General features: G+C 61.7%; 103 protein-coding genes, 1 pseudogene and 1 riboswitch (2 of these 105 only partly in view). Of the genes and pseudogenes, 72 read left to right on the top strand and 32 right to left on the bottom strand.

Annotated features, from left to right (window positions below):
* The 3 genes in view from lpxB to FNZ07_RS24655 are tightly spaced (at most 58 nt apart) and all read left to right on the top strand, a layout consistent with a single transcriptional unit that may run on beyond the window.
* Positions 1-1,164, top strand: the 3' portion of a protein-coding gene (lpxB, locus tag FNZ07_RS24665; RefSeq protein ID WP_091013813.1) for a lipid-A-disaccharide synthase. The gene continues 15 nt to the left of window position 1, outside the view; 1,164 of the gene's 1,179 nt are visible here — the last part of the coding sequence; its start codon lies off the left edge, out of view; the stop codon is at positions 1,162-1,164.
* Complete coding sequence (gene rnhB / locus FNZ07_RS24660) at positions 1,161-1,862, top strand: ribonuclease HII (protein WP_091013810.1); 702 nt, start codon at positions 1,161-1,163, stop codon at positions 1,860-1,862. The genes lpxB and rnhB overlap by 4 nt, the downstream gene beginning before the upstream one ends.
* A 58-nt stretch (positions 1,863-1,920) precedes the next feature.
* Positions 1,921-2,703, top strand: coding sequence for a TrmH family RNA methyltransferase (locus tag FNZ07_RS24655; RefSeq protein ID WP_091013807.1), 783 nt, complete (start codon positions 1,921-1,923; stop codon positions 2,701-2,703).
* Between the two features lie 13 nt (positions 2,704-2,716).
* Here FNZ07_RS24655 and ppsR read toward each other — a convergent pair whose 3' ends face one another.
* Complete coding sequence (ppsR, locus tag FNZ07_RS24650; protein WP_091013804.1) at positions 2,717-3,532, bottom strand: posphoenolpyruvate synthetase regulatory kinase/phosphorylase PpsR; 816 nt, start codon at positions 3,530-3,532, stop codon at positions 2,717-2,719.
* A gap of 368 nt (positions 3,533-3,900) precedes the next feature.
* Here ppsR and ppsA point away from each other — a divergent pair, with 368 nt between their 5' ends.
* The 3 genes from ppsA to FNZ07_RS24635 all read left to right on the top strand — a co-directional run bounded on the left by ppsA (position 3,901) and on the right by FNZ07_RS24635 (position 7,897).
* Positions 3,901-6,306, top strand: coding sequence for a phosphoenolpyruvate synthase (gene ppsA / locus FNZ07_RS24645; RefSeq protein ID WP_091013802.1), 2,406 nt, complete (start codon positions 3,901-3,903; stop codon positions 6,304-6,306).
* 147 nt (positions 6,307-6,453) lie between these two features.
* Positions 6,454-6,900 (top strand): NfeD family protein, encoded by a 447-nt coding sequence (locus FNZ07_RS24640; protein WP_091013797.1) that lies wholly within the window; start codon positions 6,454-6,456, stop codon positions 6,898-6,900.
* A 67-nt stretch (positions 6,901-6,967) separates the two neighbouring features.
* Positions 6,968-7,897 carry an SPFH domain-containing protein gene (locus FNZ07_RS24635; RefSeq protein WP_091013795.1) on the top strand — a complete coding sequence of 310 codons (930 nt, stop codon included), beginning with the start codon at positions 6,968-6,970 and terminating at the stop codon, positions 7,895-7,897.
* Between the two features lie 133 nt (positions 7,898-8,030).
* Here the strand turns inward: FNZ07_RS24635 and smpB are convergent, their stop codons facing one another.
* A complete protein-coding gene (gene smpB, locus FNZ07_RS24630; protein WP_091013792.1) occupies positions 8,031-8,477 on the bottom strand; it encodes an SsrA-binding protein SmpB in 447 nt (148 codons plus the stop codon).
* Between the two features lie 100 nt (positions 8,478-8,577).
* Between smpB and FNZ07_RS24625 the strand changes: the two genes are divergently transcribed.
* Together FNZ07_RS24625 and FNZ07_RS24620 are read left to right on the top strand one after the other, a co-directional pair.
* On the top strand, positions 8,578-9,015 hold the full coding sequence (locus FNZ07_RS24625; RefSeq protein WP_091013789.1) for a type II toxin-antitoxin system RatA family toxin: 438 nt from the start codon (positions 8,578-8,580) through the stop codon (positions 9,013-9,015).
* Positions 9,012-9,344 (top strand): RnfH family protein, encoded by a 333-nt coding sequence (locus FNZ07_RS24620; protein WP_091013786.1) that lies wholly within the window; start codon positions 9,012-9,014, stop codon positions 9,342-9,344. Before FNZ07_RS24625 ends, FNZ07_RS24620 begins: the two co-directional genes overlap by 4 nt.
* 36 nt (positions 9,345-9,380) lie before the next feature.
* On the opposite strand, the gene FNZ07_RS24615 is transcribed toward FNZ07_RS24620, so the two are convergent.
* Entirely contained in the window at positions 9,381-10,355 is a 975-nt protein-coding gene (locus tag FNZ07_RS24615) for a DMT family transporter (RefSeq protein ID WP_091013783.1), read from the bottom strand.
* A gap of 326 nt (positions 10,356-10,681) precedes the next feature.
* Between FNZ07_RS24615 and guaB the strand changes: the two genes are divergently transcribed.
* The 5 genes from guaB (at position 10,682) to FNZ07_RS24590 (ending at position 16,465) form a co-directional block, all read left to right on the top strand.
* Entirely contained in the window at positions 10,682-12,142 is a 1,461-nt protein-coding gene (gene guaB, locus FNZ07_RS24610; RefSeq protein WP_091013779.1) for an IMP dehydrogenase, read from the top strand.
* 6 nt (positions 12,143-12,148) lie between these two features.
* Positions 12,149-12,847, top strand: a complete 699-nt coding sequence (locus FNZ07_RS24605; protein WP_091013776.1) for a hypothetical protein — start codon at positions 12,149-12,151, stop codon at positions 12,845-12,847.
* A 191-nt stretch (positions 12,848-13,038) separates the two neighbouring features.
* Complete coding sequence (gene guaA / locus FNZ07_RS24600) at positions 13,039-14,622, top strand: glutamine-hydrolyzing GMP synthase (protein WP_091013772.1); 1,584 nt, start codon at positions 13,039-13,041, stop codon at positions 14,620-14,622.
* A 228-nt stretch (positions 14,623-14,850) separates the two neighbouring features.
* A complete protein-coding gene (locus FNZ07_RS24595; protein ID WP_091013769.1) occupies positions 14,851-15,195 on the top strand; it encodes a helix-turn-helix domain-containing protein in 345 nt (114 codons plus the stop codon).
* On the top strand, positions 15,182-16,465 hold the full coding sequence (locus FNZ07_RS24590) for a type II toxin-antitoxin system HipA family toxin (RefSeq protein ID WP_091013766.1): 1,284 nt from the start codon (positions 15,182-15,184) through the stop codon (positions 16,463-16,465). Before FNZ07_RS24595 ends, FNZ07_RS24590 begins: the two co-directional genes overlap by 14 nt.
* 256 nt (positions 16,466-16,721) lie before the next feature.
* Here the strand turns inward: FNZ07_RS24590 and FNZ07_RS24585 are convergent, their stop codons facing one another.
* From FNZ07_RS24585 to FNZ07_RS24570, 4 genes are all read right to left on the bottom strand, one after another.
* On the bottom strand, positions 16,722-17,495 hold the full coding sequence (locus FNZ07_RS24585; RefSeq protein WP_091013763.1) for an STM3941 family protein: 774 nt from the start codon (positions 17,493-17,495) through the stop codon (positions 16,722-16,724).
* Between the two features lie 195 nt (positions 17,496-17,690).
* Positions 17,691-18,731: a LacI family DNA-binding transcriptional regulator gene (locus tag FNZ07_RS24580; protein WP_091013759.1), complete on the bottom strand. Its 1,041-nt coding sequence runs from the start codon at positions 18,729-18,731 to the stop codon at positions 17,691-17,693.
* Positions 18,732-18,770: 39 nt separating this feature from the next.
* A complete protein-coding gene (locus FNZ07_RS24575) occupies positions 18,771-19,547 on the bottom strand; it encodes a DeoR/GlpR family DNA-binding transcription regulator (RefSeq protein ID WP_091013755.1) in 777 nt (258 codons plus the stop codon).
* A 90-nt stretch (positions 19,548-19,637) separates the two neighbouring features.
* Complete coding sequence (locus tag FNZ07_RS24570; RefSeq protein WP_091013751.1) at positions 19,638-20,141, bottom strand: MarR family winged helix-turn-helix transcriptional regulator; 504 nt, start codon at positions 20,139-20,141, stop codon at positions 19,638-19,640.
* A gap of 267 nt (positions 20,142-20,408) precedes the next feature.
* Here FNZ07_RS24570 and FNZ07_RS24565 point away from each other — a divergent pair, with 267 nt between their 5' ends.
* From FNZ07_RS24565 to FNZ07_RS24550, 4 genes are all read left to right on the top strand, one after another.
* Positions 20,409-20,843 carry a DoxX family protein gene (locus FNZ07_RS24565; RefSeq protein WP_091013748.1) on the top strand — a complete coding sequence of 145 codons (435 nt, stop codon included), beginning with the start codon at positions 20,409-20,411 and terminating at the stop codon, positions 20,841-20,843.
* 78 nt (positions 20,844-20,921) lie between these two features.
* Positions 20,922-21,413, top strand: coding sequence for a RidA family protein (locus FNZ07_RS24560; protein WP_091013744.1), 492 nt, complete (start codon positions 20,922-20,924; stop codon positions 21,411-21,413).
* A gap of 148 nt (positions 21,414-21,561) precedes the next feature.
* Complete coding sequence (locus FNZ07_RS24555; RefSeq protein WP_091013741.1) at positions 21,562-22,023, top strand: (2Fe-2S)-binding protein; 462 nt, start codon at positions 21,562-21,564, stop codon at positions 22,021-22,023.
* Positions 22,020-24,239 (top strand): xanthine dehydrogenase family protein molybdopterin-binding subunit, encoded by a 2,220-nt coding sequence (locus FNZ07_RS24550; RefSeq protein WP_170275833.1) that lies wholly within the window; start codon positions 22,020-22,022, stop codon positions 24,237-24,239. Before FNZ07_RS24555 ends, FNZ07_RS24550 begins: the two co-directional genes overlap by 4 nt.
* On the opposite strand, the gene FNZ07_RS24545 is transcribed toward FNZ07_RS24550, so the two are convergent.
* Positions 24,233-25,189, bottom strand: coding sequence for a LysR family transcriptional regulator (locus FNZ07_RS24545; RefSeq protein WP_091013736.1), 957 nt, complete (start codon positions 25,187-25,189; stop codon positions 24,233-24,235). The genes FNZ07_RS24550 and FNZ07_RS24545 overlap by 7 nt on opposite strands.
* A 250-nt stretch (positions 25,190-25,439) precedes the next feature.
* On the opposite strand from FNZ07_RS24545, the gene FNZ07_RS24540 reads away from it, so the two are divergent.
* The 6 genes from FNZ07_RS24540 to FNZ07_RS24515 all read left to right on the top strand — a co-directional run bounded on the left by FNZ07_RS24540 (position 25,440) and on the right by FNZ07_RS24515 (position 32,398).
* Entirely contained in the window at positions 25,440-26,639 is a 1,200-nt protein-coding gene (locus FNZ07_RS24540; protein WP_211367934.1) for an aspartate aminotransferase family protein, read from the top strand.
* A complete protein-coding gene (locus FNZ07_RS24535; protein WP_091013728.1) occupies positions 26,636-28,135 on the top strand; it encodes an APC family permease in 1,500 nt (499 codons plus the stop codon). Before FNZ07_RS24540 ends, FNZ07_RS24535 begins: the two co-directional genes overlap by 4 nt.
* A 14-nt stretch (positions 28,136-28,149) precedes the next feature.
* The gene (locus FNZ07_RS24530) at positions 28,150-28,731 is read left to right on the top strand and encodes a DUF1349 domain-containing protein (protein ID WP_091013725.1); all 582 of its coding nucleotides are present in this window, start codon (positions 28,150-28,152) and stop codon (positions 28,729-28,731) included.
* A 187-nt stretch (positions 28,732-28,918) separates the two neighbouring features.
* Complete coding sequence (locus FNZ07_RS24525; protein WP_091013722.1) at positions 28,919-29,965, top strand: glycoside hydrolase family 3 N-terminal domain-containing protein; 1,047 nt, start codon at positions 28,919-28,921, stop codon at positions 29,963-29,965.
* A gap of 2 nt (positions 29,966-29,967) precedes the next feature.
* A complete protein-coding gene (locus tag FNZ07_RS24520; protein WP_091013718.1) occupies positions 29,968-30,984 on the top strand; it encodes a glycoside hydrolase family 3 N-terminal domain-containing protein in 1,017 nt (338 codons plus the stop codon).
* A gap of 223 nt (positions 30,985-31,207) precedes the next feature.
* Complete coding sequence (locus FNZ07_RS24515) at positions 31,208-32,398, top strand: MFS transporter (RefSeq protein ID WP_245811522.1); 1,191 nt, start codon at positions 31,208-31,210, stop codon at positions 32,396-32,398.
* 408 nt (positions 32,399-32,806) lie between these two features.
* Here the strand turns inward: FNZ07_RS24515 and FNZ07_RS24505 are convergent, their stop codons facing one another.
* Positions 32,807-34,807, bottom strand: coding sequence for a TonB-dependent receptor domain-containing protein (locus FNZ07_RS24505; RefSeq protein ID WP_091013715.1), 2,001 nt, complete (start codon positions 34,805-34,807; stop codon positions 32,807-32,809).
* An 89-nt stretch (positions 34,808-34,896) separates the two neighbouring features.
* Positions 34,897-35,100: riboswitch (cobalamin riboswitch) on the bottom strand.
* A 243-nt stretch (positions 35,101-35,343) separates the two neighbouring features.
* On the opposite strand from FNZ07_RS24505, the gene FNZ07_RS24500 reads away from it, so the two are divergent.
* From FNZ07_RS24500 to FNZ07_RS24475, 6 genes and pseudogenes are all read left to right on the top strand, one after another.
* Positions 35,344-36,987 (top strand): fatty acid--CoA ligase, encoded by a 1,644-nt coding sequence (locus tag FNZ07_RS24500; protein ID WP_091013712.1) that lies wholly within the window; start codon positions 35,344-35,346, stop codon positions 36,985-36,987.
* A gap of 22 nt (positions 36,988-37,009) precedes the next feature.
* Positions 37,010-37,480: a MaoC family dehydratase gene (locus FNZ07_RS24495; RefSeq protein ID WP_091013710.1), complete on the top strand. Its 471-nt coding sequence runs from the start codon at positions 37,010-37,012 to the stop codon at positions 37,478-37,480.
* 55 nt (positions 37,481-37,535) lie between these two features.
* Positions 37,536-39,242 carry an alpha/beta fold hydrolase gene (locus FNZ07_RS24490; protein WP_091013707.1) on the top strand — a complete coding sequence of 569 codons (1,707 nt, stop codon included), beginning with the start codon at positions 37,536-37,538 and terminating at the stop codon, positions 39,240-39,242.
* Between the two features lie 64 nt (positions 39,243-39,306).
* A complete protein-coding gene (locus FNZ07_RS24485) occupies positions 39,307-39,729 on the top strand; it encodes a phasin family protein (RefSeq protein ID WP_091013702.1) in 423 nt (140 codons plus the stop codon).
* Between the two features lie 73 nt (positions 39,730-39,802).
* Positions 39,803-40,635 (top strand): annotated as a pseudogene (phaZ, locus tag FNZ07_RS24480) (poly(3-hydroxyalkanoate) depolymerase).
* A gap of 89 nt (positions 40,636-40,724) precedes the next feature.
* Positions 40,725-41,927 carry a DUF445 domain-containing protein gene (locus tag FNZ07_RS24475; RefSeq protein WP_245811521.1) on the top strand — a complete coding sequence of 401 codons (1,203 nt, stop codon included), beginning with the start codon at positions 40,725-40,727 and terminating at the stop codon, positions 41,925-41,927.
* Positions 41,928-41,935: 8 nt separating this feature from the next.
* On the opposite strand, the gene FNZ07_RS24470 is transcribed toward FNZ07_RS24475, so the two are convergent.
* Positions 41,936-44,719, bottom strand: a complete 2,784-nt coding sequence (locus FNZ07_RS24470) for a LuxR C-terminal-related transcriptional regulator (RefSeq protein ID WP_245811520.1) — start codon at positions 44,717-44,719, stop codon at positions 41,936-41,938.
* 168 nt (positions 44,720-44,887) lie between these two features.
* Here FNZ07_RS24470 and FNZ07_RS24465 point away from each other — a divergent pair, with 168 nt between their 5' ends.
* From FNZ07_RS24465 to aac(6'), 7 genes are all read left to right on the top strand, one after another.
* Positions 44,888-45,637 (top strand): electron transfer flavoprotein subunit beta/FixA family protein, encoded by a 750-nt coding sequence (locus tag FNZ07_RS24465; protein ID WP_091013691.1) that lies wholly within the window; start codon positions 44,888-44,890, stop codon positions 45,635-45,637.
* A 15-nt stretch (positions 45,638-45,652) separates the two neighbouring features.
* Positions 45,653-46,600 (top strand): electron transfer flavoprotein subunit alpha/FixB family protein, encoded by a 948-nt coding sequence (locus tag FNZ07_RS24460; protein WP_091013687.1) that lies wholly within the window; start codon positions 45,653-45,655, stop codon positions 46,598-46,600.
* Positions 46,601-46,614: 14 nt separating this feature from the next.
* Entirely contained in the window at positions 46,615-48,405 is a 1,791-nt protein-coding gene (locus tag FNZ07_RS24455) for an acyl-CoA dehydrogenase C-terminal domain-containing protein (protein WP_091013684.1), read from the top strand.
* 200 nt (positions 48,406-48,605) lie between these two features.
* Complete coding sequence (locus tag FNZ07_RS24450) at positions 48,606-49,586, top strand: ABC transporter substrate-binding protein (RefSeq protein WP_091013679.1); 981 nt, start codon at positions 48,606-48,608, stop codon at positions 49,584-49,586.
* 82 nt (positions 49,587-49,668) lie between these two features.
* Positions 49,669-50,643: an ABC transporter permease subunit gene (locus FNZ07_RS24445; RefSeq protein WP_091013674.1), complete on the top strand. Its 975-nt coding sequence runs from the start codon at positions 49,669-49,671 to the stop codon at positions 50,641-50,643.
* On the top strand, positions 50,640-51,413 hold the full coding sequence (locus FNZ07_RS24440) for an ATP-binding cassette domain-containing protein (RefSeq protein WP_091013669.1): 774 nt from the start codon (positions 50,640-50,642) through the stop codon (positions 51,411-51,413). The genes FNZ07_RS24445 and FNZ07_RS24440 overlap by 4 nt, the downstream gene beginning before the upstream one ends.
* Positions 51,414-51,510: 97 nt before the next feature.
* Entirely contained in the window at positions 51,511-51,942 is a 432-nt protein-coding gene (gene aac(6'), locus FNZ07_RS24435; RefSeq protein ID WP_170275883.1) for an aminoglycoside 6'-N-acetyltransferase, read from the top strand.
* Here aac(6') and FNZ07_RS24430 read toward each other — a convergent pair.
* Positions 51,867-53,492 carry an FAD-dependent monooxygenase gene (locus tag FNZ07_RS24430; protein WP_091013663.1) on the bottom strand — a complete coding sequence of 542 codons (1,626 nt, stop codon included), beginning with the start codon at positions 53,490-53,492 and terminating at the stop codon, positions 51,867-51,869. The genes aac(6') and FNZ07_RS24430 overlap by 76 nt on opposite strands.
* Positions 53,493-53,559: 67 nt before the next feature.
* Here FNZ07_RS24430 and FNZ07_RS24425 point away from each other — a divergent pair, with 67 nt between their 5' ends.
* From FNZ07_RS24425 to FNZ07_RS24395, 7 genes are all read left to right on the top strand, one after another.
* Entirely contained in the window at positions 53,560-54,150 is a 591-nt protein-coding gene (locus tag FNZ07_RS24425; protein ID WP_091013660.1) for a TetR/AcrR family transcriptional regulator C-terminal domain-containing protein, read from the top strand.
* A gap of 11 nt (positions 54,151-54,161) precedes the next feature.
* Entirely contained in the window at positions 54,162-54,707 is a 546-nt protein-coding gene (locus FNZ07_RS24420) for a GNAT family N-acetyltransferase (RefSeq protein WP_091014751.1), read from the top strand.
* A 75-nt stretch (positions 54,708-54,782) separates the two neighbouring features.
* Positions 54,783-55,385: a DJ-1/PfpI family protein gene (locus FNZ07_RS24415; protein ID WP_091013658.1), complete on the top strand. Its 603-nt coding sequence runs from the start codon at positions 54,783-54,785 to the stop codon at positions 55,383-55,385.
* Between the two features lie 63 nt (positions 55,386-55,448).
* Positions 55,449-55,877 (top strand): ACT domain-containing protein, encoded by a 429-nt coding sequence (locus FNZ07_RS24410; protein ID WP_091013655.1) that lies wholly within the window; start codon positions 55,449-55,451, stop codon positions 55,875-55,877.
* A 199-nt stretch (positions 55,878-56,076) separates the two neighbouring features.
* A complete protein-coding gene (locus FNZ07_RS24405; protein WP_091013653.1) occupies positions 56,077-57,750 on the top strand; it encodes a tetratricopeptide repeat protein in 1,674 nt (557 codons plus the stop codon).
* Between the two features lie 48 nt (positions 57,751-57,798).
* Complete coding sequence (locus FNZ07_RS24400) at positions 57,799-58,626, top strand: alpha/beta hydrolase (RefSeq protein WP_091013650.1); 828 nt, start codon at positions 57,799-57,801, stop codon at positions 58,624-58,626.
* Between the two features lie 63 nt (positions 58,627-58,689).
* Entirely contained in the window at positions 58,690-59,301 is a 612-nt protein-coding gene (locus tag FNZ07_RS24395; protein ID WP_091013648.1) for a 2'-5' RNA ligase family protein, read from the top strand.
* Positions 59,302-59,353: 52 nt separating this feature from the next.
* Here FNZ07_RS24395 and FNZ07_RS33750 read toward each other — a convergent pair whose 3' ends face one another.
* Positions 59,354-59,497, bottom strand: coding sequence for a hypothetical protein (locus FNZ07_RS33750; protein WP_170275832.1), 144 nt, complete (start codon positions 59,495-59,497; stop codon positions 59,354-59,356).
* A 249-nt stretch (positions 59,498-59,746) separates the two neighbouring features.
* On the opposite strand from FNZ07_RS33750, the gene FNZ07_RS24390 reads away from it, so the two are divergent.
* The 10 genes from FNZ07_RS24390 (at position 59,747) to FNZ07_RS24345 (ending at position 68,875) form a co-directional block, all read left to right on the top strand.
* Positions 59,747-60,154: a DnaJ family domain-containing protein gene (locus FNZ07_RS24390; protein WP_091013646.1), complete on the top strand. Its 408-nt coding sequence runs from the start codon at positions 59,747-59,749 to the stop codon at positions 60,152-60,154.
* An 89-nt stretch (positions 60,155-60,243) separates the two neighbouring features.
* Positions 60,244-60,852: a tRNA adenosine(34) deaminase TadA gene (tadA, locus tag FNZ07_RS24385; protein WP_091014749.1), complete on the top strand. Its 609-nt coding sequence runs from the start codon at positions 60,244-60,246 to the stop codon at positions 60,850-60,852.
* 35 nt (positions 60,853-60,887) lie between these two features.
* Positions 60,888-61,814, top strand: a complete 927-nt coding sequence (gene ldcA / locus FNZ07_RS24380; protein WP_091013644.1) for a muramoyltetrapeptide carboxypeptidase — start codon at positions 60,888-60,890, stop codon at positions 61,812-61,814.
* A 365-nt stretch (positions 61,815-62,179) separates the two neighbouring features.
* Positions 62,180-62,896 (top strand): GntR family transcriptional regulator, encoded by a 717-nt coding sequence (locus FNZ07_RS24375; RefSeq protein ID WP_091013640.1) that lies wholly within the window; start codon positions 62,180-62,182, stop codon positions 62,894-62,896.
* 313 nt (positions 62,897-63,209) lie between these two features.
* Positions 63,210-64,703, top strand: coding sequence for an NCS1 family nucleobase:cation symporter-1 (locus tag FNZ07_RS24370; RefSeq protein WP_091013637.1), 1,494 nt, complete (start codon positions 63,210-63,212; stop codon positions 64,701-64,703).
* Positions 64,704-64,752: 49 nt separating this feature from the next.
* The gene (locus FNZ07_RS24365) at positions 64,753-65,643 is read left to right on the top strand and encodes an aspartate/glutamate racemase family protein (protein ID WP_245811519.1); all 891 of its coding nucleotides are present in this window, start codon (positions 64,753-64,755) and stop codon (positions 65,641-65,643) included.
* 155 nt (positions 65,644-65,798) lie between these two features.
* The gene (puuE, locus tag FNZ07_RS24360; RefSeq protein WP_091013635.1) at positions 65,799-66,749 is read left to right on the top strand and encodes an allantoinase PuuE; all 951 of its coding nucleotides are present in this window, start codon (positions 65,799-65,801) and stop codon (positions 66,747-66,749) included.
* Positions 66,746-67,267 (top strand): 2-oxo-4-hydroxy-4-carboxy-5-ureidoimidazoline decarboxylase, encoded by a 522-nt coding sequence (gene uraD, locus FNZ07_RS24355; RefSeq protein WP_091013632.1) that lies wholly within the window; start codon positions 66,746-66,748, stop codon positions 67,265-67,267. Before puuE ends, uraD begins: the two co-directional genes overlap by 4 nt.
* Before the next feature lie 79 nt (positions 67,268-67,346).
* Positions 67,347-68,357, top strand: coding sequence for an allantoicase (gene alc / locus FNZ07_RS24350; protein ID WP_091013630.1), 1,011 nt, complete (start codon positions 67,347-67,349; stop codon positions 68,355-68,357).
* A 5-nt stretch (positions 68,358-68,362) separates the two neighbouring features.
* Entirely contained in the window at positions 68,363-68,875 is a 513-nt protein-coding gene (locus tag FNZ07_RS24345; RefSeq protein ID WP_091014747.1) for an ureidoglycolate lyase, read from the top strand.
* 6 nt (positions 68,876-68,881) lie between these two features.
* On the opposite strand, the gene FNZ07_RS24340 is transcribed toward FNZ07_RS24345, so the two are convergent.
* From FNZ07_RS24340 to FNZ07_RS24330, 3 genes are read right to left on the bottom strand one after another with little or no spacing between them, the layout of a single operon-like run.
* Complete coding sequence (locus FNZ07_RS24340; RefSeq protein ID WP_245811518.1) at positions 68,882-69,988, bottom strand: hypothetical protein; 1,107 nt, start codon at positions 69,986-69,988, stop codon at positions 68,882-68,884.
* Entirely contained in the window at positions 69,985-72,225 is a 2,241-nt protein-coding gene (locus FNZ07_RS24335) for an FAD-binding protein (protein ID WP_091013627.1), read from the bottom strand. Before FNZ07_RS24335 ends, FNZ07_RS24340 begins: the two co-directional genes overlap by 4 nt.
* Positions 72,226-72,232: 7 nt before the next feature.
* Entirely contained in the window at positions 72,233-72,571 is a 339-nt protein-coding gene (locus FNZ07_RS24330) for a DUF805 domain-containing protein (RefSeq protein ID WP_170275831.1), read from the bottom strand.
* Positions 72,572-72,812: 241 nt separating this feature from the next.
* Between FNZ07_RS24330 and FNZ07_RS24325 the strand changes: the two genes are divergently transcribed.
* On the top strand, positions 72,813-73,793 hold the full coding sequence (locus tag FNZ07_RS24325; RefSeq protein ID WP_091013622.1) for an alpha/beta fold hydrolase: 981 nt from the start codon (positions 72,813-72,815) through the stop codon (positions 73,791-73,793).
* 78 nt (positions 73,794-73,871) lie between these two features.
* Here the strand turns inward: FNZ07_RS24325 and FNZ07_RS24320 are convergent, their stop codons facing one another.
* Together FNZ07_RS24320 and uraH are read right to left on the bottom strand one after the other, a co-directional pair.
* A complete protein-coding gene (locus FNZ07_RS24320) occupies positions 73,872-75,065 on the bottom strand; it encodes a urate hydroxylase PuuD (RefSeq protein ID WP_091013619.1) in 1,194 nt (397 codons plus the stop codon).
* Positions 75,066-75,257: 192 nt separating this feature from the next.
* Complete coding sequence (uraH, locus tag FNZ07_RS24315; protein WP_091013613.1) at positions 75,258-75,611, bottom strand: hydroxyisourate hydrolase; 354 nt, start codon at positions 75,609-75,611, stop codon at positions 75,258-75,260.
* 528 nt (positions 75,612-76,139) lie between these two features.
* On the opposite strand from uraH, the gene FNZ07_RS24305 reads away from it, so the two are divergent.
* Positions 76,140-77,525, top strand: a complete 1,386-nt coding sequence (locus FNZ07_RS24305; protein WP_245811517.1) for an 8-oxoguanine deaminase — start codon at positions 76,140-76,142, stop codon at positions 77,523-77,525.
* A 153-nt stretch (positions 77,526-77,678) separates the two neighbouring features.
* Here the strand turns inward: FNZ07_RS24305 and FNZ07_RS24300 are convergent, their stop codons facing one another.
* Positions 77,679-78,611: a LysR substrate-binding domain-containing protein gene (locus FNZ07_RS24300; protein ID WP_091013606.1), complete on the bottom strand. Its 933-nt coding sequence runs from the start codon at positions 78,609-78,611 to the stop codon at positions 77,679-77,681.
* Between the two features lie 249 nt (positions 78,612-78,860).
* On the opposite strand from FNZ07_RS24300, the gene FNZ07_RS24295 reads away from it, so the two are divergent.
* The 4 genes from FNZ07_RS24295 to FNZ07_RS24280 all read left to right on the top strand — a co-directional run bounded on the left by FNZ07_RS24295 (position 78,861) and on the right by FNZ07_RS24280 (position 83,749).
* Complete coding sequence (locus tag FNZ07_RS24295; protein WP_091013602.1) at positions 78,861-80,474, top strand: ABC transporter ATP-binding protein; 1,614 nt, start codon at positions 78,861-78,863, stop codon at positions 80,472-80,474.
* Between the two features lie 61 nt (positions 80,475-80,535).
* The gene (locus FNZ07_RS24290) at positions 80,536-81,651 is read left to right on the top strand and encodes an ABC transporter permease (RefSeq protein WP_091013597.1); all 1,116 of its coding nucleotides are present in this window, start codon (positions 80,536-80,538) and stop codon (positions 81,649-81,651) included.
* 19 nt (positions 81,652-81,670) lie between these two features.
* The gene (locus tag FNZ07_RS24285) at positions 81,671-82,600 is read left to right on the top strand and encodes an ABC transporter permease (RefSeq protein WP_091013594.1); all 930 of its coding nucleotides are present in this window, start codon (positions 81,671-81,673) and stop codon (positions 82,598-82,600) included.
* A 54-nt stretch (positions 82,601-82,654) separates the two neighbouring features.
* Positions 82,655-83,749, top strand: coding sequence for a BMP family ABC transporter substrate-binding protein (locus FNZ07_RS24280; RefSeq protein WP_091013590.1), 1,095 nt, complete (start codon positions 82,655-82,657; stop codon positions 83,747-83,749).
* A 40-nt stretch (positions 83,750-83,789) separates the two neighbouring features.
* Here the strand turns inward: FNZ07_RS24280 and FNZ07_RS24275 are convergent, their stop codons facing one another.
* Complete coding sequence (locus FNZ07_RS24275; protein WP_091013586.1) at positions 83,790-84,356, bottom strand: YdcF family protein; 567 nt, start codon at positions 84,354-84,356, stop codon at positions 83,790-83,792.
* A 259-nt stretch (positions 84,357-84,615) separates the two neighbouring features.
* Here FNZ07_RS24275 and FNZ07_RS24270 point away from each other — a divergent pair, with 259 nt between their 5' ends.
* Entirely contained in the window at positions 84,616-86,208 is a 1,593-nt protein-coding gene (locus tag FNZ07_RS24270; protein ID WP_091013583.1) for an ABC-F family ATPase, read from the top strand.
* Between the two features lie 47 nt (positions 86,209-86,255).
* Here FNZ07_RS24270 and FNZ07_RS24265 read toward each other — a convergent pair whose 3' ends face one another.
* Positions 86,256-86,459, bottom strand: coding sequence for a DUF1289 domain-containing protein (locus FNZ07_RS24265; protein ID WP_091013579.1), 204 nt, complete (start codon positions 86,457-86,459; stop codon positions 86,256-86,258).
* A gap of 86 nt (positions 86,460-86,545) precedes the next feature.
* Entirely contained in the window at positions 86,546-87,850 is a 1,305-nt protein-coding gene (locus FNZ07_RS24260) for an Nramp family divalent metal transporter (protein ID WP_091013574.1), read from the bottom strand.
* Between the two features lie 511 nt (positions 87,851-88,361).
* On the opposite strand from FNZ07_RS24260, the gene FNZ07_RS24255 reads away from it, so the two are divergent.
* From FNZ07_RS24255 to FNZ07_RS24240, 4 genes are all read left to right on the top strand, one after another.
* Positions 88,362-89,462 (top strand): polyamine ABC transporter substrate-binding protein, encoded by a 1,101-nt coding sequence (locus tag FNZ07_RS24255; RefSeq protein ID WP_091013570.1) that lies wholly within the window; start codon positions 88,362-88,364, stop codon positions 89,460-89,462.
* A 117-nt stretch (positions 89,463-89,579) separates the two neighbouring features.
* Complete coding sequence (locus FNZ07_RS24250) at positions 89,580-90,734, top strand: ABC transporter ATP-binding protein (RefSeq protein WP_170275830.1); 1,155 nt, start codon at positions 89,580-89,582, stop codon at positions 90,732-90,734.
* Positions 90,731-91,663, top strand: coding sequence for an ABC transporter permease subunit (locus FNZ07_RS24245; RefSeq protein WP_091013566.1), 933 nt, complete (start codon positions 90,731-90,733; stop codon positions 91,661-91,663). The genes FNZ07_RS24250 and FNZ07_RS24245 overlap by 4 nt, the downstream gene beginning before the upstream one ends.
* A complete protein-coding gene (locus FNZ07_RS24240; protein ID WP_091013561.1) occupies positions 91,660-92,481 on the top strand; it encodes an ABC transporter permease subunit in 822 nt (273 codons plus the stop codon). Before FNZ07_RS24245 ends, FNZ07_RS24240 begins: the two co-directional genes overlap by 4 nt.
* Positions 92,482-92,491: 10 nt before the next feature.
* On the opposite strand, the gene FNZ07_RS24235 is transcribed toward FNZ07_RS24240, so the two are convergent.
* Together FNZ07_RS24235 and FNZ07_RS24230 are read right to left on the bottom strand one after the other, a co-directional pair.
* Positions 92,492-93,382: a helix-turn-helix domain-containing protein gene (locus FNZ07_RS24235; RefSeq protein WP_091013559.1), complete on the bottom strand. Its 891-nt coding sequence runs from the start codon at positions 93,380-93,382 to the stop codon at positions 92,492-92,494.
* Positions 93,383-93,406: 24 nt separating this feature from the next.
* Positions 93,407-94,042, bottom strand: a complete 636-nt coding sequence (locus tag FNZ07_RS24230; RefSeq protein WP_091013556.1) for a YbhB/YbcL family Raf kinase inhibitor-like protein — start codon at positions 94,040-94,042, stop codon at positions 93,407-93,409.
* Between the two features lie 238 nt (positions 94,043-94,280).
* Between FNZ07_RS24230 and FNZ07_RS24225 the strand changes: the two genes are divergently transcribed.
* The 4 genes from FNZ07_RS24225 (at position 94,281) to FNZ07_RS24210 (ending at position 99,124) form a co-directional block, all read left to right on the top strand.
* Positions 94,281-95,165 (top strand): LysR family transcriptional regulator, encoded by an 885-nt coding sequence (locus FNZ07_RS24225; protein WP_091013553.1) that lies wholly within the window; start codon positions 94,281-94,283, stop codon positions 95,163-95,165.
* Between the two features lie 235 nt (positions 95,166-95,400).
* Positions 95,401-96,702, top strand: coding sequence for an MFS transporter (locus FNZ07_RS24220; RefSeq protein WP_177228291.1), 1,302 nt, complete (start codon positions 95,401-95,403; stop codon positions 96,700-96,702).
* 26 nt (positions 96,703-96,728) lie between these two features.
* A complete protein-coding gene (locus FNZ07_RS24215; protein ID WP_091013546.1) occupies positions 96,729-97,481 on the top strand; it encodes a maleate cis-trans isomerase family protein in 753 nt (250 codons plus the stop codon).
* A gap of 71 nt (positions 97,482-97,552) precedes the next feature.
* Positions 97,553-99,124, top strand: a complete 1,572-nt coding sequence (locus FNZ07_RS24210; protein ID WP_091013542.1) for an alpha/beta hydrolase domain-containing protein — start codon at positions 97,553-97,555, stop codon at positions 99,122-99,124.
* A 41-nt stretch (positions 99,125-99,165) separates the two neighbouring features.
* On the opposite strand, the gene FNZ07_RS24205 is transcribed toward FNZ07_RS24210, so the two are convergent.
* Positions 99,166-100,329: a hypothetical protein gene (locus tag FNZ07_RS24205; RefSeq protein WP_091013538.1), complete on the bottom strand. Its 1,164-nt coding sequence runs from the start codon at positions 100,327-100,329 to the stop codon at positions 99,166-99,168.
* Between the two features lie 228 nt (positions 100,330-100,557).
* On the opposite strand from FNZ07_RS24205, the gene FNZ07_RS24200 reads away from it, so the two are divergent.
* Entirely contained in the window at positions 100,558-100,947 is a 390-nt protein-coding gene (locus tag FNZ07_RS24200; RefSeq protein ID WP_091013535.1) for a VOC family protein, read from the top strand.
* Positions 100,948-101,036: 89 nt separating this feature from the next.
* On the opposite strand, the gene FNZ07_RS24195 is transcribed toward FNZ07_RS24200, so the two are convergent.
* Positions 101,037-101,804 (bottom strand): SAM-dependent methyltransferase, encoded by a 768-nt coding sequence (locus tag FNZ07_RS24195; protein ID WP_091013532.1) that lies wholly within the window; start codon positions 101,802-101,804, stop codon positions 101,037-101,039.
* A 166-nt stretch (positions 101,805-101,970) separates the two neighbouring features.
* The gene (locus tag FNZ07_RS24190; RefSeq protein WP_091013528.1) at positions 101,971-103,383 is read right to left on the bottom strand and encodes a methyl-accepting chemotaxis protein; all 1,413 of its coding nucleotides are present in this window, start codon (positions 103,381-103,383) and stop codon (positions 101,971-101,973) included.
* A gap of 447 nt (positions 103,384-103,830) precedes the next feature.
* On the opposite strand from FNZ07_RS24190, the gene FNZ07_RS24185 reads away from it, so the two are divergent.
* Positions 103,831-104,598, top strand: a complete 768-nt coding sequence (locus tag FNZ07_RS24185; RefSeq protein ID WP_091013525.1) for a class I SAM-dependent methyltransferase — start codon at positions 103,831-103,833, stop codon at positions 104,596-104,598.
* Positions 104,599-104,622: 24 nt separating this feature from the next.
* Here the strand turns inward: FNZ07_RS24185 and FNZ07_RS24180 are convergent, their stop codons facing one another.
* A complete protein-coding gene (locus tag FNZ07_RS24180; RefSeq protein ID WP_091013523.1) occupies positions 104,623-105,588 on the bottom strand; it encodes an alpha/beta fold hydrolase in 966 nt (321 codons plus the stop codon).
* Positions 105,589-105,750: 162 nt separating this feature from the next.
* Between FNZ07_RS24180 and FNZ07_RS24175 the strand changes: the two genes are divergently transcribed.
* Complete coding sequence (locus FNZ07_RS24175; protein WP_177228290.1) at positions 105,751-106,419, top strand: TetR family transcriptional regulator; 669 nt, start codon at positions 105,751-105,753, stop codon at positions 106,417-106,419.
* Between the two features lie 119 nt (positions 106,420-106,538).
* On the opposite strand, the gene FNZ07_RS24170 is transcribed toward FNZ07_RS24175, so the two are convergent.
* From FNZ07_RS24170 to FNZ07_RS24160, 3 genes are all read right to left on the bottom strand, one after another.
* Positions 106,539-107,708 carry a tetratricopeptide repeat protein gene (locus FNZ07_RS24170; protein WP_091013520.1) on the bottom strand — a complete coding sequence of 390 codons (1,170 nt, stop codon included), beginning with the start codon at positions 107,706-107,708 and terminating at the stop codon, positions 106,539-106,541.
* 121 nt (positions 107,709-107,829) lie between these two features.
* On the bottom strand, positions 107,830-108,510 hold the full coding sequence (locus tag FNZ07_RS24165; protein WP_091013517.1) for a PspA/IM30 family protein: 681 nt from the start codon (positions 108,508-108,510) through the stop codon (positions 107,830-107,832).
* A gap of 378 nt (positions 108,511-108,888) precedes the next feature.
* Positions 108,889-109,515, bottom strand: a complete 627-nt coding sequence (locus tag FNZ07_RS24160; protein WP_091013514.1) for a plasmid mobilization protein — start codon at positions 109,513-109,515, stop codon at positions 108,889-108,891.
* A 478-nt stretch (positions 109,516-109,993) separates the two neighbouring features.
* Between FNZ07_RS24160 and FNZ07_RS24155 the strand changes: the two genes are divergently transcribed.
* Positions 109,994-112,489, top strand: a complete 2,496-nt coding sequence (locus FNZ07_RS24155) for a penicillin-binding protein 1A (protein WP_091013511.1) — start codon at positions 109,994-109,996, stop codon at positions 112,487-112,489.
* Between the two features lie 499 nt (positions 112,490-112,988).
* Here FNZ07_RS24155 and FNZ07_RS24150 read toward each other — a convergent pair whose 3' ends face one another.
* Together FNZ07_RS24150 and FNZ07_RS24145 are read right to left on the bottom strand one after the other, a co-directional pair.
* Complete coding sequence (locus FNZ07_RS24150; protein WP_091013508.1) at positions 112,989-114,512, bottom strand: efflux transporter outer membrane subunit; 1,524 nt, start codon at positions 114,510-114,512, stop codon at positions 112,989-112,991.
* Positions 114,513-114,514: 2 nt separating this feature from the next.
* Positions 114,515-115,343, bottom strand: partial view of an efflux RND transporter permease subunit gene (locus tag FNZ07_RS24145; protein ID WP_091013504.1) — the end only. It continues 2,318 nt past the right edge of the window; only the last 829 of its 3,147 coding nucleotides appear in the window; its start codon lies off the right edge, out of view; its stop codon occupies positions 114,515-114,517.

Raw genomic sequence — 115,343 nt, 5'->3', positions numbered from 1 at the left:
GGTCCCTTTCGTTCTCCGCGGCTCGCCATGGTGGCCGGCGAGCCGTCCGGCGACCTGCTTGCGGCATCGCTGCTCGACGGGCTGGCCAGTCGCCTGCCCGACGGCACGCAGTACTACGGCATCGGCGGTCCGCGCATGGCTGCGGCGGGCTTCGACGCGCACTGGCCGCTGGAAAAGCTGACGGTGCGCGGCTATGTCGAGGTGCTCAAACATATTCCCGAAATTCTCGGCATCCGCAACGACCTGAAGCGCCAGTTGCTCGCCGAACCACCCGATGTGTTCATCGGCGTCGATGCACCCGATTTCAACTTCAGTCTCGAACACGCGCTGCGCGACGCGGGCATTCCGACCATTCATTTCGTTTGCCCGTCGATCTGGGCGTGGCGCGGCGGCCGGATCAAGAAGATCGCGAAAGCCGTCGACCACATGCTGTGCGTGTTTCCGTTCGAAACCGCGCTGCTCGAAAAGGCCGGTATTGCGGCGACCTACGTCGGTCATCCGCTCGCCGACGAAATCCCGCTCGAACCCGACACGGCCGGCGCGCGCCGCGCGCTCGGGCTGCCGGAAAGCGGACCGATAATCGCGGTGCTGCCGGGCAGCCGGCGTTCGGAAATCGATTTGATCGGGCCGACATTCTTCGCGGCGATGACGTTGATGCAGCAGCGCGAACCGGGTGTGCGCTTCGTGATGCCGGCTGCGACCCCGGCGCTGCGCGCGCAGTTGCAGCCGCTCGTCGATGCGCATCCGCAGCTTGCGCTAACGCTCACCGACGGCCAGTCGCAGCAGGCGATGACCGCGGCCGACGCGATTCTCGTCAAGAGCGGTACGGTCACGCTCGAAGCTGCGCTGCTGAAAAAACCGATGGTGATCTCATACAAGGTGCCCTGGTTGACCGGACAGATCATGCGCAGTCAGGGCTATCTGCCGTACGTCGGGCTGCCGAATATCCTGGCCGGACGCTTCGTGGTGCCGGAAATCCTGCAGCACTTCGCGACGCCTGAAGCACTCGCCGACGCGACGCTACAGCAGTTGCGCGACGAAACGAACCGGCGCACGCTGACGGAAATTTTCACGGAGATGCATCACGTGCTGAAGCAGAACACCGCGCAGCGTGCGGCAGAAGCGGTCGTGAACGTGCTCGGTGCGCGCGGGGTGTCGCGGTGACGGTTACCCGGCCTGCACGTCGGCGCGCTGCTGCGGCGGCCGCGGATCAGAGTGGGCTCGCCTTCGACTCGCCTGACGAGCTGGTTTGCGGGGTCGACGAAGCAGGGCGCGGACCGCTCGCCGGGCCGGTGGTTGCGGCGGCAGTGATCCTCGATCCACAGCATCGCATCCTCGGGCTCGACGATTCGAAGGTACTGAGCGCGAAAAAACGCGAAGAGTTGTACACCAAGATCGTCGAACACGCGCTGGCCTGGTGCGTCGCATCCGCCTCGGTCGAAGAAATCGATACGCTCAACATCCTGCACGCCACGATGCTTGCGATGAAGCGCGCGGTCGAAGGCCTGAAGATCGTGCCCACGCTTGCGAAGATCGATGGCAATCGCTGTCCGGTGCTGAGTGTGCGCAGCGAGGCGATTGTCGGCGGCGATGCGCTGGTGCCGAGCATTTCGGCGGCATCGATCCTGGCGAAGGTCACACGCGACCGCATGCTGCTCGAACTGCATCAGACCTTTCCGCACTACGGCTTCGATGCGCATGCCGGCTACGGCACGCCGCAGCATCTCGCGGCGCTGCGCGAGCATGGGCCGTGCGAGCATCATCGGCGCTCGTTTGCCCCGGTGCGTGAGGCGCATGTGCTCTTCGGCGGTCGTGTTGTCGCGCCGGTAGTGGCGCAGGCGCCCGACGAAGCTCCTTTCTGATCCCGCCGCCATCGGCGGCTTTTTCTATCTCTACCGTTTCCTACTGTTAGCGCTGCCTGTGAAAGCCATCACGTCGCGGGACAATCCGCTCTATAAACGTCTGAAGGCGCTGGCCGGTTCGACGCATCAGCAGCGCCGCAGCGGGCATGCGCTGCTCGAAGGGTTTCATCTCGCGAGTGCGTATCTCGACGTGGCCGGCCAGCCGGAAACCTGCATCGTGACCGAAGGCGCGCTGCATCACGTCGAAGCACAGGCGATCGTTGGGCGGATCGATGAACAGCGCGTCGTGACGCTGCCGGACGCGTTATTCGGGCAACTGTCGAATGTCGTGAACGGGGTAGGGATGCTGCTGCTGGTCGAGCGGCTCGTTGTACCGTTGCCCGAGCGTGTGACGCAGACTTGCCTCGTGCTCGACGGCGTGCAGGATGCGGGCAACGTCGGTTCGATCCTGCGCAGCGCGGCGGCGGCCGGCGTGCCGCACGTGTTCTGTGCGCCCGGTACCGCGTATGCGTGGTCGTCGAAGGTGTTGCGCTCGGGAATGGGCGCGCATTTCCTGCTGCAAATCCACGAAGACGTCGAGGCGCAGGCGTTGATCGAGCGGCTTGCAGTGCCTGCCGTGATGACCGATTCGCACGGTGCCGACGCGATCTATGACACGGACCTGTCAGGACCGCTTGTATGGGTGTTCGGCAATGAAGGGGCGGGTGTCTCGGCGCCGTGGCGCGATGCGCACACACGCCGCGTGACGATCCCTCAGCCAGGCGGTATGGAGTCGCTGAACGTTGCAGCGGCTGCCGCTATATGTCTGTTCGAGCAATGCAGGCAGCAGCGCGCTGCCTGAGTCGTCTTGGGCGCTAGTACGCCGGCTTGTCGAGCTTGATTTCCTGCAGGATCGTCGTCGCGATTTCCTCGATCGACTTATGCGTCGACGACAGCCACTTGACGCTCTCGCGTCGCATCATCCCCTCTGCCTCATTGATCTCGTAGCGACAGTTTTCGAGCGCCGCGTACTTGCTGCCGGGCCGGCGCTCGTTGCGGATTTCCGAAAGCCGCTGCGGATCGATCGATAACCCGAACATCTTCTGCCGATGCGCCAGCAACGGAGTGGGCAGTTTGCCGCGCTCGAAGTCTTCGGGAATCAGCGGGTAGTTTGCCGCCTTCACACCGTATTGCATCGCGAGGTACAGGCTCGTCGGCGTCTTGCCGCTGCGCGATACCCCGACGAGGATCACGTCCGCATCGGCGAGATTGCGGTTCGACTGGCCGTCGTCGTGTGCGAGCGAGAAATTGATCGCCTCGATGCGGTTCTTGTATTCCTCGGTGTCGGCGTTCTGGTGGCCGCGACCCATCGCGTGGCTCGACTTCAGTTCGAGTTCCTGTTCGAGCGGTTCGACGAAGGTCTGGAACATGTCGAGCACGAGCGCGTTCGAGCCTTTGACGATCTGGTTCGACGCGCTGTTGACGAGCGTTGTGAACACGATCGGCCGACGCCCTTCAACCTGACCCGCTTCGTTGATCTTCTCGAGCGTCGCATACGCTTTCTCCGTCGAATCGACGAAGGGCACGCGAACCAGACGGAATTTCTGGTCGAACTGGGAGAGGATCGAATGCGCGAAGGTTTCGGCAGTGATCCCGGTACCGTCGGAGACGATGAATACGGTGGGCGGCATCGGCGGGTGGAAAACGTAAATACGTGTAAGCACGCGGAATTTCGAGGCGCAATTCTCGTCCGACTGTCACATTTCAGGAGTCGGCACGGTAGAATAGCGGCAACTTGTTGGATAAGCAATTGCAGGCGAACCGCCGCCCATATTCGGCTAACCCCGTTCTTTTTGCCGGTAATTTGCGCGGTTTGCTTTCAAAAGCGTCGAAATTTCCGTTTCGTCGCGCAGTTGTCTCATGCGGCCTCATCTGGGCCGAAGAGCAAGGCGATTGCTTCTCCAACAGGTTGTGCAAGGCGCGTCGACCGCTTCTTATAAGCGCACGCGTTCAAGCCCACTTGCGCAACCGTGTATTTCTTCCACACTTAGGGGCTTGTATGACTAACGCTGTTAACGTCGCAAAGGATCAGGCGTATGTAATTCCGTTCGAGCAGTTGCGGATGACCGACGTGGAAATCGTCGGTGGCAAGAACGCGTCGCTTGGCGAGATGATCAGTCAACTCGCGCAAGCAGGCGTGCGCGTGCCGACCGGTTTCGCGACCACCGCACTTGCTTTCCGCGATTTCCTGCATCACAACACGCTGACCGAACGCATCGCCAAACGTCTCGAAACGCTCGATGTCGACGACGTGAAAGCGCTCGCCGAGGCGGGCAAGGAAATCCGTCAATGGATCGTCGACGCGCCGCTGCAACCGCGCCTCGAACAGGAGATCCGCGCCGGCTTCGTCACGCTCACGCAAAGCTCGCCCGAAGAACTGTCGTTCGCGGTCCGCTCGTCGGCCACGGCGGAAGATCTGCCGGACGCTTCGTTTGCCGGTCAGCAGGAGAGCTACCTGAACGTGGTCGGTATCGAAGACGTGCTCGACCGCATGAAGCACGTGTTCGCGTCGCTGTACAACGACCGCGCGATTTCCTACCGCGTCCACAAGGGCTTCACGCACGCTGAAGTCGCGCTGTCGGCGGGTGTGCAGCGGATGGTCCGGTCGGACGTGGGTGCTGCCGGCGTGATGTTCACGCTCGACACCGAGTCCGGCTTCAAGGACGCCGTGTTCATCACGTCGAGCTACGGTCTTGGCGAGACGGTCGTGCAGGGTGCCGTGAATCCGGACGAGTTCTACGTCTTCAAGACCACGCTCGCGCAAGGCAAGTACCCGATCATCCGCCGCTCGATCGGCTCGAAGCTGATCAAGATGGAATTCACGAAGGCCGGCGAAGCGGGCCGCGTGAAGACCGTCGATGTCGCGCACGAACAGCGCAACCGCTTTTCGATCACCGACGAAGACGTGATCGAACTCGCGAAGTACGCGGTGATCATCGAGCAGCACTACCAGCGCCCGATGGATATCGAGTGGGGCAAGGACGGCCGCGACGGCAAGATTTTCATCCTGCAGGCGCGTCCTGAAACGGTGAAGAGCCAGGCCGCAGGCAAGGCCGAACAGCGCTTCAAGCTGAAAGGCCAGTCGCAGGTGATCGTCACCGGCCGCGCGATCGGCCAGAAGATCGGCGCAGGCCCCGTGCGCGTAATTCACGATCCGTCGGAGATGGAGCGTGTGCAACCCGGCGACGTGCTGGTCGCGGACATGACCGACCCGAACTGGGAGCCGGTCATGAAGCGCGCATCGGCGATCGTCACGAATCGCGGCGGGCGCACCTGCCACGCGGCGATCATCGCGCGCGAACTGGGTGTGCCGGCGGTGGTCGGTTGCGGCGATGCGACGGATTTGCTGAAGGACGGCGCGCTCGTCACCGTGTCGTGCGCCGAAGGCGATGAAGGCAAGATTTACGACGGCCTGCTCGAAACCGAAGTCACCGAAATTCAGCGCGGCGAACTGCCGCCGATCCCGGTGAAGATCATGATGAACGTCGGCAATCCGCAACTCGCGTTCGACTTCTCGCACCTGCCTAACGCAGGCGTCGGTCTCGCGCGGCTCGAGTTCATCATCAACAACAACATCGGCGTTCACCCGAAGGCGATTCTCGAGTATCCACACATCGATCAAGACCTGAAGAAGGCGGTCGAAAGCGTCGCGCGCGGTCACGCATCGCCGCGTGCGTTCTATGTCGACAAGCTGACCGAAGGCATCGCGACGATCGCGGCGGCGTTCTATCCGAAGCCGGTTATCGTGCGTCTGTCGGACTTCAAGTCGAACGAGTACAAGAAGCTGATCGGCGGTTCGCGTTACGAGCCGGACGAAGAAAATCCGATGCTCGGCTTCCGCGGCGCATCGCGTTACATCGCCGAAGACTTCGCCGAAGCGTTCCACATGGAATGCATCGCGCTGAAGAAAGTGCGCGAGGAAATGGGCCTCGACAACGTCGAGATCATGGTGCCTTTCGTGCGGACGCTGAAGCAGGCGGAACGCGTGGTTGGCCTGCTCGAGAAGTTCGGGCTGAAGCGCGGCGAGAAGGGCCTGCGCCTGATCATGATGTGCGAAGTGCCGTCGAACGCGATTCTTGCCGAAGAATTCCTGCAATTCTTCGACGGTTTCTCGATCGGTTCGAACGACCTGACGCAGCTGACGCTGGGCCTCGATCGCGACTCCGGCATGGAACTGCTGGCCGTCGATTTCGACGAACGCGACCCGGCCGTCAAGTTCATGCTCAAGCGTGCGATCGAAACCTGTCTGCGGCTGAACAAGTATGTCGGCATCTGTGGCCAGGGCCCGTCGGATCATCCGGACTTCGCGCAATGGCTGACCGACGAAGGCATCGCTTCGATCTCGCTGAATCCCGATACCATTATCGAGACCTGGCAGGCGCTGGCGAAGTCGAGTGCACGCTGAGTACGATCAGGTGACGAACTGTACGCGGCAAGATGTCGCGTACGGCGACGAGCAGTGAGACGTCGCCATTCACGACCGCAAAATAAGATACGGTTCGTGCTATAAACACCCCGGTAGAGCCGGGGTGTTTTGTTTTGGGAGACCGATGTGGAGATAGGCGCACTGTGGTGGTGGGGCGCAGCGGGCGCGCTCCTCGTGCTGGAGTTGTTGAGCGGCACGTTCTATCTGTTGATGATCGCGTTGGGTTGCGTGGCCGGGGGGCTGGCGCATTGGGCCGGCGTTGCACCGCACTGGCAGTTCGCCTGCGGGGCGGTGGTGGCGCTGGTCGCGGTGATCCTCTTGCGTCGCTCGCGTTTCGGCGGTCGACGTGCACGTATCGATGCTGCTTCGGATCGGGATGTGAATCTCGACATCGGTGCCACGGTAACGGTCACCGAGTGGCATGACCGCCGGGCGCGCACGAATTACCGCGGTGCGCAATGGGACGTCGAGCTTGCCCCAGGCGAGCCCGAAGACGCGCGGCTCTACGAGATCACCGCACTGCAAGGCAGCCGTCTGATCGTAGCGGCGAGAAAGCAGCCCGAACAGGTGTGATAGCAAGATTCGCCGGTGCAGCCGCGGCTTGCTGGCGAACCATTATTCGAACTACTGAGGTACAGCCATGAATTTGACCATCATTGGGGTAATCCTGCTGCTCATCGTCTTCACGCTCATCGCGAAGACCGTCAAGATCGTGCCGCAGCAGCATGCATGGGTCCTCGAGCGGGTCGGCCGCTATCACGGCACTCTGACGCCGGGTCTGAACATCGTGTTGCCGTTCATCGACCGGATCGCCTACAAGCACGTGCTCAAGGAGATTCCACTCGAAGTGCCGAGCCAGGTTTGTATCACACGCGACAACACGCAGCTGCAGGTGGATGGCGTGCTGTACTTCCAGGTCACCGATGCGATGAAGGCGTCGTACGGATCGAGCAACTTCGTGTTCGCGATTACGCAGCTGTCGCAGACCACGCTGCGCTCGGTAATCGGCAAGCTCGAACTCGACAAGACTTTCGAGGAACGCGATTTCATCAATCACAGCATCGTGTCGTCGCTGGACCAGGCGGCGGCGAACTGGGGCGTCAAGGTGTTGCGCTACGAGATCAAGGACCTGACGCCGCCGAAGGAAATTCTCCACGCGATGCAGGCACAGATCACCGCCGAGCGTGAAAAACGTGCACTGATTGCGGCATCGGAAGGGCGCAAGCAGGAGCAGATCAATATCGCATCGGGCGGCCGGGAAGCGTCGATCCAGAAGTCCGAGGGCGAACGGCAGGCCGCGATCAATCAGGCCCAGGGCCAGGCGTCGGCCATTCTGGCAGTCGCCGAGGCGAACGCACAGGCGATCCAGAAAATTGCCGCAGCGATCCAGTCGCAGGGCGGGATGGAAGCAGTGAACCTGAAGGTTGCCGAGCAGTACGTCAATGCGTTCGGCAATCTGGCGAAGCAGGGCAATACGCTGATCGTCCCCGGCAATCTCGCGGACATGAGCACGATGATCGCGTCGGCGCTGACCATCGTGAACAAGGGCAAGAGCACGGACGTGCGGTAACTGGATAAGCGGTTAAGCGGCTACGATTTAACCGATAGAAAGACAACGGGCCCGCATCTGCAGGCCCGTTTCATGATGGATGGTTGTGCGGCCATAACCGCAACCGTGCCGCAGTGCGGCCGGCGGCAGCCCCTCACGTCGGATTGCGCATCAGTCGCGCCCGTTCGCGTTCCCAGTCGCGCTTTTTCTCGGTATCGCGCTTGTCGTGCGTCTTCTTGCCCTTCGCCAGACCGACTTCGCACTTCACACGGCCGCCCTTGTAGTGGAAGTTCAGCGGCACGAGCGTGTAGCCGCGCTGCTCGACCTTGCCGATCAGCTTGCTGATTTCTTCCGCATGCAGCAGCAGCTTGCGGGTGCGGACCGGGTCAGGGTGGATGTGCGTCGACGCTTCCGGCAATGGGCTGATGTGTGCGCCGATCAGGAACAGCTCGCCGTTGCGGATCACCACGTAGCCTTCCCGGATCTGGCCGCGCCCGGCGCGCAGCGCCTTGACCTCCCATCCCTCGAGCACGAGCCCTGCTTCGTAGCGGTCTTCGATGAAGTAATCGAAGAAGGCTTTTCTGTTGTCAATGATGCTCATTAATGGAAAGTGCCCAACTCGTTTAAAATTACGATTTTAGCAAAGCGGAGCCCGGAAAGGCCCGCCGCGCCAGCCCACCTCGCCGCGTGCTGTTCAATTTATGGCAGATGTCCAGAAAACCGTGTTGATTCGCCATTCGGCGGAACAGATGTTCGACCTCGTCACCGACGTTGCCGACTACCCCAATTTCCTTCCCTGGTGCGGCGGTGTCGACATTCGCCGCCAGGACGAGGGCGGCATGGAGGCGAGGATCGATATCAACTTCAAGGGCATCAAGCAGCATTTCGCGACCCGCAACACCCAGCAGCGGCCTACGCGGATCGATATGGAGTTCACCGACGGGCCGTTTCGCAAGTTTACCGGCTACTGGCGTTTTACACCGTTACGCGCCGACGCGTGCAAGATCGAGTTTGCGCTGCACTACGAATTCGCGAACATCATCCTCGAAAAGATCATCGGCCCGGTATTCAGCCACATCGCGAACACGTTCGTCGAGTCTTTCGTGAAACGGGCCGACCAGCGGTACGGCAAGTCATGAGTACGTTGCTGTCGGTCGAGGTTTGCTACGCGCTGCCGCAGGCGCAGACGCTCGTGCCACTTAGCCTGCCTGCCGGTTCGACGCTCGAGCAGGCGATTGTCGCGAGCGGCCTGCTACAGCGGCATCCCGAGATCGATCTGACGAAGCAGAAGGTCGGTGTGTTCGGCAAACTGAAGCCGCTCGATGCCGTGCTGGCCGATCGCGACCGTGTCGAGATCTACCGGCCGCTCACCGTCGATCCGAAGACCGCACGGCAGCGGCGCGTCGAGAAAACACGTCGCGAAGGGTCGATCGAAGGGCGCAAGTGGTTGTCGAAGGATTCGCGTTAGGGGTTCGTGGCTGATCACGCAGGCGGCACCCCGGATTCAGTGGGCCTGCGCCTGAGCTTTGTCCTCAATCGAGGGCCCATGCGAGCCGCTCCCCGCATGCTGGCGCACCGACCAGCTCACACCCGCCACCAGCAGAACGATTGCAGCCGCTTCCAGCGGCCGTGGCAGCCGGTGGTCGTAGATAAACGCGTAGAGCAGGGCAAACAGCGTCTCGAAGACGATCAATTGGCCGGATAGTGTCAACGGGAGCCGTTTCGACGCTGCATTCCAGAGCCCGTTACCGAGCCACGACGCGCCGATGGCGAGGCCCAGGTTGAGCAGCCAGAACAGGTGCCAGCGATCGGTTGCGAGTGGCACCTGGGCACTGCTGGACGGCAGCACGGCGATTACCAGCCATAACCCCGCGCCGAGCGCGCCGGTGACCACACCCCACAGCACTGACCACTCGTTGCCGCTGAAATGCTCGAGACGCCTCAGGTAGCGTGCGTTTTCGCCTGCAAACCAGGTCCAGCATGCGAGTGCGCCGGTCGCGCAGGCAAGCCCGGCGAGTTTGGCGCCGAGCCCCGTGCTGCCGGCCTGCGCGGCCGTGAAGACATCGACGTTGATGCACGCGATGCCTGCCACGACTACGGCCAGTGGCAGCGCGAGCCGCGCGAGCGGCACGGCGCCGCGGTCGTGCCGCCCCAGCAGCGTGACGGTAACCGGCAGCACACCGACGATCAGCGAGGCCGGCGCAATGCCGACCAGATGCACGGCGCCCGTCAGCAGGATGTAGTAGAGCAGGTTGCCGATCAGCGCGAGCTTGATCAGAGCGATCAGGTCTGCGCGGGTCAGACGACGCAGCAGCGAGCGTGCCGCGGGCAGCGCGGCGACCAGCGACACGATGCCGTACATCGTGTAACGCCCTGCGCTCAGCAGTAGCGGCGAAAAATCGGCGAGCAGCCGCGGCACCAGAAAAACCATGCCCCATAACGCTCCGGCCAACACGCCGTAGGCGACTCCGCGCTGCATTGACTGCTCCGACATAACCCGGCCGATAAGGAAAAACGATGGGGTGCAGGTTAGCGGCATGGGCGGGAGGGGTCTTGTTCAATCCTGCACTGCGACGATTTCGCCTTGTCCCCGGGTTTTTCGTGGCGGGTCGTCGACAGCCGGAAGCGCCGCCCTGTGCCCGAACGCGCAAACGAAACCCGATCGAACCGGCCGCGAACGGAGAAGCGAAATCGGAGCGTTGCGCACGAGCAAAAAAAGCCGGGAAAATCGCTAAGCTGCTGTTCGTGCAGTGAAAACCAGGGAGGTATCGCGTATAATCCACTTTTGCGCCTATAGGATTTGCCATGCGTCTGATCCAAAAAGCACTCACGTTCGATGACGTGCTCCTCGTCCCGGCCTTCTCCGATGTTCTGCCGCGCGACACCAGCCTCAAAACCCGGCTGACCCGCAACATCTCCCTGAATATGCCGCTGGTATCTGCCGCCATGGATACGGTCACCGAAGCCCGTCTTGCCATTGCAATGGCGCAAATGGGCGGCGTCGGCATCATCCACAAGAATCTGACACCCTCCGAGCAGGCTCGCGAAGTGGCGAAGGTGAAGCGCTTCGAATCGGGTGTCGTGCGCGATCCGATCACCGTGCCGCCGCAAATGAAGGTGCGCGACGTGATTGCACTGTCGCAGCAGCATGGCATCTCGGGCTTCCCGGTCGTGGAAGGCGCGCAACTCATCGGTATCGTCACCAACCGCGATCTGCGTTTCGAAACCCGCCTCGACGAGCCGGTCCGCACGATCATGACGCCGCGCGATCGCCTCGTTACCGTGAAAGAAGGCACGCCGCTCGCCGAAGCGAAAGCGCTGATGCATAGCCACCGGCTCGAACGCGTGCTGGTCATCAACGACGCATTCGAACTGCGCGGCCTGATGACCGTCAAGGACATCACCAAACAGACCGAACACCCGGACGCCTGTAAGGACGAACATGGCAAGCTGCGCGCGGGCGCGGCAGTCGGTGTCGGTGAAGACAACGAAGAGCGCGTGTCGCTGCTCGTGCAGGCCGGTGTGGACGTGATCGTCGTCGATACCGCGCATGGACATAGCAAGGGCGTGCTCGAGCGCGTTCGCTGGGTGAAGAAGAATTTCCCGCATGTGGAAGTGATCGGCGGCAACATCGCGACTGCCGACGCAGCCAAGGCGCTCGTCGAATACGGCGCGGACGGCGTGAAGGTCGGTATCGGCCCGGGCTCGATCTGCACGACGCGGATCGTTGCCGGTGTGGGCGTTCCGCAGATCAGCGCGATTGCCAACGTGTCCGAAGCGCTGAAGGGTTCGGGCGTGCCGGTCGTCGCGGACGGCGGCGTGCGTTTCTCGGGCGATGTCAGCAAGGCACTCGCGGCGGGCGCGAACTCGGTGATGATGGGCAGCATGTTCGCAGGCACCGAAGAGTCGCCCGGCGACGTGTTCCTGTATCAGGGCCGTCAGTACAAGTCGTATCGCGGCATGGGATCGGTTGGCGCGATGAAGGACGGCGCCGCGGATCGCTACTTCCAGGACAACTCGGCCAACATCGACAAGCTTGTGCCGGAAGGTATCGAAGGCCGCGTTGCGTACAAGGGTTCGGTTGGCGCGATCCTGTTCCAACTGATCGGCGGCGTGCGCGCGAGCATGGGTTACTGCGGTTGCCGCACGATCGACGAGTTGCACGACAAGGCCGAGTTTGTCCAGATCACCGCGGCCGGCATGCGCGAGTCGCACGTGCACGACGTGCAGATCACGAAGGAAGCGCCCAACTACCACGTGGACTAACCGCCGATGAAAGCCTTGCTGCGCGTTGTACTGATCGTCGATGCCCTGTTGCTGCTCGCGTTCGGGTTGCTCTTCCTGCTCACGCCATGGGCGTCGCTGTACAACGCGATGCAACTGGTCCAGGTGCAGCCCGCGCTGATTGGGCAGGCGTTCGGTATCGCGCTGATCGGCCTCGCGTGGCTGGCGCTGCATGCTTCCATCGATGGTGCGCTCACTACTACGGCGGCACGTGTCATCGGGCATGTGAACTGGCTTACCGGTGTGTTGATGCTGGTCTGGCTGCTCGGTTTGCGTACGCCGTCGTTGACGGGCTTTGGGCAACTGGTTTCGGTGCTTGCTGGAGCGGTGCTGCTGATTATCGGGCTTGGCGGTGTGCGACTGGCGGGTGCCGTGCGGCGACGTGACCGCACACGGGGCGCTGAAACGGCGGCTGCGGCGCGCGCCGACAAGCAGGCCGCGAAAGCGCGCAGTACCGATCGCTCGGGTTCAGGCTATGGCACGCAACCTGCCGCCGAACCTGCTTTGCCGGTGGCTTCGACCGCTCCCGCAGCAGGCCAGCGTGTTGAACCGGATCTCGCTGCCGCATCGCGGCCCAGCGTGTATTCCAGTACCGGCGCCAGTACTGGCGGCGAAGCCGGCACGAGCGGCACGCGCGATGCAACCGCCGAGGCGGCTAGCCCGCCGCGGCCTCCGTTCCATGGCTGACGCGCGCTGCCCGATACCGTTCGCTAAAGCTCCCGTATTCCGTCTGCGCGCGCCGTTTGCATCACTGCGTGTGCCGTCCACTCCCGGTGCGCAGACCACCACACACATTGCCGGTTCGCAGCCGGCATCCAGATTAACGCCGCGCGCTGCGCGGCTTTCCGTATCCCCTCACTCTTATTTCGTCCGCTGCCATGCATGACAAGATCCTGATCCTCGACTTCGGCTCGCAAGTCACCCAACTGATCGCGCGTCGCATCCGCGAAGCGCATGTGTATTCGGAGATTCATCCGTACGACGTCGACGACGCGTTCATCCGCGAATTCAAGCCGAAGGGCGTGATTCTCTCGGGCGGCCCGAGTTCGGTCACCGACACCGATACGCCGCGTGCACCGCAAGCAGTGTTCGAACTGGGCGTGCCGGTGCTCGGCATTTGCTACGGCATGCAGACGATGGCCGAACAGCTCGGCGGCAAGGTCGATAACGGCCATCTGCGCGAATTCGGCTATGCGGAAGTGCGAGCTCGCAATCACACGAGTTTTCTCGACGGCATCGAGGATTTCCGTACGGCGGAAGGCCACGGCATGCTGAAAGTGTGGATGAGCCACGGCGACAAGGTGCTCGACATGCCGCCGGGCTTCCAGCTGATGGCCTCCACCGAGTCGTGTCCGATCGCGGCGATGGCCGACGAGACCCGTCATTTCTACGGCGTGCAATGGCACCCGGAAGTCACCCACACGGCGCAGGGCCGCGCGATGCTCGAACGCTTCGTGCTGAAGATCTGCGCTGCGCAACCCGACTGGGAGATGGGCCACTACGTCGACGAGGCGGTCGCGAAGATTCGAGAACAGGTCGGCAGCGAGCACGTCATTCTCGGGCTGTCGGGTGGCGTGGATTCGTCGGTGGCGGCGGCGCTGCTGCATCGCGCGATCGGCGACCAGCTCACGTGCGTATTTGTCGATCACGGATTGCTGCGTCTGAACGAAGCCGAGCAGGTGATGGCGACTTTCGCCGACCATCTCGGCGTGAAAGTGATTCATGTCGATGCGAGCGGACCGTTTCTGTCGAAGCTCGCTGGCGTTACCGACCCGGAAGCGAAGCGCAAGATCATCGGTGCTGAATTCGTCGAAGTGTTCCAGGCGGAAGCCGGCAAGCTGACCGACGCGAAGTGGCTCGCGCAGGGCACGATCTACCCGGACGTGATCGAATCGGCGGGTAAGGGCAAGAAGGCAACGCAGACGATCAAGAGCCATCACAACGTCGGTGGTTTGCCTGAGACGTTGAACCTGAAGCTGCTCGAGCCGCTGCGCGAACTGTTCAAGGATGAAGTGCGTGAACTGGGCGTGAAGCTCGGTCTGCCGCCGGAGATGGTGTATCGCCATCCGTTCCCGGGGCCGGGTCTCGGTGTGCGGATTCTTGGTGAAGTGAAGCGTGAATTTGCGGATCTGCTGCGTCGTGCCGACGCGATTTTTATCGAAACGTTGCGTACGACCATCGATGAAGCGACCGGCAAGTCGTGGTACGAATTGACGAGCCAGGCGTTTGCGGTTTTCTTGCCCGTGAAGAGCGTCGGCGTGATGGGCGATGGGCGGACTTATGAATATGTCGTCGCGCTGCGTGCGGTGCAGACGCTCGATTTCATGACCGCGCAGTGGGCGCATCTGCCGCATGAACTGCTGGGGCGGGTGTCGAACCGGATTATTAATGAGGTTCGGGGGATTAATCGGGTGGTGTACGACATTTCGGGGAAGCCGCCGGCGACGATTGAGTGGGAGTGAGGGGCGAGAAATCCGCATATAAGTCAATATTCGTGCGGGTTTGTGGACAGGCACACGTCTTTTGACGGGTGACGGCATTTGCCTCTTTCAGGAGAGCGCAGATCAATTTGGGACTGTTGAAACCGTTTTTAGGGAATTTTTGAACGGATTCAGCCTTTGCTCCTTGACTTCGGTCCATCAAAAAAGAATACTGAAACCGTTCCTATGTGAATTCCGGATGGTTTCGGTATGCCTCGTCCACTTCAATTGAATCAGACCGCCCCGTTCGCTGTGAAGGACGGGGCCCAACGCATCGGCGAGCGGCTGGCGACGGCTCGCAAACGCCGCCGGCTGACCCTGCGCGAGCTGGCCGCCAAGGCGGGCATCAGTTACGACACCGCGCGCGCTGTGGAGTCGGGTAACCTGCAAACCGGCCTCGGGGCCTACCTGGCCATGCTGTGGGCGATGGGTCTGGAATCTGAGATCCAGGCGTTTGCCGACTCTGAGCGCGACGAGGAAGGCAAGCAACTGGAGCTCACGCGCTTGCCGCAGCGGATTCGCCATCGCAAGGAGCAATTCGATGGCGACTTCTGACCAGCGCGCCTACGTTTACCTCCAGCTACCGCAGTCAATGGAGGTCGTGACGGCGGGGTTCTACGAGCTGGACTTCCCGCAAGGGGTGCCTACAGGGTCGTTTGTCTACAACCCGGCTTACCTGCAGCGCGCCGATGCTGTCCCGCTGGATCCGTATGAACTGCCCTTGGCGCCGCGCCGCGTGCAGACGGTGAAACTCAAGGGCATCTTCGGCCCTTTGCGCGATGCGTCACCCGACGCCTGGGGTCGCCGCATCATCGAAAAGCACACCGAACGCACTGATCTCACCGAGGTCGACTACCTGCTGCACTCGCCGGAAGACCGCGCAGGGGCCCTGTCCTTCGGGCGTGACAAGGTACCCCCTGCGCCGATCCGCAAGTTCAATCAGGTCGTCCAGCTGGAGGCCTTGCTCACAGCGGCCGAGCAGTTCATGGAAGACGATGCTGCAGGCAAACCGGATGTGCCGGAGCAGATGTTCGAACTCCTGCAACCCGGCACCTCGATGGGCGGAGCACGGCCGAAGAACGTGGTCGAAGATACCGAGGGCCTATGGCTCGCCAAGTTTCCGGACAGGAGCGACAGGTGGAACAATGCGCGTGTCGAAGGTGCGATGCTCACGCTGGCACAGGAGTGCGGCCTGCGCGTTGCCAGGCACCGCATCGAAAACGTCGCCGGCAAGGCCGTGCTGCTCGTGCAGCGCTTCGACCGCACGCTTACCGCTGATGGGTACTTGCGCCATCGCATGATCAGTGGCCTGACCGCGCTAGGCGCCGAAGACTCGCATGGAGACCGGGCCAGGTGGTCGTACCTGGTGCTCGCCGATGAGCTGCGGCGGCGAAGTGCACGCCCAGCCCAGGATCTTGAAGAGTTGTTCCGGCGTATGGTGTTCAACGCGCTCATCTCCAACACCGACGACCATCCCCGCAACCATGCATTGATCGCGCCGACGGACAAGTGGGAGCTGTCGCCGGCATACGACCTGACGCCCAACCCGCTGACCAGCATCGAGAAGCGCGACCTTGCGATGACCTGCGGGATCTACAACCGCTATGCAAACCGTACCAATCTGCTCTCGCAACATGGGCAGTTCAAACTCTCACTCGAACGCGCGAGAGCGATCGTCGACCAGATTCAGCAGGTTGTGATTGCACGATGGCATGCAATCCTGCGCCAGCAGGGTGTGACTCCTGCGGAGTGCGACAAGCTGAACGGTGCATTCAACTACCCGGGCTTCGAGTTGGACCCTGCGGTGGTGCTGGCGGGTCAGTAGGCGTGTCGGTGGACTTTGGTGGCGCGCTGTGAAGTTATTTAAAACCTGTGCGAGGCAGGCCATAGTCCTGGCTTGCACAGGTTTTCGCTTCTAGCCCGAACGCGTACTCTCACACTTCCTTTCAGCCTCATCTCTCCAGCCTGGGTCGATACGATCATGCTGGACGAACCACTCCTTGAAATCGACATAGCCCCAGGTGCACGGGTCCGCTTGCTTCGAAGTGCTCCTGTCGTGCTTGGCGTGGCGCTCATACGATTCAAGCTGGGGCCAGTCGGCGCCATGCAGTACCAGCGCGACTTTTGCCGCGAGCGTGCCAAGTACGGGGCCATCCGAGGACCACTCCAGCGCCTTGCTGGACCCGAGATCCATCAATCAGATGCGAGTTGATGCGCGCAGGTAGTCCTTGCGCTTCTTGCAGGAGAGGACGCACGTCGTCGCCGCGCGCGGCGAGAGCACGCTCAAGCCACCCCTGGCTCTGTTCGATCAGAGCCTTCGACGTCGCGTTCAGTTCTTTTGTGCGGCGGATAAAGGAATTATCGTCGTCCGGGTTCTTGCCAACTTGCTGCGCTTGAAGAAAAACATTCATCCGCTTCAAGATCTCTTCAACCGTCACCGACAGCGTGGTTTGCGGAATATTCACGATATAACCAGACATGCGGCGATTCAGTTTCAACACACCGCGCGCGACGGGACCGCACCTTGCCAGATACTTGTCAGGATCGCGCAGCGACACACCAAGAAACGTGTGCCGGGAATTGCGAAAATCTTGCTGAACGACTTTGGCATCCACGATATCGGACCATGGAATAAACCCTAACGCTATGGCTGATGCCCGATCGGTGAGTCCGTCGCTATCGACTACGACGGCGGCCTTCTTCCGTATCAGGCGGGATAACGCGAACCATGCGCAAAGGCCGAAAAAAAGGACGCCCGCCACCGCAAAGATTATTGCGCGGGTGCTCATCGCATCTCGCGAAAATACGATCGACGTGAGACACACTATGACGAAGAGACTCGAGGCGAGCAGCATGGCGACGAGGCGGATTCGACTTTGGTAAGCAACCAGAGGTCCCAACAGATTCTCCCGGACGTGTCTTCATCGTTGACGAATATACACTCGGGCCAGAGTTATACCAGAACAAGCGATACCGGGCGGGCGGATAACTTTGGAAGCGGACGTATCTATATGCCGGGCCCGGCTAGATCCGCAATATCGAAGTCGCGATCAACGGAACCGGCTCGCGATATGTTCGGGAATGTTCTCCGGCGTGACGACAACGACCGATGAAGATTGCGACACAGCTGATCCAGGCAGAAGTTTCTGGAAATGCGTGATGTGCTGGCACGCCGAGCGCATGTCCTGACGTAGATCGTGATGAAGAATCGCTTGAAGCTTGCCCTCGCGCAGCAGTTGCACATTGTCCCGATCGAGATCGTGTCCGATGAAGCAAACCGGAGATTGCCGTTGGGCTTCGAGTGCTCGAAGAATAGCGATATTTCCTCCCCCCATGGAGTAGACCGCGGCAACGTGAGTCCCGGTGGCGAGCACATTGAGGACGCGCTTTTCCGTGGGCGTGTCGAGGCCGTGTCCACCACTGGCATCGATCAACGTGAGCTGGGGGTAGCGTGTTCTCAGGGCGCGGCGAAAGCTGATTTCGCGTTCTTCTTCACCCCTGAACCGTTCATCGCTCATGGTGATCAGGATGTGGCTGGCTCTTGGGCCCAACCACTGCGCGACTAGATAAGCGGCGGTGGCGCCGGCGACCCGGTTGTCCAGCCCCGCATAAGCGACGCGCCCGGACAGCGGAATGTCGGTGAAGATCGTGATGACCGGAATGCCGCGCTGTTTCAGGTCGCCGATTGCTTCTGCAATCTCGGGAACATCGCGCGCTTTCAGGAGGACTCCATGGCTTCCCCGACGTCCAATCGACTGAAGTGCATCGACGACTTCAGCCGTTGTCATCGTTTCGCGCATCAGGAAACGCGGACGAATGACAACAGGGTGCATCCCGGGTAGTTCGGCTTCGAGTGCCTCCTTGATCTCGTCGGCAAAGCGCGCCGGAGCTTCGACGACGACGTCGATCATGAGCTTGCGTCCCGCGGTGGCCAGTTGCAACTCCTGCTTTTCGAGCTCCTTGATGGCCTGTTCGACGCGTTTGCGCGTGTGGTCGCGGACATGGATGCGTCCATTGAGCACGCGGTCGACTGTCGCCACCCCGACGCCGGCCTGCAGGGCGATCTCCTTGATAAGAAAGCGGTGCGCCATCTTATGTTTCCCCGGCAATTGCAAACTGCCGCTGCCGCGTCACCGGAACGCGACCAGCACCTGTATTCCGCTGTCGGCGAACGCCTTGACGTGCTTCTTCGGCGCATCCTTTTCGACGATGATCGTTGCGATGGCGTCTACAGAAGCGACGTTGTGCGTAGCCACGCTAATCATCTTCTCCTTGATCACTGCTATCGCGATCGCGCCGCTTCTTGCAAGCACCGCGCGTTTGAATGACGCGTCCTCCAGACTGAAGGCGGTCAAGCCTTCTTGCGGATCGATTGCGCAAGCGCCGAGAAATGCAAGATCGAACGTCAACCTTTGGATCGCCTCGACTGCAAGAACGCCCACGGTACCGCCAATCGCCTTGTCGATCTGACCACCCAGCGCGATCAAGGTCACATTGTCCTTCTCTAGAAGAGCAGACGCGATAACCGGAGAATTGGTGACAACGGTGAGGTTGAGATTCGCTGGAATGGCGCGCGCGATAGACAGGTTGGTGCTGCCGGTATCGAGAAAAATGCACTGGTTGTCAGCGAGCAAAGAGACTGCCGCAACAGCGAGCGCGTCTTTTCGCTCAGGCTCCCGTTCCATTCGATGCTGCAGGTTCCCGCCATTGGGTGGAATCGCGACTGCGCCTCCGTACACCCGCTTGCAAGCGCCTGCTTTTGCGAGGTCGGTCAGATCGCGCCGGATAGTGTGTTCGGATACTTCAAATTCTGCTGCCAGATCGGCGGCAAATACTTTGCCTTTCGACGCGAGCAATGAGCGTATATGACGTTGGCGCTCGTCTGGAAGGGCTTCGTAAGTGAGCATCGTGGATTCCGATGAATGACCCGTAGTGAGCAATAACGAGCATTGTAGGGCAGAAGAACGAGACCATCTAAGACGCGCTAACAAGACCCGTTACAGACTGGAGTCGCTCGACTCCGCGTCGATATCGAAGGCGGCTGGGGATTCTACGTTGTGAAAGAGCCTCGCTAGCAGCTCACGCAACATTTCGGCCTCTGCCGTGCTAAAGCAGTTCAATGCGACGGTCTCATAACGCTGCGCGAGCGGAACGATTTCACTCGTCAGATCGGCGCCTTTCCTTGTCAGCGCGAGTTGCACGGCGCGGCCATCGTCACTGCTCTTCTCTCGGGAAACGAGCCCTTGTTCAATCAGCCTGTCCACGATGCGTGAGAGTGCTGACTGATCGACACACGCCCGCGGGACCAGTTCGGAGAGTCGCTGATGAGGCATATGACCGAGCGACGCACACACGCGCCATTCGCTCAGGCTCAGACCGTATGGCTTGAGCGCTCTCGAGAAAGCGTTGCCCATCCGGCTTCCTGCGCGCGCCACGAGGTACGGTACGGCTCGCTCCAGGTCATGATCGACCTCGATCTGCGAAGGACGCTGCTTTTTCATTTCCTGGCTACCTCCACGAAATACATGCGTATGCAAGTATACGTCAATGTTCTGTGGATCGGATAGCTCCGTGATAGGGCATGCCGCGCGGGAAATTAGCCATATTTCGCATCCGTGTGAGCGGGTATACCCTGGTGCATATATATGAAAGTTCAAGTATAAACTTAGCCTCAGATTGAATGATTTTTCATGTATATGGGTGGTGAAAATAAAAACACCCCATGAATCAGGCGATATTCATACATTTAGGAACGCATAGGAAGCGGCATGGAAACAAATGGATTGAAGGTCAATACATCAGGCTCCGACACCTCCCTGGCTGCTGCACGGGTTCTGCTCGCCATTCTCTTTCTGGTTAGCGGGGTCCTGAAAGTGATCGGGTTCGACGGGATGGTGCGCTATGCAACGATCAAACATCTGCCATTTCCCACGCTCAGCATTCTGGTGGCAATGGCGATCGAAATCGGATGTGGAAGTCTCCTGGCGGTGGGTTACAAGACTCGCTGGGCAGCGCTGGTATTGATCATTTTTACGCTTCCGACGTCATTCATCTTCCATCCGTTCTGGAGCGTTGACGCGAAGCAGTTCGATGATCAGCTCTATAACTTTCTGAAGAACATATCGATCATCGGCGGCCTTCTTTATGTGGTTGTGGTGGGCCCCGGCGCGGTTTCACTCGATGCGAGGCTGAAGAATGGTTGAAGAGGCTGATGCAGGGAAGGAGGTCGTGTAGAGCCGTAGATCGCAGTACACGAATCGTAGCTAAATCGGAGCAAGAAAATGAAAAATCTGTCCATAAGCGTGTGTCTGTCGTTCGTCCTGATGTCAGCCGGACTCACCCAAAGCTTCGCCGCGGACTACGTCAGCGGTCCATTCGAGAAAAGCCGTGCGTACTCGACAGCCGTTGTCACTGATGGTGGTCACATGGTTTTTCTGGCGGGGGAAGGCGGAAACCGGGATGCGAACGGGAAGGACATATCGAACGATCTGGATGCCCAGATCGAACTGATTTTCTCGAACTTCTCGAAGACGCTCAAGAAAGTAGGCGGTACGAACGCCGATATCACGACGATGACTGTCTTCATCAAGGACGAAAAGGATGGAGATACGTTCGTCAGGTTGAGGAAAAAATACTTTCCCGACGGCAACTACCCTGCGAGCTCTCTGATCACGATCAAGGATCTGGCCCAGCCTGGATGGAAGATCGAAGTTGAAGGTGTGGCTGTCGTCGGCGATAAGTGCACGAAGGGCCAGTGCGTGAGTGGTAACTAAGCGGCAACTAAGCGGCAACTAAGCGACAACTAAGCGGCAACTAAGCGACAACCGATCGACACGCGCAGGTCGTCGGTCAAGCAACGCCTGACTTCAGGGAAAAGCCGCGGAAACCCTCGCATTGCACTCACCCATCCGAGAGACAAGCATGCCTCAGACTATCGTTGTAAATGGAGAGCCACATGAGGTCGCGTCGAGTCCTGACACACCGTTGCTCTACGTTTTGCGCAATGAGTTGCACCTAAACGGACCCAAATTCGGCTGCGGGCTTGCTCAATGTGGGGCTTGTACGGTGCATCTCGGCAATGCGGCAGTACGTTCTTGTGTGATTCCGGTGCAGGCGGTTACTCAACCCATCACGACAGTCGAGGGGCTTGCAAGGCGCGATCCACCGCACCCGTTGATTTCCTCATTCGTGAGACACCAGGCTGCACAATGCGGGTACTGCATAAGCGGCATGATAATGACGTCATCGGCTCTGCTCGATAAGACACCTCATGCAACGAGGGATGAGATCGTTGCGGCGCTGGATGGCAACCTTTGTCGATGCGGGACTCATTTCCGCATTCTCGCCGCTGTGGAAGATGCAGCCAAAGAGGGGGCGGTATGACCAGCCGCCGGCAGCTTCTGAAAATGGGCGGTGGTCTCGCCATATCGTTTTCGCTTCCGTTGTTCATGCCACGGTCGATTTCGCCTGCGTATGCGGTTACAGGCAATGAAACGGAAGCGCCAAAATCGCAGGACGCGGGACATATAGGCGCATGGCTCTCGATCGCAAGGAATGGCGCGGTTACGTTGTACGCAGGGAAGGTGGAACTTGGCACCGGCGTGCAGACGGCACTCGCACAACTCGTTGCTGAGGAGCTTGACGTATCGGTTGCGAGCGTGACGGTGGCAATGGGCGACACTTCCATTGCTATCGATCAGGGAGGGACGTTTGGCAGCATGACGATCAAGAACAGCGCACTACCGGTACGCCGCGCGTGCGCGACGGCCCGGATGTTTCTGGTCAAGCAGGCGTCGAACGCGTTGGTGGTGCCGATAAGTCAGTTGAGTACCCGGGACGGATATGTCCGCGTAACCTCAAATCCGCAACGCGCGGTTGCATATGGCGATGTGATCCCGCCAACATGGGCGACGCTGCCGGTCGATAAAGAGGCAACGTTAAAGCGAGCAGCCGCTTTTAATGTAATTGGCAAGCCGGTTCAGCGGATTGATCTGCCGGAGAAGGTGGCCGGTACTCACGCGTACCTTCAGAATCTACGGCTACCGGGCATGGTGCACGCTCGCGTGATTCATCCGCCGCTCAGTGGCGCAACGTTGATCGACGTGGATCGGAAGAGCGTGACTGATCTGCCGGGATTCATCGCTGTTTTCGTCAAGCATAATTTTGTTGCGGTCGTCTGCGAGCAGGAGTTCCAGGCGGTCTCCGCGTCACGGATGCTCGTAGTCAAATGGAAGTTGCCGCAAGACTCGATCGAGAGCTCTGCGATATATGACACGATGCGTGCGGAGCAGGGTGAGACTGAGGAATTGCGTCAAGCTGGCGATGCCCGCCACGCTTTTGACAAGGCGTCGAGGCGCCTGAGCGTCACCTATCGGACACCGTATCAAACTCACGGGTCGATCGGACCTTCCTGTGGGGTCGCAGATGTCAAGAATGACTCTGCGGTTGTATGGTCCGCGACCCAAAGTTCGTTTGGGACACGCGATGCCATCGCTGCTCTGATCAATCTGCCAGCAAGCCAAGTGCGTCTTATCTGGGTAGAAGGTTCCGGATGCTACGGTCATAACGGCGCGGACGACGCATCGGCTGAAGCCGCGGTTCTTTCGCAGGCCTTTAAACGCCCCGTCCGCGTGCAATGGATGAGGCATGACGAACACGGTTGGGATCCCAAAGGTCCCGCAATGGAAATTCAGGTTAAAGGCAGTATCGACGCAACAGGAAGGGTTGATAGCTGGGCATACCTGGTGTCCACTCCGACGCACATCTCGCGGCCGTTTGGTAATGCGGGAAACCTGTTGCCGGGCAGAATGCTGGGGTTGTCACCCAAGCCGATTCGCTACGGCGGAGACGATTGTGCAAGAACGCTTTACCACTTTCCTGACGAAAGAGTCGCGGTACGCTGGCTACCCGATGGCGCCCTGCGTCCTTCCGCGATGCGTGGTCTTGGAGCAGTGGCAAATGCATTCGCGAATGAGTCGTTTCTCGATGAGTTAGCCAGTCTTTCTTCGCGCGATCCAGTCGAGTTACGCCTCGCGCATCTGAGCGACACGCGTGCGATCGCGGTTCTTCGAGAGGTGAGGGCGATATCGAATTGGGCTACGCGTCGTGTCAATGCGAACAAGCGTGGTGCCACGGTTCGCGAGGGTGTTGGGGTTGCGCTCGCACAACTTGAGCCCGGTGGAGCTTATGTCGCGATGGTGTGCCAGGCTTCGGTGGACACTCACAGTGGCGAGATTCGTGTCACGCGTGTGTTTGTCGCACACGACTGCGGTTTGATTGTGAATCCTGACGGGCTACGCAACCAGATACAAGGGGGCGTGATTCAGGCGCTTAGCCGTTCGCTCAAGGAAGAAGTGCACTTTGACAGCAAAGCAATGCTGTCGCTGGACTGGACGAGTTACCCCATCCTGCGTTTTAGCGAATTACCGTCGGAGATCACGATTTCGTTGTTGAACCGTCCTGATCAGCCGCCGGTCGGTGCAGGTGAGCCGGTCGCGTTGACCGTCGCACCTGCAATCAGTAATGCAGTATTCCATGCGACCGGTGTTCGACTTCGAAAAACACCCTTTACCTCCGCAGAGTTCAAGGCGAACTACTGAATTGAAGGGTTAGCTCGCTGGGACGCTCGATGACCAGCCGGTGAGACGGCTTCGCGCGCACGGTGCGCTTCAGCGACATTCACCGCAATATCAGCAAAATTGCGCGCCGCCTTCGTGGCCGTCTGAGGCAGGGCGACCGCTATCCGACAGGGCGGCATATCACGAATGGGAGGGAAAACGACGCCTGGCCTCGAATAGAAGAGGGCTGTCGACAATGCAGTGATGCTGATGCCGCGTCCTGATGCGACCGCCTGAAGTTCGCTCTCCACCGTTGCGGCTTCGTGAACGACTTTGGCTCCTCGTCCGCCACGGTAGTCGTCAGCAATCCAGTAATTGCGCCAGATACCCTGGCTGGGCGCCGCGACGATGGGCTCGTCCAGAAGGTCATAAATGCTCAGGTTAGCGGCCTTGGCCAGACGATGAGCCTGAGGCAGGCATGCCACGCACGTTTCTTCGAGCAGGATCTCAAGTTCAACACCCTCGGTGCTAACCGGTGGCCTGAGTATCGCGACATCCATACCCTCATTGATGCCTGCCTCCGGCTTTGAGAAGTCGAACTCTTTGACCAGCACGCGGACCTCTGGATATTTTTCACCAAAGGCACGCAATACCTCGGGCATCAAGTCAACACCTGTACCTGTCAGGAACCCCACATTGAGTACGCCTCGTATTCCCCGAACATGATCGTCCGCGTTCTCGATGAATTTTTGGGCGTAGTCCAGAATCTTTTTCGCGTCTTTGACCAGTTCTTCACCCGCTTCCGTTAGGGCAACGCTGCGGGTGTTGCGATTGAAAAGGGAGACGCCGAGGGTTCCTTCCAGTTGCCGGATGGTCTGCGAAAGTGTCGGCTGCGACACGTGCAATAGATGCGCGGCCCGAAGGAAGTTGAGTTCGGAGGCGACCGTCACGAAGGCACGCAATTGCCGCAGATCGAATCCAAAGTTATGCATCGAAGACTCCATTGCAGCAGTGCCGCGTAGGTACCGTGCCGTCATTTATTGGTATTTCCAATATATACATCTTTTTTTCGTCATTCTAGCCAGCGTTTACACCTCCTAGCATTCGATCGAAGGCGCAGTTCTGGCGCCCCGCGAAACAGGAGATAGAGACATGAGTGGGAAAGACGCATTCACAACGGAAGAAGTTGCTGGCCTGAAGTCCTCGGACAAAATCACGCTCGTACGCGCACGGGGATCTCTCGTGTGGGACGACACGGGCAAGGAGTACATCGATTGCACGGCGCAGGCGTGGTCCAACAACCTCGGTGCAAATGACCCACGGGTGGTCGAGGCGGCAATCGCTCAAACCCGCGAGATGATGCACATCCGGCCGAACTTCGACTCGCTGCCGCGTCGCGCGCTGGTCAAGAAGCTGCGGGAAATCGCTCCTGGGAACCTGAACCAGATCGGCTTTGCGTTGCATGGCAGCCTCGCTGGCGAAATGGCGATGAAGCTGGCCGTCAAGAATCGTCCCGGTGCGCAGAACCTGATCGTCCTGCAGGACGGATACCACGGTCGCTCACTGGCGACGCTGGGCGCCAGCTGGCCGCATCCGAACAATCCGTTCCTGCCGATCCAGCCGAGATTTACACGTGTTCCGCATCCCTATCCGTATCGCAGTCGCCTCGGGATGGACCCCGAGATGGAGTCGCAGTTGTGCCTCGGGCTCCTCGAGGACGCCATCGTCAAAGGGGTCGACGGTCCTGTCGCCGCGGTGATGATGGAGCCGATACAGGGAAATGGCGGTCACATAGAGTTTCCGCGTTCGTATTACAAGGGGGTACGTGAAATCTGCGATCGCCATGGCATCCTGTTCATTCTGGACGAGGTTCAGACAGGCTTCGGCCGCATGGGCACGATGTGGGCCTCGGAGTACTACGATGTTTTGCCCGACATCATTGTGTTCGGCAAAGGCGTCGGCGGTGGTTTCCCGCTCGCGGGTATTCTCGCCGACGACCGTCTCACGTGGTTCGATGAAGGAGAAGATGCACTCACTTTTGGTCACTTCCCCGTATCGCTCGCGGCAGGCGTAGCCACGATTGAAGCCATTCAGGCAGACAACCTTTGCGCGAAAGCAAAGGAATCGGGCGAATATGCAACCCAGCGACTGCTTGAGATGCAGAAGCGCCACAAGCTGATTGGCGAGGTCCGCTGCCCGGGTCTAATGGTGTCGTTCGAGCTTGTCACCGATCGGGAAAAGAAGACGCCCGCACGTCACGAATCGCAGGAGGTGTATCGGCTCGGCGTTGAGCGTGGTGTGCTGTTCGGCGAAAGTCGCTACGCGGGCCTGGGCAATCTCATCAAGATCAAGCCGCCGCTGGACATCGAGCGTCCTTTGCTTGCGCGCGCCCTTGATGTCCTCGACGAGGTACTGGGAATTATCGAGGAGAACGTCAAATGAGTGTCCCCTCCACAGCCTACGATGCACGCGCCCCGGAAGTGAGCGATGAGCAGCAGGTAGCCTCCGACGATGCGGATCTAGCCACGCTTGGCTATCAGCAGAAGCTGCATCGCACGATGGGATCCTTCACGTCCTTCGCCCTTGCGTTCTCGATGGTTTCGATCAACACAGGGGTGGTCACCCTTTTTTCGGATCCATTCACCCGGGTGGGTGGCGTGGGCATTCTGCTGTGGCTTGTCGTCATCCCGCTGGTGTTCTGCATTGTGATGGTCTATTCGCACCTCGCGGGACGGATTCCACTGACGGGCTATGCCTACCAGTGGTCGAGCCGGCTGGCTGGGAATCACTTCGGCTGGTTCACCGGGTGGGTGGCGTTCATCTCTTTTGCTGCCGGTACGGCTGCGACGTCGGCGGCCATCGGAAGTGTGTTTGCGCCTGAGATATGGCCCAACCCGACACAGTTGCAGATTCAGTTGTTGAGTATCGGCGCAACGGTTGTCGTCGGTGTCCTGAATGTGTTCGGCATCAGGATCGCAACACGAATGAACGACCTGGGGGCATGTATCGAGCTCATCGGCACGGTCGTACTGACGCTCGCGTTGATCGGAGGAGTCTTCTTCTTTTTTCCTCACACGCAAGGATTGGGAATTCTGGTCGACACTAATCCTGTCAGCAAGCAGCCAATTCATTTCGTTACGATCGCACTTGCAACGCTTCTGCCGGTTTCCGTGCTTTTGGGATGGGAAGGTGCCGCAGACCTTGCCGAAGAAACCCGGGATCCTCGCAAGACCGCGCCTCGGGCAATGATCAGGGCGGTCGTGGTATCGAGTGTCCTCGGCATCGTCGTGTTCGCTTTGCTGGGAATGGCAATTCCGGGGTCGGTAGAGCAGCTTCTGGCTCATTCGGAGAACCCGGTCATTCATCTCGTCCGGTTGCAACTCGGGCGCGTCGCGGGCAGTGTGATGGTTGTCGTAGCGTTCGCGTCGATTCTCGCCTGTCTGATTGCGAACATGGCGGTGGCGACGCGTATGACGTTTGCGTTGTCACGGGACAAGATGCTACCTGGCTCGGGGTTTCTGTCGTCCGTCAATCCGAGGTTCGGTACGCCCGTAGGCGCAATTGTCCTGATCACGGTCATTGCGGTAGTGCTGAATCTCGCGAGCGGTGGATTCGTCACGGCGATTTACTCGATGGTGGGTTTGACGTACTACCTGACTTACTTTCTGACCTTGATCGCCGCTTATCTGGCACATCGCCGCGGCGATATGCCGAGCGCGCCGCAAGGGGTGTTCGATCTTGGCCGCTGGCTTGTGCCCATGATCGTGACCGGTGGGGCATGGACCCTGGTCGTCATCGTCACGCTGACGTTACCCGATGAGAATCATGACGCGGCCCTCACCACACTTGCGGCACTCGCAATGGGCGCCATCTGGTGGCTGGCTTCGCTGAGGGGCAGGTTGAACCGTGGTGTTGCAGGGCCCCGGCAACACCGATGAAAACGAGGTGATAGATGGCAAGTTTGCATGAGCTGAGTTGGTTTAACGCGCCGCAGGCATCTGAGATTCGCTCCGGCGCCTTGTGGGTCAAAACCGCTGATCACACCGATTTCTGGCGCGGGACTTTCTATGACTTCTGGCGCGATACGGGTCATTTTGGATACGTCACCGTGACAGGAGATTTTTCCGCAGAGGTCACGGTCGATGCTCGCTACGAAGTCCTGTACGACCAGGCCGGTTTGATGATGCGTCAAAGCGAGGCGCACTGGATCAAAGCCGGGACAGAATTCTCTGACGGTCAACTCTGCATGTCTGTCGTCGTTACCAATAACTATTCCGACTGGTCGATGCAGCCTCTGGCGAGCTCGGCCAACGCGTTGCGATTGCGCTTGACGAGGCACGGTTCAGCCGTACGGATTCAATATCTACGCGAATCGGACAAGCGGTGGCAACTCGTGAGACTGGCGTATTTTCCGCCTACCGAAAACATCGACGTAGGCGTGATGTGCTGCTCTCCGGAGCGCGCTGGCTTTGAAGTGACATTTCGCGATTTTCAGGTGGGGCCAGCAATCGACCGGAGCCTCCACGACGAATAGACCGTCAGGCGATGTTGTTCATCGAATCCGGATCGAGCATAATCGAGCGTCGCTTTGTGTGTGTTCGTCCTTGACGGGTCCATAAATCGATCTATACTGCGCTATAAATTGCTATAGCAAGCAGTGATCGATACGCGCCACAGCGCGCTTTTTTGTGGCGCACCTTTACCCGACTGGAGATATTTCCTTGAACGATCTTATTCAGGACGCTCACGCGGTCCTGCTCCCGGCCTTTGGCGGTCTTGAACTCGACGACGTGGTTCTGCGTTACCTCGATAACGGTGGCGTCTCCATCCTTCTCGGTGAAAGCCGCGAGGAGTATGTCGCGCGCGCCATGAGCGACGAACGGCGTGCGCATGAGACAGCCGCCCACTTCGAACGTGTCGTTGAACTCGCGCGACGTCATGCCGGACGCGGCGTCATCGTCGCCATCGATCAGGAACTCGGCGGCATTCAGCGTCTGCATCGGCTGGCACCGGCTCTACCGGACTTCGAAACGGCGCGTAGCCTTTCCGCCGACGAAATCACTCAGCAGTCGGCCGCGGTAGCGACAGCTGCCCGGGGGCTGGGTGTCAATCTGTTCCTGGCGCCGATAATCGACGTGGTCACCGGTATCAACCCATGGCTCGAGCGCCGAAACCTTGGCGCCGATGCAACTGAAGTGAGTCGTATCGCATGCGCGTTTGTGCGCGGTGTGCAGGCGGCCGGTGTCGCTGCTTCAGCGAAGCACTTCCCTGGGCATCCTGTGACGGAACTCGATCCGGCATTGCATGAGGCGGTGGTCAAGGCCACGCTTGATGAGCTGCAACCCACGATCGGCGTGTTCAGAGATGTGATCGATGCAGGTGTGAGTGCGGTGATGGCAGGTCCGGCGCTAGTGCCAGCTATCGATGCCGACAAACCCTCCAGTACCTCGCATGACACGCTGTCGTTTCTGCGGGGAGAGCTTGCTTTCCAAGGCCTGATCGTCTCAGACGACATTGACGCACCCGGCATCCTGCGCGGCCGGACAATCGCGGCGACGGCAGTCGCGTCGCTGGTTGCGGGCGCCGACCTGTTGCTTGTCTCCAGTCAATCGGGTCTTGATGTCATCGTCGGGACTATCGTCGAAGCCGTAAAGAGTGGGGCACTTGCACAGGAACGGCTTGCTGAAGCGGCTCACCGGGTGCGCTCGCTGGCGCGAAATCTGGAGACGGGGCGCGCCGTCGGGACGCTTACCTCAAGGAGCACGTAACCGTGACCAGCGAAGTATCTCGCCTCGCGCATGCCGTGCTGTTTCCGGTGCTTGAAACGCTGGACATTGACGACCGTATCGCTCGCTTCCTGGACAATGGTGGCAGGAGCCTCCTGTTCGGGGAGACGGGGGAGGAATATGTCACGGGCCGAATGAGCGAACAGAGGCTCAAGCGGGAAACGCTCGATGCCTGGCAGGATGCGATCAGAACGGTGACGACGCGTGCAGGCCAACTGATATTGGCAGCCGACGCCGATATCGCTGCCGTCCATCGGTTGCAGGGGGTATGCGCACCACTGCCATCGCGTGAAGCCGCGCAGCGGATGTCCGGGTCCGAGCTGGAACAGATCGTTTTTGAGGCCGCATGCGGAGTGGTCGACGCCGGCATCAATCTCGTCCTGTCTCCAACCGCTGACGTTTTGACAGGAAGCAACCTGTGGCTTGAGGGCCGTACGCTGGCCGACGATCCCGAGACCGCATCGCGAATGGTGCGTTCATATGTTCGCGGCGCTCGTCGTGCAGGCTTGAAGACGACTCTGAAGCATTTCCCCGGGCATCCCGTACTGGAAGGCCATCCGGGCACACCGGAAGCAACGGTACCTTCCTCGCTGGATGAACTGCGGGCTCAATGGGGTGCGTTCCGGGTTGGAATCGAAGAGGGCGTGAGCGCAGTGATGATGGGGCCGGCGCGCTTTGAGGCAATCCAGCCTGTGACAGCGGGGTCATTGTCGGCTGCATTGATCGCGCTCTTGCGGGAGGAACTGGAGTTTGGTGGGCTGGTTATGACCTGTGACATCGACCACAAGGCGACTATCGGGAACCGGTCCCTCGGCGATACCACGGTCGATGCACTTGTAGCTGGCGCAGATCTAGTCTTGTTGTCACCCAAGGCCGTGCCGCACATCGATGAAATCGCGGTATCCATCGAGAAGGCCGTGCAGAACGGCAAGCTTGATGCGACACGTCTTGATGCGGCCGCCGCGGCTGTTCACAGGCTGGCTGATTACCACGCCGTTTGACTGGAAGAGCGGGGAACTCTGCGGCGCAGGTTCCCTGGTTGCCCGGTTTGCCGCCGAGCCAGTGCCTAAGAGTGGATTTGCCGCCTTGGATTGCAACCGCCGATGGATATTCTTGTTCACTACTTTGTCCGCTGTTTCGTCATCGTGGCGGTTGCCTGGTTCGGACTTGAAAGAAAGCGTTTCCCAGATCCTCCGGTCATGCACTCTGCTCCATGCGAGAGCGATGCCGCTACACACAACTCACAACATCCGTCAGTTCATGCCGTCTGATCTAACGTTACACAAATCATCCTTTGGTAGTCGCCAGGCTGCGACGCGCGCTATCTTTCTTGTGGCCGGTTATGGGAGAGCCTCCTGGGCGCCGCTCGTTCCATTCGTTAAGGCCAGAGTTGGACTTGACGATGGCCAGCTCGGACTTCTGCTGCTTTGCCTGGGTGCCGGCTCGATGGTGGCGATGCCGTTCGCGGGAGGATTGACCTCCAGGTTCGGTTGCAGGACGGTGATAACGATAGCCACCGTGCTCCTTTGCGCTACGCTTCCTGCTCTCGCGTTCGTGCATGACGTGCTATCTGCAATTTTCGCTCTGACGTTCTTCGGTATGGCTGCGGGAGTGGTTGACGTGGCGATGAATATCCAGGCGATCGAAGTCGAGCGAAATTGCGGACGTTCAATCATGTCGGGTTTTCACGCGTTTTATAGTATCGGCGGTATCGTCGGCGCTGCGGGGGGCAGCCTGCTCCTCACCGTGGGTTTATCGCACGGAGGATCGACAGCTTTCGCGGCCGCGCTTATGGTGGTTGCCCTGTTCTACGCGTACCCCGCCTTGATTGCAGAGCCGCAAGCCGGCCAGGCAAGCGTCTTTGCTATCCCTCACGGAATCGTGCTGATTCTGAGCGTCTTCACTTTCATCGTTTTTCTGACCGAGAGCGCGGTGCTCGACTGGAGCGGTGTGTTCCTCACGTCAGAAAGAGGGATGTCTCATGCTTATGCGGGGTATGGGTACGCCGCATTTGCGGTACTGATGACCATGGGGCGTCTTACCGGTGATCGCGTCGTCAATCGCCTTGGAAAAACGCGTGTCGTCGTTGCCGGCAGCTTATGTGCGGCTACGGGGTTCCTCGTTGTCTCGTTCACGACGTCCTGGGTCGTGGATCTATTCGGCTACGCACTTGTGGGAGCCGGTTGCTCCAACATCGCGCCGGTTCTTTTTTCATCGGTCGGAAAGCAGAAGATCATGCCAACAAGTACCGCCGTCGCTGCGATGACGACGATCGGGTACTGCGGAGTCTTTGTGGGTCCCGTGCTAATAGGAGCCCTTGCACACTACACTTCACTTGCCTCTGCACTTCTCGGGCTGGTTGTCCTGCTGACCATCATCGCCGCAAGTGCACGAGCAGTGCTTCGAGATGCGTAGCCGCTGAACCGGTTCGTTATTGCTAAACCTGTCCAACGTCGGCCGCGTTCTGTCGAGCGGCGGTGTCGCTCACAATCGGCACAACTTCCAGTGCAGATGCGCTCCTTCTTTCAATCTCGACCCGCGGCTCGGCTGGTTTGCGGGGCGGCAATATCCGCCTCAGGGACAGGAGACGTTTGGCGCATTCAGTGATGCCAGCCCGGACCGATGGGGACGTCAGTTGATGCGCCGGAGGCTGGAGCGGGCTCAACGCGCCGGTCGAGTCGACCCCAAAGCGCGGCTCTATGAATCGGATTACCTACTGGGCGTGCACGATAGTTATCGTGCAGGCGGAGGCTGCTTTTCGTCTCGCCGCAAACGCGTAAGTACCGACCGGAATACCACCACGGCCGGCCTCACTTCCCCCACCTAAAACGTATAAGCAACCTTCCCAAACGCCGTCCGCCCCAGCGTGTTATATCCATACGCCGTCACATACTGCCGGTTGAACAGATTCGACAGATTCGCCGACACCGTGAGATGCGAGTTGACCCGATATGAAGCGCGCAAATCGACCCGCGTATAAGACGGCAGATAAGTCGCATTGAACTGATCGTCAAACGTCGTCCCGCCATACAGCACAGAGACGCCCGTGCTGAGTGCATGCAGGTGGAACTCATCCCAGGTGTGATCGACGCTCAGGTTGACCGTTTGACGCGGGCGACGATTGAGCCAGCTGCGGTCGGTGATGTCCTGCGGATTCAGGATGCCGACAGCAAGACTGACGGGTGTGGACTTGCCGAGCGTGCCTTTGTATGAGAGGTCGATGCCCTGAATACGCGCTTCGCCGATGTTATCGGGCGCGAAGGTCGCCGAGTTATACGCAATCAGGTTATGCACACGGGTGTTGTAAATCGCCACCGAGAAATTGCCGAACGAAGTGGCCGCGTCGAGCGCCGCTTCGACTGAATCGCTGCGCTCGGGCCGGAGATTCGGGTTGCCGAATTGCGGGTAGTACAGATCGTTGAACGTCGGCAGACGGAACGCGTTGCCGTATGACAGTCGCGCCGTGTACACCGGCGTGATCGCATACGACACGGCGACATTGCCGGTGTTGACCGACTGGCCTTCGACGATCTCATGGCGTCCCGCGAGGAACACGGTGAGCGCGCCGAGCGTCGCGGACTGGTGGAGCGACACCGCGGAGTCATTGCGCGTCGGCACGCCGGTTGGGATATCGACGGGCAGGAAGGCCTGTTCGCGCGAGAAGTCGTAGGCAAGCTTCGTCTCACCCGACAGCGGCAGGCCGAATAACCGGAAGCCCTTTTCCTGATGCGTGAGCGACGTCGATGTGCTGAGGCGCGTCGAGTCGATCTTGTCGCTCGAAATACCCGGGCTGTTGGTGTAGTAAAACTGGCGGTCGTTCGCGTAACCGACGGACTGGTCGAACTGCGTGTCCGGTGCGATGTCCCAGTGGAATGCGACGCCCGTCGTCAACTGGTGATCGAGTTGCCGGTTGTCGCCGCCCGCATTGTCGTACGAGAGGTCCGACCGGTGATAAAGCGCGAACGTGGAAATCGACCAGTCGCCGTGCGCATAGCCGAGCCGGCCGTCGATATCCTGCGCGTGGTACGGATTGCGGCCTGCTTCGTGACCGTATGCGTAAGGCTGGGTCGTATCGATCCCGGCCGTGTTGTAGTCGTGCAGTCCCAACGAATAAGTGAGCCCGGCAAGCGCAGCAAGCGGGCCTGTCGAAGGGACACTGCCAGACGTACGAATCTGCGTATCGAACGTCTTGTTCGAGCCACCACCGGTGGAAATCATCGTCTGGTTGGGCTGATTCGCCGAGTGGCGTGTGAACAACTGCACGACACCGCCCACCGCGTTGGCGCCGAACGAGGCGGCCGCGGGGCCTGAAATCACTTCGACGCGCTCAAAGGCTGAAGCCGGCAGATCGGCCCATTCCGCTGTGCCCGTGGTCGCGGAGCCCACGCGGATACCGTCGATAAACACGGCAACCTGCGCACCCGACGAACCGCGAATGCTGACAGACGCCGTCGCGCCCGGCCCGCCGTTCTGCGCAACGGTAACACCGGGAAGCGTAGCGAGCGCCTGCGTGATGCTGGGATCGGCGGGCGAGAGCCGGTCGAGATCCTGACGCGTCAGAACGTGTGTCGTCGCGTACCGCTGATCGAACGATTGCGGTAGATGCTGCGTATCGCCGGTGACGACGATGTTCGGCAGCGTGGTCGTGGTGTCGGAGGAAGACTGCGGCGCCGTTGGCGGTGTCGAATCGTCAGCCGCCTGTGCGATCGATGCACCGAACGAAAGGGCGAGGGCGGCGGAAATTCCCGCGATTCCTGCAACTCCCGCAACGCGACGCAAGAAAGCTTTCTGAAAGAAAGAGGTTTTTCTAATAATGCTAGCCATGTGACAGATCCAGAGGTCGGAGCCGTCCTTGCAACACGCAACCGCATCATGCGGTGCTCGCGCTTCGGGACACCCCGCCCGGCGCGGCTGCAGGACCTCGGTTGATGGCAGGTCTCCTGGCTCACGGGTCGCCGCCCGGTGCCGACCTTCCCGGTTTCCCAGTGGTCACGATTGGCACGGACTCGCCGCTTACAGTTGCGGGGGCAGCCGCAGACTCGAAGCGTCGATCCATCGACGCGACTACTGCGTTCCCTTTTATCCCCATCACGGGAACCATCGAGGCGAGAGCGTAACGATTCCCGCGCGGCGCAGTCAATCTTTTCGGGCAAACGCGGGGCTTTTACGACGCGCTTTTGCAACGGCCCCGTCTGCGCCGCAATCTCCGCGGCGCGCCTACCCCCATAACGCTCCCCTGTTCGGGGATAGTCCGTCCCCCTGATCAAATCGATGATGGCATCAACCGGGATGCCACCGCACGCGATACGTACCCACAGCCTGTGTCAGCCCGATCGATTTCTCGACTCAAGGAGATTTAGATGCAGGACGCCGTGCAAGACATCACGCCTTCCCCGTACGCCTATCCGCTGCTGATCAAGCAGTTGCTGCATACGTCGTTCGTTCAGGCACCGGACCAGGAAATCGTCTACCGCGGCAAGCTGCGGATGACCTACACCACGCTGCAGGAACGCATTGCGCGACTCGCCAATGGCCTCGACGGGCTCGGCGTGCGGCACGGCAGCACGGTGGCGGTGATGGACTGGGACAGCCACCGCTATCTGGAGGCGTACTTCGCGGTCCCGATGATGGGTGCCGTGCTGCAGACAGTCAACGTCCGGTTGTCGGAGGCCGAGATCGCCTACACGATCAACCACGCCGGCGCCGAGGTGCTGTTCGTTCACACCGATTTCCTGCCGGTGGTCGAAGCGATCAAGGATCAACTCGAAACGGTGCGCACGTTCGTGTGGATCGATGAGCCGGGTGGTGAACCGACTGCGCACACCATTGCGTTCGCCGCCGAATACGAGGAAATGCTCGCGGCCGGCGCCACGAGCTACGACTTCCCCGACTTCGACGAGAACACCCGGGCCACCACGTTCTATACGACCGGTACCACGGGCCTGCCCAAGGGCGTGTACTTCTCGCATCGTCAGCTGGTTCTGCACACGCTGACCTTGATGGCGGCGCTTGCAAGCCCGATGTCGGGCCAGCGTTTTCACCGCGGCGACGTCTATATGCCGCTCACGCCGATGTTCCATGTGCACGCCTGGGGCATGCCATACATCGCGACGCTGCTAGGCGTGAAGCAGGTCTATCCGGGCCGCTATGTGCCCGAGCGTCTCGTACAACTGATCCGCGACGAAGGCGTCACGTTTTCGCACTGCGTCGGCACGATCCTGCACATGCTGCTTTCGTGCGATACCGCGAAGCACGCGGACTTCAGCAAATGGAAGGTAATCATCGGCGGCGGCGCGTTGCCACATGGTCTTGCGAGCGCGGCGCTCGAGCGCGGCATCGATATCTTCGTCGGCTACGGCATGTCGGAGACGTGCCCCGTGCTGAGCCTCGCGCAACTTCCGCCGCACACCGGGCCGCTCGATCGCGATGAAGAGGTGCGCTTGCGCTGCAAGACCGGCTTCCCCATTCCGCTCGTCGATCTGCGCATCGTCAACGAGAACATGGAAGACGTTGCGCACGACGGCAAGGCCTACGGCGAGATCGTCGCTCGTGCACCGTGGCTCACGCAGGGCTACCTGAACAATCCCGATGCCTCCACGCAACTCTGGGCTGGCGGTTACCTGCATACCCAGGACATCGCGAACATCGACGCGACCGGCAACATCCAGATCACCGATCGCATCAAGGACGTCATCAAGTCGGGCGGCGAGTGGATCTCGTCGCTTGAAATCGAGAGCCTGATTTCGCAGCACCCCGATGTGGCGGAAGTCGCCGTGATCGGCATCAAGGACGACAAATGGGGCGAACGGCCGGTGGCGCTCGTGGTGCTGAAGGCGGGCGCGGCGCTGACTGAAAACGGTGTCAAGGAACACGTGATGGGTTTCTGCAAGACCGGGCGGATCTCGAAGTACGCGGTGCCGCAGATCGTCAAGTTCGTCGAAGCACTTCAGAAAACGAGCGTCGGCAAAACCAACAAGAAGTGGTTGCGCGAACAGTTCGCGTGACCGGCCTTAAGGAGCAGACACGATGAGCATCAATGGATACAGCGTCGCCACGATCGACGATTTCGTTGGCCGCGAACTGGGCGTATCGGACTGGGTCACCGTCGATCAGGCACGCATCGACGCCTTCGCGGCGTGTACCGGCGACCGGCAGTGGATTCACGTGGACGTGGAGCGCGCGAAACGCGAGAGCCCGTTCGGCGGCACGATCGCGCACGGCTATCTGACGCTGTCGCTGCTGGCGGCGGCCGCGATCGAGGTCGGCATCATTCCCGCGGATGCATCGGCCGGGCTGAACTACGGGCTCGACAAGGTGCGCTTCATGACGCCGGTGAAGGCGGGTGCGCGCGTGAGAAATCGCGTGACGCTGGTCTCGGTGGAAAAGAAGGGCGGTGGCCGGATCATCGTCAAGACGATGAACGAATTGCAGATCGAGAACGAAGACAAGCCGGCGCTGATCGCCGAAACCCTGGCGATGCTCGTGGCGGCGGCGTAAGCCTTCGGATCGCACAACCAGGCTAACCAGACAGAGACGTTTGAGGAGCAGCACCATGGCGGCACATGACGAAAGCACGACACGCAGCGAGCAGGCGAACGACGTTGCGGCATCTGCCGCGGAAGGCATGCTCGGACCGAATCCGTTCGTGGGGCTGCGGCCACGCGACATTCTTGCTACCGCGCAACAGATCGGCACCCAGGCGCTGCGGCAACCGGCCTTGCTTCTCGAGCAGGAAGCGGCACTCGCTCGCGATCTGATGGCGGTATTAGGTGGCAGTGCGGACCTCGCGCCCTCGCAGGGCGACAAACGTTTCACCGATCCGGCGTGGCAGAGCAACTCGCTGTATCGCATGGCGATGCAAGGCTATGTCGCATGGCGCAACGCGTTGACAGGCTTTGTCGACCGCTCGACGCTCGACGACAAGAGCAAGGAACGCGCGCGGTTCGTCCTGTCGCTCTTCACCGATGCGGTATCGCCGACCAACACGCTGCTCGGCAATCCGGCGGCGCTCAAGAAGATCATCGATTCGGGCGGCGCCAGTCTGCTGGGCGGCATCCGCAACCTCGTGACCGATGTCGTGCAGAACCAGGGGATGCCGGCGCAAGTCGACAGGAGCGCGTTCAAGGTGGGTGAAAATCTCGCCACGTCGCCGGGTGCAGTGGTGTTTCGCAACGAGGTGCTCGAGCTGATCCAGTACGCACCGGCCACGGAGCACGTGTACACCCGCCCGCAACTGATCGTGCCGCCGCAGATCAACAAGTACTACGTGTTCGATCTGTCCGAAGGCAAGAGCATTGTCGATTACCTGGTGAAGAGCGAATTCCAGGTGTTCGTGGTGAGCTGGCGCAATCCTACCGCTGCGCAGAGTCACTGGGACCTCGATACCTATGTTGCCGCGCTGCTTGAGGCCATCGCGGCTATGCGCGAAATCACGGGTAGCGAGGACGTCAACCTGCACGGCGCGTGTTCGGGGGCGATGACGATTTCGGCGTTGCTTGGGCACCTCGCCAGCCGCGGCGACACGAGCGTGCATGCCGCCACGCTGATGGTTGCGGTGCTCGACAATACCGCCGACTCGCAACTTGGTCTCTTCGCCACACCGGAAGCCATCGCGGCCGCGAAGCAGAACAGCACGTCGAAGGGCGTGCTGGCCGGCGAGGAAATGGGCCGCGTGTTCGCATGGATGAGACCCAACGATCTCGTCTGGAACTACTGGGTCAACAACTATCTGCTCGGCAAAACGCCGCCCGCTTTCGACATCCTCTACTGGAACAACGACGCAACGCGGTTGCCCGCGCGGATGCATGGACAACTGCTCGATATCTTCGTGGGCAACCTGTTCAGCAAACCTCGCGCGCTGACTGTGCTCGGTACGCCGATCGATCTGTCCGAAGTGACCTGCGACAAATACATCGTCGCCGGCATGACCGATCACATCACGCCGTGGAAGGGCGTGTACAACACGGCGCGCACGTTCGGCGGCAAGACGCGCTTCGTGTTGAGTTCGAGTGGCCACATTCAAAGTCTGATCAACCCGCTGGGCAATCCGAAGGCGAAGTTCTTCCATAACCCGGAGTTGCCTGCGACTGCCGATGCATGGCTCGGCAATGCCCAGACCGAAAAGGACTCGTGGTGGGGCGACTGGCGCACGTGGCTTGTCGATCACTCCGGCGAGCGCCGTACCGCGCCGGCAGCAGTCGGCAGCGCGAAGCATCCCGCTGGCGTGAAAGCGCCGGGAACCTATGTCATGGAAGCATGACGCACCCTCGTTGACCGCGCCGCGGCCAACACATTCTTAATGCAGTTTCACTGGAGTATCGATCATGGACACTATCAATTCGAACAGTATTTTCGACGAGTACAAGAAGGTCATCACGCAGTTCAAGTTGCCCGGCATCGACGTCAACGCAGTTCTCGAGTCGCGCCGCAAGGACATCGAGGCAATTGCCGAAGCCAATACGACGGCGCTCGCGGGCGTGCAGTCGCTGGCCCAGAAGCAGTCGGAGATCCTTCGCACGACACTGACCGAACTGCAATCGCTTGTCGGTCGCGTGGCGGCCTCGGGTGTCAAGCCCTCTGCCAACACAGGTGAAGTAGTCCAGCAGGCACTGCACAAGGCACTCGCCGATATGCAGGAACTCGCGAGCACGGCCTACCGCGCGCAGTCGGACAGCTTCGCGGTCGTGTCGCGGCGCGTCGCCGAACACGTCGAGGAACTGAAGACGCTGCTGCAACCGAAGAAGTGAAGGGACAGTGCCCATGCGGCCTGACCAAACCTCCAACGCGGTATCCTTCCAGAAGATCATCCGGAAACAAGAAATGCACCCGAGCCCCGAATCAGCTTGCAGCATGCAAATCCAGATGATCGACCTGGACGGTCAGACACTGCGTGTCGCCACATGGCACGGCAGCGACGCGTCGCCGCCGTTGCTCATTTTCAACGGCATCGGCGCGAACCTCGAACTGGTCGAGCCGTTCGTCGCGGCGCTCGAAGATGTGAGCGTCATCATCTTCGATATTCCCGGTGTGGGCGGCTCGCCTGTGCCCGTTGTGCCGTATCGTTTTTCGACGCTGTCGGTGCTCGCCGACAAGCTGCTGACGCGACTCGGTTACGACGGGCCTGTCGACGTGCTCGGCGTATCGTGGGCGGCGCGCTGGCGCAGCAGTTCGCGCGCCTGTATCCGGGCCGCTGCCGCAGGCTGATTCTCGCGGCAACCTCGCCGGGCGTGATCATGGTGCCGGCGAAACTGTCGGTGCTGTCGAAGCTGATCGGACCGCGCCGCTACACCGATCCCGCCTATCTGCAAGAGGTGGGCGCGGAAATCTACGGAGGCGCTTACCGGCGCGATCCGTCGTTGCTAAAGGCGCACAGCCGGCATATCCAGCCGCCGCGCGGCCGCGGTTACCTGTATCAACTGCTGGCCGCGACTGGCTGGAGCAGTCTGCCGTGGCTCGGTGCGCTGCGCCAGCGAACCATGATCATGCACGGCACCGACGACCCGATCGTGCCGCTGACCAACGCAAAAATTCTCGCGGCACGTATCCGCGATTCGACGCTCTATGTGATCGATGACGGTCATCTGTTTCTTATCTCGCGCGCGAGCGAAGTCGGGCCGGTGGTGCGCAGGTTTCTCAGGCAGGAGGCAGGTTGAATTTTTTTGCTGGCGATGGAGATGAGGCGCGGTCGATTAATGCCGCTGCCAATGCACGTGAAGATCGCAAGATAGCGGGCCTGAGGCGCATGCGTCGGACGGCGCTATGCCTGCTCGTCCTGATGATCGCGTTGCTGTTCGCATGTGTGGTGTGGCAGGCGCAGTATCCGTGGCTTGCGTGGCCGCGTGCGTTTGCAGAGGCCGGCACGGTCGGTGCGATCGCGGACTGGTATGCGGTCGTCGCGCTGTTTCGTCGCCCGCTGGGTTTGCCGATCCCGCATACGGCCATCATTTCGCAAAACCAGCAACGCATCGCCGAGAGTCTCGGTCACTTCGTCGAAGAAAATTTTCTGACACCGGATCTCATCGTCGACAGGCTGGGCAGTCACGATGCGGCAAAGGCGCTGGCGCAGTGGCTGGCACAACCGGCGAACAGCCGCGGCGTCGCCGATGTCGCCGCGGATGCCGTTGCCGGACTGCTTGCGGGCATGAATGAAAAAGACGTGCAATGGTTTTTCGATCATCTGGTGATACCGCAACTGCGTACGCTCGACGTCTCCCGCATGGCCGGCAACGTGCTCCAGATCCTGACTGAAGACGAGCGGCATCAGCCGTGGCTCGATCACGGGCTCGATGCGCTGGAAAAGTGGCTAGTGGCCAACGTTGAAATGATCAAGGCCAAGTTCAGCGAAACGTCGAAGTACACGCCCGCGCGGCTCGATGCCTACATCGTCAGGAAATTTGTCGAGGGCATCATTGCGCTGCTTCATGAAGCAGCGGCGAGTCCGGATCACGAACTGCGCCGCCAGTTCGATGAAACAGTGCGCGAGTTGATCGTGCAGTTGCAGACCTCGCCCGTACATCGTCGTTTCGGCAGGTCGTTGATGCGCGACTGCATTCGTCATTTCAGGCAAGCCGATTATTACCGCGTGCCGCTCGACCGTTTGCGCGAACATGTGATCGCCGATCTCGGCCGTGAGCCATCGGCGATGCGCGACGCTTTCACCCGTATGCTGGTGTCGCTCGGCAAGCGGATCGGCCGCGAGCCCGAGATTCAACGCAAGCTGAATGCATGGTGGCTCACGCTTGCGCGTGAACTCGTCACGCGCTACGGGCGCCAGGTTTCTGTGCTGATCACCGAAGTCGTCAAAGGTTGGGACGCAGAAGAAGTCAGCCGCAAGATCGAAACGGAAATCGGCCGCGATCTGCAGTATGTGCGGATCAACGGTACGTTCGTAGGCGGCATGGTCGGCCTGTTGCTTCATGCCGCCACACTTTTCGTCATGCATTGAGACCTGCGCTAACCGGCTGCAACCAGTCCTAATGTCTGGGCACGGGAAACGGCGTGCGCGCGCTTGTCGACATCCAGTTTGACGAAGATGTTCTTGACGTGTGTCTTGACCGTTTCGGGCGCAATCCCCAGCGTGCGTGCGATTTCCTTGTTCGACTGCCCCTGGGCAATCAGCTCGACAATGCCGCGTTCGCGTGCGCTCAACGGCTCGCGTTCCATGTCGCGCCGGGGCACCGCGGGCTCGTACAGTGCCCGCCAGCCATCCAGCAGACGATCGATGTACGCGGTGCTCTCCTTCGTTTGCGGCGTCGAGCGCGTGTCGTCGCGCACCGCGCGCAACAGCGGCCCGATTTCCGGCCCCTGGTCGATGATCGAGCGGTAGATGTCGCTGTTCGCGCTCAAGACTTCGCGGAAGATTTCTACGGCGCGCGTCGGCTCGTTCGAGCGTAACCAGACGAGCGCGAGCACCGTGCGCAGGCGCAGGGCAAGATAATCGCCGTGCCGGTCTTCGACGCTTTGCAACGCAGCCTCCAGCGACGCGAGCGCTTCACCGGTATCGTTGCGGGCCATCGAGACCCAGGCCATTGCGATCGCGCGGTAGGTTTCGATTTCCGGCGAGACGGCCTGCCCGGCGTTGGAATGCGAGCGCACGAGCTGATTCATTTGCACGATACAAGCCGATGCTTCCGTCATCCTTCCTTCGTCGAGATAGAGCCGTGCGCGCTCGACAAGGACACCGGCAATCATCCGGTCCCAGCCGCGCGCATAAGCGAGGATCTGCGCCTGATCGAGCAACGTATAGGCGCGCTCAGTGTCGGCACGAGCAATCGCGATGCGGATCAGCACACGGTAGGCAATCAACGTGCTGTCGAGCAGCACCGCCAGATCGATCACCGGCATCAGATCGAGCAACAACGCTTCCGCTTCGTCGAGCCGTCCCTGCTCGTACCAGATCTGCGCAATCATCGGCGCGCACAACGCAACCGAGATCGACTTCGGACCCGTATGACGCTCGGCGAGCTGCATCGATTCGGTGAAATAGCGTTCGGCGAGCGCGAAGTGCATCTGCTGCATTTCCGCGTGGCCGAGCAGGCATAGCCGGTAGACCGAGGCGAATACGTTGCGCTGATCCTCTTCGATGGAGTAGGGGATCCACGGTGTCGCGTACAGCGCCTGCAGGTTGCCTGCTTTCCAGTGCCCGAAACGCACGACGTTGGAGACGACGTTGGTGGTCCAGCTATCGGTTGAAGGCCGTTCGAGACAGGTCTGCGCGATCGCAAGCGCGCGCGGCGCATCGTCCTGTAGTGCGATCGCCACCGAGCGGATGGCCTGACACTCCCAGTGGATGTTGTCGAGCGCATCGCCTGAGTGACTGCCCGCGTCGTGCTCAATTTCGTCCAGCATTGCGCGCGCTTCGTCGAAACGCATCGCCAGGGCCATGCCCCATGCAATGGCCAGCTTGATCTTGACCTGTCCACGCATCAGATGTGCGGGGAACTGGCGTTGCCAGCCGAGCAGCGTCAGCAGATCGCCCTTTGTGACGAGCGCCATGGCGCAGTGGCTCATCAGCGCGACCGCGTCTTCGGTGTCCCCCGCGGCGATTGAGTGTTTGACCGCGTCGGTCCATAGCGCCTCTTTCGCGTACCACTCGCTCGCACGCCGATGCAGCACCGCAACCTTGCCACGCTGTTGCGTTTCGAGCCGCTGACGCAGGTATTCGCCCATCAGATGGTGATAGCGGAACCAGTGTCCCTCGACATCGATCGGCTCGAGCAGCAACTGGCGCGCCGAGATCGTCTCGAGCATGTCCCGTTCGGTCGCGATGCCGGTGACCGCTTCGCATAGCGATGCGCTCAGGCGATCGAGTATCGACGTGCACAACATGAACTCGACCATGTCCGCGGGCAAACGCTTGAGCATCTCTTCGAGGTAGGCGGCGAACGGCCGGGACGCACCGGATGGCGCACTCGCACCCCAATCCGTTTTGCCTTCGCCGCGCGCGAGCACCGAAGCCGAAATGCGCAGCGCCGCGGCCCAGCCTTCCGTGCTCGCGAACAACGACTTGACGCTGGCCGGACGCAATTCGCCGGGGCATTCGTGCTCGACGAAGCTGCGGGTTTCGTCGATGTTAAAACGCAGCGTCGACGCATCGATTTCCAGCAACTCGTTGCGCGCTCTGAGGTTGGCAAGCGGTAGCGGTGGATCGGCACGCGTGCAGATCACGACATGCACGTTCGAGGACACGTTCGCGATGAAGTACGACATCGCATCGTGAATGGCGGGCAGGGTGATCACGTGATAGTCGTCGATGAACAGATAGACCTCGTCGTCGACTTCGACGAGTTCGTTGACGAGTGTCGACACGACCAGATGCGCGGGCACGAGCGACGCTTCGGTGGTCAGGCTGACCGCGGATGGCCCGACGCTCGCGCAGACGTTGCGTAATGCCTGGGCCAGGTGATGGAAGAAGCGGGCGGGCTCGTCGTCCTCGGTATCGAGCGATAGCCAGGCGACAAAGGCGCCGCCTGCATTCAGCTCGTTGAGCCACATGAGCGCCAGCGAGGTTTTACCGAAACCGGCCGGCGCCTTGATGACCGTGAGCCGTTTGTATTCCGCCTTGCCGGCGAGAGAGAGTAGCCGCGGCCGGTCGATCAACCCAGGGGGCAGGCGCGGCGGAAAGACTTTCGTGGCGAGGAAGAGAGGCGGCCTCTTCGGGGGCGTCGCTTCTATCACGTGCATCAGATGCTCCGGGCGTTCGGGTTGACCCTGGCTGCCATTCCCCATCCATGTCATCGCACTCCCCTTTACGGGGGATTTTGCGCGGCGCTGCACTCGGACAACATGAACAAATCATACGCCCAACCATCTGGAGGAAGGAGACATGCCTCGCGCATCGAATCGTATTGCGGTGCACCAAGCGTTGCCGCCGTCGCGCAGTTTTCCATCTAAACGGAGTCGCCAATGAAAGTACTGGTTCCTGTGAAACGCGTCGTCGACGCGAATGTGAGAGTCCGCGTGAAAGCCGACGGCAGCGCCGTCGACATCGCGAACGTGAAGCTGTCGATGAATCCCTTCGATGAAATCAGCGTGGAGGAGGCCGTACGGTTGAAGGAGGCGGCCGCGGCATCGGAGGTGGTGGTGGTGTCCTGCGGCGTGCAGGGCTGCCAGGAAACGCTGCGCACGGCGCTCGCAACGGGCGCCGACCGCGCCATTCTCGTCGAGACCGACATGGAGTTGCAGCCACTGGCCGTGGCGAAGCTGCTCAAGGCGCTCGTGGAGAAGGAGCAACCGCAACTCGTGATGCTAGGCAAGCAGGCCATCGACGACGACGCAAACCAGGTCGGCCAGATGCTCGCGGCATTGCTGGGCTGGCCGCAGGCGACATTCGCATCGAAGGTCGTCGTGGAAGCGGGAAAAGCGACGGTGACGCGCGAGATCGACGGCGGGCTCGAAACGATCGAGATCGATCTGCCGGCTGTCGTGACCACCGATCTGCGTCTCAACACACCGCGCTACGCAACGCTGCCCAACATCATGAAGGCGAAAAAGAAGCCACTCGACGTGATAACACCCGATGCGCTCGGCGCCGACGTTGCGCCGCGGCTATCGACGCTGAAGCTCGCCGAGCCGGCGAAACGCGAGGCAGGGGTGCGCGTGACCGACGCCGCCGATCTCGTCGCCAGGCTGAGGAATGTCGCTCACGTCATCTGACCGGAAGAGGAAAGCATGTCCATACTCGTTATTGCAGAACACGACAATCACACGCTGAAGGCGGCGACGTTGAACACCGTAAGCGCGGCTGCGCGTCTTGGCGACGACATTCATGTTCTTGTCGCTGGAGCGCAATGCGCGGCTGTGGCCGAACAGGCCGCAAGCATCGTCGGTGTGAAGTGCGTGCGGGTTGCCGATGCGCCGCACTATGCGTATCCGCTCGCGGAAAACCTGGCCGCGTTGATCGAAGCAGTCGCCGCCGACTACAGCCACGTGCTGGCACCCGCCACGACCACCGCGAAGAACGCGCTGCCGCGCGTCGCCGCACGGCTCGACGTCGCGCAGATCTCCGATGTCGTCGCCGTCGAATCCGCCGATACGTTCGTGCGCCCGATCTACGCGGGTAATGTACTCGCGACCGTGCGCAGCGCGGACCGCATCAAGATCATCACGGTTCGCACGACGGCGTTTGCAGCAGCTCCTGCCGAAGGCGGCACGGCAGCAATCGAACCGCTCGCAGCGGCCGCTGAAGTCCCGGGCTCGCGTTTCGTGAGCCAGCAGCTGACACGCTCCGAACGCCCGGAACTGACAGCGGCGCAGCGCGTGATCTCGGGTGGCCGGGGCATGGGCTCCGGCGAAAACTTCGCCTTGCTCGAAGACATCGCGAACAAACTGGGTGCGGCGGTTGGTGCATCGCGCGCTGCCGTGGATGCCGGCTTCGTGCCGAACGACTATCAGGTCGGTCAGACCGGCAAGGTCATCGCGCCGCAACTGTATATCGCGGTCGGCATCTCGGGTGCGATCCAGCATCTGGCCGGCATGAAGGATTCGAAGGTGATCGTCGCGATCAACAAGGACGAAGAGGCGCCGATCTTTCAGGTTGCCGATTACTGGATCGTCGGCGATCTCTTCAAGGTGTTGCCGGAGTTGTCCGGCGAACTGGACAAACTGCAAGCGAACTGACGCTGGAGGTCATGATGAGCACCTATATCGCCCCGCTGCGCGACATGCGCTTCGTGATGACGGAACTGGCCGGGCTCGACGGGTTAACCGCGCTGCCGGGCTTCGAAGAGGCAACGCCCGAACTCGCCGACGCTGTACTCGATGAGGCGGCCAGACTCGCAACAGAAGTACTCGCGCCGCTCAACAAGACCGGCGACGAGCAGGGAGCGCGCCTGTCGAAAGAGGGCGTCGTTGCAGCCGACGGCTTTGCGAAAGCCTATGGGCAGTTTGTGGAAGGCGGCTGGAGCGGCCTTTCGGGCGATCCGGAATTCGGCGGGCAAGGCTTGCCCGAGTTATTGCAAGCGGCGACCGTCGAGATGTGGAATTCGTCGAACATGGCGTTCGCACTGTGTCCTCTGTTGACGGCGGGCGCCACCGAAGCGTTGCGTCAACACGGCTCAGCCGAACTGAAAGGACGCTATCTGCCGAAGCTCGTGAGCGGCGCATGGACCGGCACGATGAACCTGACCGAGCCGCAGGCGGGCTCCGATCTCGCCGCTGTGCGCACGAAGGCCGTGCCCGAAGACGACCACTATCGCCTGTATGGCCAGAAGATCTTCATCACGTGGGGCGATCACGATATGACGGACAACGTCATTCACCTCGTGCTCGCACGCACGCCGGATGCGCCCGAGGGCGTGCGCGGCATATCGCTGTTCGTGGTGCCGAAGTTTCTGCTGAATGCAGATGGCTCGCCGGGGCAACGCAACGACGTGCACTGCGTGTCGCTCGAACACAAGCTCGGCATTCACGCGAGTCCGACCTGCGTGATGAGCTTCGGCGACCAGGGTGGCGCGATCGGTTATCTGGTGGGGCAGGAGAACAAAGGTCTCGCGCACATGTTCACGATGATGAACGAGGCGCGCCAGAAGGTCGGTATTCAGGGGCTGGCGATTGCGGAGCGCGCTTATCAGCAGGCTCGCGAATATGCGAAGGAGCGCGTGCAGGGGCGGCTCGCATCGAGCAGGTCAGGCGGCGTTGTGGCGATCATTCATCACCCGGATGTACGGCGCATGTTGCTGACGATGAAGTCGCAGGTCGAAGCGATGCGTGCTTTCGCCTACGTGATGGCCGCGGATATGGACCGCACGCATCGCGACCCCGATGCTGCGGAGCGCGCACGTCGCCAGGTACGTGTCGATCTTCTGATCCCCGTGTTGAAGGCATGGTGCACGGAACTGGGCGTCGAGATCGCATCGATGGGCGTACAGGTGCACGGCGGAATGGGCTATATCGAAGAGACGGGTGCATGCCAGTTTCTGCGCGACGCGCGCATCGCACCGATCTACGAAGGCACGACCGGCATCCAGGCTGCGGACCTGATCGGCCGCAAGATCGCGTCGGATCGAGGCGCCGGGATGGCCGAACTGATTGCGGAGATGCGCGAGACCGCGGCGGAGCAGGTGCGCAGCACCGATACGCAGGTGGTGTCCATCGGCGCAGCGTTGACGACGAGCGTCCAGGCGCTGGAGGAAGCCACCGCATGGGTCGTGCAGACATTGACGACGCAACCCGATGCAGCGCTTGCCAGTTCCGTCGACTATCTGATGCTCGCAGGCTACGTATGCGGTGGATGGCAGATGGGGCGCGCGGCGCTGGTGGCGTCGAGAAAAAGCGCGGCTAACGAAGACCCCGATTTCCATCGCACCAAACTTGCCACCGCGCGCTACTACGCCGACAAGATTCTGCCGGGAGCGAACGCGTTGCTGGAAACGATACGTAGCGGCGCATCGAGTGGCTCGGAGCTGTCTATCGAACAGTTCTGAGCGGCGGCGAACGGCAAGACCGCACGAGCCAGGTCTTGCCGCGCAAAGGCAGGGAAACGATGCAGGAAAACACCAGGCTCGCTGTTGACGCTCGCCAGTATACTGGCCCACTTGCCGGACGCAGTTGCTTCGCGGAGATCGAAGCAAGTCGGAAGAAGTGAGGTTATGCACCGTTCGTCGGACTCAACAGGAGGACAAGAATGAAGCGCATCGTTTCCCACTATCTGGTCGCGCTGGCGGCGATCGTTACCTGCTCGTTCACGGGACCGGCGCACGCGGATGCGGCGAATCCCGTGGTCGCGTTGTTGCCGGGCGTTACCGATCCTTTCTACTTCACGATGCATCGCGGCGCCGAGCGGGCCGCGAACGAAGAGCATGTCCAGTTGCTGTTCCAGGTGCCCAAGGCGTGGAATACCATCGAGCAGGTGCCGATCCTCAAGGCCTTCATCGCCAAACGCCCCGACGTCCTGCTGGTCTCGCCCGTCGACAAGCAGCAACTGATCGGACCGCTGAAAGAAGCCGCCGACGCAGGCATCAAGGTCATCACGGTCGACACGTATATCGGCGACGGTCACTATCAAACCGGCAAGGGCGACGCGGATTTCCCGCTGTCTTATATCGCCTCCGATAACCTGGAAGGTGGACGCGTGGCCGCGCGATCGCTTGCGAAGGCCATCGGCGACAAGGGGACGGTCTACTGCGAAAACAACAAGCCCGGCATCTCGAGTACCGATGCGCGTGCCGAAGGTTTCCTCGAAGAGATGAAGAAGCACCCGAACATCAAGGTGCTGCAAACGCAATATAACGAGGACGACGCGAATCGCGCCGCGTCGCATGTGGCTGCGGTGCTGGCGCGCAACCCGGATCTGGCCGGCGTGTTCGGCGCCAATACTTTCTCCGGCAGCGGTGCGGCTCAAGGTGTCAAGGCCGCCGGCAAGCAGGGTGTCGTGAAGGTCGTCGTGTTCGATGCCGTGCCGGGCGTCGATCAGCAGATCAAAAGCGGTCTCGTGGACATCGCGATCGCACAACGCCCGGATGAGATCGGCTACTACGGCGTGAAGTACGCGGCAGACCTGATTCACGGCAAGAAGATTCCGCCGTTCAAGAGCACGGGCTTCGTGGTGCTCGACAAGACGAACATCGACCAGCCGGACATGAAGCAATACATCTATTCGAACTAGTCAGGCGCTGTCGAACGAGAATCTGCCCCGCGTGCGCCGCTGCGCGTACGCGGGCGTTACTGCCGGTTTCCTGGAAGACTCGATGGATAACTCACGGCTCGATAGACTCGCCCTGATCAGCAAGGTGTGGCCCTGGCTTTTCCTGGGGGCGCTACTGGTGTTCTTTGAAGCCTGGGCGCAGATATCCGATCATCGCTCGTTCATCTTCAACGCCTACAACCTGCAATCGATCGGACTCGCGGCCAGTGCGCCGCTGTTGCTCGCGATCGGCCAGACGTTTGTGATTATCACGGCGGGCATCGATCTGTCGGTGGGATTCGTGATGGGACTCGCCGCCGTGTGCGTCGCGCAATTTACGCTACTGGGCGGCGGTTCGCCGTGGGTCATGCTGTTTTCCGTTCCGCTGACTGTCGCCGTGTGCGCGATTCCCGGGCTCGTGAACGGCGTACTGATCGCGCGGCTCGGCGTACCTGCTTTCATCGGCACGCTCGGTATGTATGGGGTTGCGCGCGGCGCGGGATTTCTGGCCGCGGGGAGCGGCATGACCGTGGCCGTGGACAATGCCGGTCTGGTCTGGCTCGGTCATGGCTGGACGCCGGTCGTGCTGACCGTTGTGTTGCTGCTCGTCATGCACTGGGTGCTGTCGAAGACGCGCTTTGGCCAGTACACGTATGCGATCGGCGGCAATCCGCAGTCGGCGATTCGGGCCGGCATCAATGTCAGGCGCCATCTGCTCGTGATCTATCTGATCGCTGCGGCGTTTGCCGCGATTGGCGGCATCGTCTATACGGCGCGTTTTGCCGCGGGCGCCGCCAATGCCGGTGAGCCGATGCTGCTCGATTCGATCGCGGCGGTCGTGATCGGCGGGGCGAGTCTGTTTGGCGGGACCGGTAACGTTATCGGCACATTGATCGGCGCGCTGATTATCGCGGTGATCGAGTTCGGGCTCGTGTTCATCGACGTCAACGCGTTCTGGCAATTTATCGTGGTCGGCATCGTGATCATCATGTCGGTACTGATCGATCAGTACAAGGACCGGCTCGGAGGCGCGCAATGAGCACGCCGATTCTCGAAGCACGCGACATCTCGATCCGCTTTGGCGGTGTGGAGGCGCTGCGGCACGTGTCGTTGCAACTGATGGCCGGTGAGGTGCTGGCGTTGGCCGGCGATAACGGCGCGGGCAAGTCGACGCTGATCAAGATCATCTCCGGTGTCTATCATGCCGATGCGGGGCAGTTGTTGTTCGACGGTGCGGCTTTGCAACTGCGTGATCCGCAGGATGCTCGTGCGCAGGGGATCGAGACGATCTACCAGGATCTCGCGCTTGCCGACAACCTCGATGTAGGTAGCAATATCTTCCTCGGACGCGAGCCGACGCGTCGTCAGTTCGGGCTTGAGGTGATCGACCGGTTGCGCATGACCGAGGTCGCGCGTGAAGTGCTCGAGCGGCTCGATATCGTGATTCCCGAGCGCAAGCTTAGAGGGCCGGTGAAGATGCTCTCCGGTGGTCAGAGGCAGGCTATTGCAATCGGTCGTGCCATCTACTGGAATGCGCGCGTGCTGATCATGGACGAGCCGACGGCGGCGCTCGGTGTACCCGAACAGCGCAAGGTGATGGAGTTGATTGCCGCGTTAAAAGCGCGGGGCGTATCCGTGATTTTGATCTCGCATAACCTGCACGATATCTTTGCCATTGCCGACCGGATCGTTGTGTTGCGGCGTGGAGAGGTTGCGGGTGAGCGGCTCGTGGCCGCGACTAATGGTGATGAGATCGTGCATCTGATGGTGGGCGATACGTATGCGAATGCGCGTGGAGCGGGGCAATGAGTGGGAGCGCGGGTTGTTGCGGCTCGTCGCTGGGTAGATAACCTGACGGAGTACCTGTTTGAGCGTGCCTCACGTTTCTTTTACGGTTCGAGCGGTTCTGCCCAGTGACATTTCGGCATGGTGTTCGTTGCGACGCCTGCTCTGGCAACACGTCAGCGACGACGATCACCTTCTCGAAGCTCAGGAACTGCTCACCGACCCACATCGCTATGTGGCGTTCATCGTGTTATCTGACGATAACGCACCAATTGGCTTTGCCGAAGCCGCGGTGCGTCGCGACTACGTCAACGGCTGCAAGACATCACCCGTGCTGTTTCTCGAAGGTATTTACGTCGTCCAGGAGATGCGCCGGGCAGGAATTGCGAGTGCGTTGTGTGCCGCTATCGGTCAATGGGGATCTGACCATGGCTGCATGGAATTCGCGTCCGATACACAGGTCGGCAATGCCCATGCTCAAGCATTGCATCGAGCACTCGGCTTTGAAGAAACCGAGCGAGTCGTGTTCTTCCGGAAACGCCTTATACCCTGATCGAGCGCATCGTCCGAGCGCTCCTGCACAAATCCATCTGGCCGCACAGTCACCACGCCGTCGTCGGGCAGACACGTCAACGTGTACCAGCTGTCCTCGTCATCGACGAATGCGAAATCCTTGCCAACGACATAGGTGACAGGTGTGCGTGAGTCCAGGGAAGGGCGACTCGACGCTTGCACCGACGCCTTTGGGCCAGCCAGCAACACATAGCTGTCGCCGAACAGATCCAGCGTCGAGATCCGTTGATCGTTATGTCGAATCCAGGCGTGCGGGAAGCGCGTCCCCGTCTGCGCCTGCAGATGAGCGACCAACTCCGATGTATCGCCGGCAGACGACATATTTGCATCGAGATAGCGATGCCGCAGCAACAAGGCGCCGGAATCGAGCAGATCCGCAAAAAACCCCCGGTTGGCGGGGGTTTCCATGCCAAAGCGCGCATCGAAATCCGAGCGCAACAACGCCTGATGGCCATTGCGCACAGCCAGCGGCCGCCGCTCGCTCTCATAACTGTCGAGCAGCGCCGGTCCCGCCTCACTGCGCAGCGTGGCAGCGATTTTCCACGCGAGATTGTGGGCATCCGCAATGCCGGTCGTGGCGTTGAAGCCGCCCCACGGCGGCATCAGGTGCGCAGCGTCGCCGCACAGGAAAGCGCGACCCACCCGATAGCGCTCCGCAATCGACACCCCAGTACTCCACCTGCCATGGCTCAGGATCTCGATATCGACATCGGCGAGGCCGATCGCGGCCCGAACCAGATCGGGCAACGCGCTGTCAGCCGGCGGCCCTTGCGCCGGATCGTATTCGAGGTGGAACGACCACTTGTCCGTGTTGTTCATCGCGAGGAACAGGCCGCGCACCTTCTCGTTCGCGATTTCGCACTGGCTGAAAGTGCGGCCCTCCACGGCCTGAGCCAGATCGGCGCGAAAGAAGATATTGACCAGATGCTGGGGGGCGGGCGTCTCGCTCATGCCGATACCCAGCTGTCTGCGCACGAAGCTGCGCCCTCCGTCGGCAGCGAGCAGCCAATTGGCCTCGATGGTCGTCTCCAGCCCATCTTTGGCACGTACGGTGGCGACCACGACGTCGCCGGACCCGGACTCGGCGAACGACACGAGTTCATGACCGAAGCGCACATTGCCGCCGCGCGTTTCCAGGTGCTGGCGCACTATTGGCTCGATCAGCGTCTGCGGGCACGCACCGAAGCTCGACGGCGAGGCACCGGCCGCCGCTATCTTCGAGCGCATCGTTGCGACGTCGACGATCGATTCCGCGTTGATCAGCGTTTCCCCGCGTCGCGCGCCACCGAACGCCCCTTGCTTCCAGGCCGCAGCCGCTGCTGCCTTGACCGCGTCCTCAACGCCGACCTGACGAAACAGCTCCATCGTGCGCAAGTGGATGCCACGGGCACGCGGTAGTGGCGAAACCCCCTCGTTTTTCTCGACGAGGATGAAGGGAACACCCAGACGCTGCAGGAACAGGCCGGCGGACAGCCCGACCAGCCCACCACCGACGATGAGCACCGATGTGCGGATAGGGGAAACAGGCATGGTTGACTCCCTCGTGCTAAAGTCTATCGGCGATAAGTATATCTATCAATGATAGAGAAAATCAAGCGTGGCAAAAATTCGACGTGACGAAGTGGTGAGTGCGGCGCTGGAACTCCTCGACGTAGTTGGGCTGGACGGCCTGTCGACAAGGCGTCTTGCCGAGAAACTCGGTGTGGAGTCGGCAACGCTCTACTGGCATTTCCGCGACAAGTCGGCGCTTCTTGCCGAGATGGCCTCTTTGGTGCTGACGCGGCACCACACGCTCGACGTGCCCGAGGACAGCGCAGACTGGCCGGCCTGGTTTGCCGATAACGCGCGCAGCTTCCGCAGTGCGCTTCTGACTTATCGTGACGGCGCACTGCTGCATGCGGGGACCACGCCGAACCAGGACGAGCTGGCGCGGATAGTGCCGAAAGTGGCCTACCTTGTGCGTGCAGGTTTCAGCGAACCGGACGCCCAGATGGCGTTGCTGGCGGCGGGTCAGTTCACGCTCGGTTGCGTGCTGGAAGAGCAGGCGCGTGACACGGGCGGTGCGTCATCCGATACGGACAGGAACACCGCGGCAGCACAGCCCGGCTCAGCGATAAGTCCCATCGATCCCGACGTGGCCTTTGAATTTGGACTGGGTCTGATAATCAACGGTCTTCGCAACAGTTAATGGTTACCGGTATGTCCTTACCCACCCCGACACTGCACACCGCCCGTCTGCTATTGCGTCCTTTCACGCAAGCCGATACGGATGCGATCTTTGCGCTGCATAGCAGCCCGTACGTGCTGCGCTACTGGGACGCGCCGCCCTGGAAAACACGCGAGCAGGCAGAGCGCTTCATCGAGGTTTGCCGGCAGTTCGAGCAGGAAGGCACCGGCGCGCGGCTCGCCATCGAGCGTGCCGCCGACGGCGTGTTCATCGGCTGGTGTGGTCTGTTCCGCTGGAATCCGGACTATCGCAGCGCGAAGATGGGTTACTGCCTCGATGATTCGGCATGGGGCCAGGGCTTTGCCACCGAAGCGGCCGGCGCGGTGTTGCAGTGGGCCTTCGATACGCTGGACCTGAACCGTGTTCAGTCCGAGGCGGACACGCGCAACACGGCATCGGGCCGCGTGCTGGAGAAGCTCGGATTTGTCCGCGAAGGCACGTTGCGCGAAGCGTGCATCGTGAATGGCGAGGTATCGGATTCGTGGGTCTATGGGCTTCTGCGGCGGGAGTGGAAGTAATCGCAATTGTTTGAATGTATCGGCGGTCGGCTTTACGATGACGCAACACAACGGCACGCTTAGCACGAGATCCTCATGCATATCGCCATCCTGACCTTCGAAGGTTTCAACGAACTCGACTCGCTGATCGCGCTGAACATCCTGAACCGCGTCAAGAAGCCGGGGTGGCGCGTGTCGATCGCCAGTCCATCGGCCAAAGTACGTTCGATGAACGGCGTGGTGGTCGAGGCGCAAGCGTCGCTAGAGGAAGCATGCGACGCCGACGCAGTACTCGCCGGCAGCGGCGTACGAACCCGCGAAATCGTCGCCGACACCGCGTTGATGTCGCAATTGAAGTTCGATCCGACGCGCCAGTTGCTCGGTGCGCAGTGCTCGGGCACGCTCATGTTCGCGAAGCTGGGCTTGCTGGGTGACGTTCCAGCGTGCACGGACCTGACCACCCGGCCGTGGGTCGAGGAAGCGGGCGTGGCCGTGCTCAATCAGCCGTTCGTCGCGAAGGGAAATGTGGCGACCGCGGGCGGGTGCCTGTCGTCGCAGTATCTGGCCGCCTGGTTCATCGCGCGACTGGAAGGTGTCGACGCGGCGCGCAGCGCGATCCATTATGTCGCGCCGGTCGGGGAGAAAGAGGTCTACGTGGAGCGCGCGCTGGCGAACATTGCGCCGTATCTCCCGGGCTGACAAACAGAGCGCCCGTGAGAGCGCCCGTGCGCGTAGCGTGATTCAACCTGCACAGAGAAACCTTTGAGCCAACCCATCACCGATCTCGACAAGCTGCTCGCATCGATACGCCCTGAGTTAAACGAGGGCGTCTACGTGTATTCGTCCGTTCCACTCGATGCCGATATCAAAACACTGACTCCGCTCGCGACATTTCGCGAGCAAGAGGGACTGACACTGATCGTCGACGAAGCAACGGCGCAACGAGCGGGACTACCGGTACTGTTTCGTGCCGCGTGGATTACGCTCACCGTGCATTCCGACCTGCACGCGGTGGGCTTGACCGCGGCGTTCGCGCAAGCACTCGGTGACGCGGGTATCAGTTGCAACGTGGTCGCAGCGGCTTTTCACGACCATATTTTTGTGCCCGTCGAATCTGCAGCGGATGCGCTGGCGCAGTTGTCCCGCCTGCAGCGTCAGGCGCAACAGAAAGCCACGCCTGACGCGGATTGATTAGCCTTGCCGTGTGCTTGTTGCGCCGCTTTTAGAAAATTGCACCGCTAGTCCCCGATTTTGAAGTTTTGTGACTGCATGCGGCGTTGAGCAACACATCGCACATCTACTGCTAGACTTCACGCATCCGCGAATATCGACGCGGATAAATGGCTGCACCGTTTCACGACTCCCCTGATCGAAGCCGCTTACTCCATTCATGTCTCTTTTCCTGTCTGCATACGCCGCGCATCAGGCCGGCCGTTTCCAGGAAGCTACCGACGGCTATCTTCAGGTGCTCGCCCAAGAGCCGCAGCATGCCGACGCGCTGCATCTACTCGGCCTGCTACGCGCCGACGCGGGCGATCCGGCCAGTGGCGAGGCGCTGATGCGTCAGGCAATCGCGCAGAGCGAAGACCCCGTGTATCTCGCGAACCTCGGCAATCTGCTCGCCAAGCAAGGCCGTCTCGCAGAAGCCGAAGCAATGTGCCGCCGCGCAGTAGAACTTGGGCCGCGCCACGTGCCGGGTCACTACAACCTCGGTAACGTGCTGATGGAGCGTCAGCGCTTCGACGAAGCGGAAGCGGCGTTTCTGCACGCAGTCGAAATCGATCCCCATGCAACCGGTGCACTGAACAATCTCGGCACGATCTACGTGCGCGACAAACGGTTTTCCGATGCGTATGCGGTGTATCGCCGGGTGCTCGAAATCGATCCGCACTATGTGCACGCACACTACAACCTCGGCCTGCTGATGTTGCGCACCGATCGCATCGAGGAAGCCGAACTCGCCTTGCGCCAGACACTCGCAATCGATCCCGCGCATGTCGACGCGCGCAACGATCTCGGCACGGCGCTCAGACTGCTCGAGCGTCCGGCACAAGCCGAGGCGATGTACCACGAAGCGCTCGAGCGCAGGCCGGATTTCGCCGATGCCCACTGGAACCTCTCGATACTGTTGCTCGGTCAGGGGCGCTACGAAGAGGGCTGGCCGCACGGTGAGTTTCGCTACCATGCAGGCAGAAATACGCGTACCGATGTCCCGCAGCTCGACTACCCGCGGTGGCAGGGGCAAGCGCTGACCGGCAAGTCGCTCGTGATCTGGCCGGAGCAGGGTTACGGCGACTACCTTCAGTTCGTGCGCTATGTGCCGCTGCTGAAGGCACAAGGTGTCAAGCATCTCGCATTGATTTGCCCGGAACCGCTCGCGGCGTTGCTCGCGACGGTCGATGGAGTCGACGAAGTTACGACGTCGCTCAAGCCGGCGCGCACGTACGACTACTGGTCGTTCTTCATGAGTCTGCCGATGCTTCTCGGTACGACGCTCGACACGATTCCCGCGTCTTTGCCGTATCTGCGTGTGCCGCCCGGACGACTCGAGCGCTGGCGCGACCGCCTGCCCGCCGAGGGCTTCAAGGTCGGCCTCGTCTGGCGTGGCTTCACGGGGCATCAGAACGACGACGCCCGGTCGCTACCGGGCCTTGCGACGCTCGCGCCGTTATGGTCGGTGCCGGGCGTGCGTTTCGTGAGCCTGCAGAAGGGCGCGGCAGAGGAAGAAGCTGCGCGCGCGCCCGCGCATCAGCCGGTCGTTCCAGTCGGGCCCGATCTCGCGGACTTTGCGGACACGGCGGCCGTGATTGCCCAACTGGATCTGGTCATCACAGTCGATACCGCGGTCGCCCATCTGGCCGGTGCGCTCGGCAAACCGTGCTGGGTGCTGCTGTCGAAGTACTGGACAGACTGGCGCTGGATGCAGCCGCGCAGCGATTCGCCGTGGTATCCGCAGGCGCTGCATCTGTTTCGTCAGAGCCGTCCCGGCGATTGGGACGAGGTTGTGCAGCAGGTCGTTGCGGCGCTCGGCAGCCGGGTCGCGTCTCGCAATGAGTCGGCATGACGACGTACGTTTGCATTGCCGGATGACCTGCGCACGGAGGCGCACGAGATGACCTTGCTTTATCGCGGCATGGACCGCGCCACGCTCGATACGGCCTACAACAACGTCAAGGCCGCCGCCGATTTCCCCGGCACGTTGGCGCGATTTCAGGAACAAAGCGAAGCGCTCTATCGCGAGGTGCCCGGTCAACGCGACATTCGCTACGGTGCGCGGCCGCGTCAACGGTTCGACTGGCTGCCGTGCGGTCGGCCCGATGCGCCGACCTTCATCTTCATTCACGGCGGCTACTGGCAGAACTGCACCAAGGAAGATTTCGCGTTCGTCGCGAGCGGGCCGCTCGGTCGCGGCTTCAACGTCGTGCTGGTGGAATACACGCTGGCGCCGGTTGCATCGATGACGCAGATCGTCGACGAGATCGGCCGGCTGCTCGATCATCTTGCAGCAGACACCGGCACTGCCGGTTTTGGCGGGCGCCCCGTGTGCCTGAGCGGGCATTCGGCGGGCGGACAACTGGCCGCGTTGTATCGCGCGCATGCGGGCATCAGCTACGCGATGCCGATCAGTGCGCTAGTCGATCTCGAACCGATCGGCTTGTCCTGGCTGAACGACAAGTTGCAACTGACAGCGGTAGAGATCGCTGCGTACAGCCCATTGCGCCACATCGGCCAGGGCGTACCGATGACGGTGAGCGTAGGCGCGGCCGAGTTACCGGAACTCGTGCGGCATTCGAGCGACTATGCGCACGCGTGCAACGAGCGGGGCGAGCAGGTCGTCTATCTGCCGGTGCCCGATTGCACGCATTTTTCGGTGCTCGACGATCTGGCCGCGCCCGACGGCGTGCAGATGAATGCACTCGCGCGGGCCATGTCGATCTGACCGGGTCGAGCTCGCCGCATCGCCGGGCACATACGTGGGTGACGACAACCTCGAGGAGACGTCGTGGCGACACAGCTTTTGCTGGACGGATTCGAGAATCTGCCTGGGCCGACAGACCGGCTCTTCTTCGCGATCCGTCCCGACGATGAAGCTACTGCCCATATCGAGCGGCTGGTGGCGCGCCTGCGGATCGCATCGGGGCTGACGAACAAGCCGATCGCCCGCGAGCGGCTGCATATCACGCTGTTCTGGCTCGGCGACCACTTCGGGTTGCCGCAAAAAATCGTCGATCTGTTGCATCTCGCTGCCGCGCAGGTTGGCACAGGCGCAGCCCCATTCGATGTCGAGTTGGATCGTGTGGAGTATTTTGGGCGCCGGGCGGACAACAAGCCGCTGGTGTTGCGCGCCGCGCCTGGTGCACCCGGCATTGCGGCGCTCGGTGCGTTTCGCGAATCGTTGGGGGCGGCGATCGGATTCAGCGAAGCGAAAAGACGTACAGCGAGTTTCACGCCACATGTCACGCTGCTTTACGACACACCGCCGGTGGCGCGGCAAATCGTGCACAGGATCGGCTGGCCAGTGCGCGAGTTTTTTCTTGTCCATAGCCTGCTTGGGCAGTCGCGGCACGAGGTGCTGGGGCGATGGACGCTCGGCGGCGAACTTCCTGTGCGTTAGCGGCCGGGGGCGGTGCACAGGCTGAGGGCGGTGCTCCCCCCGAAGCAATCGATCAGAAGCGCATGCCCGTTCCGCAGCCGCCGGCAAAGCCGCCACCGCTACCACCTGCGCCACCGCAGAAAACCCCGCATCCGGAGAGCAGGAGGGCGGCCGATACGGCGGCAATCACGAGTGCTGGGCGGAAAAACCGTTTCATTGGAGTCCCTCCGTTGTTTGATGGCTTACAGGGCCTGGAAGACCCGCAGGCCCGGTCGATTGCGCCAGTTTACAGGCTGTTTGCAGCGCCGACGCTGTTATTCGCCGAGGTGCCAGATCACCCGGACCGCCCGCCGGGCCACGCTTTCCCGGGAATGGCGGGCCCGCTAGAGGCCACACACGGTGCCGCCGGCGCCCGCCGGGGCGGCTCCCTGATAAAATGCGCGGGCCGCAACGTAGTGGATGACCGATGAAATTGCTTGATGCGTTAGTCGAACAGCGCATTGCCGCCGCAGCCGCGCGTGGCGAGTTCGACGATTTGTCCCGTGCCCGGGCGCCGCTCGCGCTCGACGACGACCTGCTCGTGCCGGAGGCGGTCCGCATCGCGAACCGCATCCTGAAGAACGCGGGCTTCGTGCCGCCCGCCGTCGAGCAGTTGCGCGCGCTCTGCGATCTGCGCGACGACCTCGACGCCGCGGGCGACAAAGCTGCCCGTTGCAGTCTGCAGGCCCGCATGCTCGCACTCGATATGGCGCTCGAATCGCTGCGCGGCGGTCCGCTGGTGCTGCCGCGCGAATACTGCCGGCGTATTGCCGAACGCCTGTCGGAGCGGGTTTCCGCCGATTCGGGCGGCAGCGGCGAAGCAGGCATGGCGTGAGCACTCCGCAGCCGCCGGGCGAGACGCCGGCCACCGCTGATGGGGCCACTAACAGCGCCGCACACAACCTGCTTTCCACTTCCTCCGATGTGAGCCGCGATGTTCCGACGTCGCCGGTTGCTGTGCCTTCCCCCCTTGTTTCCGAACGCGATCGTCGCTTCATGGCGCTTGCCCAGGCGGCCGCCGAAGAAGCGCGGGCCGCGGGCGAGGTCCCCGTCGGTGCGGTGCTCGTGCGCGGCGACGAAGTGATAGCGACGGGGTTCAACCATCCGATCGGCGGCCACGATCCTTCCGCGCACGCCGAGATGGCCGCGCTGCGTGCCGCGGCGCAGGCACTCGAAAACTACCGGCTGCCGGGCTGCGAACTCTATGTCACCCTCGAACCGTGCCTGATGTGCGCCGGCGCGATCATGCACGCGCGCATCGCCCGTGTGGTGTTCGGCGCGCGCGACCCGAAGACGGGCGCGTGCGGCAGCGTCGTCGATGCGTTTGCGAATCCGCAGCTCAATCACCACACCGAGGTGATCGGCGGCGTGCTGGAGGACGAGTGTGGTGCTGCGCTGAAGACTTTCTTCGCCGACCGGCGGCGCGCGAGCAGGGAAGCACGGGCGGCTCGGGCCGCCCCTGCGCCCCAAACCCCGGCAGCGCAGTCTCCGGCTTCGCCGGACACGCCACCTTCCGACCCCGCCGACTCCTGACCCAACCCGATTTTTCGCCTTCGTTGCCTTTGCCCATGACCGCCCACCGCACCATCGAGCTGATCGCGCCTTCCGGCTACCCGTACGACCAGGAGGCGGCGCAGCGCGCGCTGCAAAGGTTGCGCGCGCAAGGACATCGCATCGAAGGGCTGGACGCGACGCAGCGCTGCTATCAGCGCTTTGCGGGCACCGACGGCGAACGTGCCGCGGATCTGAACCGCCTCGCCGATACTTCGCGCCCACTGCCCGATATCGTGCTCGCGGTGCGTGGCGGTTACGGGGCGACGCGCATCCTGCACGGGCTAGATTACGAAGGGTTGCAGCGCCGCTTGCGTGACGCACCGGTGGCGCTCGTCGGTTACAGCGATTTCACCGCGATCCAGCTCGCACTGTATGCGCGCGCGGGTGTGAAGACGTTTGCCGGGCCGATGCTGCTGAGCGACTTCGGCGCGGAAACGCCAAGCGAATTCACGATGCAGCACTTCTGGAATGCGCTCACGAAACCGACCTTCACCGTGACGAGCGATGCTCATCAGGCGCAGTCCGCCGATGTGACCGGCATGCTGTGGGGCGGCAATCTCGCGGTGCTCTCGTCGCTGGTGGGCACACCGTATATGCCGCCGGTGCAGGGCGGCATCCTCTGGCTCGAGGACGTCAACGAACAGCCGTTCCGGGTCGAGCGGATGATTTATCAACTGCATCTGTCGGGCATCCTCGCGCAGCAGCAGGCGTTGGTGCTGGGCGACTTCTCCGGCGCCAGGTTGTTCGACTCCGACAACGGCTACGACCTGCACGCGATGATCGAACAGGTGAGGTCGGTCATCGGCATTCCGGTGATCACCGGGCTGCCGTTCGGCCACATTGCCGACATCGTGACGCTGCCGTTCGGCGCCGATGCGCACCTCGTCGCCGATCCACACGGCTTCCAGCTGACCGTCTCGAACTATCCGCATCTGGGCTGAGCGGGCGGCCGGCGGTAATGCGGCTTCCATCCGTCCACGTCTTCGTTATCCGCCGATGTGCGCTATCCGCTGCGAGAGCAGGGCGGTGGATAGCGCACGTCGCGAACGCCTGTCTGTCGCAACTAACTGCCGGTCACGAATCCGCGCGTATTGGTTCATCGAGCGCGACCCCAGAAAATATTGTCAACAAAATATGCGGCAGAATCGTGGCTTGTCATGCCCAGAAGACCAGGATTTTCCCTTAAAAAATGACATATCTCCACGGTGACAGGGCAAGTCAGGTTGAATTGCCAATCATTGACAGCAAAAATTGTTGACAATTTTAATGTCCAACCTAAGATGCTCTCCATAACGGAACGCACATCATGTCCGACCGAACTTCCGCTTCTTCCGCAGGTAACCGGCCCGAGGCCATCGCCGAACGCATTCGCGACGCGATCCTCGAACATCGACTCGCGCCGGGCGCCAAGCTGACCGAAGCGCAGTTGTGCGAGGTGTTCGACGTCAAGCGCGGGCCGGTGCGCCAGGCGCTTGCGCTGCTCGCGACCGACCGGCTCATCGATCTCGAGCCGAACCGTGGCGCGTTTGTCGCGAGTCCGTCGCTGCAGGAAGTGCACGAGGTGTTCGAGATGCGCCGCATCATCGAGCTGGCCGTCGTCGAGCGGATCTGCTCGGGGCACGGCACGCGCCGGTTGAAGGGCATCGCCAGCATGATCGGCCGCGAGCGCAAGGCGTTCGAGACGCGAGACTTTTCCGCGTGGATCCGCCTGTCGGGCGAGTTCCACACGGAGCTGGCCGCGCTGACGGGCAACACGGTGCTGTGCGATTGCCTGAACGGGCTCGTTGCGCGCTCGACGTTGATCTCGGCGCTGTACGAATCGATTGGCCAGAGCCCGTGCTCGGTCGAAGATCACGAAGCCATTCTGGCCGCGCTCGACGCCGGCCATACGCAGGGAGCCGCAGCGCTGATGGCGCGCCACCTGCAAAGCGTCGAGTTGAAGATGCTGGATCGTCCTGCGCGCGGCGCTGCCGATCTACACGAAGTGTTCGGCACACGAGGCACAAAGCCCGCGCCAATCTGAAGCACTCCGCGCAGCCACGCTCAGGCGTGGTGCGCGTCGCACTGAATTCGAACTGAACGACCACCGCCGTGCGATGGCCAGCGTAGTGCGCTGTCCATCGCGTGGAGGGACGCCCACGTCCAGCCCAGACGCAGGCGAACGCGCTCCGGTATGAGTCCGCGCTCATATCGGAGCGATAAAAACCAGTACGTACGTACGGAGACACTCGCGGCGCCTGCAGGCGCGCAGCCCCGGCCATAGCGGCCCGGCCGCTGGCATGCAGGATGCAATGCCCTTCGATTCGCAATCGACGGTCCCATCTCAAGGAGGAGTCATGGCTCAGTTCAGTGCAGCACCGGGTAACCCTGCCAGCGCCGCAATGCCGGCATTCGAAGAGGGCAGTTCGACGCCCGGCGCGCCGCTGCCCGCCGGCTACAGCGAACGTCTCTACAACGAAGACCTCGCACCGCTGCGGCACCAGACCTGGAGCGCGTACAACATCTTCGCGTTCTGGATGTCGGACGTGCATAGCGTCGGTGGTTATGTGTTCGCGGGCAGTCTGTTCGCGCTCGGTCTGACGAGCTGGCAGGTGCTGATCGCGCTGCTGGTCGGCATCACGATCGTCAATGTGCTGTGCAACCTGATCGCGCGACCGAGCCAACAGAACGGTGTGCCGTATCCGGTCGCGTGCCGCGCGACGTTCGGCGTGCTTGGCGCGAATATTCCGGCGGTGATCCGTGGCTTGATCGCGGTTGCGTGGTATGGCATCCAGACATACCTGGCCTCGAGTGCGCTCGTCATCGTCGTGCTGAAATTCATCCCGCAGCTTCTTCCGTATGCGGACGTTCATCACCACGGCTTCATGGGCCTGTCGACGATCGGTTGGGCCGGCTTCATGTTGCTGTGGGTGCTGCAGGCGCTCGTGTTCTGGAACGGCATGGAGACGATCAAGAAGTTCATCGACTTCGCCGGGCCGGCCGTCTACATCGTGATGTTCATACTCGCTGGTTACATGGTGTGGCGTGCGGGCTGGCGCAACATCGGCATCAACCTGGGCGGCGTCAAGTATCACGGGCTCGAAGTCGTGCCGGTGATGATCACGGCGATCTCGCTCGTGGTGTCGTATTTCTCGGGGCCGATGCTGAACTTCGGTGACTTCTCACGCTACGGCAAGAGCTTTCGCAGCGTACAGCGCGGCAATTTCTGGGGCCTGCCGGTCAACTTCCTCGCCTTCTCGCTCGTCACGGTGATCACTACGGCGGCCACGCTGCCGGTGTTCGGCGAACTGATTACCGATCCGGTCGAAACGGTTGGTCGAATCGACTATCCGACTGCGGTGATACTCGGCGCGCTGACGTTCACGATCGCGACGATCGGCATCAACATCGTCGCGAATTTCGTGTCGCCGGCATTCGATTTCTCGAACGTCGCGCCGCGTCTGATTAGCTGGCGCGCGGGCGGCATGCTGGCCGCGGTCGCATCGATTTTCATCACGCCGTGGAACCTGTTCAACAACCCCGAGGTGATTCACTACACGCTCGACGTGCTCGGCAGTTTCATCGGGCCGCTATACGGCGTGCTGATCGTCGACTTCTACCTGGTGAAGCGGCAGAAAATCGTACTCGACGATCTGTATACCGTGTCCGAATCGGGCAGCTACTGGTATCGCGGCGGTGTGAATTACAAGGCGGTCGCGGCGCTAGTGCCGGCGGCGGTGATCGCGATTATCTGCGTGCTGGTGCCGGGATTGAACGGGCTCGCGAATTTCTCGTGGTTTATCGGCGCGGCGCTTGGCGCGGGGTTCTACCTGATGTTCACGCGCAGATGAGATAGCCATTGAAGCGACAACTGAAGTTGCAATTCAAGCAGGAGCAGACATGCGTATCAAACTGATCAACCCGAACACGACGTGGCGCATGACCGACGCGATGGCGCGTTGTGCACGCGAAGTCGTCGCGCCCGGCACGGAGCTGATCGCCGTGAGCCCGCCGATGGGCCCGCCATCGATCGAGGGCTACTACGACGAAGCGCTCGCCACGCCGGGGCTACTCGCCGAAGTCGCCGCGGGCGAGCGCGAGGGCTGCGACGGCTACGTGATCGCGTGCTTCGGCGATCCCGGTCTCTACGCCGCACGCGAGCTGGCGCGTGGCCCCGTGATCGGCATCGCGGAAGCGGCGATGCACGCGGCGAGCGTGCTCGCGCCGGGGTTTTCGGTAGTGACGACGTTGGCGCGCACGCGCGGCATGGCATGGCATCTCGCCGAGCGGTACGGCATGACACGCTTTTGCCGCAACGTGCGCGCCACCGATGTCGCCGTGCTCGATCTCGACCGTCCCGGCTCGGCGGCACGCGCGATCATTCTCGACGAATGCCGCCGAGCGCTCGACGAAGACGGGTCGGACGCGATCGTACTCGGTTGCGCGGGGATGGCCGAACTGTGCGCGGAAATCGAGGATGCGCTGGGTGCGCCGGTAATCGAAGGCGTGACCGCCGCGGTGAAATGGGTCGAGGCGCTGGTTGCGTTGCGTCTCGCGACTGCGAAGCGCGGCGACTATGCGCGGCCGCTGCCGAAACGCTATGACGGCGAATTCGAGCGGTTTAGTCCCGAGCTGGCCGGCCCAGGGCTAGAAGGCCCCGGGCCGGCCAGTGGTCCCCTGTCCCCCGGGGCCAGCGGCCAGAGTGCCGTTGGCATACCAGGTCGGGTAAACGCGAGCGATCCGGCATCCGGCGCCGAACCGCAGCGGCAGCCGCACATACACCCGGTCTGACTCGCACTATCTGCCCGTGTGTATGGGCGCATCCGGGCGTTTTCGCTACACTCGTTGCATCGTGGCGTCCGTATTCGAACGTCAGGGATACATGTCGGTATCCCGCGTTCCACGCCTCTTTTCACCGCGTCGCTAGACCGCTTTTCGTCCATACCATGTCATTCGATTCGAATTACCCGCGCGATCTGATCGGCTACGGCCGCCACCCGGTGCAGGCGAACTGGCCGGGGCGCGCACGCGTCGCCGTGCAGTTTGTGCTGAACTACGAAGAGGGCGGTGAGAACTGCGTGCTGCACGGCGATCCGGCGTCGGAGCAGTTTCTGTCGGAAATCGTCGGTGCAGCGGCTTATCCGTCGCGGCATATGAGCATGGAGTCGATCTACGAATACGGATCGCGTGCCGGCGTGTGGCGCATCCTGCGCGAGTTCGAAAAGCGCAGCCTGCCGCTCACGGTGTTCGGTGTCGGCATGGCGATCGAGCGGCATCCGGAGCTCGCGCGCGCATTCGTCGAGTTGGGGCATGAGATTGCGTGTCATGGGTATCGCTGGATTCACTACCAGGACATGGCGCCGGAGCGCGAAGCGGAACATATGCGGCTCGGTATGGAAGCGATCGAGCGCGTGACCGGCGAGCGGCCGCTCGGCTGGTACACCGGTCGCGACAGTCCGAACACGCACCGGCTTGTCGCCGAATACGGCGGCTTCCTGTACGACTCGGACAACTACGGCGACGACCTGCCGTTCTGGCTTGACGTCGAAGTGACGGGCGGCGTCAACGTCCCGCAACTGATCGTGCCGTACACGCTCGATACCAACGACATGCGTTTCGCCTCACCGCAGGGCTTCAACACGGCGGATCATTTCTTCACCTATCTGCGCGACGCGTTCGACGTGCTCTACGAAGAGGGCGATGAAGCACCGAAGATGCTGTCTGTCGGCATGCACTGCCGGCTGCTCGGCCGCCCTGGGCGGTTCCGCGCGCTACAGCGGTTTCTCGATCACATCGAGCAGCATGATCGCGTGTGGGTGACACGACGCGTCGATATCGCGCGGCACTGGCGCGACCATCATCCTTATCAACCCCTTTCCCGCGGGGCCGCGGCATGAAGGCGATGCATTACACACTCGACCAGCTCAATCACAGTTCAACCGATGCGTTCGTCGCGGCGCTGTCCGGCATCTTCGAGCATTCGCCGTGGGTGGCCGAAGTCGCCGCCGGTGCGCGACCGTTTGCGAGTATCGACGCGCTGCACGCGACCATGACGCATGCAGTCGAAAGTGCCGACGAAGCGATCCAGCTCGCGCTGATCAACGCCCACCCGGAGCTGGCCGGCAAGGCAGCGGTACGCGGCGAGCTGACAGAAGAGTCGACGCGAGAGCAGAGCGGCGCCGGGCTCGATCAATGCACGCGCGAAGAGTTCGAGCGGCTGGTGAGCCTGAACACGGCGTATCGCGAGAAGTTCGGCTTTCCGTTCATTCTCGCGGTGCGCGGTTATGACCGTCACGGCATCATCGCGAACTTCGAAGCGCGCGTGAGCCACAGCCGAGCCGAAGAACTGCGTGCGAGCCTCGACCAGATTTACCGGATCGCGCGCTTCAGGCTCGACGATCTGATCGAAGCGTAGCGCGCGCGTTAACCAACATTGCGACATTGCAACCGCCGGCCACCGACGCCGGCATTCATAGACAAAAAGGAAGACAACGATGGCACTCCCGATTCTCGACCCTAACGCACCGGATTTCACGCGTCGCTATGTGAATCTGGCGGACCCGCGTCTCGGCGCGCAGGCGCTCGAGGCCAGCGACGATTTCTTCGCGCCGAAGGAACGCATGCTGAACCCGGAACCGGCCGTCTTCATTCCCGGCAAGTACGACGACAACGGCAAATGGATGGACGGCTGGGAAACCCGCCGCAAGCGTTCGAGCGGCTATGACTGGTGCGTCGTGAAGCTGGCGCGGCCGGGTGTGATCAAGGGGCTCGACCTCGATACGAGCCACTTCACCGGCAACTTTCCGCCGGCGGCATCGGTGGAGGCGGCACGTGTCGTCGACGGTGCGCCGGGTGCTTCGACGCAGTGGACCGAGATCGTCCCGTCGACCACCTTGCAGGGCAACAGCCATCACTATCTCGACGTGAACGATGCCAACGCGTGGACCCATCTGCGCGTGAACATCTATCCGGACGGCGGCATCGCGCGTCTGCGCGTATATGGTCAGCCGCAGGTCGACTGGGCCGGCGCAAGTCGCACCGAGCTGTTCGATCTGGCGGCGATGGAAAACGGCGCATACCTGGTCGGCGCGAACAACCAGCACTTCGGTGCTGCCTCCACGCTGCTGAGGCCGGGTCGCGGCGTCAACATGGGCGACGGCTGGGAAACGCGACGTCGTCGCGAACCGGGCAACGACTGGGCGATTTTCGCGCTCGCGCAGCCGGGTGTGATCCGCAAGATCGAAGTCGATACGGCGCACTTCAAGGGCAACTATCCGGATCGCTGCTCGATCCAGGCCGCGCGCGTGACGGGCGGCACTGACAGTTCACTGGTGACGCAGGCGATGTTCTGGCCGGTGCTGCTCGGCGAACAGAAGCTGCAGATGGACCGGCAGCATCATTTCGAAAGCGAACTGGCAGCGCTCGGCGTGGTCACGCACGTGCGCTTTAACATCATCCCGGACGGCGGCGTATCGCGCCTGCGTCTATGGGGCACGCTCGCCTGATCACGATGAACAAGCTCGTTATCGAACCGCTGACCCGCGCCGCGTTCGCCCCGTTCGGCGACGTGATCGAACTGGACGGCGCAAAGCAGATTCCGATCAACCTCGGCACGACGATCCGCTACCACGATCTCGCGCATGTCGATGTCGTCGATGAGGGCGGTCGTGCGCTCGTGAACCTGTTTCGCGGCCAGCCGCGCACGCTGCCGTTCGAGGTGAAGATGCTCGAACGGCATCCACTTGGTAGCCAGGCGTTTGTACCGTTGAACGACAAGCCGTATCTGGTGGTCGTTGCGCCGGCGGGTGAACTCGATTCGGAGGCGATCCGCGCGTTCGTGACGAGCGGCTGGCAGGGCGTGAATTACGCGAAGGGCGTGTGGCACCATCCGCTGATCGCGCTCGGCGAAATTAGCGATTTCATCGTCGTCGATCGTGGCGGCGATGGGCTCAATCTCAACGAACAGGATCTCGACGAATCGTTGTGGTTGACTGAAGAGGCGCTGCAGGCGGTCGCGCTCTGAGCGGATTCAATAGTCGTACACATGCTCCGTCTCGAGACCGTCTTTCCCGGCCGCCGCCAGAAAGTCGGACAGGTCGCGAACCGGTATCAGCAGCGCGACGCGTCGGGTATGGGCGGGCATCGTGAGCGGCTGTTCGAACAGCACGCGGCCACTGGTCGCGGGCAATACCTGGTCGTCCTTTACCCACAGCGTGACCAGAATCACCGATCGGTTGCCGGCGATATCGGTGAGATGAATGCCCTGTTGCGCAAGCGTTGTCGCCGCCAGCCTGAAGTCGAAATAGCGCGGCAACGCAAGTAACGCCTGACCGTCCGGCAGGTGAGCAAGCACGCTGACATGGGTGGGCGCCGACCAGCCATCGGGCAGGTGGTCCACGACCACATCGGTCGTCATCAGCGCGGGCGTATAAGCAGCCCGCGTGGCCTTTTCAATCATCTTTCCATACACTGCCTTGATCGCGTATTCGGTGGTCAGGGTGTAGCGGCGTTCCCATTTGCGGATCAGCCCGGGTCCCCACAGCGGCACATCGCTCCAGAGGTGGTGCAGGCGCGCGCTGAAATCGAACAGATACCACGGCTCCTGGCGGATGAAGTCCACGTACTCCTGCGCGGCTTGGGCACCGTAACGGTCTTCGGCGGTGAGCTTTTCTCCGCCTAGCAGCCAACTTGCGCGGCCCACGGTATTTTCATAGATCGAGCGCAGTGCGTATTCGATCGTCGTGCTCGACGCGATCACCCAGATCATCACGTGATAGCCGGGATTGAGCGGATAGTGGTCATGCAGCTGCTCGCGCGTGACCGTTGCGTAGCTCGACCACAGCTGGCCGGTCTGGTCCAGAAACGGAAAATCGTGCGACGGCGCAATCCGGACGATCCGCGCGTATTCCGCGGGACTGTGCACGAGATACCACTCGGGAAAGGTCAGCAGCGTCTGTTCGGTGCCGCGGCGATCCGCTACCGGCACGGGGCTCTGGTATGAGGTGCCCGGAGCCACCTGTGTCGCGGAGGGCGTTGCTGCATACACAGCTGGCGTCGAGACTGCGGGCACGATACCGATGACCGCGCAGATGACCGCGCCGATAGCGAGAAGCGCATTGCGCAACGGCCACCTCATGCCGCTTCTCCAACGCGCACGAACGCCATCAGGATATTGTCCGATGGATCGCCGTGCTGGGTCAGGCGCGCGCCTGTATGGCGAAAACCTGCGGCTTCGATACGCGAGATCCAGTCGTCCACACTGGCGAAATGGCGTAATTCCGCCTGGTTGGTGTGCCACGTTTCGCCGAGCCCCGCGTTGAAGACCGTATGTGCAAGCGCGACGAATGCGTCCATGGTCGGTGTCGTCACATCGTGATCGCGGACCACGAAATAGCCGCCCGGACGGACGATCCGCGCAATCGAGTCGAGAAACGGCGCAAGCTTTGCCGGCGCCATATGGTGCAGACCGACAAAGCAGCTGACCAGATCCGCGCTGGCGGCAGGTAGTGCGATCGGAGCGTAGTCGTTCAAAGGCTGGAATTTGCCGATCGAGCCGAGCTGCCCGCGCTCGACGATATCGACCGGGCTCATGCCCGGCCGCACGTCGTGAACCAGAGTGACCTCGCCTTTGAGATGCAGGTACTTCTTCATGGCGCGCACGTAACGCCCTGTCGTGCCGATCTCGACGTAGTCTCGCAACGGCGCATCGCCTAGCAGCGTGGCGGCTTGCCGGCCCATTTCCGCTTTCTGCGTCGACAGGGACGGCAGCGCGTAGGTGAGCATCGCGAGGCGCGGTGTGATAGCGGGGAGACCCGCCTGGATCGCGCGATAAATACCCTCGTCACCCGAGTGTTCCGCCATCGACGCCTTGATCAACGTATGCAGGCGGTCTTCAGGCAACACGTGGAAGATGTTCTGCAGGAACGTATAGAAGCGATCGGCTTCGTGCTCGTTACCGTAGATCGTCGAGAACAACGTGCCGCTGCTGTCTTCCTTTGTTGCCGCAGCCGTAGTCGACATCGGCGTCGTTTCTGGCGTGCCTCGCTCCGGCGCATAGTAGCGATCCCACAGCGCACCACGCAGCCGGTATTGCGGATCGAATTGCTGCTTGAGCGCAAACATTTCGCGCGCGCGCGGATAAGCGCGATGGAACTGTTCGTGCGTCGCGTGCAACTGATAAGGGAGATAGTAGGTACCGCCCACCGCCAGCACCGCATCGATCAGTTCGCGCGTCCATACCGCGACGCGCTCGCGGGCGTTGTCGCGCGTGCGCTGCTTGTAGTAGAGCACGAAGGCAAATGTCTCGCCGCGTGCCCACGCCATGACGGTGCGGTTGTCGGCGAGCGCGTGGCGGATCGAAATGTTGACGGCATTCACCCGATGTCGCGAGAGGATCTCCGAGAGCGCCTCTGCAAATTGCGTGACGACGGCCACGGGAACGAAATACTCCTGGAGCACGTACGTGCGCCGGCGACGCCCGACCGGTTCGAGTTCCGCGACGTCGTAACCGGCTTCGTAATTGCGCCAGTGCACCTTTTTGCCGAAATGCAGCAGCGGGTCGTACAGATACTCGCGCCGGAACTTGCCGAGCGGTGTCTCGGTGATGGCCCACAGAAAATATTTCGCCGCCAGAAACCCGCGGCTGAGCGGCTGCAATCGTCCCGACGTTGCCGGCTCGTCGGTCACTGTCCAGCTGATGGCCCGGCCGCGTGTGTAGCGCGGCGGATAGAGATCGAAATTGTGGAAGATCACATCGTGATGGCCGCGCACGTTCTTGTCGAACCATGCCTTGTAATCGACCGTGTGCATCTTGCGATCGCTGCGCTTGACCCGCGTATTGGGCGCGAGGTCGAGTTCCACTTCGGTGATGATGCCTACACCGCCGTACCCGCCAATCGCCGCATTGAACAACGTGGTGTTCGCAGCAGGCGTCGCGGTGACGACTTCGCCGCTCGCGAGCACGAGCGTAATGGCCCGTACCGACAGCACGACCGGCCCGAGGCCCATGTAACGCCCGTGCGCGTTCACCGACAGCGCACCACCTACCGTGAAGTTCGCGTAAGTCTGCATGATCTTGACGGACAGACCATGCGGATCGATGAAGTGCTGGATGTCGCACCAGCGGATACCAGCCTGCACGCGAATCACCGATGTATGCGGCTCGAACCGGAGTATCCGGTTCATCTTGCGCATATCCAGATGCAGCGTGCCCGGGCTGGCAGTGTGTCCGCCCATGCTGAAGTGACCGCCGCCTACCGATACCGGCAGATTGGTCTGCGTGAGCGCCTCGACGACTTCCTGAGTAGTAGTCGGCGTAGCGACTGAAAATACCGGAATCCGGTTTAGCTGGGTGACGTCGTTGACCGTTGCCATGTCTGCATCACTCCGCGATATTGACTTTGAGGTAATCCGAGCGGATTGCCGGATCGGGACCAAAGCGATTGGCGTGATCGACGCCGCGGTGCAGCAGGTGGATCAAAACCCAGATCGGTCCAAACACCGGGATGACGGCGGCTAATAACGACCATCCGTTGCGGCTGGTGTCGTGCAGGCGTTGCGCCGAGAGCGCGCTTGCACTCCAGAGAAAGACGATTGCAAAGAGGCTCGTGCCCGTTTCGCCAAACCAGGATCCGGCGAGGCTGCCGAAAGCGGTGCACACGAGTGCGGCGATGACGATGCGGGTTAGCCATTCGCTGCGGGTAATGCGACCGCGGCTCAAAAAGAAAGCGGGGACGACTGTAGTTAATAGCATGTTTGTTTTCGCCTGTTCCCGGGAGTCGATTGACGGCTATTGAAACTGTCAGCTTGTTTTAAGCTTCGGTGCGCAATTCTAAGCGGACTTGATATTATCGGTCGATCTTGATCTTGAGAAAACTGGCCCAGTATTGGCACATGTAATTATTTTCCATAGTAAATATGCCGCTGCAACGACGAAACATAACAAGAACGCGTGAGACTTCATGAAATTTTATAAAATCACGATTGCCGTGGTCGCTACACCGATCATCGCGCTGGTGTGCGTATTGGGCGCCGCGGATCTGCTGGCCCATAGCCGCGAGCGGGATGTCGCGCAGAGCGCTGCGCCCGTTGGATCGCGTTTTGTGCGGGCGGCGGACGTGGACATGCTGATACAGGAGCGGGGTCCCGCGAACGGCAAGCCGATTGTTTTTATTTCCGGCGCAGGCGCCTGGAGTTCGACGTGGCTGCCGACCATGAATTATCTCGCTCAGGCGGGCTATCACTGCATTGCGGTCGACCTGCCGCCTTTTGGCTATACGAGCCGGCCGGCGGCCGATACCTACGACACGGACCACCAGGCACTGCGCATTCTCGGGATGCTCGACACGCTGAAGCTTTCGCAGGTCATACTCGTGGGTCATTCGTTTGGCGGGCGAGCGACGGTCGAAGCGTTGATGACTGAACCGGAGCGCTTTAAGGCAGCGGTACTGGTGGATGTTGCGCTGTCTATCGATCAAGCGCCCGCGCAGCGAGGGTTAATCGGCAATCTGCTTGCGCTACCGGTGGTCGCGCGACCGGTGATTGCCGCGACGGCGACCAATCCGCGGCTCACCGGGTGGTTTTTACGGAAGTTCACCTCGCGTCACGACGCGCTGACGCCCGAGTGGATCGCCGTCTATCAGCGACCGCTCTCGGTGGTTGGGACGACGGTGGCTTACGAGAACTGGCTCGATGCATTTCTCAACGATCCAGGGCTCAGCAAAAGCAGCCACTCGCCGGACTACGCGTCGCTGACCATGCCGGTCGATGTGATCTGGGGTGCAACCGACGGCGTAACACCCGTTAGCGATGGACTGCGCCTGTCGCGCCTGTTGCCTGACGCGCAAATGAACGTCTTGCCGGGCATCGGGCATATCCCTCATGTCGAGGACAATTCCGCGTTCAATCGTGCGATCGGTAGCTTCCTCGCGCGTTTGTCATAGCGCGTGGTCGATCTGTCGGAGTGGAGCATCCTGGACTGGCCGCCGGTCATCCCGACCCTGCGGCCAGCCCCTTATCGCTTACTTCGCGGCGCCGGCCTGAAACCACGCAGCAATCTTCTGCCGTTCAGCATCGGTCATGTGCGTGACGTTACCGAGCGGCATTGCCTTCAACGTCACTGCCTGGTTGTAGATCCGTTGCGCGTTCTGCGAGATCTCGTCGGGCGTATCGAACATCACGCCGGCCGGGGCGCTACCCATCATGGTCGGATGCGACGAGTGACACGCGATGCAGCGCTGCTGCAACACCGGCGCGATATCCGCGACTTTCAGCACCGGCTGGTTCGCCGCCTGCGCTTGCGGCACGACCGGCTTCGGCATCGTCCACGCGAGTGCGGCAGCCATCAGCGCGACGCCACCGACGGGCAGATACCACAGCACCTGGCCGCGGTGTCGCATCACGAAGAACTGACGGATCAGTGCGCCGGCCAGCATGATGATCGCGAGCACGGCCCAGTTGTACGGATGTGTGTAGGTCATCGCGTAGTGGTTCGACAGCATCGCGAACACCACAGGCAGCGTGAAATAGGTGTTGTGCACCGAGCGCTGCTTGCCGCGTTTGCCGTAGATCGGATTCGGCGTCTCGCCCTTCAACATCGCGTCGACCATCTTGCGCTGACCCGGAATGATCACGACGAACACGTTCGCCGACATGATCGTCGCGAGCATCGCGCCGGTGATCAGATACGCCGCACGCCCCGCGAAGATATGACACGCGAGCCAGATGGCGATCAGCACATACAGGCCAACGCTTATACCGAGCAGTTTGTCTCTCGTGCCGAGCAGACGGCAAAGCGAGTCGTAGACAATCCAGCCAGCCGCCAGAAAACCGAGCGCCGAGAAGATCGCGACGACCGGTCCCATATCGAGCACGTTCTTGTCGATCAGGTAGGTGTTCGGCGCGAACAGATACAGCACGGTGAAGAGCCCGAAACCTGACAGCCACGTCGTGTACGACGGCCACTTCGACCAGTGCAGGTCGTCGGGCATTTCGGGTGGTGCGACCGTGTACTTCTGCATGTTGTAGAAGCCGCCGCCGTGTACATGCCAGAGTTCACCGAACACACCGCGTTTGCGTTGGTTCGCGTCCTGCGGCGGTTTCAGGCTGTTGTCGAGCGCGACGAAATAGAACGACTCGCCGATCCATGCAATCGCGACGATGACGTGAAACCAGCGAATCGCGAGATTCAGCCAGTCGGTGATAAATCCTTCCATGAAACTCCTCCACTTCCTGTTCGTTATGCGCGTCGCGGCGCGGCTCGTCGGGTGGCCGGCGCGCGGACTGCGTCAGGCGCGTAGGGCGCCGTATGTGGGTGTGCGGTTGCCGTTCTGATCCAGCCGTCCGTCAGCGTTCAGCAGGTGTCTCCTCGTCATCTGCAAAATGCACGGACGGTGACCGGCCTTGTGTCAGCTACCGCGATACGTGCTGTATGACCACGGCGACACGAGCAGCGGCACGTGATAGTGCGAACCCGCATCGGCGATGCCGAAGCGCAGCACGACACGATCGACGAAGCGCGGCTGCGGCAACTGCGCGCCCGTGGCGGCAAAGTAGTCGCCGGCATGGAACACGAGTTCGTATTCGCCGGCCACGAAGGCATCGTCTGCCAGCAACGGTGCGTCGCAGCGGCCATCGTGGTTAGTGACGGTGGTTTTCAGCAGGCGGCGCGTGTCGCCGGCCAGTGCGTAGAGTTCGACCTTGACGCCGGCGCCGGGCCGGCCGTTCGCGGTGTCGAGCACGTGGGTAGTGAGCTTTCCCATTCGCAATTTTCCTTGTATCGATGCGAGGTTTCAGCGACGGCCCGATCCATGATGCGTGTGCGGCGGATCGAGGCTCCACGTCAGTGGCTACATACCCGTCGGCGGATCGAAGCGAGCGCCGTGGCAGCCATTGTAAAAAGGATGAACGCATTCGCGCACGAGCGATAGGAAAGATAAAGCCTGACGCATGACAGCCCGCTGAAAGCTGGATCGCACCGGAGCCGTATGACGACGCGGTTTATGCGTTTTACCGATCGTACCGGCGCCAGAATGACCCACTATATCGGCAGCGTGAATCCCGGTATCGCACCGGTGCGTGTTGTCAGCGCAATTTTGGCCCGCGAAGGTTATGCCCATGCGCAGCCCCGCTGCGTGTCCCGAAGACGGCGCAGCACGCCGGGTAACCGGGCCCCCGGCGTCTGAACGGACGCGGCGGCACGGTGCGTGCTCGCCCCATCGCGTTCGGTGCGCCTCGCACCCGTCGCTGAGGCAATTCGCCGGAGCGGCATGAATCAGGCGGAGAAACGAATGACGATGGCGCAGCAAAACACCCGCGGCAGAACGATGCTGGTCAAACATGCCGATGTGCTCGTGACGATGGATGGCGCACGACGCGAGTTGCGCGACGGCGGCCTGTATATCGAAGACAACCGGATCGTCGCGGTCGGCCCGACAGCCGAATTGCCGCAAACAGCGGACGACGTGCTCGACCTGCACGGGCACCTGGTGATACCGGGGCTCGTCAACACGCACCACCACATGTATCAGAGCCTGACGCGGGCGATCCCGGCCGCGCAGGACGCCGAGCTGTTCGGCTGGCTGACGAGCCTCTACAAGGTGTGGGCGCATCTGACGCCCGAGATGATCGAGGTATCGACGCTGACGGCGATGGCCGAGTTGCTGCTGTCCGGTTGCACGACGTCCAGTGATCATCTGTATATCTATCCGAACGGCAGCCGGCTCGACGACAGCATCGCCGCCGCGCAGCGCATCGGTATGCGCTTTCATGCGAGTCGCGGCAGCATGAGTGTGGGACAGAAAGACGGGGGATTGCCGCCGGATTCGGTGGTCGAGCGCGAGGCGGACATCCTGAAGGATACGCAGCGGCTCATCGAGACATATCACGACGAGGGCCGCTACGCGATGCTGCGGGTGGTGGTTGCGCCGTGTTCGCCGTTTTCGGTGAGCCGCGACCTGATGCGCGAATCGGCGGCGCTGGCTCGGCAGTATGGTGTGTCGCTGCATACGCATCTCGCGGAGAACGTGAACGACATCGCGTACAGCCGCGAGAAGTTCGGTATGACACCGGCCGAATACGCCGAGGATCTCGGTTGGGTCGGGCGCGATGTGTGGCATGCGCACTGTGTCCAGCTCGACGATGCAGGGATTGCGTTGTTTGCGCGGACCGGCACCGGCGTGGCGCACTGTCCGTGCTCGAACATGCGACTGGCGTCGGGCATCGCGCCGGTTAAACGAATGCGGCTGGCCGGCGTGCCGGTTGGGCTTGGGGTGGACGGTTCGGCATCGAACGATGGCGCGCAGATGGTTGCCGAAGTGCGTCAGGCATTGCTGCTGCAGCGCGTCGGTTTTGGGCCCGATGCGATGACCGCGCGCGAAGCGCTCGAAATCGCGACGCTCGGTGGCGCACGGGTGCTCAATCGCGACGATATCGGTGCGCTCGCGCCCGGCATGGCCGCCGATTTCGTCGCGTTCGATCTGCGCCAGCCGCTCTTTGCCGGCGCGTTGCACGACCCGGTTGCGGCGCTGGTGTTCTGCGCGCCGTCGCAGGTGGCCTATAGCGTGATCGGTGGGCGTGTCGTCGTGAAGGAGGGGAGGCTGACGACGCTCGATCTAGGGCCGGTGATCGAGCGACACAACGGGCTTGCGCGGACGCTGTATCAGGCGGCTGCGTAGCTACGATAGTCATTCAGCGTACGAGTGAGTGGCACAACCGGCTCACTCAGACGCTGTATCAGGTGGTTGCGCAACCAGGACTGAAGGACTGCGCGCAAGCACGCTGTCCGTCTTGCCGATGGGAGCCCGCGTAACAATGAACGCGGGCTCGCGTCAGGGTTTATCGATCAACGTCCGAGTCGCCTCGGCAACAAGCCCGCGCAGCCAGCGAACTTCGTCGGAGTAATGGCAGCGCTCGTGCCACAACTGGTAGTACTGCATCGGTGGAAAGTCGAGCGGCGCGGGTACGACCGTGAGCGGCAAGAACTTCGAGTAGTGATCGGCGAAGAGCCGCGTCGTCGTGAAGATCAGATCCGATTTAACGAGCACGTACGGCGCGAGATTGAAGTACGGCAGCGTAACGACGACGTGGCGCTTGAGCCGCTCGCGTGCGAGGTGCACGTCGATTGCGCCGCGCTGGCCGACCGAATAGGGCGTCGGTGCGAGGTGCGGCGCGTTCAGGTACTGATCGAGTGTGAGGCCGCCACGTTTGGCGTACGGGTGCGCGCTGCTCATCAGGCAGACGATCTGATCGACGAACAGGTTCGACAGATGCAGTTGCTCGGGCGGCTCGGGCCAGTTACCGACGACGATATCGAGCTTGCCGTCTTCGAGCGCGAGTTCGTAGTCGAAGGCGGGCCCAAGCGAATGGAATTCGAGTGTCGCGTTGGGTGCGGCCTGGCGGAAACGCTCGACGACGGTCGGCACGAACAGCACGTTCAGATAGTCCGGGCAACCGATGCGATAACAGCGGATCGACGTCGCCGGATCGAAGTTGTGCTGCTGGAACTTGATGCGCTCGATTTCGCGCAGCGCATTCTGCACCGGCTCGAGCAGGCGCAGACCGTACTCGGTAGGCACCATGCCGGATTTGCCGCGCACGAGCAGCGGGTCGCCGGTGATGTCGCGCAACCGGCGCAGCGCCGCGCTGATAGCCGGTTGGGACTGGTTGAGTTTGACGGCGGCGCGCGTCACGCTGCGCTCCATCAGCAGGGTGTGCAAGACCCGCAGTAAGTAGGTGTCGATCGCCTCGCGTTGCTGGCTCATGACTTCTCCGATTATATGTAAAGGCTGATCGAGGGTGCTGTGGGGTATATGCGTTTTAATATAGACACAAAGCCACGTCAAGGGTGGCTAACCCGGAAAGCGTGCTGTGGCGCGGCTTTGCGCGATTTTTGACGGCTCGACTGGCTGCGGCGAATTAGGTATTGTCGACCGGTTGCCGCAGTGCACACGAGGCTCTTCGGAGCGGCGGCGCAGGGCGGCAGACGGCGTATCGATGCACTACGGAATCCCATGGACGACTCTTCCCCTGCTTCATCTTCTTCTGCCGGCGGCCCGGCCGCGGCGCCGTCGACACCCGCTCCGCGGCTCGCGCTGACGGGCATCAGCAAGCAGTACCCGGCCGTGCGCGCCAACGACGACGTCACGCTCACCGTCGCAGCCGGCGAGATCCACGCGGTGCTCGGCGAGAACGGCGCCGGCAAGAGCACGCTGATGAAGATCATCTACGGCGCGGTGCGTCCCGATGCCGGCGAGATCCGCTGGGAAGGCGAAACCGTCGAGATCGCGAGTCCGGCGGCCGCGCGCAAGCTCGGCATCGGCATGGTGTTCCAGCACTTCTCGCTGTTCGAGACACTGACGGTCGGCGAGAACATCGCACTCGCGCTCGATGAACCGTTCGACCTCAAGACACTTGGCAAACGCATCCGCGAAGTCTCCGCCGACTACGGCCTCGATATCGATCCGCAGCGCCACGTGCATAGCCTGACGGTGGGCGAGCGGCAACGCGTCGAGATCGTCCGCTGTCTGCTGCAGAACCCGCGTCTGCTGATCATGGACGAACCGACCTCGGTGTTGACGCCGCAGGCGGTGCGCAAGCTGTTTGAGACGTTGCGGCGGCTCGCGGCCGAAGGCTGCAGCATCCTTTACATCAGTCACAAGCTCGACGAAATCCAGGCGCTGTGCGACAGCGCGACCGTGATGCGCGGCGGCCGCGTAACGGGCCGCGTGACGCCGCGCGACGAAACGCATGCGTCGCTTGCGCAATTGATGGTCGGCCATTCGTTGCCCGATTACACGCGCCGTGCGCACACGCCGGGCAACGTATTGCTCGAGGTGAGGCAGCTCTCTGTGGCGAGCGCCGATCCGTTCGGCACCTCGCTCGACAATGTGTCGCTCGCGGTGCACGGCGGCGAGATCTTCGGCATTGCGGGTGTGTCGGGCAACGGCCAGGCGGAACTGCTCGCCGCGCTGTCGGGCGAAGCGCGCAGTTCGCAAGCGGATGCGATTGAGATCTGCGGCCAGCCGGCAGGGCGACTCGGTGCAGGTGCGCGGCGGGCGCTCGGCTTTGCGTTCGTGCCCGAGGAGCGGCTCGGGCGCGGCGCCGTGCCAGCGATGTCGCTTGCGGAAAACGCGTTGCTCACCGCGCATCGCGAGAAGATGGTCCGGTCGGGCTGGATCGATGCGCGCGCAATGAAAGCGTTCGCGCAGCGTTGCATCGCGGCGTTCGACGTGCGCTGCGCCGGCCCCGATGCGCTTGCGCAAAGTCTGTCGGGGGGCAACCTGCAGAAGTACATCGTCGGCCGCGAGATGCTCCAGGCGCCGAAGGTGCTGGTCGTCGCGCAGCCTACGTGGGGCGTCGACGTCGGCGCGGCGGCGTTCATCCGTCAGCAGTTGCTCGATCTGTCGGCGCGCGGCGTAGCGATCCTCGTGATCTCCGAAGAACTCGAAGAACTGTTCGACATCTGCGACCGCGTGGCCGTGCTCGCGCGCGGACGTCTTTCGCCGGTGCGCCGGTGCGGCGACACGAATGCCGAAGAGATCGGCCGCTGGATGGCGGGCCTGTTCGGCGAGCGCGACAGCGCAACGTTGCCGCCGTCACCGCCCGGCGAACCAGCGCACGCATGACCCCGCACATGAAAGCACACAGCGCACAGACAGATAACGACACGCTCACCACACCGACCTCATGATCCCTCCGTATCGACTCGAAGCGCGCACCTCGCCGTCCCGCGCGATGCAGCTCGCCGTCCCGCTGATCGCCGCACTGCTGACGCTCGTGATCGGCTTTCTGATTTTCGGCCTGGTGGGCCGCGACCCCGTGCAGGCGATGCACGCGTTCTTTATCGAACCGCTGTCGAGCATCAACGGCTGGACCGAACTGCTGCTAAAGGCGTCGCCGTTGTGTCTGATCGGTCTCGGTCTCGCAATCGGTTATCGCGCGAACGTCTGGAACATCGGCGCGGAAGGGCAGATGCTGCTCGGCGGAATTGCTGCGAGCGGTGTCGCGATCTACTTCGATCAGGCGAGCGGCTGGTGGATCCTGCCGACGATGATGCTGGCCGGTGTAATCGGCGGCATGGCGTGGGCCGCGATTCCCGCGCTGCTGAAGAGCCGCTTCAACACCAATGAAATCCTCACGAGCCTGATGCTCACGTATGTCGCCACGCAACTGCTGATCTATCTGGTGAGCGGCCCGTGGCGCGACCCGCAGGGGATGAATTTTCCGCTGTCGGAGATGTTCTCTGGCGACGCGCTCTATCCGACCTTCGCCGGCGACTGGCACTGGAAATTCCTGCGCGGCACGCGGCTCAACGCGTCGATCTTCATCACGCTGGTCGCGATTCCGCTCGTGTGGCTCTTCATGCGTAAAAGCTTTGCGGGCTTCCGCATGAACGTCGGCGGTCTTGCGCCGCTGGCCGCGCGATACGCAGGCTTCTCGGATCGCCGCACGATCTGGACGTCGCTGCTGATCAGCGGCGGGCTGGCTGGGCTGGCCGGCATGGGCGAGATCGCGGGGCCGATCGGGCAACTGCAAGCGACGTGGTCGCCGGGCTATGGTTTCACTGCGATCATCGTCGTGTTCGTCGGCCGGCTGCATCCGTTCGGTATCGTGCTCGCCAGCCTGTTGATGGCGTTGTTGTACCTAGGCGGCGAAGCGGTGCAGACGTCGATGCAGCTGCCGCAGGCGCTGTCCGGCGTGTTCCAGGGGTTGCTGCTGTTCTGCCTGCTCGGTGCCGACCTGTTCGTGAATTACCGCGTGCGTCGCCGCCATACGGCCGCGCACGTTCCGCACGCCCACTGACTTCTCCAACACGACTCTCATGGATATCCAGCAAGCCAGTGCATTGACTTCGAGCGCCGTGACCGCAGCGATTCCGCTGATGTTCGCCGGCGCGGGCGAACTCGTCGCGGAGAAATCGGGGGTACTCAACCTTGGCGTCGAAGGGATGATGCTGATGGGCGCGGTGAGCGGCTATGCGGTCACCGCAATCACGGGCAACCCGTGGCTCGGCGTGATGGCGGCGATCGCGGCAGGCGTGGCCATGTCGCTGCTATTCGCATTTCTCACACTGACGATGATGGCGAACCAGGTCGCAACCGGCCTGTCGCTGACGATCTTCGGCATCGGTTTGTCCGCGTATGTCGGCAAGCCGTACACATCGGCGGCTGTGCGCGTGACGATCGATGCGTGGCCGATTCCACTGCTCTCGAAAATTCCGGTCCTCGGTCCCGCGTTTTTCAGTCTGACGCCACTCGATTACCTCGCGTTCGCGATGTTCGCTGTGATCGGCTGGTTCCTGTACCGCACGCGTGCGGGTCTCGTGCTGCGCTCGGTGGGCGAGTCGCCACAGGTTGCGCATTCGGTGGGCTTCCCGGTGGTCGGCGTGCGCTATGGCGCGGTGCTGTTTGGCGGCGGCATGGCGGGACTCGCGGGCGGCTACTACTCGATCGTCAATCTGCATCTGTGGCAGGAGCAGCTCACGTCGGGGCGCGGCTGGATCGCGCTCGCGCTCGTCGTGTTCGCGACGTGGCGCCCGGGGCGTCTGCTGATCGGCGCGTTGCTGTTCGGTGCCGTGACGGGCCTGCAGTTCTACGCACAGGCGATCGGCGTGCCTGTGCCGACGCAGTTTCTCGCGATGCTGCCGTACCTCGCGACGATCGTCGTGCTGGTGCTGATCTCGCGCAACCCGAACACGATCCGGCTGAACGCGCCGGCTTCGCTCGGCAAACCGTTTTTCGCCGCAGGCTGAGTGCATCTGGATAACAACGATCTGACAATTAACGACATCACTGGAGAAAACACAATGAGAAGAAAACTGCTGACCACGTTCGCGCTCGCGGCCGCATCGCTGAGTCTTGGCGCAACGCTTGCACAACAACCGGCACAGGCCGCCGACGCACCTGGCGTCGCCTTCGTCTACCTGGGCAACCCGGGCGACGCCGGCTGGACCTTCGCCCACGATCAGGGTTCGAAAGAAGCCGAAGCGCAGTTCGGCAGCAAGATCAAGATCACGCGGATCGAAAACGTGCCCGAATCCGCCGACTCCGAACGCGTCTTCCGCGATCTCGCGAACAAGGGCAACAAGATCATCATCGGTTCGAGCTTCGGCTACCAGGACTTCGAACTGAAGGTCGCGAAGGACTTTCCCGACACCGTGTTCCTGCACGCGACCGGCTACAAGAAAGCCGCGAACTTCGGCACCTATGACGTGCGCATGTACCAGGGTGCGTATCTCGCGGGCGTCGCGGCCGGTTATGTGACGAAGACCAACACGCTCGGTTTCGTCGCGTCGGTGCCGATCCCCGAGGTGGTCCGCAACATCAATGCGTACACGCTCGGCGCGCGCTCGGTGAATCCGAAGGTGCATACGAAGGTGATCTGGATCAACAGCTGGTTCGATCCAGGCAAGGAAAAACAGGCTGCCGAAACGCTGATCGGGCAGGGCGCCGACGTGCTGTTGCAGAACACCGATTCAAGCGCGACGCTGGCCACCGCTTCGGAGAAACACGTGCATGCGTTCGGCTGGGACTCGGACATGAAGAAGTTCGGTCCTGACGCGCATCTCGGCTCGGTGGTCGGACATTGGGGCGTGTACTACACGGCGGCGATCCAGCAGGTGCTCGACGGCAAATGGAAGAACGATCCGGTGTGGTGGGGCATTCCGCAGAAAGCCGTCAATCTCGAAGACCTGAATACCGGTGTCCTCTCCGCAGCCGCGCAGAAGGACGTCGAAGCGAAGCGTGCGCAAATCGCGAGCGCGAAGTGGGATGTGTTCACCGGTCCGATCAAGGATCAGACCGGTGCGGTGAAGGTTCCGGCGGGCAAGACGCTGGCCGATGCGGAACTGCAGCGGCTCAACTGGTATGTCGAGGGCGTCGACGGGGTGCTGCCGAAGTAACGCCGGCATACCCCTCGGGCAGCATCTCCCGCGCGTGGATCTAGCTTGGGCGGATGCTGTACCAGAAGTAGGCGGGGACTTCGCGTGCCACGGAATAGATATCGCGGAGTTCCCAGAACCGCGGATACGTGCCACTTACGTCGCGTACGCCGAAGCGTTTGAGAGCAAGCGTGGTCCTGGGCAGGTGGAAGTATTGCGTCACCACGACGGCGCTGAACAGTCCCCGGCTGCGCATGAAGGCGCTTGCGTGACGGGCGGTGCTCCATGTATCGCCGCCCGTGCTATCCACCACGATCTTGTCGGGCGGCACGCCGTGGCCTACCAGGTAGGCGCGCATGGCCAGCGCCTCGTTCGTGCCGGATGGATCGATGCCGCCGCTCACGAAGAGTAGCCCGCACTGGCTTTGCTGATAGCACTGCAGCGCCGTGTCCAGCCTCGCTGCGAGCCTCGGTGACGGGGTGCCGTCGCGCTGCACCGCGTTGCCCAGCACGACGCCGACATCGGCGGGCTGAGCATGCGTGAGCAATCCCGCTGAAGCCAGCACAATGCCCCCCAGCAGCCACAGGCAAACGACGATACCGAGTGCTCTCCGGATTCTTGTGGGCATGGGCCTGGGTGTTGTTTTGGTGCGGTTCATGGCTGTCACCACCAGGTCACCGGGCTGGCCGATCGTTCGGCCGTGTGTGCAGGATTGGTTTTCATACTTGAACTTGATTGAGTCGTCGTCATTTCCATATTTCAGATGATGTGGGGTATCGCCCAGGCGTCGGTAGCGGTGAACCGGGCTGCCGCCCAACCTGAACCGTTCACGAGAACCTGCTAAAATACCCGGTTTTTCGCCGTACTACCTTTCAAAGGGACGCGCTGTGCTGTCTACCGCCAACATCACCATGCAATTCGGGCCGAAGCCCCTCTTCGAGAACATCTCGGTCAAATTCGGGGAAGGGAACCGCTATGGCCTGATTGGGGCGAACGGCTGCGGCAAGTCCACGTTCATGAAGATCCTCGGCAGCGACCTGGAGTCGAGTTCGGGCACCGTGATGCTCGAACCGAATATCCGCCTCGGCAAGCTGCGCCAGGACCAGTTTGCGTACGAAGACGTACGGGTGCTCGACGTCGTCATGATGGGCCACACCGAGATGTGGGCCGCGATGACCGAGCGCGACGCAATCTACGCGAACCCGGATGCCACCGACGACGACTACATGCACGCCGCCGAACTCGAAGCGAAGTTCTCCGAGTACGACGGCTACACGGCCGAAGCGCGCGCGGGCGAACTGCTGCTCGGCATCGGTATTGCCATCGACCTGCACAACGGCCCGATGAGCAACGTCGCGCCCGGCTGGAAACTGCGCGTGCTGCTCGCACAGGCGCTGTTCTCGAAGCCCGATGTGCTGCTGCTCGACGAGCCGACCAACAACCTCGACATCAACTCGATCCGCTGGCTGGAAGACGTGCTCAACCAGTACAACTCGACGATGATCATCATCTCGCACGATCGACACTTCCTGAACCAGGTCTGCACGCACATGGCCGACATGGACTTCGGCACGCTGAAGGTCTATCCGGGCAACTACGACGACTACATGCTGGCGAGCACGCAGGCGCGCGAGCGTCAGCAGAGCGCCAACGCGAAGGCCAAGGAACGCGTGGCCGACCTGCAGGACTTCGTGCGCCGCTTCTCGGCGAACAAGTCGAAGGCCCGTCAGGCCACTAGCCGCATGAAGATGATCGACAAGATCAAGATCGAGGAATTCAAGCCGTCGTCGCGGCAGAACCCGTTTATCCGCTTCGAGTACGAGAAGAAGCTGCATAACATCGCCGTCGTCGCGGAGAAGATCACCAAGAAGTACGACCGCACGATCTTCAACAACTTCAGCATCAGCGTGCAGCCGGGCGAGCGCATCGCGATCATCGGCGAGAACGGCGCGGGCAAGACGACGTTGCTGCGTACGCTGAGGGGCAACCTCAAGGTCGATCACGGCACGATCAAGTGGGCCGAGAACGCGAACCTCGGCTACATGCCGCAGGACACCTATGAGGAATTCCCGGACGACGTCACGCTGATGGAGTGGATCGACGGTTATCGCCAGGAAGGCGACGACGAACAGTCGGTGCGCGGCACGCTCGGCCGGCTGCTGTTCAACGCGGACGATATCCGCAAGTCGGTGAAGGTGCTGTCGGGCGGCGAGAAGGGCCGCATGATCTGGGGCAAGCTCATGCTCGGCCGTCACAACGTGCTGCTGATGGACGAGCCGACCAACCACATGGACATGGAATCGATCGAGTCGCTGCAGATCGCGCTCGAGAAATACGAAGGCACGCTGATCTTCGTGTCGCACGATCGCGAGTTCGTGAATGGCTTGGCCAATCGCATCATTGAAGTGAAGACGGATGGCACGTTGAATGACTTTGGTGGGAATTACGAGGATTTCCTCGCTAGCCAGGGTGTGGAGTAAGCACACCGACCGGCGGCGAGGTTGCTCATGTGACCCACGCCGCCGCGTTACAGCTTGTCGTACTGAAACCGCATCGCAGTACCTTCACGCTGAATACGCTCCCACACCGCGCGTTTTTCGTCGTCGGTCATGAAGACCCAGTTCGCTACTTCGCCGGCCGTCCGGCCGCAGCCCTTGCAGATTTCGTCGAAAAGCGTCGAGCAGACGCCGATGCAGGGGCTGTCGGGAAGTGCGTGAAGATTGGATGCCATCGAAGACCTTGAAGCTGGAAGCGAAAAAACGGGAACGTCCCGCTATGTTAAACGAAAGGACGCGGGCGCCTGCGTGAAGAAACAGCTCATGACCCGGTCGCAACCTGCCAGACCAGCACCCCATTGAGCACGAGGATCGCCACGGCGCAAAGCCACGCGAGCAGCAGCGGCACACCGCGCACGCGCCAGTCGTGCATCAACAGCGGATCGGACGCATAACGGATCAGCGGCACCACGGCTAGCGGCAATTGCAGGCTCAGCACAACCTGGCTCGCCACGAGCAACTGGTTCGAACCATGCGGACCGAACAGCGCAACTGCCAGCAGCGCAGGCCCCATTGCGAGCGCCCGGGTCAGCAACGCACGTTGCCAGCGCGGCAGCCGCAGCCGCAAAAAACCTTCCATCACGACCTGGCCGGCCAGCGTCCCCGTCACCGTGGCGTTCAGCCCGCAGGCGAGTAGCGCCGCCGCAAACAGGATGCTGGCCCAGCGCGACCCGACGATCGGCGCGATCAGCCGGTGCGCGTCGGCGAGATCGGTCACGTTGCGATGGCCGTTCGCGTAGAACACGGCGGCCGCGAGTATCAGCAGCGCCGCGTTGATCACGAACGCAAACGACAGCGAGCCGAAAGTATCGAAGTTCACGCCGCGTAGTGCATGGGCGATTTCCGCCCGGGTGCCACCGGGCGCATGTTGCTTGACGAGCGCCGAGTGCAGGTAAAGGTTGTGCGGCATCACCGTCGCGCCGAGAATTCCGGCCGCGAGCCAGACCATTCCGGCGTTGCGCAGCAGCTCGCTACTTGGCACGGTGCCGGCGAGCGCCGCGTGCCAGTCGGGTCTGGCGAGCGCGAGTTCGACGACGAAGCACATCCCGACGAACAGAATCAGTAAGACGACGACGGCTTCAAGCGTGCGCCTGCCGTACTGCTGAAGTGCGAGCATCGCGAGCGTGCCGACCGCCGATAACAACACCCCGACCGTCAGCGACACGCCGAGCAACAGTTGCAGCGCCACCGCGCTGCCGACCACTTCGGCGACATCGCACGCGATGATCGCGATTTCGCTGGTGATCCACAGGAAGACCGTCGCCGCGCGGCTATTGCGTTCACGGCATAACTGCGCCAGATCGCGCCCGGTGACGAGGCCGAGTCGCGACGAGATCCATTGCAGCAGCATCGCCATCAGGCTCGATAGCAGCACGACGCTGAGCAACCTGTAGCCGTAGCTCGCACCGCCGGCCAGCGCGGTAGCCCAATTGCCCGGGTCCATGTAGCCGACCGCGATCAGCGCTCCCGCCCCGACGAACGAAAACCAGTGCGCGGGCCGGCCCGGCTCGCCGCCCTGAGGCGGGCGGCGGCGATTCGGACGCAGCGCAAACGGGTTGGTATTCATCGCGAACCCTGGACGGTACAGCCGGTAAGCCGGTTTGGCGCAGGCAGCGGGCCCGACCGCGCGAGGTGTCGGGCGACCCGGTCAGGCCTATTGTGCCCTTCAACGCGGCTGCGAACATCGATTACCCTGCCGCGCGTGCGTCAATATGCATTGGCGATAAGCCGTCGGCGGGATATGGCGCGCGGACCGTTCACCGGCCCGGCAGGATGCTACCGGAGCGGGAGGTTTTTTTCCGGCTGGACACGCGCGCATAACCCGTTAAAATTGCGCCCGTTTTGCAGCGCGAGATTTACACGGCAAAGGCAAAAACCGGCACAGGAATGCAGCGGACCCAACAACGACAGGTCGCACGCCCTGTACTGTTTGTGCGACAGGAAGGTTTTTTCTTTGGCGCGCGCAGCAATTAATGGTAGTTTTCGAATTTTTCGGGGGTGCCGTGCGCGGACGCGCGGCATCGGCGACGTAAGTTACATGAGCGACCGGTTCGGGCCGGTCGGCAACGGAGAACAGGATGAAGAGACAGGTGATGGGCCGGCTGGCCGCGCTCGTATTGTGTGCGGCACCGTGGGTGACGGCGGCAGCGAAGGACACGCAGCTGAATGTGTACAACTGGTCGGATTACATCGCCAAGGACACAATCCCGAACTTCACCAAACAGACCGGCGTCAAGGTCCAGTACGACAACTACGACAGCGACGACACGCTGCAGGCCAAGCTCCTCACCGGCAATTCCGGTTACGACATTGTCGTACCGACCAGCAACTACGCAGGCAAGCAGATCGCAGCAGGCATCTTCGCGCCGCTCGACAAATCGAAGCTGCCGAATCTCAAGTATCTCGATCCCGCACTGATGGCGCTCATCGCCGGTGCAGATCCGGGCAACCAGTTCTCGGTGCCGTGGGCATATGGCACGACCGGTCTCGGCTACAACGTGACCAAGGCGCAAAAGCTGCTTGGCAGCAACGTGCCGCTCAACAGCTGGGACGTCCTGTTCAAGCCGGAAAACATCTCGAAGCTGAAGGCTTGCGGCGTGTCGCTGCTCGACGCACCGGACCAGGTGTTTGCCGCCGCGCTGCACTACATGGGCAAAGACCCGATGAGCACGAATCCGGACGACTATCGCGCGGCGCTCGCGATGATGAAGAAGATCCGTCCGTACATCACGCAGTTCAACTCGTCGGGTTATATCAACGATCTGGTCGGTGGCGACATCTGCTTCGCGTACGGCTATTCGGGCGACGTGGTGATTGCGAAGCACCGCACGCTGGAAGCGAAGAAGCCGTACAAGGTCGAGTACTACATTCCGCAGGGCGGGGCGCCGGTGTGGTTCGACGTGATGGCGATTCCGAAGGACGCGAAGCACAAGGAAGCCGCGCTCGAATGGATCAACTACATCGAGACGCCGCAGGTGCACGCAGCGATCACGAATGCCGTCTACTACCCGAGTGCGAACGCCGAAGCGCGCAAGTACGTGGACAAGGACGTGGCGAACGATCCGGCCGTCTATCCGCCGCAGGACGTCGTCAAGACGCTGTTCCTGATGAAGCCGCTGCCGCCTGAAATCCAGCGTCTGCAGACCCGGCTCTGGACCGAATTCAAGTCCGGCCGCTGAAGCATCGATAGCGATAGCGGATCGCAGGAAACGGCCACGCAACTCCTGAAGCCCTCGGTACTCACCGGGGGCTTTGTTCGTCTAACGCAGCTGAGAAACAGGTAAAAGCAATCGATCATGAGTGACCAGTCGAGCTTGCCGGGCACGGCCGGCAGTGTCGTCGGTGGCGCCGCCGGGGGTGCCACCGATAACTTCGTGCAGATCGTCGACGTCGTGAAGAAATTCGGCGAGACGGTGGCCGTCAAAGAGGTCAACCTGTCCATCCGCAAGGGCGAGCTGTTCGCGCTGCTCGGCAGCTCGGGCTGCGGCAAGTCGACCCTGCTGCGCATGATGGCCGGTCTTGAGAGCGTCACGTCGGGCAAGATCCTGATCGATGGCGAAGACCTCGCGCAGTTGCCGCCGTACCGACGGCCGGTCAACATGATGTTCCAGTCGTATGCGTTGTTTCCGCACATGACGGTCGAGTCGAATGTCGCGTTCGGCCTGAAGCAGGAAGGCGTGCCGAAAGCGGAACTGAAAGACCGTGTGCAGAGCGCACTCGAACTCGTGCAGATGGCGCGCTATGCGAAGCGCAAACCGCATCAGCTGTCGGGTGGCCAGCAGCAGCGCGCGGCGCTCGCGCGCTCGCTGGTGAAGCGGCCGAAGTTGCTGCTGCTCGACGAGCCGATGTCCGCGCTCGATAAACAGATCCGTCAACGCACGCAGATCGAACTCGTCAACATTCTCGACAAGGTCGGCGTGACCTGCATGATGGTCACGCACGATCAGGAAGAAGCGATGACGATGGCTTCGCGTCTCGCGGTGATGAGCGAGGGCGAGATCATGCAGCTCGGTACGCCGCACGAAGTCTATGAGTTTCCGAACTGTCGTTTCTCGGCGGAGTTCATCGGCTCGACGAATCTGTTCGACGGGAATGTGGTCGAGGACGAGCCCGACCACGTGTTCATCGAAACCGCCGATCTGCCGACCCGCCTGTACGTGAGCCACGGCATCACCGGACCGCTTGGCATGCCGGTGACGATCTCGGTGCGTCCCGAGCGCATCGCGCTTACGCGCAAGCCGCCTGAGGGCACCTACAACTGGGGCAAGGGCGTTGTCTCGAACATCGCTTACATGGGCGGCTATTCGCTGTATCACGTGAAGCTCGACGGCGGCAAGACGGTGATCGCGAACGTCACGAGCCTCGCGCTCTCCGAGATCGACTCGCCGACCTGGGGCGACGAGGTCTACGTACGCTGGAGCGCATCGGCCGGTGTGGTGCTGACATCATGAAGCGCGCACTCGATGCTTTCATTGCGTGGCCGGTGCGGCGCTTCAACCTGAAGGGTAGCACCGCCGTCGTGGCGGGTCCGTTCATCTGGTTGTTGCTGTTCTTCCTCGTGCCGTTCCTGCTGGTCGTGAAGATCAGCTTCGCCGACCTGCGGCTCGGCATTCCGCCGTACACCGAACTGGTGACGTTGAAAGACGGCGTGGTCCAGTTCGCGTTCGATCTGTCGCACTACGCGTTCCTGCTGACCGACAGCCTGTACTTCGCGACCTATGTGAACTCGGTGGTGGTCGCGGCGATTTCGACGCTGCTGTGTCTGCTGCTCGGCTACCCGATGGCGTACTACATCGCGCGCTCGAATCCGGCTACGCGCAACATCCTGATGATGGCGGTGATGCTGCCATTCTGGACGTCGTTCCTGATCCGCGTGTATGCGTGGATCGGCATCCTCAAGAACAACGGCCTGTTGAACAATTTCCTGATGTCGATCGGTCTGATTCATACGCCGATCGAGCTGTATCACACGAACGCGGCCGTCTATATCGGCATGGTGTATTCGTACCTGCCGTTTCTCGTGATGCCGCTCTACGCGCACCTCGTCAAGATGGACATGACGCTGCTCGAAGCCGCCTACGATCTCGGCGCGAAGCCGTGGAAGGCGTTCTGGCAGATCACGCTGCCGCTGTCGAGAAACGGTGTGATCGCCGGTTGCCTGCTGGTGTTCATTCCGGCGGTGGGTGAGTACGTGATTCCGGAACTACTCGGCGGTGCGAATACGCTGATGATTGGCCGCGTCATGTGGAACGAGTTCTTCGACAATGCGGACTGGCCGATGGCATCTGCGGTGACGTGCGCGATGGTGTTGCTGCTGCTGGTGCCGATGGCGCTCTTCCAGTACTCGCAGGCGAAGGAACTGGGGGAGAAGCGTCGATGAAACCGAATCGCATCCTTCAGTTCATCGCGCTCGGGATCGGCTTTCTGTTCCTGTATGTGCCGATCGTCAGCCTCGTCGTCTATTCGTTCAACGAGTCGCAGCTCGTCACGGTCTGGACGCGGTTTTCGACGCGCTGGTATGCCGCGTTGTTGCAGGACGACGAGCTGATTGCGGCGGCGTGGCTGTCGCTGCGCATCGCGCTGCTGACCGCTTTCGCGTCGGTGTTCATCGGCACGTGGGCCGGCTTCGTGATGGCGCGCATGGGCCGCTTTCGCGGCTTCACGCTGTACACCGGGATGATCAACGCGCCGCTGGTGATCCCCGAGGTGATTCAGGGCATCTCGCTGCTGCTGCTCTTCATCGAAATGGAGAAGTGGTTTGGCTGGCCGGCGGGGCGCGGCATCTTCACGATCTGGATCGGTCACGTGATGCTGTGTATTTCCTACGTCGCGATCATCGTGCAGTCGCGTGTGCGTGAGCTGCATCCGTCGCTCGAAGAGGCTGCGCTCGATCTTGGCGCGACGCCGCTGCGCGTGTTCTTCGCGATCACGTTGCCGCTGATTTCGCAGGCGTTGATTGCGGGCTGGCTGCTGTCGTTCACGCTGTCAATCGACGATCTCGTGCTGTCGGCGTTTCTGTCCGGGCCCGGTTCGACGACGTTGCCACTGGTCGTGTTTTCGCGCGTGCGGCTTGGCTTGAATCCCGAGATGAATGCGCTCGCGACGCTGTTTATCGCCGTCGTGACCGCCGGTGTGATCATCGGGAATCATTTCATGCAGCGGGCGGAGAAGCGGCGGATGGCGGAGGCGGTGGGATAGGCACTACCGCTCAGCGGACGCTGGATGGCGCACGGCCGAATCGTTCCTTGAAGCGTTCTGCAAATCGCGTGCGGGATTTGTACCCGCAGGCCTGAGCAATATGCGGAATGGTCCAGGCCGTTGTCTGCATCAGCATCATGGCGTGATGCATGCGGGTGTCGAGGAGCAATTCCTCGAAGCGCACCTGTTCTGTGGCCAGGCGCCGGCGCAATGTCGATTCGCTCATTGCGAGTTCGCGACCGGCTTCCTGCGCTGTCCAGCGACGCTCGGGTGCCTCGCTGATGAGGCTGCGCAATCGTTCCGAGGTGGTTATCTGCAACCCGTCACAGGCAAACTGATGGCCGCGGTCCGACAGCGCGATCAGCAAGTCCATCAGGCGATGCAGAAGCCGTTGATCGCTAATCTGGTGTGCTTCGATGCTCTGCACGCAATGTTCGAACGTCGACGACAAATCATCGTCTAGCGGAACCTGCTGGAATGCCATCGACCGGCGCTCTTTCGTTCGCGTGGAAGGGTGATGACGATGGAACTCAGCAAGCAGTCCGGTTGACAACGTCAGGAAGATCGAACGGAAGCGGCCTTCATCGCCCCCGGGGGTCTTCAGGATATCCGTGCACGTGCTCTGGTCGACGAGGATCAGGGACGACGGGCTATCGACCACCAGTCGTTGTGTTCCGTCGTCGAGCGTCAATCGACCTGTCACCACAAGCAACACGGTCGCTTCAAAAAAGCGGAAACGTTGGGTTCGCAGGGCCTGCCTCAAGCATGGCCGCGCCAGACCGCACAGGTTGTGCCTCGATACAGGCGCGCCGGATGGCAGATGCCAGCTCGCCTCTCCCATCGGCTCCCGAACTTTGGAGAGCGGTAGGGCGTCATCGGAAATGAGGTGAGGCGAGGCCATGGCTGGATCGTGGATGCGATATCGCTAGTCGAGCAGAACCTTCGGGTTCAGGCTGTACAGTCCGGTCACGCTGGCTTGACCCAGCACGGATGCGGAGGCAAGCGCGGCGCGCACGTTCGCTCCGGTAAGCGGACCGCTGACTTCGAGCGTGGGAGCGGCAAGCGCATAGACCGTGAACACGTAATGGTGGACGATCGCATCGTTCCACGGCGGGCACGGACCATCGTAGCCATAGTACTCGCCCTGCATGTGCTCGTCGTTCGCGAACCAGCCCGTGTAGTCGTTGATACCGTGGCGCCAGCCATTATGGGCAAGCGGGCCGGCCTTGCCTCGCGGCGTGACGCCACTGGCGTGCGTGCCGGCGGGAATCTCGGTGATACCGGTCGGGATGTCGAGCAGAAGCCAATGGAAGAAGTCGACGCGAGGCAGCGAAGCAGGTACTTCACGGCCCTCCTGGTTGACGTCGTCGCCGCGGCTCGGCACATCCGGATCGTGGCAGACCACGACGAACGATTGCGTTCCTTCGGGCACGTCGCTCCACGCCAGATGAGGATTGCGGTTTGACGACAGGGCGACGTGCGAGACCGGGTCGGCGACGGCAAATGCGAACTCGCCGGGAATCGTTGCGCCGTTTTTAAAGCTTTGACTGATGAGTTGCATGGTGGGGTGTCGTCCTGGGGGGCAATGAGGAAATCAGGCATGTGCCCGACCGGAAACGGCGACCACATGGTTAAGGCATTGTATGGGCGCTAATCAAGCCGGTGGCTCCGTATCCGGTCAAATAGTCGGTCAATCCGGTCAAACTGATTGTATTGGATAGCCTTTTCGATGGTGCGCGGTACAGTGATGCGGCCGTATGTGTTCCGCCGACCCTTCCCGATGACGAGCGCCAATTGCCGTGAAACTCGACCCTCTTTCCTTGAGATTATTCGTGCGGGTCGTCGAGGACGGCACTATCACGAGCGTAGCCACCCGTGAGCATATTGCCGCGGCGGCAATCAGCCGACGGCTCAGCGATCTCGAAGAGGCACTCGGCACACCGCTGCTGGTACGCACGAATAAAGGCATTACGCCGACCGCGGCCGGGATCAATCTCTCGGTCATGGCGCGCGACGTGCTGGACGATCTGCAAAACATCGTCACGCGGATGCGGGAGTTCTCCGACGGGACCCGCGGACTGGTGCGACTGCTCGTCAATATCTCGGCGGTGTCGACCTTCATCCCGCCGCTTGTCAAATCGTTTGGCGAACGTTATCCGGACGTGCAGTTCCGGTTGATGGAGCGCGACAGTCTGTCGATTACCGAAGGTATCGCTGAGAACCTGGCTGACATAGGCGTCTTTACCAGCCTGCCATACAGCGCCGATATCGAGGTCTATCCGTTTCGTCATGACGAACTGAAAGTGCTCGTGCGCGAGGATCATCCGCTCGCTGCGCGCGAGTCGGTTACGTTCTCGGAGGTACTCGACTACGAGCATGTCGTGTTGCGTACCGGCACTCATCTGCGCCTGCGCATGCTGACGGCTGCGGGGCAAGCCGGTAAATTGCTGCGCTCCCGGGTGGAGGTCGCTTCTTACGATGTGCTGTGCAAGATGGTCGAGTGCGGTGTCGGGATCGGCGTGCTGCCCGCTGGCATTGTCGAGATCTATGCGCTTTCGGGAACACGTACGCTAGCGCTTGAAGATTCATGGGCGAGCCGCGAACTCTCCGTTTGCGTGCGTCGTGTCGACGCCCTGTCGCCCGTTGCGAGACTCTTCTTTGACCACCTGCGCGCCTCCCGCTGAAACCTTGCCGGCTGCCATCGCGTTTCGCGATGGCACGGTCGCAACTCGTTGATATACAGGGTTTCGCCAGCCCCCTACGATAAGTCAATCGAGGCCGAGGTCCGCAAATTTACAAAGACAGCGGCCGGGTCAATGACATGTCTGACAGACGCAACCTCGCGCAAACCAATGCTTGCGCGGTGAAGGTACGCGCTCCATGCATGCAAAAAACCAGACAAAGGAAATCGGAGGAGCCATGGAGACGTTGCGAGAAACGCAGGTAATGGAGATCGGAGTTTCGTCGCGATTCGTGCGTTACGCGACGCTCGGCGGTACGTGGGGAGCGTGGCTGTTCGATGCCCTCGATGCAACCATCTTCAGCTTCGTGATTCTTTCCATCGCACACACGTTCGGGGCAACGCTCGGGCAGGTTGTCTCGATCGTCGCCTGGTTCCTGCTTGCGACGGGCGTAGGCGGCCTGCTGCTAGGGAACCTGTCTGACCGGATCGGACGTAAGCGCGCGCTGCTGATCTCGGTACTGACCTATGCGACCGGTACCTTGCTATGCGGCTTCGCGCATAGCGTCACCGAGCTCAGCGTGTATCGCTTTGCCGTGGGCATTGGAGTGGGCGGGTTGTGGTCTGCTGCCGTCGCGCTGGTAGGTGAAGTGTGGCCGGCCTCCGGCCGCGCTAAAGCCATGGCGTTCATGCAGACCGGCTGGTCGGCGGGCAGCCTTCTTGCGGCCGTCTTCGCGTGGACGCTGCTGGACGCCTCCGATCCTGCCTCGTGGCGACGGCTGTTCATGATGTCGGCAGCGCCCGCCTATTGCGTTGCGCTGCTGATTCTGGCGTTCGTCAAGGAATCGCCAGTCTGGCTCGAGAACCGCGAGTTCCTGCGTCGTAACAAGACCAGGGCGGGGCTGCTGCAGATATTCAACGCGGATCTGCGCAGAACGACCCTGCTTGCACTCTCCATCTCGATCCTCGGCATGTTCGGTTACTGGATCATCATGACCTTCACGCCGATCTACCTGCAGAGCGTCCTGAACGTGAGGATCGATCAGGCGCCGGTGTTCCTGGTATGGACAGGGGTGGGTGCAACGCTCGGTTATCTGCTCTATGGCGTCCTGGCGGAGCGTGTGGGTCGACGTCAGGCGTTTGCGGTTTTCTTTCTCGGCATCGCACTGGCTGTGCCGATCTTCGCCTATGGCGCACGCATGATTCCGCTGTACGACGGCCGGCTTGCGTGGACGACTGGAAACATTGCTGGCATCGGCGGGCTTTCCGCTTTGCTGGGCTTTTTCACGGGCTATTTCAGCGGATTCGGCGCCTGGTATGCCGAGCTGTTCCCGACCAGCGTCCGCTCCACGGCGGCCGGGTTCTGCTTCAACTTCGGCCGTGTCGGTGCGATCGCCGGCATCAAGCTGGTGCCGATGCTGATCCCCATCCTGGGTTTCACGCTGACCTATTGCATGGCTTCAGTGACCTACCTGTGTGCTGCCGCGCTGGTGTTCACGTTGCGTGAGACAAAGGGCGCGCAATTGACTAGCGGCAACTGAATTTTTCCAATCAACCGGAGCAGTTTATGAAGAGCTATCGAATCGGCCAGATCGTGCCGAGTTCCAATACCACGATGGAGACAGAAATCCCTGCGATGCTCAATGCACGGCAGGCCTTGTTTCCGGAGGAACGCTTCACCTTCCACTCGGCGCGCATGCGCATGATGCACGTGACCCCCGAGGAACTGAAGAACATGGACGTGCAAAGCGACCGCTGTGCAGCGGAATTGATCGATGCGCGATGCGACGTGCTCGCGTACGCATGTCTCGTAGCGATCATGTGTCAGGGGCCGGGATACCATCGTCAGTCCGAGTCCCGGCTGAGCCGGGTCGCAGAGGAGAACGGGGTGCCCACACCGGTGATCAGTTCGGCCGGTGCACTATGCGAAGGAATCAAGGCGATGGGTTTTCGCAAGGTCGCCATTCTCACGCCCTACATGAAGCCGCTCACGCAGCAGGTCGCCACCTATATCGAAAGCGAAGACATCGAGGTGACGGACACCCTCAGTCTCGAGGTCTCCGACAACCTCGAAGTGGGGCGCCTGGATCCGATGAATCTGCTTGAACATGTGAAACGGCTCGATGTCAGCGAAGCCGACGCCGTCGTATTGTCCGCCTGTGTACAGATGCCCTCGCTGCCCGCGATCCAGCTGGTCGAGGACCGTTTGGGCAAGCCGGTATTGTCGGCAGCGGTCGCTACCGTCTATCGCATTCTCAAGACCCTTGATCTGAAGGCCGAAGTACGCGGCGCAGGGCACCTGCTTTCCGGACAATTCTGACCAGACGCCGGGTGATGGCACCGTGCCTGGGACAGTTAATCAGTCGGACCACCGACGTACGGAGACTTTGGATGACACGTGCGCATTTGACCTCTATGGCCGTCATGATCACGGCGCTCATGACTGGCATCGGCTTCCCGGCTTTAGCCGATGCCAGAGTCACCCGACTGGAGATTACCTCGAAGCAAAGCTACGGCACGTTCAAACCTGGTGAATTCGAACACTGGGAAGGCCGCATCTTTGGTGAACTGCAACCCACCGAGAAGATTCCCGACATTGAAAAGGCACCGAGAAATGCCGATGGACTCGTCGAGTACTCAGAAAAAATCTCTTTGACCTTTCCGAAGGACCCGAAAAGCGGCAACGGTGTGCTTCTGGTCGACATTCCTAACCGGGGTCGTCCCTATGCACAGGCGCTTTACAACAGCCCGCGTGATGAGCCGTTTGAGGCCGGCGCGACTGAAGCGGGCACGGGCTTTCTTCAGGATCGAGGTTTCGCTGTTGCTGAGGTGCAGTGGGAACTGGGCAAAGGTGCCGACCTGCCTGTGTTTATCGACGGATCAGGACGGCAGCGCTTCATCGAAGGTGTCGGCTTCGCAATTGTCAGAGACGCCGCCGATTTCCTTGCGCATGCTACGTCCGATAAATCCGGCACGGCCAACCCCCTGCAAGGCGCTGTCATGTGGACACTCGCATCCGGCAAGTCGCAATCGGGGCGATACCTTAAAACTTTCCTCCTGAACGGTTTCAACATGACGGAGGGGCATCGCGTATTCGACGGCATGCATATTTTTGTCTCGGGCGCGGGCATGTTGCCCATCATGCAATCGGGCACGGGGCCGCAGTCGAGCGCTGCCGAGGTTCCGACTTTCGGCAACCCCGAATTTCGCGGCGTCAACGATGGCGTGCTGACCATCGGCGACGTCATTCAACGGGTCAAGGCGCGAGGTGAGAATCCCCCTCGCATGATTCTCATCAACTCCACGACCGACTACTTCTCGCTGCGAGCATCCCTGTCGCGTACCGGGGCCGAAGGGACAGCCGAGCGGCGCATTCCGGACAATGTCCGCGTGTATGACATTGCGGGTGCATCCCACGTCGTTTTGCGGGAGACCCACTGCGAACTACCACCGGCCAGACTGGATTGGAGTCCGGTCTCACGCGCAACGCTACTGCACCTGGAAGACTGGGTGGTGAAGGGAACTGAGCCACCGGAAAGCCACCTCATGCCGCTTGAAGATGCCAAAAATGATCCGATGGTTCTGCACGCGCCGAGTTATCTGCCCAAAGCGATAGTCGAAATCCCGAAGCGTGACGAAGATGGAAATGCTATGGGAGGGGTAAGGCTCCCCGACATGGAGGCGCCGCTCGGCACGAACGCGCGGCAAAATCCACCGCTTTCTTTTCTGTGCATGCTTGCTGGCGCCTACGTCGCGTTCCCCCGAACACAGGCGGACGCCGAAGCAGCGCACGATGGACGTCGTCCCGTTCTGGAGCGATACACGACGCGCGACGAGTATGTGAACCGTGTTCGACGCGCGACGCGCGAACTTGAGCGGGACGGCTTCCTCCTGCCCGACGACAGCGCGATCATCATTCAATCGGCCGCAGCAAGTCCTCTCTGGCATACGTCGCCACCGTGATGGGGTGAGCTGTCGACAGGTTTATTGCGCTCTACTTATATCTATCCGCCGAGTGCGATCGGCTTGATGGCTGCGCGGCCACTCGGCATGAGCGCGTCGCAGCGATAGATGTTGTCCTGGTTCGGCGTTTTCGACCACGGGTCGGCGTTCCACGCGAACCAGGTGATACCGACCAGACGGCGCTGGGCCGCCATTTGTGCGAAGTCCCGATGGACTTCCTGAACGAGCAGCGTGCGGCTCGCATCCTGCGAGGGGCACGAAAAGTCGCTATTGGGAAAACCCCATTCGGTGACCCAGCAGGGTTTGGCGCTCCCCGAGGCACCCTGTACACCACATTCCGCGAAAGTGACGTCGTTCAGGCGGGCAGCGCGCGCCGCGGCCGTGGCGGCATTGCCCGGTTGTGCGGACGAGGGATAGGTGTGAATCCCATATGCATCGACGAGCGAATCGAGACCGTGCGCACGAAGAAACGCGAGCGTTGCAGAGAGACTGACCATGTCTTCTTTCCGGTTGTTATAGAGCTTCGCACCGTCCTGCGCATCGACGAACCCGGCGGAGATGATCGGCGTTTTCCGGTTGATGCTCGAATGGTCCCGCACGTCTTTGAGGACTGCGAGGATCTTCAGGTACTGGAGGAATCCTTTGGCGATCTGCTTGCCTTCGGGATCGTGGGCAAGATCGGCGAGACTGAGAATCTTGCCCTCGCCGGGTAACGGAAACTCGGAGTTGAAAGCCGCCCAGTTGATCTCGTTGCCGAGCTCGACGCCGGCAAGTGCGATGCCGTTGGCGTCCAGCTGATCGAAGATGAACTGGAACGAGGTTCGAGAGAGAGCCGGGTCGGCAAGGGACAACGGCGGACCGCTCCACATCTGCGGAAAGAGTGCCGGCTGATAGGGGCGCCTGGGCGCATCGGGCGGGTAGGTCGGGCTGACGCCGAGCTGTAGTTTGATGCCCTGCGCGGCGGCCCGTCTGGCGTAATCGATACCTTTGGAGTCGGCCGTGATGCCGCAGCGGATCACATGCACACCCGCGGCCTTCAACTGGGCGAAGACAGCGTTCTGGTCGGCGATGCTGGCGCGCATCGGGTTGACGACGTTCACGCCGATGACGACATTTTCTGCATGTGCCGGCATCGATAGCAGGCATGCGCACGCAGTGAGCGCGCCGAGCGTTGCCCAACCGTACCGCCCAATTGTTCCGAGCATGGATTTCTCCGCAGCCAGTGGGTAGCCGACACAAAGCCGTCATCATCGATGGCAGTCAGTGCGACCGGAAGCGGGCAGGTGTGAGGCGCCCCTTCGCTGTCGTGGAGGTGATGGTAGAGGAGGGAGCTTTCTGTTGGCTTGTGGGGCGTGCCAGCGTGTACAGTAGTTTCGGCCGCAGTCACGCGGTTTTTCCGGCATTCCCAACCACCTTTCTTACCACGACCTTCCATGCAGACACATCTCAGAGTCGCCCGACCCGTCAGCGATCTTGCCAGGTCGGAGCGCATGTATTGCGCCGCGCTCAACCTCGTTGCGCTGGCGAGATTTCAGGACCATCAGGGGTTCGACGGTGTGATGCTGGGAAGGTCCGGCATGGACTATCACTTCGAGTTCACGCAGTGCCGCACGCATCCGGTTGCGCCGTCGCCGACGCACGAGGATTTGCTGGTGTTTTACGTGCCCGACGGTGACGAGTGGCAATCGACTTGTGACCGTCTGGTTGAAAACGGTTTCGTTGGCGTGCCGTCGTTCAATCCGTATTGGGATGTGTCGGGGCGGACGTTCGAAGACCACGACGGTTATCGCGTGGTTCTGCAGAGGGCGGCGTGGTCTCTTTGAAGCCGAGTGGTGCCGGCTGAAGCAATGAAGTAAGAGACCAAGCCCGGCGTCGCGAGAGCGACGGAGCCGGGCCATCATTTCGAAAGCGTTTAGCGACGCGCAAGCAGGTAATAACCAAAACCGAGTGTCGCTCGCCCCCAGTACAGATAGGCTTGATGCCATCGCTGCATACGAAGCGAGAATTCCGCCGAGTCTGGATCGTCGGGATGCGATGCGAGGTATTGCATCATTGCGCTGCAATACTCGCCTTCATATTCATCCCATTCGTCGTCACTGCTGGTGGCGGTTCGCAACACGGCATAACCATGTTTGCTCGCACGTTGCGCATTTTCGGCGTGAGAGACAAATTCGTCCGCGGTTCCGCCGAGGACGTCCAGGTATGCCTGCGATGGCGGTTGCTTCCAGTAGCCGTCCGCGATCAGAAGGCGCCCACCGGGTGTGAGCCAGTCGCCACTGCGGCGCAGACATTCGTCGAACGAACCGAATGCATGTACCGAGCCGACGCAGATGATCGCCGCGTAGCCGTGTGGCGGTGGACTATGTTCGAGCAATGGGCAGTTGAGCAAAGCGAGTCGTGAATCACCGGGCGAAGCATCGCTGAACAGGCAGCGCGCTTCGTCGAGAAAACGCGGGTTGATATCGACACCTACGCCGTGTGCCGGCGACATATCGAGTGCTTCGCGGAGCAAGGCAGCCTTGCCGCAGCCAGCGTCGAGCACGACGTCCTGCGCGGAAAGACCGCTTGTCAGGCTTCGGAGCAGCCCCCGGGCCTTACCGATCGAGAGCGGGCTAAGGTAATGATGGTTACGATGCGCGATCGTGGAGAAGCGAAACGGGTCGGAGTTCGTGTTGGACATGATTCCATTGCGAAGATGGTTTGAAGGTGGATTTTGCAAACATCAATTCGCAATGAGCTTTCATACACGAACCTCCGAAATGTCAGTTATTCAGTTATGTGATCCCGTCAGGAAACACAGGTCGCCAATCTATCACGATGCCGCGCAACGCTGTCAAACCCCGCTGTCAAACCCTATACCCAATCCGCAATCCACCCCAATGCCGCCCACCGACAAAAATCGGCACGGACACATCCTTCATCAGCACGAACGCATTGCCACCCATATCGCGCCGATACGTTTGCAGTAAAAAGCGCTTCGTATGCGTGCCTGCGGCGCGCCCGGTGCGATCGTCGAAGAGTCGCCGGTTGCGGCAATGCGCCGCGTTCCACACCGGGTCCGTGCCCTGTGGCTGCGAAAACTTCAGGTTATGTGTCGGCAAGTAGCCGTGTGTATCGACGGCGGCGCAGAACGCGACGCGCGGATCGAGTGAAAGCAGCGGCTCCTGGATCGCGGGCAGCACGCGGTCGGTGAACAGCGTGAAGCGCGTCATGAACTGCGGCGGATTCGTGCCGGGCATCGGCGCGTAGTGCGCGTCGAACAGATCGTCGAGTGCGATATCGCCGCGGGCCACCGCGGCCTCGAAGGTCTTGCCGATTTTCTCGGCGGCATGTTGGGCCGCTTCGATAAACGGCGTATCGGTCGTCTCGACACCGGCTGCCGCGGTCAGTTCGATCAAGGTCTCGGACACACCGAGCAGATTGCCGAGCCGGTTTTTCGCCTGCACGAAATTCTCGCTCGAATCCTCGACACCGCCCGCCAGTTCCAGCACCTGCGCTTCGAGCCCGTTGCATTGCGTTTCGATCTCGCCGGTCAGTGTCGCGATCTGGCTTGCTTCGTCGTTGAGTTGCGTGATCGCGTGCCCAGTTGCGTGAACGACATCGCCGATCATGCGCGTGCCTTCGCGCACACGATGGGCGCGTTCGGTGTTGACCGACCCTTCCGCAATCAACTGCTCGGTCTGCTGCGTGAGTTGCGCGAGCGTCGTTTCGATCTGACCGGTGGCCTGTGCCGTTTTCGCGGACAGATTCTTCACTTCGGCCGCGACCACGGCGAAACTCTTGCCCGAGTCACCAGCCCGTGCTGCTTCGATCGCGGCATTGAGCGCGAGCAGATGGGTTTGTCGCGCGATCAGCGAAATCTCTTCCGACACGCGGCTCACATGCGCGAGCGCGGCACGCAGCGCGCCGATCTGGCTTTCGATCACCGTGACGCCTTCCACCAGCCCGTGAATATCCGCGAGCGATGTTTCGAGCGTCTGCTGCGACTGTTCGACGCTCGTTGCGGCCCGCGCGCTGACGCTGCGCATTTCGCGAGCGGCTTCGGCGATGCGGTGATTGCCCGCCATCGTTTGCGCCGCCGAATCGCGTAACGCCCGGCACACATGGGCCTGATTCTGGATGCGCGTGGCTACTTCGTCGACGTGGCCGGACACATCGCAGATCTCGATGCCCAGGGTACCCGCCTGAGCGGCGATATCCCCGACTACCGTGCGCGAACGGGCGGGGTTGCGCAGACGGGAAAAACTGAAGCGCGGCATGACGGTGTCTCCTGATCGATCCCACGCGAGAGGTGGCGGGATTGGCGGCAGCGGGGTCGTTGCCGTGCTGCGCGAACGCCTCGCCTGCTCTCCGCGTTTACGGCGCACGCACGCGGAACTTGATACGGGATGTCCCGTGGCCGATATCATGCGGAATCGTCGGCAGGTTTTCGCCTGCCTTGTTTTTACTTACGCCTCGAATCAACACTGTCTGTATCGATGATCGAAGGACTTTTCCGCGTCGGACTCTGGCACCAGCTTGTCCAGCTATGGGAGCTGATTGTGCTTGTCTGCCGCTTTGTGTGGGATCTGCTGCGTTTTCTCGGCGGTGGATGAAAGCCCGACGTCATGCATCGAGCGGTGAACTCGGGTAACGTTGGATGCGCGTCGCGCAATGCCACGCAGGCCGCTTCAATCGCTTACGTTCCGTTACAAGAGGATCCCCCGATGAGTTTCGATTCCACCCAGCGCTTCACCGACCGCGTCGCGGACTACGTGAAATACCGGCCCACCTATCCGCGCGACGTCGTGGATTTTCTGCATGGCGAGTGCGGGGTAGCGGGCGATGCGCGGGTGGCCGATATCGGCGCGGGCACCGGTATTTCGACGAAGCTGTTTCTCGATGCGGGCCATCCGGTGGTCGCGGTCGAACCGAATCAGGCGATGCGCACAGCCGCCGACGCATGGCTTGGTAGCGCACCGTCGTATCGCAGCGTCGCCGGCACCGCTGAAGCGACCACGCTCGACGCAGGCAGCGTCGATCTGGTGATCGCGGGCCAGGCATTCCACTGGTTCAATCCGGTGACGGTACGCGACGAATTCGCGCGCATTCTCACGACACAGGGACGTGTCGCGCTGTTCTGGAACAGCCGCTTGCTCACCGGTTCGGTGTTTCTGGAAGAGTATGAGGCGCTGTTGCAGCGCTACGGCGTCGGCTATCGCGAAGTCGCCGATACCTATGGCGACGATGCAACGATGGTCCGCTGGTTCGGTCCGCGTTTCGTCGGCAGCGGATGTTTCCCGAATGCGCAGCAGCTCGATTTCGACGGACTGAAAGGGCGCCTGATGTCGTCGTCCTATGCGCCCAAGGAAGGGCACCCGAATCACGCGCCGTTGCTCGCCGCATTGCGCAATCTGTTCGAGCGCACCGAACAGCACGGCACGATCGAATTCAGGTACGACACGCGTGTTTACGTCGGTCGCGCTACGGGCTGACGGTCGATGAAATGGCCCGCACGTTCAGGCCGGCTGCACCGCCGTTTTCTCCACGAGAAACGCGCGTAAATCGCGCAGTACCTGCTCGGGCGATTCCTCCATCGGAACGTGCCCGAGCGTCGGGTACATGATCGAGCGCGAGCCCGGAATACGACGCGTGAATTCCGCGGCGTGCGCAGGCGGAATCCAGCGGTCTTTTGCACCCCACAGCACGAGCGTGGGCACGTCGAGCGTCTTCATCGTGTCGGTGTCGACTTCCTTGAAATCGAGCGTCGGCACCATCTTGCCGATCGCGGTGCGCGCGCCTTCCGCATGGAAAAACTCGATATAGCGGCGCAGCGTGGTCGGCGACAGCTTGCGCGGATCGCCATAGACATTGCGCACCGCGCTCTTCACGATCGGCTCCGGCAGCCACCAGGGCGAGCTTGCGCGGACCAGCGCGTAGTTGAACAGGTCGATGTAGATCGGCAGCTTCATCGGAAAGCCGGCCGAGTCGATCAGCACGAGTTGCTCCACCGCCTCGCGATGCCGCACCGCGTAGTCCCACGCAATCATGCCGCCGAGCGAATTGCCGATCAGCGTTGCACGCGTCACGCCGATCGCCTGCATGAACGTATCGATGAAGCGCCGATAGGTCGGCAGGTTCATGGTTTCGATGCCGCCCGACGCGTTGCGCAGCGGCCCCGTTACGCCGAACGGCGGCAGGTCGAGGCGAATGACGCGGTACTCGCGCGCAAGATCGCCCGCGATGCCATCCCACGTATGCAGCGATGCGGCGAAACCATGGATCATCACGAGCGTACGTGGGCCCGTGCCCTGTTCGACGTAGTGCACGTCGCCGCCCATGATCTGCACGAATTTCGAGCTGCTTTGCGTGTAGCGACTGCGCAGATCGGCGCGCGGCACACTGGTGATGCCAAGCCGCGCGGCGAGCGAGCGGCGCGGCAGCGGAGCCGGCTGTGCGGGCGAGATGGATTCGAGGCTTGCCATGTGATGTGTCTCCCTGGTCAGCGGCTGCTGCCGCCTCAGTGTTTACCGCAATGTCTACAGGTGTCTACCGCATCTGGCAGAGAGTAGACAACTGTACACATCCCGTCAAGATCGTTTAGAGTGCACGCATATCTGGCCTTCCACGCCGTTTTGCAGGACATCATGGAATTTGAACCCGGCATCGAATCCGAGCTTGATCTGGATCAGGAGCTTGCCCCGGGCAAGCGCAAGCTGATCGAAGCGGCGCTGCGGCTCACGGCCGGCGGCCGCAGTTTCGCAACGCTCGGTCTGCGCGAACTGGCTCGCGAGGCGGGGCTCAACCCGAACACGTTCTATCGCCATTTCGATACGCTCGATGCGCTCGCGCGCGAGGCGGTCGCCTGGGTGAGCCGGCGTCTACGGCCGATGCTGCGGCGTGAGCGCTGGCTTGCCGCACACGACGAACCGATGAGTGTGCCGCGGCGCGCCAGCGCAGCTTTTTTTGCGTTCGCGCTCGACAATCGCGAGGCGTTTCTCAGCGCGCTCGCCGAATATCACGGCACGTCGCCCGCGCTGCGCGAAGCGGTGCGCGCGAACCTCAACGAGGTCGCCGCCGAAATGGCCGACGACGTCGTGCAACTGGAGTTGATGCCGGCACTGTCGCGCGCGACGATCGACGAAATCTGCACGCAGATCGTGCTGCAACTGTTTCATCTGTCGCACGAGTACATCGTGAACGCGGTGAATCGCGAGGCGCTGGTCGACTATGCGGAGCGTTTCATCATCCGGTTGTTTGCTGGGGCGATCGTACTCGTGCAGCACGATCCGGCCGCGCCGGTGGCAGCGTCGTGAGCCGGTAGCGTTACGCGCTGTGTATTGACGGGCGTTGATGAAAAAGAAAAACACCCTGCATGCAGCGCGCACGCAGGGTGTCGGAACAACGGTACTGCGATGTTTGAAACGGTGATCGCTTACGTATCGGACCAGCCGCCCGAATCGTCGTTGCTGCCCATATCGACGCCGCCACCCCCGCCGCCATCGTTCCAGTCGTTCGATCCCCGACCGAAATCGAGGCCGCCGTTATCGCCACCGGCGGCGCGACGTCGTGCTTCTTCATCGTCGACAACCACGTCACGCTCGACGACCCGGTCGCGGCCCGAATTCAGCGCTTCGCCGAGCAATACACCGGTGAGCAGCCCGCCCATGCCGCCACCGAAACCACCGCCTTGCTGGACGATGACGGGCGGCTGCTGTTGCGGATAGTAGGGCGGCGGCGGTTCCTGCGAGCGACCGAAGCGTTCATCCGCTTCGCGGGCATACGGCGACTGGCCGGGTACCGGTGCTGCGCCGGCAGGGTACGGATCGGGGCGACCATCGGCGCGCGCTTTCAGACTTTCTACGCGACGGTCGAGTTCGTCGAGCTGATAGGGCGGCACCGGGTTCTTGCCGTTCGATAGCGCTTCGACCTGCTCGCGCAATTGTCCTTCGACGCCTTCGACTTCCTTCTCGAGCACATCGTGTCCGGGCGCGGTGGACAAACGCACGTCGAGCTTCAGCGAACGGACCGCGTTCAGCAGATCGGTGGCGCGTTTCAATTGCGTGCGGCGTTCATCGTCGCTACGCGTATCGTCGTTCGAGCGGGCGCGTCGCAGCGTCCAGCGCAGCACGAACGCAATCACCGCGATGAGCAGAGCGATGCCGATCCACGAACCGATCGACGGGCCGTGGCGTTGCGGCGCCTGCGGCGCAAACGCCGTGGTCTGCTGCTGAACGATCGCGTTGCCAGTGCGGTTCGCAGGCGCGGCGCCTGCGCTCTGCTCGGCGTTACGACGAATCCGCGCTTCGGTCTGCGCGAAACGCGTCGGATCGGTGAAGCGGATTTGCGGATCGAGTGTCTTCGCCTGCTGGATCTGCGCGAGCGCGTCGCCGGAGCGGCCTTCGCGATCGAGCACCTGACCGTACAGGTAGTGCGCGTGCGCATTGTTCGGATGCGCTTCGAGCACTTGCGTCAGGCCGCTATCGGCCTGTTGCCAGTTGCCCTGCGACATCGCCGATTCGATCTGCTGGACGCTCGGCACCGCGAACGCAGCGGTCGAAGCGAGCATCAGCGACAGACACGCTGCTGCGAGGAATTTCTTCATGATGCGGACCGGGCGGCTAGCCGCCCGTCTCCATGTGTCGACCGGAACCGGTGCGGGGCACCGGTGCCGATTTCATGCAAGATGGTTGCGCGGTAGTGAGATACCCGTCCTGCCAACCAGACTACTGCGCAGGCGTGTTCAACTGCTTCTTCAGTGCTTCGAGACGGTCTTCGACGGACGGACCGCGGTTCAGATCCGCGAGCTTGTCGTCGAGGGCCTTGCCGCTTTTCGTGTCGGCAGAATTGAGGCGGGCGTCGGAGCGCGCATTCGACAGCGCTACCTTGTCTTCGAGCTTCTGGAAATCTTCCGACAGATTCTTGCCGCCGATCCCACCGAGCGCGCTGGCCGCGACATCCTTGGCCTGCGCGATCTGCTGCTTCGCCTGAAGAATATTAGAGCGCGCATTCAGATCGTTGCGGCGCTGACGCATGTCGTCGATCTGCTGCTTGAGCTGGTCGACGGAAGGCTCCAGCGTGGACAGTTCGCTCGCGAGCGCATTGCGTTCGGCTTCCGCGTTCGCCTGGGCGCCGAGCGCTTCGCGCGCGAGGTTTTCATCGCCCGATTGCAGCGCGCGCTTCGCGCCGTCTTCGTACTTCTTCGCTTTATCTGCGGCGACGTCGCGCTTGCTTTGCTGCGTGGCGACCTGCGCCTGAATCTCGATCAGCGAGTTTTCCGCTTTCGCGATGCTGTCGTCGAGTTCGCGAACGATCTGCCGCGAGTCGCGCGACGGGTCCTGCACAGAATCGGCAGCGTCGTTGAGAAGACCCTTGAGCGTGCGCGAAATGCTGTCAATAAGCGACATGAAACCCTCCATTGATTGAAAACGGCGCCCGGCGTCCAGCGCCAGCCTGCGCCGCGCGAAAAACGCGTGCTGCACAGGCTGTGCGCAGCGGTGCCGACCCGGACATCGGGGCACCCATGCGAATTGCAATAGTCCGGCCACGAATAAGCTGCTGACGATGCTACCTGTGGCGAAAGATCGTAAAAGATCCTAAAGGGCCAGACTGTCCGCGGATATTACACCACGGCCTCCCTTAAAACGGTCTTAAAACGCCGGTTTCCAAAACCGTTTTACATGTGTTTCAAAACGGTATCGTGAACGTCTATTGGCGGAGTTTTTTATTGTCGTTTTTGTCGCTATTCGCAAGTCGTCGACGTTGTACGTTGCAGCGCTGGCCGGTCAGGCGAAATGTCCGTCGGGGGTTGCCGGGTCCGGATGCGAGTCGTCTTCTTCGGAACGGGTTGCGCGGCGCGTGCGGGGTGCTTTGGCGGCGTTTGCAGCGAGGGACGCAGCTTTGGCCGCGGTCACGCGCGCAGCGGCTTCTGCGGCTGCCTGCAGGTCTTCGGCGCTGGTGTCGGTCATTGGTGCATCGAGCGCGCCGGCGGCCGCCGCGACAGCTGCCGCAGTTGCGGCGAGCGCGTCGTGATGCGCTCGCAGTGCGTCGGGTACCGAGAGCGGGGCGCCGTGATGTTCGCCGAACGGCGCACCGGCGGACGATGGATCGGACGTGTCGCGCGGTTCGACCACGGGCGCGGCTTTTGTCGCTGCACGCGGTGCAGTACGCTGTTTCGTCGCAGTGCGCGCGACGCGTTGCAATGCCTCGTTCAATGCATCGGGTTCGCGCGGTGCATTGAGCCGATCGACGATGCTGGCGGCCTTCACCTGTTCGCTGGTCGCGCCGAAGCTGAGCACGGCCCGGCGCATCAGTTCGCTGACGCTGATCCCGAGGCCTTCCGCGCTCGCGGCGATCGCGCGTTTCTGCGCGGGCGTGACGAATACGACGATGCGTTCGGTAGGCTTGTTCATGATCCGCTCACGTGCCTTGTTGATTTCGTTTCCTGCGGGCGCGGGACGCTATGCCGTGTGCGCCGCCGCCTGATGACTTCATCATAAGTCGAGTTGCCCGGATGCGAAACCGGGCGGCACATGAAAATGCCGTGACTTCAACAAGTTGTACGCTTTTCGGCGGGTTTGTCCACAGGGTGTTCAACATTTTCTGTTGATAACCGTCGGGCATCGCACAGACCGGCCGGACGGCGTGTCCGCGCGGTACAAACGGGGTGGCGTGGGCGTCCGCGGGACCATGAGTGAGGGAATTCTTACAAAAAAACTGGCAAACAGGCCGCTCGATTTCTTTAGAATGCGCTGTTAAGTTGCGCCGGCATCTTTGTCCGGCGCACCATGCGGCACCCCGGGGCTTGGGGCCGCATGGCGGTGTCTGCCTCGCGCAGCGCCGTCCGTTCGGGCGCCGAAGATGCGCCGCGACGCGCCAACCATTCCAGTCATGCCTATCATTAAACGACCGCATTCTTCCCAGTCGCCCGGCCAGTCCGGAGATCGCGAACCCCGCTTCAACGCCGGAACCCCCACGGGACGACCGCGCGAAAACCACACGCCGCGCCGACGTTCGTTCGGCGTGACGCTCGCGCTGTGGTTTGCCGGATTCTTTGCGACGCTCGCCGTGATCGGTTCGCTGATCATCGGTTATGCGCTCGTCGTGATGGGACCGCAATTGCCGTCGCTCGATTCGCTGACCGACTATCGTCCGAAGGTACCGTTGCGCGTCTATACCGCGGACCACGTGCTGATCGGCGAATTCGGCGAAGAGCGTCGCAGCCTCGTGCGCTTCCAGGACATCCCCGACATCCAGAAGAAAGCGGTCCTCGCCATCGAGGATTACCGCTTCTACGAACACGGCGGCGTCGACTTCCTCGGTATTCTGCGGGCGGGGATTGCCGACCTGATGCACGGCGGCGCATCGCAGGGCGCGAGCACCATCACGATGCAGGTGGCGCGCAACTTCTTCCTGTCGAGCGAAAAGACCTACACGCGCAAGATCTACGAAATGATGCTTGCGTACAAGATCGAACGCGCGCTGACCAAGGACCAGATTCTCGAGCTGTACATGAACCAGATCTATCTGGGCGAGCGTGCCTACGGCTTTGCCGCGGCCGCGCGCGTGTATTTCGGCGAGGACCTGAAGGACGTGACGCTGGCGCAAGCGGCGATGCTCGCGGGGCTGCCGAAGGCGCCGTCCGCGTATAACCCGGTGGTCAATCCGAAGCGCGCGAAGATTCGCCAGGAATACATCCTGAAGCGGATGCTCGATCTGAAGTACATCACGCAGGATCAATACGATCAGGCCGTGAAGGAAGACATCCATACGAAGACGGCCGGCAACGAATACAGCGTGCATGCGGAGTACGTCGCCGAAATGGTGCGCCAGATGATGTACGCGCAATACCGCGACGAAACCTATACTCGCGGCCTGAACGTGACGACGACGATCGATTCCGCCGATCAAACGGCAGCCTACGATGCGGTGCGCAAGGGCGTGATGGATTACGAACGCCGCCACGGCTATCGTGGACCGGAAGGGTATGTCGAATTGCCGCCGCCCGGCGACGACCGCGATCAGGCGATCGAAGACACGCTCACCGATCACCCCGACAACGGCGAGATCATCGCGGCTGTCGTGACCGCAGCGGGGCCGAAGCAGGTGACGGCTCAGGTGCTCGACGGTACGGTTGCGACGATCAGCGGCGACGGACTGCGATTCGTGGCCGCGGCGCTGTCGCCGCGCGCGTCGCAGACGCTGCGCATCAAGCCCGGTTCAATCGTGCGTTTGATTGCCGATGCGAAGGGCAACTGGCAGATCACGCAGTTGCCGCAGGTGGAAGGCGCGCTCGTGTCGCTGACGCCGCAGGACGGCGCGATTCGCGCGTTGATCGGCGGCTTCGATTTCAACAAGAACAAGTTCAATCACGTAACGCAGGCCTGGCGTCAGCCGGGGTCGAGCTTCAAGCCGTTTATCTATTCGGCGTCGCTCGAGAAGGGTCTTGGGCCGGCTACGATCATCAACGACGCGCCGCTGTATTTCCCGCCGACGACACCCGGCGGCGACGCATGGGAACCGAAGGACGACGATCAGCCCGAAGGTCCGATGTCGATGCGCCTCGCATTGGAGAAGTCGAAGAACCTCGTGTCGATCCGCATCCTGTCGTTTATCGGCACGAAGTACGCGCAGGACTACGTTACGCAGCGTTTCGGTTTCGATGTCGACAAGACGCCGCCGTATCTGCCGATGGCCCTCGGCGCGGGTCTCGTTACGCCGCTGCAGTCAGCGGGCGGGTACTCGGTGTTTGCAAACGGCGGCTATCGCATCAATCCGTATCTGATCGCGGAAGTGGACGATGCGCGCGGTGAACCGCTGTCGAAAGCGCAGCCGCTCGTGGCCGGTCGCGACGCGCCGCAGACACTGACACCGCGCAACGCCTACATCATGAACAGCCTGCTGCACTCGGTGGCGACGGCCGGTACCGGCGCAGGGACGAACGTGCTGCATCGCTCGGACCTGCAGGGCAAGACCGGTACCACGAACGATGCGAAGGACGGCTGGTTCGCCGGTTATCAGCAATCGCTCGTCGCGGTGGCGTGGATGGGCTACGACCAGCCGAAATCGCTCGGTAGTCGCGAATTCGGCGCGCAACTCGCGCTGCCGATCTGGGTCGAGTACATGCAACGTGCGTTGCGCGGCGTACCGCAGGCCGAACCGGCAATGCCCGATACCGTCACGACGGTGGATGGCGAGCTGTTCTTTGCCGACGCTACGCCGGGCAACGGGTTTGTGGCGAGCATCGGGATGGATGCGGCGAATCCGCTCGCGGGCGGGACCGATGCCGTGGGCAATCCGGGTGGGCTGACGCCGCCTCCGGTGCCGACCGTATCGTCGGGTGAGAAACAGCAGATTCTCGATCTGTTCGAATCGAACAAGCCTTGATCGGGTCTTGATCCCGCCGTGCGTGGACGCTGTGTGCGTTCACGCACGGCGTATCGGCCAGCAGCAGCGGAAAGCTGCCTTCATTCAAACACCTGGCATGGTTGTCCGGGTGTTATCAACAGGTCTTTCAACACAATCTGTGGACAACGTCGCGATCCGCGCAGGGTTGCGTTGCGCGACCGTGTGCGGACGCAATCGCCCGAGTGTGTCGTTGTCGTTAGCGCCGAGCCTGTGCGGACCTGCATGACTGCGCACCCGCGACGGCAATGCCATTCACATCAGATAGTTAGAGTCGCTGCGCGACACTTATCAACAGCTCTGTCAACAGAAACTGGGGATAACTTCGTCGTCACACGATCGCGTTTTGCATCGATCGCGTGACGACGCGACACTTTTCGCATCACCCTGCAAAAGCACTGTGCGCTCAACGCGTTAGCGCGCTTGTCCGAAGGTTTTCAACAGCCTGTTCAACATGAACTGCGGATAACCCCGCTGCGATTCAGTCGTGTGCGGCACTGGTCGATGCTGGTGAGGCCGTCGCTGTTGTCGTTGCCGCAGATGTAGATGCAGTCGCAGGCAGCGGATCGCCCATCGCCTGGAACAGCGTGGCCGTATCGGTGAGCCGCGCGCCCGTGTAGCGAATTTCATCGAGTCGCGCGTTGCGATATTGCTGTTCGCTCGAACGCGTGTTCGTCACCGCCACCGCACCAAGGCGATAGCGTGCCGACGTCTCGGTGAAGATCTGCTGCGCGAAGCGTGCCGCCGTACTCGCGGCATCGAGTGCCTGGGCGTCGTGTTCGAGCGATGCGAGCGTATCGGCGACGTTCTGGAACGCGGCCAGCACAGTCTGACGATATTGCGCGACCGAGGCCTCGTAGGTATCGACGGCTGCGCGGCGTTGCGCGAACAGCGCACCGCCGTGGAAGATCGGTTGCGTGAGCGACGCGCCGATACTCCAGAGCGCACCCGCGCCCGACGTCGCGAGTGGCCAGCTGAAGCCGCCTTTGCCCATCGACGCCGTCAACGACAGGCTCGGAAACATCTGCGCGGTCGCGACACCGACTTCGGCCGCGGCGGCTTTCAATGTCGCATCCGCGGCGCGGATGTCGGGCCGTGCACGCAACAGATCGGACGGCACTGAAACCGGCACGTTTTCGGGTACATGCAGGCTGGCGAGATCGAGATCGGCCGGTGCTGCGTCGGGTGTGCGACCGAGCAGCACGGCGAGCGCATGGCGAGTCGTCAGCCATTGCTGACGCAGGCCAGGCAGACTCGCCGACAGCGCTGCCGCGCTCTGTTGTGCGCTGAGCAGATCGCTGTGCGATGCCGCGCCGAGTTCGTAGCGCCGTTTCGTATCGTCAGCCTGCTGGTTAGCGAGCACGACGAGACGCTCAGTCGTGTCCACCTGCTCGTGCAGTGCCGCCGCGTTGATTGCCGCTGACACGATGTTTGCCGCGAGCGCGCGGCGCGCCGCATCGAACTGGTACGCCTGGGTGTCGACGCGGGCGGCCAGTGCCTTGTCCGCGAGACGAGCTGCGCCGAACAGGTCGAGCGTGTAGTTCGCCTGAATCTGGCCGACGAACACGTTGTAGAGCGATGTGTTCGGGCCGAGGCTCGGGAAACCGAGTGCCCGCTCGCGGGTCGCCTGGCCGTTGGCGTCGATCGTCGGCAGCAGCGAGCTGCCGATCTGCGCGCGCAACTGTTCGTGCGCGGCCGCGAGGTTCTTGTCGGCGGCGGCCAGCGTCGGGCTGTTACGCAACCCTTCGTCGACCAATGCGTTCAGGTCGTCCGACCGATACAGCTTCCACCATTCGGGCACCGCCTGCGCTCCGGCGACGAACTGCTGCGCGACGCCGTTGGCCTGCACTGTCTGGGTGGGTTGCGGTTCGGCGCCGTAATGGGCCGGTTGCGGCATCACGGGCGGCGTGCCGTTCGGACCGAACGAACATGCCGCGAGCGCGAAGGCGAGGGCGGCGCCGCAGGACAGTACGGTTGTAGCGCGACGCAAGGAAGAGGTGTTCATAATCAGTTTCCCGAATGCGCAGATGCGTCGGCGTGCGGATCGCGCTCGCTGCCGCGCACGCGGAACCACGTTGCATAGAGCGCAGGCAGATAGAACAGCGTCAACACCGTGGCGCTCGTGATCCCGCCCATCAGCGCGGTCGCCATCGGTCCGAAGAAGTTCGAGCGCAACAGCGGGATCAGCGCTAGGACCGCGGCGGCGGCGGTCAGCGTGATCGGCCGGAAGCGGCGCACAGTGGCGCCGACAATTGCATCGAATCGTTGATGACCGGCCGCGATGTCCTGCTCGATCTGGTCGACGAGAATCACCGAGTTGCGCATGATGATGCCGAACATCGCGATGACGCCGAGCATCGCGACGAAGCCGAATGGCTGGCCGAACATCAGCAGCGTCGCGACGACACCGATCAGCCCGAGCGGTGCCGTCAGCACGACCATCAGCACGCGCGAGAAGCTCTGTAGCTGGATCATCAGCAGCACCAGCACGGCGATCACCATGATCGGCATCTGGGCATTAATCGAGGTTTGTCCCTTCACGCTTTCCTCGACCGCGCCGCCGATCTCGATGCGATAACCGACCGGCAGCGTGTGGCGAATCGAATCGAGTGCGCCGTCGACAGCATGCGTGACGTCGATGCCCTGTGCATTCGCGATGACATCCGATTGCACGGTGATCGTCGGCTGGCGATCGCGTTCCCACACCACACCGTATTCGAGGTCGTTGCGCAGCGCGCCCAGCGTGCCGAGCGGCACCGGGCCGTTAGGCGTCGGCATCGCGAGCGTCAGCAACTGCGACGGGTCGACGCGCTCGCTCTTCGGTGCGCGCAGATCG

The organism is Paraburkholderia megapolitana (assembly GCF_007556815.1).
GTDB classification, from domain to species: Bacteria; Pseudomonadota; Gammaproteobacteria; order Burkholderiales; family Burkholderiaceae; genus Paraburkholderia; species Paraburkholderia megapolitana.
Note: the sequence above shows the minus strand (reverse complement) of the source record. Positions and strands in the feature narration are given on the sequence as shown.

Bases quoted from the DNA above. Each gene is read 5' to 3' on its own strand.
- ldcA (WP_091013644.1), top strand. From the start codon at position 60,888: ATGACCGCCCACCGCACCATCGAGCTGATCGCGCCTTCCGGCTACCCG.
- FNZ07_RS24595 (WP_091013769.1), top strand. From the start codon at position 14,851: ATGCCTCGTCCACTTCAATTGAATCAGACCGCCCCGTTCGCTGTGAAG.
- FNZ07_RS24485 (WP_091013702.1), top strand. From the start codon at position 39,307: ATGGACACTATCAATTCGAACAGTATTTTCGACGAGTACAAGAAGGTC.
- FNZ07_RS24365 (WP_245811519.1), top strand. From the start codon at position 64,753: ATGCGTATCAAACTGATCAACCCGAACACGACGTGGCGCATGACCGAC.
- alc (WP_091013630.1), top strand. From the start codon at position 67,347: ATGGCACTCCCGATTCTCGACCCTAACGCACCGGATTTCACGCGTCGC.
- FNZ07_RS24210 (WP_091013542.1), top strand. From the start codon at position 97,553: ATGACACGTGCGCATTTGACCTCTATGGCCGTCATGATCACGGCGCTC.
- FNZ07_RS24400 (WP_091013650.1), top strand. From the start codon at position 57,799: ATGACCTTGCTTTATCGCGGCATGGACCGCGCCACGCTCGATACGGCC.
- puuE (WP_091013635.1), top strand. From the start codon at position 65,799: ATGTCATTCGATTCGAATTACCCGCGCGATCTGATCGGCTACGGCCGC.
- FNZ07_RS24335 (WP_091013627.1), bottom strand. From the start codon at position 72,225: ATGGCAACGGTCAACGACGTCACCCAGCTAAACCGGATTCCGGTATTT.
- smpB (WP_091013792.1), bottom strand. From the start codon at position 8,477: ATGAGCATCATTGACAACAGAAAAGCCTTCTTCGATTACTTCATCGAA.
- FNZ07_RS24470 (WP_245811520.1), bottom strand. From the start codon at position 44,719: ATGACATGGATGGGGAATGGCAGCCAGGGTCAACCCGAACGCCCGGAG.
- FNZ07_RS24260 (WP_091013574.1), bottom strand. From the start codon at position 87,850: ATGAATACCAACCCGTTTGCGCTGCGTCCGAATCGCCGCCGCCCGCCT.
- FNZ07_RS24215 (WP_091013546.1), top strand. From the start codon at position 96,729: ATGAAGAGCTATCGAATCGGCCAGATCGTGCCGAGTTCCAATACCACG.
- FNZ07_RS24305 (WP_245811517.1), top strand. From the start codon at position 76,140: ATGACGATGGCGCAGCAAAACACCCGCGGCAGAACGATGCTGGTCAAA.
- FNZ07_RS24430 (WP_091013663.1), bottom strand. From the start codon at position 53,492: ATGCCTGTTTCCCCTATCCGCACATCGGTGCTCATCGTCGGTGGTGGG.
- FNZ07_RS24230 (WP_091013556.1), bottom strand. From the start codon at position 94,042: ATGCAACTCATCAGTCAAAGCTTTAAAAACGGCGCAACGATTCCCGGC.
- FNZ07_RS24155 (WP_091013511.1), top strand. From the start codon at position 109,994: ATGCCTATCATTAAACGACCGCATTCTTCCCAGTCGCCCGGCCAGTCC.
- FNZ07_RS24495 (WP_091013710.1), top strand. From the start codon at position 37,010: ATGAGCATCAATGGATACAGCGTCGCCACGATCGACGATTTCGTTGGC.
- FNZ07_RS24325 (WP_091013622.1), top strand. From the start codon at position 72,813: ATGAAATTTTATAAAATCACGATTGCCGTGGTCGCTACACCGATCATC.
- FNZ07_RS24200 (WP_091013535.1), top strand. From the start codon at position 100,558: ATGCAGACACATCTCAGAGTCGCCCGACCCGTCAGCGATCTTGCCAGG.
- FNZ07_RS24615 (WP_091013783.1), bottom strand. From the start codon at position 10,355: ATGCAGCGCGGAGTCGCCTACGGCGTGTTGGCCGGAGCGTTATGGGGC.
- FNZ07_RS24575 (WP_091013755.1), bottom strand. From the start codon at position 19,547: ATGCTCACTTACGAAGCCCTTCCAGACGAGCGCCAACGTCATATACGC.
- ppsA (WP_091013802.1), top strand. From the start codon at position 3,901: ATGACTAACGCTGTTAACGTCGCAAAGGATCAGGCGTATGTAATTCCG.
- FNZ07_RS24505 (WP_091013715.1), bottom strand. From the start codon at position 34,807: ATGGCTAGCATTATTAGAAAAACCTCTTTCTTTCAGAAAGCTTTCTTG.
- FNZ07_RS24245 (WP_091013566.1), top strand. From the start codon at position 90,731: ATGAAGCGCGCACTCGATGCTTTCATTGCGTGGCCGGTGCGGCGCTTC.
- FNZ07_RS24405 (WP_091013653.1), top strand. From the start codon at position 56,077: ATGTCTCTTTTCCTGTCTGCATACGCCGCGCATCAGGCCGGCCGTTTC.
- FNZ07_RS24550 (WP_170275833.1), top strand. From the start codon at position 22,020: ATGACCAGCCGCCGGCAGCTTCTGAAAATGGGCGGTGGTCTCGCCATA.
- FNZ07_RS24535 (WP_091013728.1), top strand. From the start codon at position 26,636: ATGAGTGTCCCCTCCACAGCCTACGATGCACGCGCCCCGGAAGTGAGC.
- FNZ07_RS24570 (WP_091013751.1), bottom strand. From the start codon at position 20,141: ATGAAAAAGCAGCGTCCTTCGCAGATCGAGGTCGATCATGACCTGGAG.
- FNZ07_RS24605 (WP_091013776.1), top strand. From the start codon at position 12,149: ATGAAAGCCTTGCTGCGCGTTGTACTGATCGTCGATGCCCTGTTGCTG.
- FNZ07_RS24265 (WP_091013579.1), bottom strand. From the start codon at position 86,459: ATGGCATCCAATCTTCACGCACTTCCCGACAGCCCCTGCATCGGCGTC.
- FNZ07_RS24455 (WP_091013684.1), top strand. From the start codon at position 46,615: ATGAGCACCTATATCGCCCCGCTGCGCGACATGCGCTTCGTGATGACG.
- FNZ07_RS24375 (WP_091013640.1), top strand. From the start codon at position 62,180: ATGTCCGACCGAACTTCCGCTTCTTCCGCAGGTAACCGGCCCGAGGCC.
- FNZ07_RS24500 (WP_091013712.1), top strand. From the start codon at position 35,344: ATGCAGGACGCCGTGCAAGACATCACGCCTTCCCCGTACGCCTATCCG.
- ppsR (WP_091013804.1), bottom strand. From the start codon at position 3,532: ATGCCGCCCACCGTATTCATCGTCTCCGACGGTACCGGGATCACTGCC.
- guaB (WP_091013779.1), top strand. From the start codon at position 10,682: ATGCGTCTGATCCAAAAAGCACTCACGTTCGATGACGTGCTCCTCGTC.
- FNZ07_RS24390 (WP_091013646.1), top strand. From the start codon at position 59,747: ATGAAATTGCTTGATGCGTTAGTCGAACAGCGCATTGCCGCCGCAGCC.
- FNZ07_RS24320 (WP_091013619.1), bottom strand. From the start codon at position 75,065: ATGGAAGGATTTATCACCGACTGGCTGAATCTCGCGATTCGCTGGTTT.
- FNZ07_RS24165 (WP_091013517.1), bottom strand. From the start codon at position 108,510: ATGTCGCTTATTGACAGCATTTCGCGCACGCTCAAGGGTCTTCTCAAC.
- FNZ07_RS24625 (WP_091013789.1), top strand. From the start codon at position 8,578: ATGGCAGATGTCCAGAAAACCGTGTTGATTCGCCATTCGGCGGAACAG.
- FNZ07_RS24490 (WP_091013707.1), top strand. From the start codon at position 37,536: ATGGCGGCACATGACGAAAGCACGACACGCAGCGAGCAGGCGAACGAC.
- FNZ07_RS24465 (WP_091013691.1), top strand. From the start codon at position 44,888: ATGAAAGTACTGGTTCCTGTGAAACGCGTCGTCGACGCGAATGTGAGA.
- FNZ07_RS24475 (WP_245811521.1), top strand. From the start codon at position 40,725: ATGCGTCGGACGGCGCTATGCCTGCTCGTCCTGATGATCGCGTTGCTG.
- FNZ07_RS24290 (WP_091013597.1), top strand. From the start codon at position 80,536: ATGATCCCTCCGTATCGACTCGAAGCGCGCACCTCGCCGTCCCGCGCG.
- FNZ07_RS24190 (WP_091013528.1), bottom strand. From the start codon at position 103,383: ATGCCGCGCTTCAGTTTTTCCCGTCTGCGCAACCCCGCCCGTTCGCGC.
- FNZ07_RS24340 (WP_245811518.1), bottom strand. From the start codon at position 69,988: ATGAGGTGGCCGTTGCGCAATGCGCTTCTCGCTATCGGCGCGGTCATC.
- FNZ07_RS24240 (WP_091013561.1), top strand. From the start codon at position 91,660: ATGAAACCGAATCGCATCCTTCAGTTCATCGCGCTCGGGATCGGCTTT.
- FNZ07_RS24565 (WP_091013748.1), top strand. From the start codon at position 20,409: ATGGAAACAAATGGATTGAAGGTCAATACATCAGGCTCCGACACCTCC.
- FNZ07_RS24235 (WP_091013559.1), bottom strand. From the start codon at position 93,382: ATGGCCTCGCCTCACCTCATTTCCGATGACGCCCTACCGCTCTCCAAA.
- FNZ07_RS24440 (WP_091013669.1), top strand. From the start codon at position 50,640: ATGAGCACGCCGATTCTCGAAGCACGCGACATCTCGATCCGCTTTGGC.
- FNZ07_RS24370 (WP_091013637.1), top strand. From the start codon at position 63,210: ATGGCTCAGTTCAGTGCAGCACCGGGTAACCCTGCCAGCGCCGCAATG.
- FNZ07_RS24555 (WP_091013741.1), top strand. From the start codon at position 21,562: ATGCCTCAGACTATCGTTGTAAATGGAGAGCCACATGAGGTCGCGTCG.
- FNZ07_RS24280 (WP_091013590.1), top strand. From the start codon at position 82,655: ATGAGAAGAAAACTGCTGACCACGTTCGCGCTCGCGGCCGCATCGCTG.
- FNZ07_RS24560 (WP_091013744.1), top strand. From the start codon at position 20,922: ATGAAAAATCTGTCCATAAGCGTGTGTCTGTCGTTCGTCCTGATGTCA.
- FNZ07_RS24285 (WP_091013594.1), top strand. From the start codon at position 81,671: ATGGATATCCAGCAAGCCAGTGCATTGACTTCGAGCGCCGTGACCGCA.
- FNZ07_RS24415 (WP_091013658.1), top strand. From the start codon at position 54,783: ATGCATATCGCCATCCTGACCTTCGAAGGTTTCAACGAACTCGACTCG.
- FNZ07_RS24515 (WP_245811522.1), top strand. From the start codon at position 31,208: ATGCCGCTACACACAACTCACAACATCCGTCAGTTCATGCCGTCTGAT.
- FNZ07_RS24530 (WP_091013725.1), top strand. From the start codon at position 28,150: ATGGCAAGTTTGCATGAGCTGAGTTGGTTTAACGCGCCGCAGGCATCT.
- guaA (WP_091013772.1), top strand. From the start codon at position 13,039: ATGCATGACAAGATCCTGATCCTCGACTTCGGCTCGCAAGTCACCCAA.
- FNZ07_RS24580 (WP_091013759.1), bottom strand. From the start codon at position 18,731: ATGGCGCACCGCTTTCTTATCAAGGAGATCGCCCTGCAGGCCGGCGTC.
- FNZ07_RS24160 (WP_091013514.1), bottom strand. From the start codon at position 109,515: ATGAACAAGCCTACCGAACGCATCGTCGTATTCGTCACGCCCGCGCAG.
- FNZ07_RS24460 (WP_091013687.1), top strand. From the start codon at position 45,653: ATGTCCATACTCGTTATTGCAGAACACGACAATCACACGCTGAAGGCG.
- uraH (WP_091013613.1), bottom strand. From the start codon at position 75,611: ATGGGAAAGCTCACTACCCACGTGCTCGACACCGCGAACGGCCGGCCC.
- FNZ07_RS24275 (WP_091013586.1), bottom strand. From the start codon at position 84,356: ATGCCCACAAGAATCCGGAGAGCACTCGGTATCGTCGTTTGCCTGTGG.
- FNZ07_RS24635 (WP_091013795.1), top strand. From the start codon at position 6,968: ATGAATTTGACCATCATTGGGGTAATCCTGCTGCTCATCGTCTTCACG.
- FNZ07_RS24300 (WP_091013606.1), bottom strand. From the start codon at position 78,611: ATGAGCCAGCAACGCGAGGCGATCGACACCTACTTACTGCGGGTCTTG.
- FNZ07_RS24170 (WP_091013520.1), bottom strand. From the start codon at position 107,708: ATGAAGAAATTCCTCGCAGCAGCGTGTCTGTCGCTGATGCTCGCTTCG.
- FNZ07_RS24590 (WP_091013766.1), top strand. From the start codon at position 15,182: ATGGCGACTTCTGACCAGCGCGCCTACGTTTACCTCCAGCTACCGCAG.
- FNZ07_RS24205 (WP_091013538.1), bottom strand. From the start codon at position 100,329: ATGCTCGGAACAATTGGGCGGTACGGTTGGGCAACGCTCGGCGCGCTC.
- FNZ07_RS24180 (WP_091013523.1), bottom strand. From the start codon at position 105,588: ATGGCAAGCCTCGAATCCATCTCGCCCGCACAGCCGGCTCCGCTGCCG.
- FNZ07_RS33750 (WP_170275832.1), bottom strand. From the start codon at position 59,497: ATGAAACGGTTTTTCCGCCCAGCACTCGTGATTGCCGCCGTATCGGCC.
- FNZ07_RS24445 (WP_091013674.1), top strand. From the start codon at position 49,669: ATGGATAACTCACGGCTCGATAGACTCGCCCTGATCAGCAAGGTGTGG.
- uraD (WP_091013632.1), top strand. From the start codon at position 66,746: ATGAAGGCGATGCATTACACACTCGACCAGCTCAATCACAGTTCAACC.
- FNZ07_RS24195 (WP_091013532.1), bottom strand. From the start codon at position 101,804: ATGTCCAACACGAACTCCGACCCGTTTCGCTTCTCCACGATCGCGCAT.
- FNZ07_RS24585 (WP_091013763.1), bottom strand. From the start codon at position 17,495: ATGCTGCTCGCCTCGAGTCTCTTCGTCATAGTGTGTCTCACGTCGATC.
- FNZ07_RS24220 (WP_177228291.1), top strand. From the start codon at position 95,401: ATGGAGACGTTGCGAGAAACGCAGGTAATGGAGATCGGAGTTTCGTCG.
- FNZ07_RS24150 (WP_091013508.1), bottom strand. From the start codon at position 114,512: ATGAACACCTCTTCCTTGCGTCGCGCTACAACCGTACTGTCCTGCGGC.
- FNZ07_RS24255 (WP_091013570.1), top strand. From the start codon at position 88,362: ATGAAGAGACAGGTGATGGGCCGGCTGGCCGCGCTCGTATTGTGTGCG.
- FNZ07_RS24175 (WP_177228290.1), top strand. From the start codon at position 105,751: ATGGAATTTGAACCCGGCATCGAATCCGAGCTTGATCTGGATCAGGAG.
- FNZ07_RS24420 (WP_091014751.1), top strand. From the start codon at position 54,162: ATGTCCTTACCCACCCCGACACTGCACACCGCCCGTCTGCTATTGCGT.
- FNZ07_RS24620 (WP_091013786.1), top strand. From the start codon at position 9,012: ATGAGTACGTTGCTGTCGGTCGAGGTTTGCTACGCGCTGCCGCAGGCG.
- FNZ07_RS24250 (WP_170275830.1), top strand. From the start codon at position 89,580: ATGAGTGACCAGTCGAGCTTGCCGGGCACGGCCGGCAGTGTCGTCGGT.
- FNZ07_RS24545 (WP_091013736.1), bottom strand. From the start codon at position 25,189: ATGCATAACTTTGGATTCGATCTGCGGCAATTGCGTGCCTTCGTGACG.
- FNZ07_RS24185 (WP_091013525.1), top strand. From the start codon at position 103,831: ATGAGTTTCGATTCCACCCAGCGCTTCACCGACCGCGTCGCGGACTAC.
- FNZ07_RS24345 (WP_091014747.1), top strand. From the start codon at position 68,363: ATGAACAAGCTCGTTATCGAACCGCTGACCCGCGCCGCGTTCGCCCCG.
- FNZ07_RS24450 (WP_091013679.1), top strand. From the start codon at position 48,606: ATGAAGCGCATCGTTTCCCACTATCTGGTCGCGCTGGCGGCGATCGTT.
- FNZ07_RS24295 (WP_091013602.1), top strand. From the start codon at position 78,861: ATGGACGACTCTTCCCCTGCTTCATCTTCTTCTGCCGGCGGCCCGGCC.